Genomic DNA, 115,343 nt, shown 5'->3' on the forward strand with positions numbered 1-115,343 from the left:
CCACGCATCGCAGGTTTTTTCTTCCGCATACTCCGCCAGCACAAACTCGCTGCCATCGAACTGCCAGCGTGTCGCCGTACCGCAATCCCCCAGACCACGACCTTTGCTGAAGGTGTAAAGAAAACCGCTGCTGGCATCGTACTCGGCATTGACCAAATCCAGCTGATTATCCGTGCGCGAAGGGGGAGTAAACGGCAAGGTGAGGGTCAGACCACGCGCCACATACGGCTGGCTGCGCGTCACTTCAAACGCCAGGTCGATAACATTGTACGCGCCGGTTTCGCAGCTGATGAGCAGCAGCGCTTTACTGTCCGTCAACGGTGCGACGCTCACTTCCCGTCGTATCGGATCAAGTGAGCAGCTGTCGGTGTTGATGCGCCAGGTGCCGTAATCAATCAACCCACTGGTTTCATCACGGGTCAGTGCCGCAGGTTGGGGTAAGGGGTCGGGCAGACGAGGCAATGGCGGTTGTGGCGGTACATCCCATACCACGCGGTCGCCACGTTTCACCCAGGCACTTAAACCATTCACCCTGCCCTGCACATCATCCATCAGCAGCAACGCGGCTTTCATGCCGTGCAGCGAGATAGAGGCTTTGGTTTGCCAGGTGAGCTGAAGAGTATCGGCATCCAGCGTCTGCGCCAGAAATTCGTCAATAGCGATGGCGTTGCTGGTAGAAAGATGATGAGGTTCTACGTTCCAGTGTTTGAGATCGGGTTTCATCCGCTGCTGATCCAGCAACAGATTGTCCTGCAACGGAGCACCCGGTAATTCACCGCTGTAAGCGCTGCCATAGTCAATACGCAGCAACGGGCGATCGTTCACGCCAGCGTGCCGCGATATTGTCATGACCAATCCATTATCACCAGGAAAACTGCGAGCTACACAAAAAGCCGCATTGTTACAGGTCAGCTGCCAGTCAGAAAATGACTTTTGCAGTGGATCCGCCTGCACTCCCGCAGCAAAAAGAAAAAGCAATAAAAGCAGCGATTTCATCCAATACGACATCTAAAAAACCGATCCCCAAATTCTTAGAGAGAAGATGATAGCGCAATGACAACGCTGACACCGGACCTAATCTGTGAGCTGGTCCGAAAAGCGGTGCTAACTGCCGAAAAAGACGTCGCTTTGAGCGATCTGTGCGGGTAAAACTGAGCTGTCATCATCCTTGCCGAATGAATTCTGCTCAATCGGATTTGTCGCACAATTGCCGGGTTGATGCAGAAAGCCTCTGTTTTCGCCATGCTGATTATCGAGAATATCTGCCACCGTCACAAAATTGTCATAAATTGATATGTTACGATAAATAGGTTTAGCTCAGTTGCCGTATAACCTTCACTCCATTTCCCGCTGGCACGGGTACAATCGAATATTGTGATAAAGGGATGGCAGAATTCCCTCTTTGAATTATTTGGCAGGGAAGTCTCGCCAGAGTAACAATCTATCATCAGGGATCAGGATGAAATATGCTAAGCAGCAGCACAATTAATGCCATCGTAAATAAACCACCCGTCACTCAACCAATATGCAGAAAGGAAATCACTACTCATATACAATCAATTAATAATATATCTGCTCCACGAAATCTGAATGACCGACCTATGTCATCCTTAGGAGTGTCTTCAGCACAAGCCAACACCCTACGGCCTGCTCGTTTAGCACTTTCAACCCGGCCAAAGAAAGCGATATATCATCCGCAATCCAGCAAATGCGCAGATGTTCCTGCCCGGCAGGTTGTTCAACAGTTTCGTGATAATGAGCGACTTATCGAGCAATTACCCACTGCTACTGAGCAACTGAGTGAGTCAAAATCCTATCACATCAGAAGATTTTCCAGCCAGTGTGATGATATTTTCAATAAGAAAGAAGGATTGAGAAAAAAGATACGTCAGAAGGCGAAAAATGCCTGGGAAAGAAATAAAACAATCATCAATAAAAAGTTAGAACAAACAGACAATGAAAAATTAAAAATACTCTTTAACACTGTCTCCGCAGTTTGCGCCGATCGACAAACCCATCACTTAGATGTGTTTTGGAATGATATCTTATCGCTATCCACAACATGTCAGCAAAGGAGAAACTACCGCAGACTATGGGAGTTTATCGTGAACAACCCTCACCTGGAAACTTTCCTGACTCAGTTTGACCTGTGGACAGGCATTGAAGATGAAATCAGGCAGATACTATCCAATAACAACAATAAATTCTTCATGGCCATCAATGATACACAAAAAGACTTACTGGATAAATTACAGCTACTTTGCGCCCCCATTGAGACCAAATACTACCATCAATTATGCGAAATTGACTATAACGGTAAAACCACCAGTGAGGTCATCGAATCACTTATCAATAACACAGGATTACAGGAAGTATTAAGTGAAACCACCAGTGGCAGCGAGTTATGGCGGGAATTAAACAGCTTACCGACGGTGTTTAAGCTCGATGTATTAAAAAATGAAATCGATGATCTGCTGACTGAATATAAAGAGAACAACGCAGAGCTGAAGAGACTGAAACATGCCACGCTTGTTAAGCGTATCAGTGAGAGTTTCAATATATTGTATCGGATACCCAAAACCCTCGCTAACTTAAAAAAGCGTATTGAAAAAAAAGTTGAATTTGCTGAGGTACATATACTGTATCAGGATCTTTTTTTTAATGCTCTTGATCGGCTGCAAAATGCCGGTGTGGATGCAACCTTTAAATCATTGATGACCCGGGGTGATGATTTTCAGGATATGGTGATTGATGATATTGATCTTCAGGAAATAGCGGAACAAGTATCACCCCATTTGTTGTATAACCCAACAGAATGCTATGATTTCATTTGTATGGCTTCAATGCTGGATGCCAGTCAGGTGATTGCGGAAAACATCCGAGATACAAGCCAATTGTATCATTTGATGAGGAACTATTATCCTGCGCCACAGGAAGTTGATGCGTTTTTTGCCGCACACCAGGAAAACATGGGCAGTGGTTATGATCGGGGAATTATGCTGGCAATTAGCCGCCTTCTCCCTCCCGCCCTGAACTGGAAAATGCGGGAAAGGCTGTTACTGGCAGTAACCGGAACCAACGTTTACGACATCCCTCCCATCAATGAATTCCTGCTGAACATTGAAGAAAGCATCATCAGTGCACTGAATCCTGTCAGATTAGAACAGCGTTACCAGAAAGGCTTGCATCTTGACCCGTACCTGGTCGATAAGCTGAATATCTCAGAGGAGCAGCAAACACACATTAAGGAAATCGTCATGGATTTCCTGCTGTCACGTAACAGGTATGCCGATGCAGAGAGTAAACTGCCTCAATTCAAAGTCGATATCGCGACAATCCTTAAGTTATTACCCGAAAAATTATCTTTTGACCTTGAAACTAACTCACTGCGCCCGTCCCATTTTTTTAAATATCATGCAATAACAAGTAATACCCTGCTGACGGAAACACTGGTCAAAGAAATTGACCATTTATATATTCTGCATAATTCTCTCGATAAAATGCTGGATGAGACATTTGCAGCACATTCACAAATCAACCGATTGGATGAAATAGTCGCCAATCCGAATGTTAGTTACGATATTGCGATATATTCAAATATCGCTCTGGCGTTGCTGGAAAATAATCCATTTTCTCCTGAATCTGAGCTGGAGATTCAGCGGGCAATCAAAGATCTGTTTTCCAGTGATGAAATGGTGACGCTGATCAGCGATGAAACGACACCATTAGCGCAGCAACTGGCAGAGATCCGACAATCTCTGTCAACCTACCCACAAACTACACCCCGTGATTTTTTCGCTAAAGCTGCGGGAATGGGTATCAGGGTAGATTCTGACTGCCAGAAAAATATCATTAAACTACTTGGTGAATCCATTACTGCCGATATCACCAATGAGGAACGGAGCTGCCAGATTCTTTCTTATATCCTGAGAAGATCCTTCGCATCGGCCGATGTTCTGGAATTACCCACAGATACCGCCGCCGGTCAGCCTCATCATTTTCTTAACACCCTGACCAACGGATTGATTACCCAGATAAATGGTTTAATCGCCACTGAACTGGACACGGCACTTGCCGCTTTCGACCCTGGCATTAAAGAGGGTGACCGTTATACCAATGCAGCCTGTAAGCTTATAGCAGGTGTATCTCCGAGTAGTGTTTTAAAAGACTTTTGTAAAACCAGCAACGACAAAGATGACAAAGCCATTGGTCAAACATTTACCGAAGATCAATTCGCACATATCAGAAAAGAATTATTAACGTTGCTGGCTAAGGGCGGGGACGATTACCGTAAAGATATTAGCACAATCTTCTGGGATTTACGGAAAACCCTATCGAGTGATGAAAATAACCATATCAATTATTTATTAAAATGCCTCAATTTTTTCAGAAAGCTACAAAGCCAGGATGCCCAATTATCGCCTGACGAGATTTATCAGAAAATCATAGATGAAATTTATGAAAGAGGAATACCTGCACGTATTGCCAAAACAGGACAAAAACTCACTGAAGCAGATTTACTGGAGTATTTTATTCTGGAGAACGCTGAAGGAATCAATACTGAAAGCGCTAAAAAATTTATCCACTCCATCAATCAAAAACACCATATTTCCGACTCCCTGCTTTATTCCATTACCCTGCTTGAACCTTTCCTGGCTGATGCATTGACCTGGCGGCAGGATGAAATTGATGCTGAGAATAAAAAAATCATTGCCGAACAAGAGCTGGAATTGGCTCTTCTGGCTTATGCTGCCGCCAATCAGGGGATATTTTCCACCCAGGCGGAGTGTGACATGGCCGAATATCGGGCCGATCGTGAAGCCCGTGATGCGGAAAATGACTATGAAAAAGCCATCGACTCCGCCAATAAATATGAACACTATGAAAAACTTACTGAAGAATGGAAATGGCTTTTCTATCTCGGAACACAGTTTTCCAATTACTGGGTCGAAATGCACCGGCCCGTTTTTGTTTATATCAATACCAACGTCACTGAAACACGAACTACCACTATCTCTTATGCCAATGGCGAGGAGGCAGAAACACAAAATATTCAGTCATCGAATCCTGGCATGACGATGATCAGGTTTAAACTCTGCGATATCCTCGATAAGAATGGGCACATTGACTATAAAAAAATCAATGAAACCATTCAGGAGAAATATTGCCCCACATTTCAGATACAACATATTCAGTTCACACCATTTCTTGACATACAACCACTGACAATACCCAATGAGGGAGGTGGAAATTCAACGGTTGGCACCATCACCGAACGCTATGATGTTGAAGTGAATTCGGCTATGGATATACAGAAAGGCAGTTATATGCATAATCTTTCCAGCAAACCACCTGAATTTCCAATCTGTAATGCACCAGTAAGTTCTGTCGTCCTGCAAAATTACGCCGAAAAAATCAGGCAACCAGCCAGACCCAAAGACACGAGTGCTAATGTATCATCAGCAATCAGGGCCATGAAAAAAATTCACCACCCGTGTGAGGTTTTCGATCCTTGTGTACAAGCGCAGGGCTTAGCAACAAAACAGGGTACACTAATTCGACAACGTGAAAATAATAACTGGTGTACACGGGTAGAGGATTCACTGCGCCTGCTTACACAGCATCGCCCGGAAAACTTGTATCGTGCCAGGGCTGCGGTTCAGCCCTTACAAAGTGCCATCATTAGCGCAGCCTCTGCATCAACGGGAAAAAACATCATTGTTATAGATGATAAGGATCGTGGTCATTTATATAAGCCGGGGAAAGGGGCTACGCGTTCTGGTCAGCCATTGGTGCCTCAGCCAGGCAATATGAGTAACCAGGGAAACATTGCACAAATAATACCTTCAGCAATGCTAAAAGAGGCCGTCACAGGGAAGGCGCTGGTATTACAGCATGATAGTGCAGGAAGGTTTAACCCGGTACGCATTCAGCCTCTCGGTGCCTCCACTTATAAATCAACCGTCGTCTCTCCGGGACCTGACATTCGGGCTGCCATAGACCACCCTGCTACCAAACGATTGCCCCCCCCGATACTCAGTGAGGCTGATAATGTGCTGAATGCCATAGCAACCTCATACTCTATGCCGCCACCAGGTCAGCCTGGGCCATCAACACAACACTCTACCTTCCCGATTTGTACAAAAATATTATTGGATCTACAAACGACAGATAATGAGCATTGATACCTTAGTTCCAGAACAACCTAAGCAGCTTATTATTTAATAAGGAGATTGATATGTTAAGTACCAGTATAGAATCTTACCGAAAAAGTGCGATATCCACGCTGCATCAACATAATAATGAAATAACTAAAAAACTCCCCACAATTACTCATGTTACCAACCGTGATTTACAATCTGATAATCGGCATACTACGACGTTATTGTCGAATCGTTCATCAGGACTGGGTTCTCAACACCCCAGGTCAAGAGTTAGAGAGCCTGATTTCCCGTCGCTGCGTCATGAGCAAAACTTACCATACAAATCAGTGGATGCCATTAAACGCCCCATGCCTAAGTTGTTTTTTGAAGCCTTCAGTGAACCAGCCCAAAAAGTTAAAAACACCTCTGAACATGTCGGAGAGACAACGGTTAGTAGCATACTAAAAAACACCGCAAGAAAATCTATTATCAAAAAATCAATTATTTCCGCCAGCAAAAAAAATGATGGTACTGCACTTTCTGGCAATGAAGCGGAAAAAATAAAAGCAACGACACTGAAGAATATCCGAACTGATGGTTACTGGAACAATAATGGCATGGATCTGGCCATTTATGGTGTCGCGAGTGAGTACAATGTCCAGTTGGATATTGAAGATAACACGGCACGCGATAATCGAGTGTATCTTTATACGATTGGGCAAGCTGATGATCCAATGCGGATAATACGTCTGCGCCGGGTAAGAAAAGAGGGGCATGAACATTACCAGCTTATCGGTCGTAGAGAAAGCACCATCGATGTTAAAAATGACGGGAATTGTTTATTCCGCGCTATTGCATTGGCCATGAGTAATGATGAAGAAAATTACCCAGAAGTCAGGGAGCGAACCGCCCGGCATATTGAAGAAAACTGGGACGAATATAAAGATTACGCTACCACTGAACAGGAGAACATAGAGTATTATGCAGAAAACAAAAGATTCATTGCATTATGGGAGTCGCTAAAAACCACTGCTGAGAAAAAACTTAAGGACTGGAGCAAGTTCAGTGGTAGCGAAAATGATTTAATCCGTGTTCTGATTGGTGGCATTGCTGAACCAGAGAAAATATTACAAAAACTGAGCAACAGAGACCTGCAAAATTTAGGCTATTCCTCCCGTATTCTGAATAAAACGACAGAGGTATTCATTGCTAAAAAAAAGAGTCCACTAACTGACAGCTATGGTTCACTCAATGGCATCCCCTGTACGACAAAAGAAGGAGCAACCTTATGCATGGATCTGGAACTCTTAGCAAAATTCGATGAGCGAGTTTCCTTTATTGATAACGAAGGGCTTGAGGGGGTGGGTGAGCTTATCTATTTTAAAAGACATATTGATAACTGGTATGCGATGGTCCATGAAGCTCAAAAAATCATTATGTGGCAGGGGAATTATCTGCCACGGCAATTGATCAGTAAATTCCACACCGACTATCCGATTAACCCACGAGCATTATTCATTACAAATTTTCCGCTGGATCACTTATATGAGTTAACGAATAAGGAATCTACCGATGCTCATCGGGATTGGTACAACGCCGTGCTACAACAAAATTTAGTTTATTTTAATTTCCTGGATGAACATCATCCTCAGTAATTATTATGACAAAAGCAGGGAATCATCCCTGCTTTTGTCCTGTCAGGCTTTTAACCAGCCCGCTATCTGCGCATGTTGCAGCAACATAATGGTTTTGCCGTCACAAATACGACCATTCTTCACCATCGCCATCGCCTCCGGAAAAGGCAGCTCAAGTACTGCGATCTCTTCGTCCTCTACGCCGCCGCCATTATTCGTGCGTTGCGCCTCGCTATATTCCGCCGCGAAAAAGTGCACAATTTCAGTGACGCCACCCGGTGACATGTAAGCCTGCCAAAGTTTTTCGACTTCGCCTACCTGATAGCCGGTCTCCTCAATCGCCTCTTTGCGGATGCAATCTTCTGGGGTGTCATCATCCAGCAACCCGGCGCAGGCCTCGATCAGCTCACCGCTTTGGTTGCCATTAAGGTAAGTGGCGATACGGAACTGGCGTATCAACACCACGCTGTTTTTTTCACGGTTATACAGCAGGATAGTGGCCCCGTTGCCGCGATCGTAGACTTCACGTTTGTGGCGCAGCACTTCGCCATTGTTGCGGGTGATTTCGTAGGTAAAGTTGCGCAGTACAAACCAATTTTCTGACAGCAACTTCTCTTTGATGATGTTGATCTTTAACGGCATGACCACTCCACAGCAAATTTCGAGGGAGCCTGGCATGATAGGCCGAAGCCAGCGGGAAAACTATCTTAATTATATTAACAGTCAAAACGCGCAATAAATCGCGCCGCTACGGACCGTTGAACTGGGCAGCGGCGCATTCTATCGCGCGGTCAAAAGGAATCACAGATTAAAACCCGTTCTTTTCCTCTTTCATATCCGGTAAATGGTGGGCGATACCTTTGTGGCAATCGATACAGGTTTTACCTTCCTCCACCGCTTTGGTATGCATCTTCGCTGCCACGGTCTTCTGCGCGGTAAAATCCATATATTCAAAGTTATGGCAGTTACGGCAGGCCTGCGAATTGTTGTTCTTCATCCTGCGCCATTCGTTTTGCGCCAGTTCGAGACGTTTCTCTTCAAATTTCTCGGGCGTATCAACAATGCCGAACACCTTGGCGTAAACCTCTTTACTGGCCTGTAACTTACGCCACATCTTCGGTCCCCACTCGTGCGGCACATGGCAATCCGGGCAGGTGGCACGCACGCCGCTACGGTTGTTGTAGTGCACCGTCTGCATATATTCCTGATAGACGTTATTGCGCATTTCATGGCAGCCAATACAAAACTGCTCGCGGTTAGTCATCTCCAGCCCGGTATTAAAACCACCCCAGAAAATGATGCCACCCGCAAAACCAATCAGCAGCAAGGTGCCGATTGCCAGGCGGCTGGGTCGCCGCCACCAGCGCCAGATTCGGATAATCATCTGTTTCATCGCTAACCTCACTGCCCAAAGCCTTCAGCCGGGCGGAAGGTATTTTCTACCACCGGTTTGGCATCGGTTTGCGGAACATGGCATTGCAGACAAAAGTAGCGACGCGGTGATACCGAACTGCTGACTAACCCATCACGGTCAGTAAAGTGTGTCGGGCTCACGCGCGGCGCACCCGTGGTCAGGTAACTCTGCGTGCCATGGCATTGCAGGCAACGGTTGATGTTTTTTGTCACCTGATAGCCATCCACGCTGTGCGGGATCACCGGCGGTTGATTGACATAATTCAGCGGCTTGCGGCTCTGCTCTTTGGGTTGATGGATCGTACCCTGCTGCGTCGCCGTTACCTCGGGTGACTGATTCAGGTCTACGCCATTCGCGGCCCAAACCGTGCCGCCCAGCATCAGGGCGGCCAATGTGAGAAATGTGATAAGAGGTTTCATTGCATCCTGCCTTAAATTTTCACCAGCTTAACGGCGCATTTTTTGTAATCGGTTTGCTTCGACAGTGGATCGGTGGCGTCCAGCGTGATGTTGTTCACCAGCACCCCGGCATCGAAGAAAGGCGTAAACACCAGTCCCTGCGGTGGCTGGTTGCGGCCGCGGGTTTCTACGGTGGCCAGGGTTTCACCACGACGTGATACCACGCGTACTTTCTCGCCACGACGCAAACCGCGCGCTTTAGCATCCAGCGGATGGATATACAGCAGCGCCTGCGGCACGGCGCGGTGCAGCTCGGGGACACGACGCGTCATGGTGCCGGTGTGCCAGTGTTCCAGCACGCGGCCAGTGCAGAACCACAGATCGTATTCAGCATCCGGCGATTCAGCAGGCGGCTCATACGGCAGGGCGAAAATGGTCGCTTTACCGTCCGGCTTACCGTAGAAGCGCACCCCCTCCCCCGCTTTGACATAGCTGTCATGCCCTTCGCGATAACGCCAGCGTGTCTCTTTGCCATCAACTACCGGCCAGCGCAGACCCCGCGCCTGATGATAGGTATCGAACGGAGCCAGATCATGACCGTGACCACGCCCAAAACTGGCGTACTCTTCGAACAACCCTTTTTGCAGATAGAAACCGAAGGTGCGCGCATCATCGTTGAGTTGATCATCCGCCACTTCACTCAGCGGGAACTGATTGACCTGGCCGTTGGCGTACAGCACGTCGTACAGCGTTTTATCGCGTAGCTCCGGTTGCCGGGCGATCAATTCTTCCGGCCACACTTCCGCCACGCGGAAGCGTTTGGAAAAGTTGACGAGCTGCCACAGGTCGGATTTTGCTTCACCCGGCGCTTTAACCTGTTGATGCCAGAATTGCGTACGGCGTTCAGCGTTTCCATAGGCTCCTTCCTTCTCTACCCACATGGCGGTCGGCAGAATCAGATCGGCGGAAAGCGCGCTGACAGTCGGATAAGGATCGGACACCACAATGAAATTACGTTCATCACGCCAGCCCGGCATACGTTCCTGAGTCAGGTTCGGTCCGGCCTGCATATTGTTGTTGCACATGGACCAGTAGGCATTGATCTTGCCATCTTTCAGTGCACGATCCTGCGCCACTGCGTGATAACCCACTTTCGCCGGGATGGTGCCCGCTGGCAGCTTCCACAGTTTTTCTGCCAGTGCACGATGTTTGTCGTTGGTCACCACCATGTCTGCAGGCAAACGGTGGGAAAAGGTGCCGACTTCGCGTGCGGTACCGCAGGCTGATGGCTGACCGGTCAGTGAGAAAGGCCCGGTGCCGGGACGCGAGATTTTGCCCGTCAGCAGATGCAGGTTGTACACCAGATTGTTGGCCCACACGCCGCGCGTATGCTGGTTGAACCCCATAGTCCAGTACGACACCACCTTGATGTTAGGGTCGGCATACAGCTCAGCCAGCATCACCAGTTGATCTTTCTCCACTCCGCTCATTTCACTGGCTTTTTCCAGCGTGTATTCAGAGACAAATTTCGCGTATTCATCGAAACTGATCGGGGTTGAGTCACCGCTGTCCGGGTTTTTCGCTGTCGCCTGCCGGGGATCGGTCGGACGCAAGCCATAACCGATGTCAGTCGCCCCCCGGTGCAAATTCACATGGTTTTGCAGGAAGGTTTTATCCACCTTGCCGTTCTGGATGATGTAATTGGCAATAAAGTTGAGGATCACCAGATCGGTTTGCGGCGTGAACACCATGCCGTTGTCGGCCAGCTCAAAGCTGCGATGACGATAGGTGGAAAGCACCGCGACTCTGACGTTTTCATTGCTGAGGCGGCGCGCGGTTAATCGCGACCAGAGGATCGGATGCATCTCGGCCATGTTCGATCCCCATAGCACGAAGGCATCGGCCTGCTCGATATCGTCGTAGCAGCCCATTGGTTCATCCATTCCGAAAGTGCGCATAAAGCCCACCACCGCCGACGCCATACAGTGACGTGCGTTCGGATCGAGGTTATTACTGCGGAAGCCAGCTTTCATTAACTTCGAGGCGGCATAACCTTCCCACAGCGTCCACTGGCCGGAGCCGAACATACCGATCGATTCCGGCCCGTTCGCTTTCAGCGCTGCCTTGAACTTCTCTTCCATGATGTCGAACGCCTGATCCCAGCTGACCGGCGTGAACTCACCATTTTTATCGAAACGGCCATCGGTCATGCGCAGCAGTGGCTGGGTCAGACGATCTTTGCCATACATGATTTTTGGCAGGAAGTAGCCTTTGATACAGTTAAGCCCGCGGTTAACTTCCGCCTGCGGATCGCCCTGAGAGGCAACCACCCGGCCATCCTGAGTGCCCACCAGCACACCACAGCCGGTGCCGCAAAAACGACAAGGCGCTTTTTCCCAGCGTATGGGCGCGGCGAGCGCAGTGGCCGCTTTGGTTACGGTGGGAATCACTAATCCAGCAGCAGTCGCGGCAGCCGCCGCCGCGTTGGCCTTCATAAAATCACGACGACTTAGTTGCATAATGCTTCCTTTGCGGGTTGTTCAAATTCGTCCTGCTGGTGATACACCAGAGACACCGCCAGCACGCCGGGAATGTTGCGGGTGGCTTCAATATTGCGCAGCAGCGTCGCGCTGTCGGCGGCACCAAGGGTGACGGCCAATGTGCCGCGTGCCGTGTCTTGTGAGGCGATCTCGCTATCGGCATACGTCAGCAACGTCTGGCTGACCGCAGCAACGACCGCTGGGCGTGCCTGAATCACCAGGCCACAGACGTGCCAGCTGTTATTTGTGTTCATGATCTAATCCTGTGGCTGACACCGGGCAAGGTGCGATACATGCGCCACAGCCAGTGCAAAGCTGCGGCATGGTTTCCGGTTGGGCGATGCCATTGGCGGTGAGACGAAAGCGGATCGCCCGCTGTTCACAACTTTCCTGGCAACTGCGGCAATTAACGCCCTGAAAGGTGATGCAATCGCGACTGATATGGATGTGCTGCTGCCACGGCTGATGGTCGCGTGGATGAAACAGCGGTTGCGGGCAGGCATCTGCGCAGGCACCACAGAAGGTGCATTCGCCATGCTGAAAGTTGAGTTGTGGCTGCGCACCTGCCGCCAGCTGCACAATTTGCGTGGTGCAGGCAGCCACACAGCGGCCACATCCATCACAACCCGCCTGATGACGCCACCACGGCAGCGCGATCGCCCCCGCGACAGCTTTGCGCTGTCCGGTAAAGAATTCGCGTCGTGACAGCACCATCGGAACACCTGTTTCGGAGTTAAAAAGTAAGATGCGTAAAATAACCTGACACTAAAGAGGGCTATATCACTCGAAAGGTGTAATTCCCGATGCGGGATCAAGTTGCCGCACGATTGATCGCATGGCTGAGAAATGAGCAAAAAAAAGGCCGTCCACTGGACGGCCCTTCGCACTATCACATCAAAAAACTTAGCGTGGAGAGTCTTCTGCTAATGTACGCGAAACCTCTTCCTCACCCTCATGATGGTGATCATGCGCTTTCAGCGCTTCTTCATTGACGCGCTTACGCACGCCAAACCAGCCCAGTACCAGTATCACCGCGATCAACGGGATAGATGCGATGGTGTAGGTACCGTTCGGATAGTCAAACGCCATCAGTACCAGCACGCTGACCAGGAACAGCAGCGTCAACCAGGAGGTGACCGGTGCCCACGGCAATTTAAAGCTGACATCTTCCGCTTTGCCTTCTTTGATAGCTTTGCGCAGACGCATCTGGCAAACCACAATGAAGCCCCACGAAGAGATGATGCCCAGTGATGCCACGTTCAGTACGATCTCAAACACCTGCGACGGAACATAGTAGTTCAGCACCACACCGACGACGTAAACGGCGATGGTGACCAGAATACCCGCGAAGGGTACCTGCTGGTTGCTCATCTTCGACATAAACTTCGGTGCCGAGCCGCCCATCGACATAGAACGCAGAATACGACCGGTGGAGTACAGACCTGAGTTCAGGCTGGAGAGTGCCGCACTCAGTACCACGATGTTCATCACGCTACCGATATAGGGCACACCGAGTTTGGAGAAGAACGTCACGAACGGGCTTTGCCCCGCCTGATAAGCATTCCACGGCAGCAGCAGCACCAGCAGCACCACCGAACCAACGTAGAACAGACCGATACGCCAGATCACGCTATTGATGGCTTTCGGCAGCATGGTTTTCGGGTCTTTACATTCACCGGCAGCGGTGCCGACCAGCTCAATCGAGGCGAAAGCAAACACCACCCCTTGCACCAGCACCAGCGCGGGCAGCAGACCATGCGGGAACAGGCCGCCATTATCGGTGATCAGATGGAAGCCGGTCGCATTGCCATCCAGCGGCTTACCGCTGCCAAGGAACACCACACCAACGATCAGGAAGACCACAATCGCCAGCACTTTGATCAGCGCAAACCAGAACTCCATCTCGGCGAACCACTTCACGCCGATCATGTTCATGGTGCCGACAATGGCCAGCGCACCCAAGGCGAACACCCACTGCGGTACGTCGCCAAACGCGCCCCAGTAATGCATATACAGTGCGACAGCCGTGATATCCACGATACCGGTCATCGCCCAGTTAACAAAGTACATCCAGCCCGCCACATAAGACGCTTTTTCACCAAGGAATTCACGCGCATAGGAGACGAAGCTACCGCTGGAAGGGCGATGTAATACCAGTTCGCCCAACGCACGGAGGATGAAGAAAGAGAAGATACCGCACACCAGATACACCAGCGCCAGTGCCGGACCCGCCATTTGCAGACGCGCACCTGCACCCAAAAACAGACCGGTACCGATAGCGCCACCAATGGCAATCATTTGAACCTGACGATTACCCATCGCTTTGTGGTAACCGGTGTCGTGGGAATTAAGCCAGCGTCGTTTCGCAGCGCGCTGTTCGGCTGCGGTTTTTTTAGTAGGTTTCATAGCGTTCCTGTTTGTCCTGACCATCAATCACCGCTTACCAAACGTTTGCGTAGCGCGGTGCGAAATGGGGTAACACCCGGAAGCAGGGGGCAGAACGATGCCACACAACCAGCCGGGAAATTACGGCGATGAATCCTACCCGTTCTGCATGAATGAAGCAAAATATACCGCTAGTCTGCACGGGATGATTTGCAATTATCCGTTGTCGTGCACAAAAAAACCGGCCAAAGGATCTGGCCGGTCGGGGTTGCTACAGGGAGAAAACCTGAGGGAAATTAACGGTAAATCTCGGCAGTGCCACTCCACATGCTGGAGTCGCCAGGATTTTGCACACCGATAACGCGGTAATGGCTGGCACCCATCTCAGTGGCTTTTTGCGACAGCTGGCGAGTGGCATCGTCGAGCGAACCACTCACGCCACTGACGGAAACGCTGCCCATACTTTGCATATTTTGTGCCTGCTCCGCGTTCAATGCGGTGGCGGCCAGGCTACTGAAACTTAAGGTGGCTAGCAGTGCACCAGCCAGAACGGCATATCGTGTCTTCATGGGGATGCTCCTGTGTTTTTCTGGGAAAATGACTACCTCTAAAGTATTAACCCGCGAACGCAAACCAGATTGAGCCAGCGGTAAATTTGTTTAATATTTCGCCCGCCATCTCAGATTCATCCAGGGAAAGGTAAAGAATGGTTACTTTTTGTACGAAGAGTAACCTGATGTGGCGAGATATCGTCGCCGATGCGGTTGCACTGCTTTATAATTCCGCGCTCTTAACAGGGTTTTTAATCGTGATAGTGAAACGTCCCGTAACACGTACCATTGCTCGCGCACTCAGCGCCATTGTACTGCTTTCGCTTCTCACCTCCGGGCTGGCGCTGATGACCCTTTCCAGCAGCCTGCGCGATGCCGAGACGGTCAATGCGGCTGGCTCACTACGTATGCAGGTTTATCGCCTCGCCTGGGACAGTGCGCGTGACCCGCAACAACTGGGACATCATATCCAGCTCTATCAGCAGACACTGGAATCACCGGCATTAAGCGGTCTGGATCGCCCCTGGGTACCGGCTGAAGTCACTAATCGTTATCACTACCTGCGGGACAGCTGGCCAGAGTTACAGCAGCGCTTACAGCCGCAACACCTGCAGGTTTATCAACAACAAGTGGCGAGCTATGTGGGTGAAATCAATCGTTTTGTATTGGCGGTACAACATTATGCCGAGCTGAAAATGCACCTGGTGGTTGCCAGCAGTTTGTCTGGCTTTCTGGCGATTGTCGGGCTGGCGCTGTGGACCATCCGTTTTATTCGCCGCAATGTGGTCGGTCCGCTGGATTCGCTGGTCACCGCCAGCCAGTATGTTGAGAAAACCCGGTTTAGTTTTCCGCCCTTACCGGTGGATCAACCCAACGAACTCGGTGTGCTGGCGCAGGCTTTCACCGCGATGGCATCGCGTTTACAGTCACATTATCGTCTGCTGGAAGATGCGGTGCAGGAGAAAACCGAGAGCCTGACGCAGGCTAATCGGATGCTGTCGTTGCTGTATGAAAGCTCCCAAATCCTCACCAGCAGCGCGCTCGACCCTGATGTTTTTCAGGGGTTGCTCCAGCAACTTAAGTTACGCGAAGGTTTCCGCGTGGTGGTGCTGGAGAGCGAAAATCTGACCTTTCAGGCCGGAAGCAGTGATGAGTCACTGGTATGGCAGCATCTGGCATTGCAGCAGGATGAACAGCTGCTCGGGGAGTTGCGCTGGCAATCGGCTAAGCCCGCTTCCGATGAATTAATGCAAAGCCTCGCCAATATGCTGGCGCGCGCCCTGTGGATCTGGCAAACGCAGAAGCAATATCAACAAATGCTGCTGATCGAGGAACGTGCCACCATCGCGCGCGAACTTCACGATTCGCTGGCGCAGTCACTCTCCTTTCTGCGCATCCAGCTTACTCTGCTGCGACGAACGGTTGATGGCAGCCAGCCAGAGGCGCAAAGTATCATCAGCGAATTTGATCGCGCGCTGGCCGATGCCTATCAGCAATTGCGCGAGCTGCTGACCACTTTCCGTCTGACCATTGAACAGGCCGATCTGGTGGCCGCGATGCAGGCCATGATCGTCCCCCTGCAGGAGCAATCCCAGGCGGAAATCCAGTTTGACTATCAACCCGGATTGCAGAGCCTGGATGCACAACAGCAAGTGCATGTGTTGCAGATTGCCCGCGAAGCACTGCTCAATGCGATCCGCCACGCGGGAGCACAGCAGATTACCATTCGCTACCAGCGTGTTGCCGATGAGGACCATCTGTTAACTATTGAAGATGATGGCAAAGGTATACGCAGTACGGAAGAACCGCCAGGCCACTATGGCCTGACAATTATGGCAGAACGAGCAGCGCGCCTGTCTGGCACGCTGCTGATTACCCCGCAGGAACACGGCACACGGGTAACATTACGTTTCCCGCCACGCCCGATGCACCTGCTGGAATAACAGGCTACATGGACCGTTTATTGGAGAGAATATGGACCTGCAAACTCTGACAATTATGATCGTTGATGACCATCCCCTGATGCGCCGTGGCATTCGCCAGTTACTGGCTCTGGAGCCGAAGTTACAGGTGGTCGCCGAGGCCAATAATGGCACCGAGGCGCTGGCAGAGGCACGCCGCCTGGCACCTGACGTCATTCTGCTCGATCTCAATATGAAAGGGATGTCGGGGCTGGATACGCTGAAGGCACTGCGTAATGAGGACATTTCGGCACGCATCCTGGTGCTCACCGTCTCTGATGCCCGTAATGATATCTACGCCATGGTCGATGCCGGTGCCGACGGTTACTTACTGAAAGACAGCGAACCCGAGCAGCTGCTGCAGCAAATTTTGCGCGGCGCACAAGGTGAGAATGTGTTCAGCGAGGTGGTCGTTGACTATCTGGCTAACCGCCCCCACAGTTCTAACCCATTCCGCCTGTTAACCGAACGCGAACTGGATGTGTTGCAGGAAGTGGCGCGTGGCTTGTCAAATAAAGAGATTGCCAGCACCCTGCATATCTCGGAAGAAACGGTGAAGGTGCATATCCGTAATATGCTGCGCAAGCTGGACGTGCGCTCGCGCGTGGCTGCCACTGTACTTTGGCTGGAAAGCCGCAATGTCTAGCACATCTCAAAAATCCGTCGGGAGATTTACACTTTCTCCATAATTTCTCCACGATTCTCTAATTTGCGCCGCGTAGAGTAAGCTGCGGCAGGAGATGTCCCAGGATAGCGCTTCCACTCCGCCAGCGTGAACCCGAGCAGGGTTCACGCTTCTGATAATAAAAGTAAAAAATACGCAGCTGAGGAGTGTCGGTTCCATGTCGAATTTTTTTATCGACCGCCCCATTTTTGCCTGGGTTCTGGCGATTTTACTTTGCTTATGCGGCACCCTGGCGATTATCGCCCTGCCGATTGAGCAATATCCCGACCTCGCGCCACCTAACGTGCGCATTACCGCCAATTACCCCGGTGCCTCAGCCGAAACGCTGGAAAACACCGTGACTCAGGTGATCGAGCAGAACATGACTGGCATCGACAATCTGATGTACATGTCATCGAACAGCAGCAACACCGGTCAGGCACAAATCACCCTGACCTTTACTGCGGGTACAGACCCGGACGAAGCACGCCAGCAGGTGCAGAACCAGTTACAAACCGCCCTGCGACAGTTGCCATCGGCGGTGCAATCCCAGGGCGTAACGGTGAATAAAACCGGTGACAGCAACATTCTGATGATTGCGTTTGTTTCTACCGATGGAAGTATGGACAAACAGGATATTTCAGATTATGTCGCCAGTAACATTGAAGATCCGCTCAGCCGTATTGATGGTGTCGGTGAAGTCGATGCCTACGGCTCGCAATATTCCATGCGTATCTGGCTCGACCCGAACAAGCTGAACGCGTATGCGCTGACCACGGATGATGTCGTTAGCGCCATTGAATCTCAGAACGCTCAGGTGGCTGTCGGCCAGTTGGGCGGATTGCCCTCAGTGGAAAAACAGGCGCTTAACGCCACGGTCAATGCCCAGTCAATGCTGCAAACCCCGGAACAGTTCAAAGCCATTACACTGAAAACCAATGCCGATGGTTCGGTGGTGACGGTGGGCGATGTTGCGGATGTGGCCATGGGGGCTGAGAAATATGACTATCTCAGTCGCTACAACGGCCAGGCCGCCTCCGGTCTCGGCATTAAACTGGCCTCCGGCGCCAATGAGATGAATACCGACAAACTGGTACGCGCCCGCATTGCCGAGCTGTCGCAGTACTTCCCACACGGGCTGGAGGCGAAAGTCGCTTATGAAACCACCCCGTTCGTTAAAGCCTCGATCACCGATGTGGTGAAAACCCTGCTGGAAGCGATCCTGCTGGTGTTCCTGGTGATGTATCTGTTCATGCAAAACTTCCGGGCAACGTTAATCCCCACTATCGCCGTACCGGTGGTACTGCTAGGCACCTTTGCCGTGCTGTATGCCTGTGGTTACAGTATCAACACCCTCACCATGTTTGCCACGGTGCTGGCGATTGGTCTGCTGGTGGATGATGCCATCGTGGTGGTAGAGAACGTCGAGCGAATCATGAGCGAGGAAGGTCTCTCGCCACGTGCGGCAACGCGTAAATCGATGGGACAGATTCAGGGGGCGCTGGTCGGTATTGCGCTGGTGTTATCGGCGGTGTTTGTGCCGATGGCCTTTTTTGGTGGCACCGTCGGTGCGATTTACCGTCAGTTCTCCATCACTATCGTTTCCGCGATGATTTTGTCGGTATTGGTGGCGTTGATCCTCACGCCTGCACTCTGTGCCACCCTGCTGAAACCGCTCGAAAAAGGTCAACATCACGGTCGGCGTGGCTTTTTCGGCTGGTTTAACCGCCACTTCAACGCTAACGCTGGACGTTATGAACGTGGTGTGGCGCGCATTCTGGTAAAAAGTGGTCGCTGGATGCTGCTCTACCTGGCGATCATTGGCCTGATGGCGTTTATGTTTATCCGCCTGCCGACCTCGTTTCTGCCACAGGAGGATCGTGGCGTGTTCCTGACCCAGGTACAACTCCCGGCGGGGGCCACTCTCGAACAAACCTCTAAGGTGGTGGCGAAGGTGGAGAATTATTATATGACCGCCGAAAAAGAGAATGTCCTGTCGGTGTTTTCCACTATCGGTGCCGGTCCGGGTGGTAACGGTCAGAACGTGGCACGTATGTTTATCCGCCTGAAAGATTGGGACGAACGCCCTGGTACCGATCGCACCGCCTTTGCCATCATTGACCGCGCCACTAAAGCTTTCCGTAAAATCAAAGAAGCCAACGTTATCGCCAGCAGCCCGCCCGCCATTACCGGTCTTGGCAGTTCATCTGGTTTCGACCTCGAACTACAGGATCATGGTGGGATTGGTCATACGGCCTTGATGGCGATGCGTGATAAATTACTGGGCGAAGCGGCCCGCGATCCGGCATTATCCCGCGTGCGCCATAACGGTCTGGACGACAGCCCGCAGTTGCAGATTGATGTTGACCAGCGCAAAGCGCAGGCACTGGGCGTCTCAGTGGATACCATCAATGACACCCTGACCACGGCCTGGGGTTCAACCTATGTGAATGACTTTATCGACCGGGGTCGCATCAAGAAAGTTTACGTGCAGGCGGCGCCGGAATTCCGCATGCTGCCGGATGACATCAATAAATGGTATGTGCGCAACAGCAGCGGCACTATGGTGCCTTTCTCTGCCTTCGCCACCAGCCACTGGGAAGTGGGGTCTCCACGACTGGAGCGCTATAACGGCTATTCCTCGCTGGAGATTATTGGTGAAGCTGCAAACGGCGTCAGCAGTGGTACGGCAATGGATGCGATGGAGAAGCTGGTCAGCCAGTTACCGCTCGGCATCGGCTTCCAGTGGACCGGTGCCTCGTATCAGGAACGACTCTCTGGTTCGCAGGCTCCGGCGTTATATGCTATCTCACTGCTGGTGGTGTTTCTGAGCCTGGCGGCGCTGTACGAAAGCTGGTCCATTCCGTTCTCGGTGATGCTAGTGGTGCCACTCGGCGTGGTGGGTGCGCTGATCGCCACCTGGCTACGCGGGCTGGAAAACGATGTCTATTTCCAGGTCGGGCTGTTGACGGTGATTGGCTTGTCGGCGAAGAACGCCATTCTGATTGTCGAATTCGCTAACGAGATCAACAGCAAAGGACGTGAATTGATTGAAGCCACGCTGGAGGCCTCACGCCAGCGCCTGCGCCCGATCCTGATGACCTCACTGGCGTTTATCTTTGGTGTGCTGCCCATGGCAATCAGCGCGGGTGCCGGTTCCGGCAGCCAGCACGCGGTGGGGACGGGGGTGATGGGCGGGATGATTTCCGCGACCGTACTGGCGATCTTCTTTGTGCCGCTGTTCTTTGTACTGGTGCGTCGCCGCTTCCCGCTGAAAGACAAGCCGCATGATTAAGCGATAAAAAATTAAGGCAGCCTGATTAATGGCTGCCTTATTTTTGTTTGGTAAGAATTACAGCAAGTTGGGGATTTGCCCTGCTTTTCTCTTCGCGGGTTACTTACGTAACATCGCGTCAATAAATTCTTTCCAGTTCCCCAGTTCAGTGTCAACCATAATACCCTCTCTTATTGTGCCGCCGAGTGTACGCCGTTTTTTTCTACAGGTGAATACGCTTCCACCTGTTATCTGTATCGGCAAAAGCTGGCAAAAGCTGTAATTTGCTCAAATTGCGTACTGACGCACATTTCAGCAACCCCCTAACGTAGCGGAAGAAAATTCCTGGTGACAACGCGTAGCACAATTTTTCGATTGGGAAGATTCTGATCAGGCTTATGGTGCGGCGGGCAATTATTCACGGGGCTAATGAAAGCGGTTACTGGTACTAAACGGCAAGAGTTTTGCCAGAATCCGTAACGGCGCGATTTATCGCGCAATATCAGGAAAAAGACTTCCGGGATCGCTCCCGGAAGCCCGATTTACAACTTAGAAACGATCAAGATTCATTACTTTGGTCCAGGCCGCGACGAAGTCATGGACCAACTTCTCACGGCCATCGCTGCTGGCGTACACTTCCGCCAGCGCGCGCAGAATGGCGTTAGAACCGAACACCAGATCGGCACGGGTGGCGCTGAATTTAACCGCACCGCTGCTGCGCTCACGACCTTCATACAGCCCTTTCGCCTGATCAACCGATTTCCACTCATTGCCCATATCCAGCAGATTGACGAAGAAATCGTTGCTCAGCACACCTTTGCGGCTGGTAAACACGCCATGTTCGCTACCATCAAAGTTGGCACCCAGTACACGCAAACCACCAATCAGCGCAGTCAGTTCTGGTGGGGTCAACGTCAGTTGCTGTGCTTTATCGATCAGCTGCGTTTCTGCCGCCTGAGTGGTACCAGCACGTTGGTAATTGCGGAAACCATCATAGCCCGGTTCCAGCAGCGCGAAGGCTTCCACATCAGTTTGCTCCTGAGTGGCATCCACGCGGCCCGAGGTGAACGGCACTTTCACCGCCACATTAGCCGCCTGTGCTGCCTGCTCCACACCGACAACGCCCGCCAGCACAATCACATCGGCCAGTGAAGCTTTACCGGATGCCTGTTGGATAGCGATCAATTTGTTCAACGCAGGCTGAATGCTGGCATTGACTTCCCAGCTGTTCTGCGGCGCTAACGCCACACGGGCACCGTTGGCACCACCACGTTTATCACCACCGCGGAAGGTTGAAGCTGAAGCCCAGGCAACTGATACCAGCTCACCTACCGACAGACCGGCATCGGCAATCGCCGCTTTCAGATTATCGATGTCAGCGGGCGTCGGGTTATGCGACGGCGTCGGCAGCGGATCCTGCCAAATCAGCGCTTCTTTCGGTACTTCCGGGCCTAAGTAACGTGCAATCGGCCCCATATCGCGGTGGGTCAGTTTGAACCAGGCACGGGCGAAGGCTTCGTTAAACGCCTGCGGATTATTCAGGAAACGACGCGAGATTTTCTCGAATTCAGGATCAAAACGCAGCGTCAGGTCGGTCACCAGCATAGTTGGCTTACGTTTTTTTGCCGGGTCAAACGGATCCGGAATGATTTCCGGGGCGTCAACCGCTTCATACTGGATAGCGCCTGCCGGGCTGTGCGTTTTAACCCACTCGTATTTGAACAGGTTCTCGAAGAAGTAGTTGCTCCACTGGGTCGGGGTTTGTGTCCATACCACTTCCAAACCGGAAGTGATGGCATCCGCACCGACACCGCTGTTGTAGCTGCTTTGCCAGCCGAAGCCCTGTGATTCCAGCGGAGCCGCTTCCGGCTCAGCACCGACATGGCTGGCTGCACCGGCACCGTGGGTTTTACCCAGCGTATGACCACCGGCAATCAGCGCCACGGTTTCTTCATCGTCCATGCCCATATTACCGAAGGTGGCACGGATAGCCGGAGCGGCAGAAGCCGGATCGCCGCTGGCATTCGGACCTTCCGGGTTAACGTAGATCAGGCCCATTTCTGTCGCGGAGAGCGGATTTTTCGCCAGCGCTTCCGGATGGCGATGGCTCAGCCAGGTTTTCTCATCACCCCAGTTCACATCGAGATCCGGCTCCCAGACATCTTCACGTCCGGCACCAAAACCAAAGGTGCGGAAACCGGCGTTTTCCAGCGCCACGTTCCCCGCCAGGATATAGAGGTCGGCCCAGGAAATTTTCTGACCATATTTTTGTTTCACCGGCCACAGCAGGCGGCGCGCTTTATCCAGGCTGACGTTATCCGGCCAGGAGTTCAGAGGCGAAAAGCGCTGCTGACCGCGACCGGAACCGCCGCGACCATCAGTCATACGGTAGGTCCCTGCACTATGCCAGGCCATACGAATAAACAGACCGGCATAGTTACCCCAGTCGGCAGGCCACCAGGGTTGAGAGTCGGTGAGCAGCGCTTTCAGGTCGGCTTTCAGGGCAAAGTAGTCGAGCTGGCTAAAGGCTTCGCGATAGTTGAAGTTTTCACCGAGGGGATTCGAACGATTGGAATGCTGATTGAGTAAATCGACACGCAGCTGGTTAGGCCACCAGTCACGGTTGTTGGTTCCGCCACCCGCAGCAGGCAAATCGGCGCCCTGATGGAAGGGGCATTTGGCTGCTGACGGGGTTGTTTCGTTAGAATTGCTCATGTTGCTCTCCGCTTTTTTAATTTGCGACTAGGTTAAAACACATCAATTAATAGGTAATATTCATTTCTATCGAACGATTTGATAGTTATTAGCTTATTACAGTCACAGACAAGCGCTTAATTACCTGGTGCGATCACAGAACACTGTCATCCCCTCAGGCAACCTTGTTACAATCCCTGGCCGATCGCGCATTTCATCTTCACGCTAAAAGAGTAGTCAAATACTATGTTCCAGCTCTACGGCATTAAAAATTGTGACACCATTAAAAAAGCTCGCCGATATTTAGACGCTTCCGGCATTGATTATCGTTTCCATGATTACCGCGTAGATGGCGTGGACGATGCGCTGTTGCAGTCATTTATTGACCAGCTCGGCTATGAGCCGCTGCTCAACACCCGTGGCACCACCTGGCGTAAACTGCCGGAAGCGGAACGCGCAGCGGTGCAGGATGCCAACAGCGCCAAAGCCATCATGCTGGCACAGCCCGCCGTGATTAAACGCCCGGTGCTGGCAGCGACCAATGGTGACCTGCTGGTCGGCTTTAATGAATCCCTTTATCACGCGTTTATCCAGGAGAAGTCATAACATGTTCTGTCCGGTTATTGAGCTGGCTCAGCAGCTGATTCGTCGTCCTTCCCTCAGTCCGGATGATGCTGGTTGTCAGGCGCTGCTGATTGCCCGACTGGAAGCGATTGGCTTCACCGTGGAACCGATGCACATTGACGATACCCTGAATTTTTGGGCCACGCGTGGTCAGGGCGAAACCCTGGCGTTTGCCGGACACACCGACGTGGTGCCACCCGGGGACGCCAACCGCTGGATCAATCCGCCATTCGAACCCACCATCCGTGATGGCATGCTGTTTGGCCGTGGTGCTGCCGATATGAAAGGCTCACTGGCTGCGATGGTGGTCGCCGCAGAACGTTTCGTCGCCGCGCACCCGAATCACAAGGGCCGCCTCGCCTTTCTGATTACCTCAGACGAAGAAGCCAGCGCCGCTAACGGCACGGTAAAAGTGGTTGAGCGACTGATGGCGCGTCATGAGCGGATGGATTACTGCCTGGTGGGCGAGCCTTCCAGCACCGAAGTGGTGGGTGATGTGGTGAAAAATGGCCGTCGTGGCTCGATCACCGCCAATCTAACCATTCATGGCGTGCAGGGCCATGTTGCTTACCCGCATCTGGCGGATAACCCGGTGCATCGCGCCATGCCCGCGTTAAATGAACTGGTCGCTACCGAGTGGGATCAGGGTAACGAATTCTTCCCGCCAACCAGCATGCAAATTGCCAACGTGCAGGCGGGTACCGGCAGCAACAACGTCATTCCGGGCGAGTTTTTCGTACAATTCAATTTCCGTTTCAGCACCGAACTGACCGATCAAATGATCCGCGAGCGCGTTGCCGCCCTGCTCGATCGCTACCAGTTGCACTACACGCTGGAGTGGAAACTTTCCGGCCAGCCGTTCCTGACGTCGCGCGGTAAACTGGTGGATGCCGTAGTGAACGCTGTAGCGCACTATAATGAAATCAAGCCGCAGCTGTTAACGACCGGCGGCACCTCTGACGGACGTTTCATCGCCCGTATGGGAGCACAGGTGGTAGAACTCGGTCCGGTGAATGCCACCATTCATAAAATCAATGAGTGCGTGAAGGCGTCAGATTTGCAGATGTTGAGCCGTATGTATCAGCGCATCATGGAACAGCTGATCGCCTGAGAGCACGCATAAGGAGCAGGCAAATGGAATGGTTAAAAGAATATTGGTGGATCCTGGTGATCCTGCTGATGGTCGGTATTTTGATGAACGTTTATAAAGACCTGAAACGTATCGATCATAAAAAATTCATGGATAACAAACCGGATCTGCCGCCGCATCGTGACTTCAACGACAAATGGGACGATGACGACGACTGGCCGAAGAAAAAATAACGGCCCTGCGTAACGTAAACGGCGCGATCAATCGCGCCGTTTTTCATCTAAACCATCATCACCACATCGTCATCGCCAGGTTTGGCACCGCTCAGCGCCTCGTCAAAATAACGCTTTGGAACGGTATAGCGCAGATGGTTCAGCGCCAGTTCCATGCTGCGATGGTCAATGGCATGTGGCAAATCTTCAACAATATCCAGCGTCACATCGCCACCCAGTGCGGTTAAGCGCTGTGCTGCTTCTTCTGCATGCTGCATCGGGATCTGATCATCGTATTCGCCATGAATCAGATGGATGGTGGTACGGGTACTGGCGCGCTCCGGCAGCGTCGCGTAACGCCCGCTGAATGCCACCACGCGCCCGGCCAGATCAGGCTGCGCTTTCACACCTTCCAGCACCATGGTGCTACCCTGTGAGAAGCCAATCAGCGCCGTCGCTTCAGGCCGCACCCCACTCTGCTGTTGCCAGTGACGTACCGACTCAACAAACTCCGGCATCGCCGCGTTGACGCCCTGTTGCTCTGAACGATCGTGCGCCGGAATTTCGGCAAACCATTTACGCCCCTGGGGAACGCTGCCGGGCAAAGGCGCACCAACCGCCACCACCTGCGCTTCCGGGAAAGCACGGGCAAACCAGCTGCCGATTTGCGCCATCGAATCCGGGTTATCGTTCACGCCGTGGTACAGCAGAAACAGCTGGGCGGGATCGGTGCTCGGTTGCTGAACAATTACATAATGTAGTGCCATAACATCCTCCTGACATCACTATACGCCACTGCCTGGCGAGTGATATTGGGAAAATTTGAACGAGATAATGGATTTATTGCAACGAAGCGAACCGCTGTTGCCAGCTTGCGGCCATGCTGGCGTCCCGCTGTTGCAGCGCCTGAGCCACCTCGGCACGCAGCTTTACCATTAATGCCTTACGTCCGCTGATCCCGCCCTGGTGGGCCACCTCACTCAGCGCTTGTTTTTGTATAAGTATGGCGTGTAACAACGGTTGATGCAGTGGGGTCTGGCGTATCAGACGCTGTAACGCGGCGTAGCTTGCCTCCCAGGGGCGTTGCGCCCAGGCAAAACCGGCCAGCAACGCCAGGTCATCCTCATCCATCTGCTGCTCATCATCCGCCAACAGCGGTAAATCCAGCGCAATTAACTGTTGCAGCCAGCGCCAGTCACGCGCCAGACGCCGTGTCGCCTGCTGCTGCAACGTCTGTGCCGCGGGCGTCAGCGCCAGCATCGCCATCGCGGCATAGCAGCCACTGCTGGCTTCGCGCTGGGAACCGATGCGCACCAGAGTGAAACCACAGCGCTGCCAGAAGCGCCACAAGGTTTCCGTATAACCAAAACTGACCGAGAGATAATCGCTGTCCTGAGCCTGCTGGCGCGCAGCCGCCACCAGCGCGCTACCGATACCACGTTGTCGCACGGCGGCCATCACCGCAATACGGCTGATACGCTGTGAACGCAGCGTGGCAGCCTCAGGAAAGCCCGCATGAGCCGCCAGCGACTGCGCCACCAGGTTGCCACGCGGACGGCGCACCCCGGCCCATACCGCCCAGGCCAGCGCAGCATCCAGCCCTCCCTCCTCCACCAGCCACAGCGCTCCCTGCACGTTATCAGGTGTCCCGGCCAGCCAGAAACGCATCCCCGGCGCATCCAGCATGCGCCGTAAATCGAGCGGCGTGGTGCGATAGTGCGCACTAGACAGCAGGCGATAACCCGACGCCAATGCTTCAGGATGAAGCTCTGGCGTCGCTGGAAACAGCGTCAACTCAGCTGGAGCCTCACTCTCCTGCGCATCCTCAAATAACAACGCGTGGCTCAGCCAGGTTTCCAGCGGATCCCGGGGCGACCAACGGAGCGGCTCATCCAGCGTGAAATAGCGTACATCCGGCAATGAGGCGCAGAAGCGCAGCATAAACCCGCGCCCGGTGCCTTCGTAGCCCTGCACGGTGGTGGTCAGCAACACGCGAGGAAAACGCGCCACCAGCTGTGACAGCAGCGGTGCGGGAATGGCGGCGGCTTCGTCGATAATCAGCCATGAGGCGTCTGGTGGTGGTTCCTGTGCCAGCAACGCATCCGGGGCGATAAACTGGAAATGTTCCGCGGCGAACTGAGCCAGCACGTCGGTGGAGACTTTAGCCGGGGCAGTGACGAGGCAATGACCATCCTGCTGCGCCAGCATCCCGGCCAGCGCTGACTTACCGCGCCCGCGCGCAGCGGTGATGACCGCCACGCCCACAGGCAGGGTGAGCAGTTGTTGCAGGATGCGCTGTTGCTGCTGCGGTGCCTGGCAATGCCAGTCAGGGAACGCGGCCGCAGCCGGTTCCCGCGCTGGCAGCCCTTCGCGCAGCAACATAATTTGCGCATCCGACAGTATCTGCTGTTGCAACTGACGGGTGAAATGTGGCGTGGCAATCGGCTGGCTGACGTCTGCCCAGCGCAAGCTATCAGCATCAGGCCGGGTGGCCCATTCCTGCCAGGGTGGCGTCAGCAGCAGCAACCAGCTTCCGGCGGTCAACGTACCCGCCAGTGCGGCAAAAGCTTCCGCATGGAAACCGTGGCGAGCATCGAAAATGGCGTGATGAAATTCGCGACCCAGCAGGGTGCGCAGTGCTGCTGGCGGGTGAAAGGACGCAGCGAGGTCGTTTAGCTCGCTGATGGTCAGCCAGTCGCCGGGTAATGCCGCCCGCCAGACGCTAGCCTGCTGCTGCGCCCACTCGCTGCTGCCGCTTATCACGCACAAACGGCGAATACCTGCCCGCTGCATCGCCGTGCTGATGTCAGGCAAATTCATCCGTTAGTGGCAAAGGTGTTGCATTGCCCCGGATTACCGCTGTCGAAACCGCGTTTAAACCAGGTATAACGCTGCTGCGAGGTGCCATGGGTAAAGCTGTCCGGCACCACCCGTCCCTGACTTTTTTGTTGCAGGCGGTCATCACCAATCGCCTCAGCGGCATTCAGTGCTTCCTGCAAATCACCGACTTCGAGGATATTTTGCTGCTGCATATAATGGCCCCAGACACCGGCAAAGCAGTCCGCCTGAAGCTCCATTTTCACCGATAGCTGATTGACCTGCGTCTGGCTGGCACCCTGCTGCATCTGACGCACTTTCGGTTCGATACCCAGCAGTTTCTGTACATGATGGCCGACTTCGTGGGCGATCACGTAGCCCTGGGCAAAGTCACCACCCGCGCCGAGTTTGGTTTTCATCTCATCGTAAAATGACAGGTCGATATACACAGTTTGATCCGCCGGACAGTAGAACGGCCCCATCACCGACTGGCCAGTACCACAACCGGTACGGGTGGCACCACGATACATCACCAGTTTGGGCGGCACGTACTGTTTGCCCATTTGCTGGAACAGCTTGCTCCAGGTATCTTCGGTGGTGGCAAGAATGACCGAGGTGAATTTTGCCGCTTCATCCTGCGCCGGGTTGGCGCGCTGCTGCTGGGTGGTAGGAGTGAGATTGCCGCCGCCTTCGATCAGCGCCGTCAGGTCATAGCCGTAATAACCGGCCACTGCGACGATGATTAATAGGATGATACCGCCTTTACCACGCGGCAGACGTATTTGTCGCCCCTCGTAACCGCCTGGCGACTGGTCACGTCTGTCTTCCACATTGTCGCTTTCGCGACGTCCCTGCCAGCGCATGGCGTGCTCCTGTGTTCATCAAATTAACTTTGCATGATTTTAGATGGCAGCAGCAGGAAGCACCAGCCTGTAGCGGCGCGATTTATCACGCGCTTTTGAACGTGGCAGATAAAAAAACGGCGCGATAAATCGCGCCGCTACATAATATGGCTACACATTAATCCAGTTTCACACCCAGTCGGTGCGCCACTTCTTCATAGGCTTCGATCAGGCCACCGAGGCTCTGACGGAAACGGTCTTTGTCCATTTTGTCCATGGTTTCTTTGTCCCACAGACGTGCGCCATCTGGCGAGAACTCATCGCCCAGCACCACTTCGCCTTTGAACAGACCAAACTCCAGCTTGAAGTCCACCAGGATCAGACCAGCGTCATCAAACATTTTGCTCAGCACGTCGTTGGCTTTGTAGGTCAGCTCACGCATACGCGCCAGATTCTCTTTACTCACCCAGCCAAAGGTTTCGCAGTAAGATTCGTTCACCATCGGGTCGTGTTTGGCGTCATCTTTCAGGAAGAGATCAAACAGCGGTGGATTGAGCAACATGCCCTCTTCCACACCCAGACGTTTTACCAGCGATCCTGCCGCACGGTTGCGCACCACGCACTCCACCGGCACCATCTCCAGCTTTTTCACCAGCGCTTCGTTATCCGACAGCAGCGCTTCCATCTGGGTCGGAATGCCCGCTTCCTGCAATTTGGTCATGATGAAATGGTTGAACTTGTTATTCACCATCCCTTTGCGATCAAACTGCTCGATTCGTGCACCGTCTCCTGCTGACGTATCGTTGCGGAATTCAAGTACCAGCAGATCCGGATTGTCGGTGCTGTATACGGTTTTCGCTTTACCGCGATACAACTCAGCTCGCTTTTGCATCTTGTTAACTCCAAACATGAAAGAACCCGTGTTCAGCAATGGATACCCACTGCACGGCGGCAATACGCAATCGTTTACCTCGCCGGGCGCTATTATGCCAAAATCTCAAAAAAAAGGCCGGATATTCTCCGGCCTGAGGCAATTTATTTGTTCAGTGCGCCCTGCATCACCGCCACCAGCGCATCATTCTGCGACTGAGTCAGCACATGACCTTTAGGATCGATGAACTGCAGACTGCTGCGGTTATCGAGATCGCCGACCTGCAATTTGTAATCGCCGTTCGGTAAGCCCGGATCTTTGGCACCGATATCATCCCACGCGCCGCTACCCGGCTGTTTGTAGGTGACGTTCAGGCTACCCTGCGAGCGGTTGCTGTCGGTCACTTCCATACCTGCGCGTTTCAGCGCAGCTGGCAGACGCTGCCAGGTGAGGTTGAACGGTGAACGCAGAATCAACAGCGGCAGACCGGTGTCATCGGCACCGCTCTGGACGGCAATCTGTCCAATACCACGACCGGCTGCGGCATCCTGGCTGGCAGTATCGATCTTATCCATACCGGTGCTGATGTCGTTCAGCATCTGCGCGGTGTAGCGCTGGATTTGTACCGGTGCAGTCACGGTCTTGCCTGACTGTTGCAGTTCCAGCAGGCGCACCGTCAGCACCTGTTGATAGCTCTGGTTCTGAACGCTGACCTGGTAACGACCACGATACTGATTGTCTTCATCCGCACGGTTCCACTGCACCCAATCGGTGGTCAGCTGTTGTCCGGCATCATCACGCTGGGCAATCGGGAATTTGTACGATTGCACCACGTTGACCACCTGCGGCCAGATGGAACCACGGCTGCTTTCCACAGCCAGCACGCCGGTATTGCCGGTGAACTGAGCTCGTGTACCGTTCATCAGTGCCAGCGGCTGGGCAGGCGGACGAATATCCAGCTCTTTACCCACTGCGCCTTTGGCAACCGCGTGCGGCACGTCGTAATCACCATTCTGCAGAGGCAGAATCATCCCCGCCGGGGCTTTTAAATCATGCAGTTCAGGCGCCTGCAGGTAAGATTCATCACCGCTGACCTGGCGCTTATAACGCTGATCGCTGGAACAAGCTGACAGCAGCATCAGGGTGGAAAGACCCACCACCGTTGCCAGCGTCGAGCGCTTAACTGAATAACTCATTGATTCTCCCTAAATTATCGCAGACCCGCTTTGATCAATGCCTGCGCCGTTTTGGCCTGACCGGCTTCGGTCAGCGGCGTCATTGGCAAACGCAGCGTGTCATCCGCGATTAATCCTAGTTGTTTCGCGGCCCATTTCACCGGGATAGGATTGGGTTCACAGAAAAGCGTCTGGTGCAGATGCATCAGACGCTGATTCAGGCGACGCGCTTCGGCAAAGTTGCCCTGCTGCGCCAGCGCGCACAGTTCAACCATTTCACGTGCCGCAATGTTGGCCGTGACCGAAATAACGCCTTTGCCGCCCAGTTGCATGAAGTCCAGTGCAGTGCCGTCATCGCCACTCACCAGAATGAATTCATCATCAACCAGCTCTTGGATCTGACTAACCCGCGATAAGTTCCCGGTTGCCTCTTTGATTCCGATAATATTTTTGATTTCGGCCAGACGAGCAACTGTCTCCGGCAGCATGTCGCAACCGGTACGGGAAGGGACGTTGTACAGCATCTGCGGCAGATCGGTACTTTCCGCAATCGCTTTGAAATGCTGGAACAGGCCTTCCTGGGTCGGACGGTTATAGTAAGGCGTCACCGTCAGGCAGCCTACCACACCGGTGCCGGTGAAGCGTTTAGTGAGGGAAATCCCTTCGGCGGTCGCATTCGCGCCGGTTCCGGCAATCACCGGGATGCGGCCATCGGCCAGTTCGAGGGTCATCATCACCACTTCGCCATGTTCTTCATGGCTGAGGGTGGCAGATTCGCCAGTGGTGCCAACAGAAACAATCGCCGCGGTGCCGCTGGCGACATGATAATCAATCAGTTTTTTCAAACTCGCGCGGCAGACATTACCTTTGTCATTCATTGGCGTAACGAGCGCAACAATACTTCCGGTGAACATGGGCGATCCCCTCGACATACAAGTGCCTCATGGTACGTTTTACGCCAAGGGAAAAGCAAGCGAGCCACGCCATTCAAGCGCTTGTCAGCAGTTTTTTTTATGTTTACCTTATGGTTATTAGCGAACACACAGGAAATGTCATTTTGTCGCAGCCACAGCCTCACCACCTGGTGATCACCGCGTTGGGCGTTGATCGTCCCGGTATCGTGAATACCATCACCCGCCATGTCAGCAGCTGCGGCTGCAATATCGAAGACAGCCGTCTGGCGATGCTCGGTGATGAATTCACCTTTATTATGCTGCTATCCGGAAGCTGGAATGCCATCACCCTGATTGAATCCACTCTGCCGATGAAAGGCGCGGAACTGGAATTGCTGATTGTGATGAAGCGCACCAATGCGCGCATCACCCCGCCGATGCCCGCCACCGTCTGGGTGCAGGTAGAAGTGCCGGATTCACCGCATATCATTGAGCGCTTCACCGATTTGTTTGATAAGCATCAGATGAATATCGCCGAGCTGGTTTCGCGTATTCAACCCGCGCAGGATGGCGTGCCACCCACGCTGTATATTCAGATGACCGCGCATAGCGTTGAAGGTGCCAGCATCGAACCGGCGTTTAATCAACTCTGTCAGGAACTGCACGCCCAGGGTACGATTCGTCTGTACAGCGCTGCCAGCACCCTTGCCGGGCACTGATCAGGCCTCCGGGTTATTTCGTCACACACTCTGCCCAAACGGGTAAACAGTGTGCGGAAATAACCCTGACGGTAAACTCCACCTGGCACTTTTGGTCCTGATGGTGTATTACCCACAGCATGAAAGAAAAAAATGGAGAGTTGTGATGAATCCACTGAAAGCCGGTGATACCGCACCGAAATTTAGCTTGCCCGATCAGGATGGCGAACAAGTAAATTTGGCCGACTTCCAGGGACAGCGCGTTCTGGTCTATTTCTATCCGAAAGCCATGACCCCAGGTTGCACCGTTCAGGCCTGTGGTCTGCGCGACAACATGGATGATCTGAAAAAAGTCGGCGTAGAAGTGCTGGGCATCAGCACTGACAAACCAGAAAAGCTGTCACGTTTTGCCGAAAAAGAGATGCTGAACTTCACGCTGCTGTCTGATGAAGATCATCAGGTGTGCGAGCAGTTTGGCGTCTGGGGGGAGAAATCCTTTATGGGGAAAACCTATGACGGCATCCACCGCATCAGCTTTCTGATTGATGGTGAAGGCACGGTGGAGAAGGTGTTTGACGACTTCAAAACGTCGAACCACCACGACGTTGTGCTGGATTACCTGCAGTCAGCCTGATACTCACGGGTGCGCCATGCGCACCCGTTTTATTTAGCTTACGATCGTCTCTTCCGGCCAGGCGCGAACCACGGCTTTGATTAATGTCGCCAGTGGGATGGCAAAGAACACGCCCCAGAAGCCCCATAACCCACCGAAAATCACCACCGATAAAATGATCACCAGCGGATGCAGGTTGACCGCCTCGGAGAACAGAATCGGGACCAGTATGTTGCCATCCAGCCCCTGAACCACCAGATACACCACAAACATGGTCCAGAAATCGCTGCCCAGTCCCCACTGGAACAGGCCGACGCCAATCACCGGAATGGTCACCAGCATCGCCCCGATATAGGGGATCAACACAGAAATCCCCACCAGCACCGCCAGCAGCAACGCGTAATTAAGGCCGAGCAACAAAAATGCCAGCCAGCTCACCACGCCCACCGCCAGCATTTCCAGTACTTTGCCGCGAATGTAGTTGGTGATTTGCTGATTCATCTCCTGCCACACGACGCCCGCCAGACCACGATTACGTGGTAATACGCGACGTACCGCATTGAGCATCTGCTCTTTGTCTTTCAGCAGGAAAAACACCATCAGCGGCACCAGCACCAGATAAATCATCAGCGTCATCAACCCGACCAGCGACGCCAGCGAATATTTCACCAGCGAATCACCCAGCCCGGTAAGACGGCTACGTAGGTTCTCGACGACGATATCGATGATGCCAGCATCCACCAGCGCCGGGTAACGTTTCGGCAGCCCAGCGGCAAACTGGTAGAGTTTGTTCAGCATGTTGGGGAGGTCGTGGGTCAGGTTGATACTTTGCTGCCACGCCACTGGCACGACAATCAATCCCATCACCAGCACGATGCTACCGAACAGCACCAGCACAATGCTGGTAGCCCAGGTGCGGCTACAGCCGACCCGTTGCAGGCGCACAGTGGGCCACTCCAGCAGGTAAGCCAGTACCACGGCCACCAGCAGCGGGGCCAGCAGGCCACTGAAGAAGAACAGGATGCAGAACGCCGCCAGCAGAATCACTACCAGGCCAATCGCCTCGGGATCACTGAAACGACGTCTGTACCATTGAATAAGCAGAGCCAGCATAACTTTCGTTGCCTGAGGTCAAACGGGATGACGATTGTACTGAAATTCCGGCTGATGAACAGACTGCTGTTTAACGGGTGATACTGCTGACCAGCGCATCCTGCCCGGCAATCATCACGCAGTTACGTCCGGCATTCTTCGCCTGATACAAGGCTGCGTCGGCCTGTTTCAGGCTCTGCTCCTGGGTGCCATTTTCCGGCTGCCACAGGGCAATGCCGACAGAAATGGTGATGTTACCGACCGTTTCGATCCTGCTGTCAGCAATATTGTTGCGTAACCGCTCGGCAATAATTCGCGCTTCTTCCGCCGTGGTGCCTGGCAGCAGCATCAGAAACTCTTCGCCGCCGTTGCGGCACACCACGTCTGTTGCGCGCGCGCTGTGGCTCAGGGCCTGGGCGATTTTTTTGATCACTTCGTCACCCACATCGTGACCGAAGTTATCATTCACGCGTTTAAAGTGGTCGATATCCAGCGCCAGCACGGCAAACGGCTGGCGCATGGCATTGAAATAATCCAGCACCGCGCTCAGGCCGCGCCGGTTAAGCAGGCTGGTCAGGGGATCGGTCTGAACTTCGGACTTCAACCGGCCAATTTTGTCCTGTACCAGGCTGATACCGGTCAGCATCGCGCGTTTGACCTGCGCGGCTTCAAAGTACCAGGCACGAATGCCGCCAATCTCACCTGACACACTTTGCGTATCCATCTGGCTGGCCTTGCGCGCCAGCTGCCACAATGGCAGCGCGATCAGACGCGCCAGAATCACCGCCACCAGCAGCGTTAACAAGGCAAAGGGCACCGAGTTTTTCAATACTTTCAACAGCAATCCGGAGAGTGGAGCCAGGGTGACATCGGTGGGTTTCAGCGCCACCACCATCCAGCCGGTGGTCGGCACGATGGCGTAACCGGCCAGTTTCGCCGTTCCTTCCTCCGTCAATTGCAGCGACCCATTGGTTTGCTCCTGACGCTGGCTCTCGCTGATGATACCCGGCACGCTTTTACCAATCAGCTGGTTGTTCTGGTGATATAGCACCTGATTATTGCGATCCAACACGTAAACATGGGTGCCATCACGATAATATTGCTCGCCCAGCAGCTCGTTCAGAATGCTTTTCTTCTTCAGATAGATAGTGCCGCCGACATAACCCAGGTAGCGACCTTCTTTGCTCCAGATCGGCCAGGAGACAAACACCAGCAAGTTATTGGCGGCGGAAAGGGTCGGTTTGCTGACCATTGGCTGACGTTTTGCCAGCGCTTCGCGTGATGCCTGGCTGGTGAGTTTCATGCCTTTCAGCATCAGCGATTCCGGCGAAATGGCTTTCACCACGCCATCGGTGTTCACCACCGCCACCGAGTTGAAGCTGCTGGTCTGCTCGCGCAGACGATTTACTTCCTGCTGCGCCAGTTCGGTATTGTCGAAATCTTTGCCCAGCTGGGTCGCGCTGTAGTGCAGCTGGGATTGTGCCAGCTGAAAGAAAACTTCGGTGGTGGCGGCCAGTTTGGTGGCATAAGCGCGGTTGGCTTCGAGGGTGCTTTCAATCAGGACCATACGTTGCACGCGCCATGTCGCATACAGGGCGTTAGCAAGCGTGATAACAATACTGGTGATGGCCAGCAGCGTGATCAGCGTGCGCAGATCGGTTTTTGGCCGGATGCGCATTAACATGGTGGCTCCACCATGATGAGTCTGTTCATAATTCGAATGCCTGACAGTATTGTTATTGTTGGTGGTACATACCCTGGTGAGGTAACAGAGGATTGTACACCCGCAACTCAATTTGAGCACGAAGCATCCTGCCGGCACACGAATTCTTTTACTTATATCTGGCGCTGATTAGTCGATTAAGCCGTTAGCATCGTAGAACGGAAACGGTCCGGGATAATCACCAATGGCACACAGATGTGTCGTCATTCCCTGCTGAGCATGCCAGCGATGCAGCAGAAAACCCGGCGGTTCCAGCACAAAGTTGGCCGGGCCATCTGCGGACAAATCAAACGCCACCTGATGCGATACACCCGGAGCCGTACAGGCCAGGGTGCCAGCGAAACGCGCCTGAATCGATCGGTGCAGATGGCCACTGAGCACCCGCTCCACCTGCGGATGCTGGCGAATCACCGCCGCCAATGCGTCAGGGTTGCGCAGCGGTTGTTTATCCATATGGCCGATGCCGGTGATAAACGGCGGATGATGCAGCATCACCAGGGTTGGCGTGTCGGGTGCGCTTTGCAGTTGCGCATCCAGCCACTGTAGCTGCGCTTCATCAACATAACCCCACGGCTGCTGCGGCACGCTGGAATCCAGCGCCAGCAGTTGCACCCCGTTAACGCAGGTTTGCCAGTTGAGGGTTTCCCCGCGTTGCAGATAAGTGTGCTCCGGGAAGGCCGCGCGTAGTGCCTGGCGGTCGTCATGGTTACCCGGCATCAGCAGATAAGGCCGTTGCAGCTGCTTCAGTGCCTGGCGCAGGGTTTGATACTCTTCCGGCAAGCCAAAATCAACCAAATCGCCGGTAATCACCACCACATCCGGGCGTGGACGCAGCTGATTCAGCGTATCAATCACCCGTAACAATGCCGCCTGGGTATCCACTTTTTTATACGACAGGCGACCCTGCGCCTTGATATGTAAATCGCTGATTTGCGCAATCAACGTCATGACTTCAGACAATCTTTATTCCTCAGGAAGCAGAAAATTGGAGGGCGGCGTCCTGCGCCAGTGACCAGCTCACCGGTTGCCCGGCATGCCAGGCTTCGCGCGCATGACGATCAACCTGAATCGGTGCGGCCAGACCAATATCGATCATCAGCCGCTGTGACGCGCCAAGGAAGGTACTGGCGACGACAAAACCCTGGCGCGTATAACGGTTATCACTGGCCAATAGCACATCTTCCGGGCGGCAAAAACGCTGGGGATTACCACGCGTATCCACATCAACGCAGTTAATCGCCCCGACAAAATCAGCCACGAACTTCGAAGCCGGATGCTGATAAATGCGCTGCGGCGTATCGATTTGTACCAGCCGTCCGTGTTCCATCACCGCAATCCGATCGCCCAGCGCCATCGCTTCCTGCTGATCGTGAGTGACGTACACCGCGGTGATCGCCAGCTGCTTCAGCAGCGCCCCGATCTCCAGACGCAGACGGTCACGCAGGCGTGCATCCAGCGCTGCCAGCGGCTCGTCAAACAGCAGCACTTTCGGGCGAGCCGCCAGCGCACGGGCCAGCGCCACGCGTTGCTTCTGCCCGCCGGAAAGTTTGTCGATACTGCGCTGCGCCAGCGCGCTAAGGTCCACCAGTGCCAGCATCTCTTTCACCCGCGCCTCACGCTCCGCACGCGGTACGCCCTGCACTTTCAGGCCGTAAGCCACGTTGTCGGCTACATTCAGATTGGGAAACAGCGCGTAGTTCTGGAACACCATGCCGACATTGCGTTTTTCAATCGGCAAATCGGTGACGTTGCGCCCGTCAAACCACACTTCACCACCAACATCGCAGCTTTCCAGCCCGCTGATAATGCGCAGCGTGGTGGTTTTACCGCAGCCCGAAGGACCCAGCAGCACCAGGGTTTCACCCGCATTGACTGTCAGATCCAGCGGATGCAGCGCCAGGTGATGATGAAAGCGACGCGAACAGTTACGCAGCGTCACGGTTACGGCAGCGTTGTTCATGCCGGCTCCTTGTGTTGGCGCGCAACTGCGCGGTTAAGCCATTGATTGAGCGCATTCAGCAGCAGCAACAACGGCAGAATCATCAGAATAAAAATCAGGGTATAGGCCGAGCCCACTTCCAGCCGCATTGAGGCATAGCTATCGGCCAGGCCCACTGGCAGGGTTTTGGTCAGCGGCGTGTGCAGCATCCAGGTGATGTTGAACTCCCCCACCGATAACGTGATGACCATAAACGCCCCGGCGAGAATGCCGTTGCGGCAGTTGGGCACCACCACGGTGAAGAAACGCTGCCAGAACCCAGCACCAAGGCTGGCGGAGGCTTCTTCCAGACGCGGCATATCCACCGCCTGCATCACCGCCAGCACCGGGCGCATCATAAATGGCAGGGTAAAGAGTACGTGACCTACCAGGATAAACAGCCAGCTGTCGCGCAGGCCGGAAAACTGACCATATAACAGGATGATACCGAGCGCGGTGGCTAAACCCGGCAGCGCCACCGGCAGCATCAGGCATTCTTCAATGCGTGCCGCGAAGCCGCGAGGTGCTTTCAGTAATCCCCAGGCGGCAGGCACACCAATCACCAGCGTGACCAGCAGACAGCACAGCGCAATCAGTAACGACAGCCAGAAGGTGTCGGCGTACATCTGCCACACCTGCTCCACCCACTTCAGCGTCAGGCCGCTGCGCAGACCAATAAAATAGTTGTTGGTCACCCCGGCCAGCATCGACAGCACCACCGGCACCAGCATAAACAGCGCGGTGAGCGTGGTGATCAGCAGTTGCAGAGTGAAGAGTCCACGACGGGTCATTCGGCCTCCTTCGTTGAACGATGTGCCAGACGGCGCGCCAGCATCAGCGCCAGCCAGGCGACGCCCCCCATCACCACGGACAACGCTGCGGCGGTGGCAAAGTTGGCATAGTTAGTGAACTCGCCATAAATGGTCAGCGGCAACACCGCTAAATCAGTGCCGAGCGTAAAGGCGGTGCCAAATGCCCCCATACTGGTGGCAAAGCACAGTGCCCCCGTGGAGAGCAGCGCCGGTTGCAGTCCGGGGACGATCACATCCCAGGTAATGCGCCATTGACTGGCACCGAGCGAACGCGCTGCTTCTTCCAGCGAACGATCGAGTTTTTCACTGGCCGCCACCAACGTGACGATGGCACGTGGCAGTGAAAAGTAGAGATAACCGATAAACAATCCGACCAGCGAATAGGCCAGCGTCCAGCGTTCATGCACCAGGCTCATACTGATCTGTGCCAGCAAACCCTGGCGGCCCGCCAGCATCACCACCAGAAAACCCACTACTACACCGGGAAATGCCAGCGGGAAGGTCAGCAACGCCAGCAAAATGCCGCGACCGGCAAAGCGCTGACGCGCCAGAAAACAGCCGACACTGGCGGCGATTAACAGCGTCACCAGCGTCACCGCCAGCGACAACAGCACCGTATTCAGCAGGCTGACTAAATATTGCGGCTGGCTTACTACCGTCCAGTAACCGCTGTGCTGGGTGGTGCGGTCTGCCTGCATACCGATTTGCAGCAAGCGGGCAAACGGCAACAACCAGAATGCACAGAAGAACAACAGCGCGGGCAGCGTCAGCCACAGCCAGCGGCTGCCCGACCATTTACGCGTCTGGCGGCACGAAGCCGCCAGGATGCCGGACTGCGACATTAATGGATCTCACTCAGATAACGGGCAGAGAAGGCTTTCTGCGCATCGGCCATCTGCTGGTAATCAACAGTTTTGGCGCGTGCGTAATCGCTGTCCGGCAGGAAGTATTTCTTCGCTTCAGGCGACATGGCGGAAGTGCGTACCGGGCGCAGGAAAGCATTGGCCCAGATGGCCTGCCCTTTGTCCGACAGCACGTAATCGATCACTTTCTTGCCATTAGCTTCATGCGGCGCGTTCTTCACCAGGCTGATGACATACGGCACCGTGACTGTGCCCTCTTTCGGGATCACAAAGGCCACGTTGGCATGGTCTTTATATTTGGCGCGATAAGCGTTGAAGTCGTAATCGAGCAGAATCGGGATCTCGCCGGAGAGCAGACGCGCATAGGCGGTTTGTTTCGGCACAATCGGCTGATTCGCCTGCAATTTTTTGAACCAGTCCAGGCCCGGCGTAAAGTCGTGCATGTTGCCGCCCAGCGCCTGGTTCACCGCCACTGCCGCCACATAGCCGACAAAGGCGCTGGCCGGATCGAGATAACCAATCATGCCTTTGTATTCCGGCTTCAGCAGGTCATGCCAGGATTGCGGGATGGGTGCACCACCGAGCGCATCCACGTTGACCATAAAGCCCATGGTGCCCGAATGCAGCGCGACCCATTTACCGTTGGGATCTTTCATACCTGCCGGGATTTCATCCCAGTGTTTGGGTTTATAGCTGGCGATCACTCCGGCGCTGTCGGCCTGGATACCAAAGCTGACGCCATAATACACCACATCCGCCACCGGGTTAGCCTGTTCAGCCACCATCTGTGCCAGCGCCTGGCCGGAGTTTTTGTTGTCCTGCGGCACCTGAATGCCGGTGTCTTTGGCGATGGCTTTGAGCTGCGTGCCCCAGTCAGCCCATTCCGGTGGGCAGTTGTAGCAAATGGCGGTTTCTGCCGCCTGCGTCTGTGCGCTGAGTAGCGAACCGAGCGTCAGGGCCAGCGCCCCGGCAATGATTTTGACTTTTTTACGCAATTTCATGATGGTTCCCTGGTGTTGGCAATAAAGGAAAAAACCGGTGCCGCCACGCTTTCACCTGGCCGCAGTCGATGTGCCAGTACGCGTGTGCCGCGGCTGGCCTGTTGTAAAAGCATCTCAATGGCGCAGGAACCCAGCCGATCGCCAGGCTGCGCCACGCTTGCCAGTGAGGGGGCAATCTGTTCACCGATATCGATGCCATCAAATCCCATCACTGAAAGTTGTTGTGGAATGCGTACTCCGGCGCGCTGGGCGTCACCAATCAGGCTGATCGCCAGCAGATCATTGGTGCAAATTACCGCCGTCAGCGCCGACTCACCCTGCAACCAGGGTTGCAGCAGCGCGAAATCTGAATGGGTGTGGCTGGGCATTTCAATCACCGGCAGGGCCGCTTGTTGCATGGCATCGCAGTAGCCCCGATAACGCAGACGGGCGCGATCGGATTGCAGCATCGGACCGGCAATCATGCCGATATGCCGGTGCCCGAGTTGCAGCAGATGGTTGGTGGCTTCACGCATCGCCTGGCGGTTATCGACGCAAACCGCAGGCCAGTCGCTGTGCTGCGGCACGTTATGCGCCAGCACAAATGGCATCTGTGCCTCATGCAGGGTATGCAGCACCGCGCTGTTGTCTGCATCGGCCACGGTTAGCACCAGTCCCGCCACCCGCTGGCGCAGCATATGTTCGACAATCGCCGCTTCGCGATCCGGCTGATAATCACTGGTCGCCACCAGCAAGCCAAATCCGGCCTGACGCGCTTCGCGCTCCATCGCCTGCAACTGTTGCGAGAAAATCGGGTTGAGCAGCGAAGGCAGCAGCACACCGAGGGTGGTTGAGCTTTGCGTGCGTAACTGGCGGGCGATGTGGTTGGGGCGAAAACCCAGTTGTTCCGATGCCGCCAGCACCTTATTCAAGGTATCCGGCCGCAGCAGATGGGGATCAGAGAAGGCACGCGCTGCTGTCGCGCGCGAGACGCCAGCCAGCTTTGCCACACTCAGTAAATCGGACATATTCGCCTCGTTAGTCACCAATGAGATCGATCTCATTGGCGCTTAACTTAATGGCGAACTGTGACAGCCACATCGCGCGGAGATGACAGCAAGATGACAGCAGCGAAGACTGCTGTCAGAGGGATCACAACATCAGGAAGGCATAACCTTCGTTTTGCAGCGTGGCGACGGTGGTGCCACTGGACAGCGTGTGCGTGACCATCGGGTCAATCCATTCACGTTCCAGCTGATGGAAAGCCACCGACTGATCGCAAATCGACACCTTCACCCCGGCTTTTTCCAGCTCGCTGATCAACTTCAGGTTGGGATTATCGACGCCATAAGCTTTGCGGAATTGCTCGTTGTTCAGCGCAGCAGGCACGGCATCGCTGTTAATCGATACCACGAAGTTCAGCTGGTTCAGCGGCACCCCGGCAGCGTAATAAAGGTTGGTGACGCGTGCCACACGTTCCAGACCGAGGTTCGGCTGGCGAATATCCCCTTCGCTACGGTTAATCTGGAAGACGATTTTGTTGCTCAGGCCTGGAGTGCTGCCAGGGTTAAACGCCGGTGTGTTCACAAAATGAATCTTGCCATAACCGTCGATGGCGGGTGTGCTCCAGAAATCAGCCGGTTCGGTTTTTTTATCCGCAAACTTGTCGCTGACTTTACCAACAAGATCGGGAAGCTGAAGCACATTTCCGCCGATAAAACCGGCCAGTGCTGCCACTACAATGTATGTTGCTGGACGCATTTCACTTCTCCTCAACCATCATCAAAAAGCCCGTTACATTTGTAGCCATGCATAGCCCTGATTTTGCAGCGTCGATACCGTGGTCGGGCTGGAGAGCGCATGGATCACCGATTTGTCGATCCAGTCATTGGGGTAGTGATGAAACGCCACCGACTGATCGCATACCGACACCTTCACCCCTTGCTTATTCAGCTCTGCAATCAACGGCAGATTGGGGTTATCGGTGCCATAAAATTGTTTGAAATGCGCGTTATCCAGCATCGCCGGGGTCGCATCACCGGTGACTGACACCACAAAGTGCAGTTGCTCCGCCGGGACACCCGAGGCGATATACAGATTCACCACCCTGGCCACACGTTCCAGCCCAAGGTTTGGCCGGGCGATATCGCCTTCGTTTTTCGTGAGTTGAAAGACGATTTTGTTACTCAGTCCCGCCACCGGCTTAAAGGCCGCATCGGGTTCGTAATGGATTTTGCCGTAGCCATTAATGCCCGGCGTGCTCCAGAACCCTGCCGGGTCGCTCGGTGGCGATGAAAAGTGGTTAACGACACGCTGATAGAGGTCATCACTTTTACTGGCAACGGCACCCACAAAACCACCGACGATCGCAATCAGGGCATAGGAGACAACAGAACGCATAGGCACTCTCCGGCAGGTAGTCGCAGTCCGTTTGAACAATGTGCTTTATCTATACCACACCAGGACAACGCCTAAAGCCGCCGGTTTTCGCGGCTGTGCGCGGTTTCGTTGCAGGAAAAATAATTAGCGCGACTCATTGAATAGCAACGCTGATGAAGGAAAGTTGACGAGTTGAAGAATGGCTGGACGGGAGTTTTAGCGGAGAATCCGATTGTCATGACTATCAATGATGGGAAATATGACCATCCTTTTATGCAGTCCCCTGCTTAACCTTTTGCGTCATGATTAATAATGTCGATGGATAAATCAGGCCATCCGCACATTCTTTGCCCTACTTTTCAGAGTAAACCTGGAAATATTCATGCTAGATTCAATAATTTTGAGTAATTTTACCTGAATTTACTCTTAACCAGGCGCAACACCGCTGTAAATGGCGCATTTGTCTTATTCAAATTTTTGCTACTTTTTTCGCCATGCGTCAGCAACATTTTGCATTTATCTCATCTCCCACTCAGCTTGCTTGTATGCTGCGTGTGGTTAAGATAAACAATTACCCAGATTCGTAGCGGCGCGATTTATCGCGCGGTTTTTAAAAAGACGCGCGATAAGTCGCGCCGCTACAGTATGAGATCGCAGAACATTTGCACCACTTACCTGTCCAATTTCAGGTCACTCGTTACAGGATCAAGGCATGTTTAACCGGTTGAAGAAATCAGTGCTGGCGGCCCTTATTCCTGCGCTGCTGCTCACACCCGCGCTGAGTACCCGCGCCGACGTGAGCGATTCTCTGCCCGATATGGGCACCACGGCGGGCGCAACGCTATCGATTAATCAGGAATTGCAGATCGGTGATTTCTATGTGCGGCAGCTACGTGCCAGCGCCCCGCTGATCAACGATCCCTTGCTGAATCAATATATCAACCAACTCGGACAGCGCCTGGTCGCGCATGCCGACTCGGTGCGCACACCGTTTCATTTTTATCTGATCCAGAATGATGAGCTGAACGCCTTCGCCTTCTTTGGTGGCAACGTGGTGCTGCACTCGGCGCTTTTCCGCTTCACCGATAACGAAAGCCAGCTGGCATCGGTGATGGCGCACGAAATCTCCCACGTCACCCAGCGCCATCTGGCACGCGCTATGGAAGAACAGAAGAAGAATGCGCCGCTGACCTGGGTCGGTGCGCTCGGTTCGATTTTGCTGGCGATTGCTAACCCGCAGGCGGGGATGGCCGGGCTGATGGGCACCCTCGCCGGGACGCAGCAGGGGATGATCAGCTTTACCCAAAGCAATGAACAGGAAGCGGACCGCATTGGTATTCAGGTGTTGCAACGCGCCGGGTTTGATCCCCAGGCGATGCCCGCTTTCCTGCAAAAGCTGGCGGATCAAAGTCGCTTCTCGTCTAAGCCCCCGGAAATCCTGCTGACTCACCCCCTGCCTGACAGCCGTCTGGCGGATGCGCGCAACCGCGCGAACCAGATGCGTCCGGTAGTGGTGCAGTCCTCACAGGATTTCTATATGGCGAAAGTCCGTGCTCTCGGCATGTATTCCACCGGCCAGAATCAGCTGACCGATGAGCTGCTGAATCAATACGCCAAAGGCAACAGCCGTGAACAACAGGCATCGCAGTACGGCAAAGCGGTGCAGTTTTTGCAGGCCAAAAGCTTTGAAAACGCGAAGAAAATCATTGCGCCGATGCTGGCTAAACAACCGGATAACGTCTGGTTTCTCGATATCATGTCCGACATTGATATCGGTCTGAATCAACCCCAGCAGGCTATCAACATGCTCAGCAGCGCCAAAGGCAGCAACAGCAATGCGGTGATTCAGCTTAACCTGGCGAACGCCTACGTTGAAGCCAAACAACCCGCCAATGCCAGCCGTATCCTCAATCGCTACACCTGGTCGCATCCGGACGATCCTAATGGCTGGGATCTGCTGGCACAGGCTTCCGCTGCCCAGGGTTTGCAGGATGAGGAACTCTCGGCACGCGCAGAAGGCCTGGCGTTGAATGGTCAGATGGATCAGGCCATCCGGGCACTCAGTAGCGCCAGCGCCCAGGTGCCGATCGGCAGCCTGAAACAGGCGCGTTATGATGCGCGCATCGACCAATTCCGCGAGCTGCAAAAACGCTTCCGTCAGTATCAAAAAGGATCTTAATCATGGTGACCATTTATCATAATCCGCGTTGCAGCAAGAGCCGCGAAACCCTTGCGCTGCTGCAACAGCAGGGAGTGCAGCCGTAAGTGGTGCTGTATCTGGAGACCCCACCCGACGTAGCCACGCTGAAAACGTTGCTGAAACAACTTGGGATGAGCAGCGCGCGTGAACTGATGCGCCGCAAAGAAGATTTGTATAAATCGCTGGAATTAGCCAACCCGGAACTGACAGAAGATCAGCTGCTACAGGCGCTGGCAGCAAACCCGAAATTGATTGAAAGGCCGATTGTGATTAACGGTGAGCAGGCGCGTCTCGGTCGCCCGCCGGAAGCGGTGCTGGAGATTGTTTAAAGCCCCAGCGCTTCTTTAACAAAGGGAATGGTGAGTTTGCGTTGTGCGCTGATCGAGGCACGATCCAGTCTGTCGAGTGTGTCGAACAGGGTGCGCATTTCACGGTCGAGGCGTTTCAGCAGGAAGCGCCCGACGTCCTCCGGCAATTCAAATCCGCGGATCCCGGCACGCAACTGCATCGCCTGCAATTTGTCGTCATCCGACAGCGGCTGTAAGCGGTAGATTTGGCCCCAGTCGAGACGTGACGCCAGGTCCGGCAACCCGAGGTTAAGCTGACGCGGCGGACGATCGCCGGTGATCAACAGGCGGGTTTTACCGATTTCCAGAATGCGGTTGTAGAGATCAAAGATCGCCATTTCCCATGCGGCATCCCCGGCGATACATTCAATATTGTCGATGCACACCAACGCCAGATGCTCCATGCCTTCCAGTACATCGGGAACAAACCAGGTGCGTTTATCCAGCGGGACGTAACCCACCGCCTCACCACGCGCCGACATTTCCGCGCAGGCCGCATGCAGCAGATGGCTGCGCCCACCGCCTTCGCGTGACCAGAAATAGAGATAGCTGCCGTGTTGCTGCACCAGCGCGCCTTGAAGCGCAGCGAGGAGGGACGGATTTTCCCCTGGCCAGAAGCTGGCAAAGGTTTCGTCATCAGGTAAGTAAAGTGGCAGTGAAAGCTGTGCCGGCGTGTTCAGAAGCACCTCAGGGTATGAACGGGCAGAAAACCGGGCAAGTTTATCATGATCCTTGCCAGAGATGAACCGGGCTTCCCTGCCCGGCAAAGACGCTTAGGATTCGCGTTGTTCTTCAGCGTCCAGCACCACTTCTTCCGGGCGTAACAGGCTGATTACGCGGAAGATCAGGCTGAGGGCCACACCGACGATGGTCGCCAGCGCCATACCTTTCAGCTCGGCAGCACCGATATGGACTTTCGCGCCACTGACACCGATGATCAGGATCACCGAGGTAAGGATCAGATTCTGTGCTTTGTTGTAATCCACTTTGGATTCAATCAGCACACGGATACCGGAGGCACCGATCACCCCGTACAGCAGCAAAGAGACACCGCCCATCACCGGCACCGGGATCGCCTGAATCGCCGCCGCCAGTTTACCGACGCAGGACAGCAGAATCGCCAGGATCGCCGCGCCACCGATCACCCAGGTACTGTAGACACGGGTAATCGCCATCACGCCAATGTTTTCACCGTAGGTCGTGTTAGGCGTCGAACCGAAGAAACCGGAGATCATGGTAGAGAGACCATTAGCAAACATCGAGCGATGCAGGCCCGGATCGCGGATCAGATCTTTTTTGACGATATTCGCCGTCACCACCAGGTGACCAACGTGCTCGGCAATCACCACCAGCGCCGCAGGCAGAATGGTCAGCATCGCTGCCCACTCGAAGCGCGGCGTGTAGAAAGTTGGCAACGCGAACCAGGGCGCATTCACCACCGAAGACCAGTTGACGATCCCCATAAATGAAGAGAGCGCGTAGCCCACCAGCACGCCGATCAGAATCGGGATGATGGCGAAGAAACCCCGGAACAGTACCGAACCGAAAACGGTAACGCCGAGCGTGACCATCGAGATAAACACGGTGGTGCCATCCGGTGAGGTGCCCTCAGCGGGCAGCAGTCCGGCCATATTGGCCGCCACGCCTGCCAGTTCCAGGCCGATAACCGCAACAATTGCGCCCATCGCTGCTGGCGGGAACATCACATCCAGCCAGCCGGTACCGGCTTTTTTCACTATCAGCGCCACCACACAGAACAGGAAGCCGCAGAGGATAAAGCCCCCCAGCGCCACTTCATAGCCCAGCGGCAGCAACAGCAACACCGGTGAAATAAAAGCAAAGCTGGAGCCGAGATAGGCCGGAATTTTGCCTTTACAGATAAACAGGTACAGCAGCGTACCGACACCGTTAAACAGCAACACCGTGGCCGGGTTGATGTGGAACAAAATCGGCACCAGCACCGTTGCACCAAACATAGCAAACAGATGTTGCAGGCTGAGTGGAATGGTTTTGAGTAGCGGCGGTCGTTCGTTAACGCCGATGGCGCGACGAGTCATTCAGTTATCCCCTTGAGTTGTGTGGTGCTTTTTTGCCAAAAAAAAGCCGACTCTCTGGCCGGCTGCTTTCTTTATTTGGTTCCGAAAATCTTGTCACCGGCATCGCCGAGACCAGGAATAATGTAGCCCTTCTCGTTCAGGCCTTTATCAATAGACGCGGTGTACAGTTCCACATCCGGGTGCGCTTTTTCCAGCGCGGCAATCCCTTCCGGTGCCGCCACCAGCACCAGCACCTTGATGCTGTTACAACCGGCTTTTTTCAGCAGGTCGATGGTGGCGATCATTGATCCACCGGTCGCCAGCATCGGGTCAACCACCAGCGCCATGCGTTCTTCAATGTTGGAAACCAGTTTCTGGAAGTACGGCACCGGCTCGAGGGTTTCTTCATCACGATAGACACCCACCACGCTGATACGCGCGCTTGGTACGTGCTCCAGCACCCCTTCCATCATGCCCAGACCGGCGCGCAGAATCGGCACCACGGTAATTTTTTTGCCTTTGATTTGTTCGATTTCTACCGGGCCATTCCAGCCTTCGATGGTAACGCGTTCGGTTGCCAGGTCGGCAGTGGCTTCATAGGTCAACAGACTACCCACTTCCGAGGCCAGTTCGCGGAATCGCTTGGTGCTGACATCATGCTCACGCATCAGGCCCAGTTTATGTTTGACCAGCGGGTGTTTGACTTCCACGATCTTCATGAGTGTTCTCCCGGAATTGTGTTGAGCGAAAAAAAAATCGCCGGATTATACCGCCTTTTTTCCGCGACGCCATATGTCATTGGTCAATACAACGCCCTGCTCCCTCCGGGATTAAGGATTAGCGAAAAAGCGGTACTGTGCAAAGGTGGCGTGAGATGGGACTCGCAAACGTTTGCCTGCGCTGGTAGAATTACGCCGCTTTATTTTAACCACCAACCGCAACTCGCGTGGGGATTCCGCAGTGACCGACAAGACCTCTCTCAGCTACAAAGACGCCGGTGTAGATATTGACGCTGGTAACGCTCTGGTTGACCGTATCAAAGGCGTAGTGAAAAAGACCCGCCGCCCGGAAGTGATGGGTGGACTGGGTGGCTTTGGCGCGCTTTGTGCGCTGCCGCAGAAATACCGCGAGCCAGTGCTGGTTTCCGGCACCGACGGCGTCGGCACCAAGCTGCGTCTGGCGATGGATCTGAAACGCCATGACAGCATCGGTATCGATCTGGTGGCGATGTGCGTGAATGACCTGGTGGTACAAGGCGCTGAGCCGCTGTTCTTCCTCGACTACTATGCAACCGGCAAGCTGGATGTGGATACCGCTTCATCGGTCATCACCGGTATCGCAGAAGGTTGTCTGCAATCGGGTTGTGCGCTGGTCGGCGGTGAAACCGCTGAAATGCCGGGCATGTACCATGGTGAAGATTACGACGTGGCCGGTTTCTGCGTTGGCGTGGTGGAAAAATCAGAAATCATCGACGGCTCGAAAGTGCAGGATGGCGATGTACTGATTGCGCTGGGTTCCAGCGGTCCGCACTCCAACGGTTATTCGCTGGTGCGTAAAATCCTCCAGGTGAGCCAGACCGATCCGGAAAGCAAACAGCTGGAAGGTAAATCGCTGGCCGATCATCTGCTGGCCCCGACCCGTATCTACGTGAAAAACATCCTCAGCCTGATCGAACAGGTTGATGTGCACGCGATTGCGCACCTCACCGGTGGCGGCTTCTGGGAAAACATTCCGCGCGTACTGCCGGACAACACCCAGGCGGTGCTGGAAGAGAGCAGCTGGCAGTGGCCAGCGGTGTTCGGCTGGCTGCAGCAGGCAGGTAACGTTAGCCGTCATGAAATGTACCGCACCTTTAACTGCGGCGTGGGTATGGTGATTGCGCTAAGCGCGGCAGAAGCCGACAAAGCGATTCAGCTGATGACCGACGCGGGCGAGCAGGCGTGGAAAATCGGTGTGATCAAAGCTTCTGATGCCGAAGAGCGTGTGGTCATCAACCCATGAAGAAACTGGTTGTACTGATTTCCGGTAACGGGAGCAATCTTCAGTCCATCCTCGACGCCTGCGCAAGCGGGCGGATTAACGGCAGCGTGGCTGCCGTTTTCAGTAATAAAGCCTCGGCCATGGGTTTGACGCGCGCGCAGGAAGCGGGGGTTGCGACCCATACGCTGGCCGCCAGTGAATTTGCCGACCGTGACGCCTTCGATCGCCAGCTGATGCAGGAGATTGATGCTTACGCCCCGGATCTGGTGGTGCTGGCTGGTTACATGCGTATTCTCAGCCAGGCGTTTGTTGCGCATTACCACGATCGTCTGGTCAACATCCATCCCTCCCTGCTGCCGAAGTATCCCGGCCTGCACACTCATCGCCAGGCGCTGGAGAATGGCGACGAGGAACACGGCACCTCCGTGCATTTCGTCACGGATGAGCTGGATGGCGGGCCGATTATTTTGCAGGCGCGCGTACCGGTGTTTGCGGATGATACGGAAGATGAAATCACCGCCCGCGTGCAGCATCAGGAGCATGCGATTTATCCGCTGGTGATCAGCTGGTTTGTCGATGGACGCTTGCAGATGCGCGAGGGTGCCGCCTGGCTGGATGGCCAACCGTTGCCGCCACAGGGTTATGCCCACGATTGATCCCGTATCCAATACGACTTCGCGCGATAAATCGCGCCGCTACAGTATTCGCAACCTTTTGTAGCGGCGCTATTTATCGCGCAAGGTTTTAGGTTTTGCCTTACCCAAACCGTCCCGTAATGTAATCTTCGGTGCGCCGTGTTTTCGGCGTGGTGAAGATGCGGTCGGTTTCATCAAACTCCACCAGCTGGCCATGGTGCATAAACGCGGTGTAATCCGACACGCGCGCTGCCTGCTGCATATTGTGCGTCACCAGCACCAGCGTGAAATGCTGCTTCAGCGTGCTCATCAACTCTTCAATCACCAGTGTAGAGATCGGGTCCAGCGCCGAGGTCGGCTCGTCCAGCAACAGGACTTCCGGTTCGATGGCAATGGCGCGTGCAATCACCAGCCGCTGCTGCTGTCCGGTGGAGAGGGTTAAGGCACTTTGCCCCAATTGATCCTTCACCTCACCCCACAGCGCCGCCGCACGCAGCGCATTTTCGCAGGCTTCATTCAACACCCGACGATCGCGCACGCCCTGCAAGCGCAGACCATAAACCACGTTTTCATAAATTGATTTAGGGAACGGATTCGGGCGCTGAAACACCATGCCAACACGCCGCCGCAGCGCAGCCAGATCCTGTTCCGGTTGCATAATGGCATGCTGCCCCAACAGGATCTCACCCTCCACCCGGCAGCGATCGATCACATCATTCATGCGATTAAAGCAGCGCAACAGCGTCGATTTGCCGCAGCCGGAGGGGCCAATCAGCGCCGTGATGCGATTCTTCGGCAGTTGCAGGGCAATGTTATTCAGCGCCTGGCGTTCGCCATACCATAGCGAAAGCTGATTAACCTCAAGAGCGATGTCGTAATCGGGCGTCATGTGTAAAACCTTTTAATGCGTCATAAGCCGGTAACGCTCACGCAGACGGTGGCGCAACGCCATCGCCAGCAAGTTGAGCGACAGGATGATCACCACCAGCAATAGGGCAGTGGCGTAAACCAGGGGGCGATCAGCGTCGATATTCGGGCTCTGGAAGGCCAGATCGTAAATCTGAAAACCGAGGTGCATAAATTTGCGGTCAAGGTGCAGATAAGGAAACACGGCGTCTACTGGCAGTTCCGGTACCATCTTCACCACCCCGACCAGCATCAGCGGGGCAGTTTCCCCGGCAGCACGCGCCACCGCCAGAATCAACCCCGTCAACATCGCCGGAACCGCCAGCGGCAGTACCACGCGCCACAGGGTTTCGGCCTGCGTCGCCCCCAGCGCCAGCGAACCTTGTCGCAGGCTGTCCGGGATACGGGACAGACCTTCTTCCGTGGCGACGATCACCACCGGCAGCGTCAGCAGCGCCAGCGTCAACGCCGCCCACAGCAGACCGGGGGTACCAAATGTCGGGTTGGGCAAGGCGCGCGCGTAAAATATCTGGTCAATGGTGCCGCCAATCAGCCAGACAAAAAAGCCCAGACCAAACACGCCATAAACAATCGAGGGAACCCCCGCCAGATTCACTACCGCAATCCGCACCAGCCGGGTCAGCGCGTTGCGCCCGGCGTATTCATGCAGCCAGACCGCCACCACCACACCGAGTGGCATGACGATAACCGACATCAGCAACACCATTAGCACCGTACCAAAAATCGCCGGAAAGGCACCGCTTTCGCTCTCGCCTGCCGCCGGGTTATCGCTGACAAATTGCCATAGCTGGCTGAGAAAGTGCTGCATTTTCTGGCCGAGGCTCATGTTATTCGGATACCAGGCCGCGACAATCTGCGCCAGCGGGATCAGATGATCCTGCCCCTGTACATCGCGCAACACCAGCACATCCCGATGGCTGGCGCTTTGCAACTGTGCCAGTTGGCTGCCCAGCGCAGCGAAGTTCCGTTGCAAAGCGGCGCTGTTGGCGTCGTATTCAGACTGGCGCTGCGCGCTAAACTCCCCTTTCTGCTGTTGCCTCTCAGCCTGCCGTTGCAGATTTTCCAGCTGGGCATTGAGGCGCGCCATTTCGATACGGCGAATATGGCTGGCCTGCCGCAGCTGCCCGTGGACCTGTTGCAGACGCTGGTGCAGCAACGCATCACGGTCGCGCGCCGTCAGCACTTCATTATCTTCACGTAGCTCAATAAACCAGCCGTAGGCATTCCCGCCACTGCGACGTTGCAGCACTATCACATCCGCAGGCCTGCGGGTTTTCGCCCGGCTCTGGCTGTCAATCACGCGAAAATCAGGAGGGGAAAAATCACGGTTACCGGTTTTCACCCAATAACGCCAGCCGCTGTCATGCCGCTGACGTTGCAGGGTTTCCCCCAGCACCATCACCGGATCGCCCTCAGGTGGCTGGAACAGATATTGATCGACCGGCTGCGGCCAGAAGGCACGCATCCCCTGCCACGCCAGTAAGCCAATCAGCAGGGTAAAAGCCAGTAAACATACGGCCACCGCACCGGCAGTCAGCCAACGCCAGCGATCATTTTGGCGCATTGCCTTCATCCCTGTCCCTCATGCTGGCTGTAGCGCTGTCGCAGGCGCTGACGGATCACTTCCGCCACCGTGTTAATGATTAAGGTAAATATCAGCAGAATCAGCGCACTGAGAAACAGAATGCGATAATGGGCGCTGCCCGCTGCCGCTTCCGGCATTTCAATAGCGATATTGGCGGAAAGCGCACGTAATCCGGCAAATAACCCGCCTTCACTCACCGGGGTGTTACCGGTTGCCATCAGCACGATCATGGTTTCCCCCAGGGCCCGACCAAAACCAATCATCAGTGCGGCAAAAATCCCGGCCGAAGCACCGGGCAAGATCACACGCGTCAGGGTCTGCCACGGCGTAGCCCCCAGCGCCAGCGAGCCTTGCCCCAGTGAGGCCGGCACGCTGAATAACGCATCTTCCGATAAGGTAAAAATCAGGGGTACCAGCGCAAATGCCATCGCCAGCGCAGCCACCAGCAGGTTGCGCTGCTCATAATGGGCCAGCCGCTCCCCCATCGCGGGCCAGAAATGGGTTGGCAGCCAGAGCGTCAGCAACGTCACCGCCAGCAGAATCGGCAGCAACAGCAGCACTTCATAGCCAGGCTGACGCCAGCGCGCGGGCAGCCGCGGGCTGAGCACTCCGCATAACAACAACGTGGCCGCCAGTATCAGCGGCAGCAGTAACACGCCAATCAACGCATTGCTGATATGCGGTGCCAGCCACACCCCGGCAATCAGGCCGATGACCACGCTCGGCAGCGCACCCATCATCTCAATGCCCGGTTTCACCCAACGGCGCAGGCCCGGTGTCATAAACCAGGCGGTGTACATCGCCGCAGCCAGCGCCAGTGGGGTGGCAAACAACAGCGCCAGGCTGGCGGCCTTCAGGGTGCCAATAATCATCGGTATCAGGCTGAATTTGGCCTGATAGCTGTCCCCCGCCGCCGTGGATTGCCACACCCAATTCGGCTGTGGATAGTTTTCATACCAGATTTTCTGCCACAGGTTGCGCCAGCTAAAGTCAGGCCAGGGATCGTCAAGGCGCAGACGCTGCCATTGCCCTGCCCGTTCCACCACCAGCGTATCGCCGCGCGGTGAAAAAGCGGCAGCCACAATGCCCGGTTCCAGCTTGCGGGTAACTGTCGCCCCCTGTTGCTTGCTGGCGAACAGGCTGACGTCGCCCTCAGGTGTCAGAGTGGCGAACACGCGACGCTGTGGTTCGGTCACAATCAAAGCCGTATCCGAACTGCCGTCAAAAGTATGGATTTCCTGTAAACGTGGCCCCTGTGGACCGGTAATCGCGAACCATTGGCTGATGCCGCGTTGATCCTGAATCAGCAGGGTGCGGCCACCGGCCAGCAGATGCAGGCTACGCGGACGCTGCACCAGCGTTTGTGTTTCACGCAGTTGCGCACCGTCATCGCTGATTTGCCAGACGCGCAGCAGGCGGCCCTCGCTGGTATACAGCAGGGTGCCATCCGGGGAGAACAGCAGATGATCGGCCTGCTGTTGAGACAGGACAATCTGGTTGACGTGGGCTGATTTATCCAGCGTCAGCACGATGATGCCGGTGGCGGTTTGCGCAGCGATGCGCCATTGATCAGCCTCGAGGGTAGCCAGTGCCATCTGCGCTACGGCCCCCTGCGGCAGATGCATCGGACGATCGCCCAACGGAAAACGCCATTCGCCATTAACCGGTTGCATCAACATCAGGTCACCCTGCATATTCAACAGCAGGCTGTTGTGGTCGGCGCTTTGCACCACCGCATCCGGTTTACCCTTCAGTGCCAGCGCAGGCCCGGCAGGTTGACCATCAAGCGGAATAAAGCGTGCTTCATCGCGGCTGATGCGCCATCCCAGTTGCCCATCGTTGCCTAATGCCAGTACCGGGGCCTTATCCCACAGCTGCTGACTGGCGACAATCTGCATCCCTGGCGGATTAAAAAGTGGCATGACTACCCAGATCAACCAGAAAAATAGCAGTAACATCAAAGCCAGAATCCCCACGCCGCAGGCGGTGACAACACGCTTTACCCACCGGTCGATGGCTCGACGGCGGCTATCACTAAAGTGGACGGGAATTCTTGTTATGCTCATGCAGACCAGGGTTACGCTCGTAGACAAGCCGCTATGTTGCCCGTAGCTGATTGATATGACAACTGTTGGCGTTGGACAAGCCTGCCATACTCTCGCCATAATGGTGACGGACACTGAGCGAAAGCCCCCTTTTCGCCGGACACCCCGTCCAGCAACAGCATCACGGAGTCAGAATGGGTCAGGAAAAGCTGTATATAGAAAAAGAATTAAGCTGGTTATCATTTAATGAACGCGTGTTACAGGAAGCAGCGGATAAAAGTAACCCGCTGATTGAACGTATGCGTTTCCTCGGGATCTATTCGAACAACCTTGATGAGTTTTATAAAGTCCGCTTCGCGGATTTGAAACGTCGTATTCTGATCGGTGAAGAACAAGGATCGCCCAGCACCCCACGCCATCTGCTGAAGAAAATTCAACTACGGGTGCTGAAATCCGACCAGGAATTTGACGCGCTGTATAACGAATTACTGCTGGAGATGGCGCGTAATCAGATCTTCCTGATTAATGAACGTCAGCTGTCGCCCAATCAGCAGGTCTGGCTGCGCTATTACTTCAAGCACCAGCTGCGCCAGCATATCACGCCGATTCTGCTCAACCACGACACCGATTTAATCGAATTCCTTAAGGACGATTACACCTATCTGGCGGTGGAAATCATTCGTGGTGAAGACAAACGCTATGCCCTGCTGGAGATTCCGTCCGATAAAGTGCCGCGTTTCGTTAACCTGCCGGCCGAGTCACCCCGCCGTCGTAAACCGATGATCCTGCTGGACAACATTCTGCGCTATTGCCTTGATGAAATTTTCAAAGGCTTTTTCGATTATGATTCGCTGAATGCCTACTCCATGAAGATGACGCGCGATGCCGAGTACGATCTGGTCACTGAGATGGAATCCAGCCTGCTGGAACTGATGTCCTCCAGCCTGAAACAGCGCCTCAACGCCGAGCCGGTACGCTTCGTGTATCAGCGTGATATGCCGGATGAAATGGTGGAGATGCTGCGTCATAAGCTCTCCATCTCCAACTATGACTCGGTGGTGCCGGGCGGCCGTTACCATAACTTCAAAGATTTCATCAGTTTCCCGAATGAAGGTAAAAGCAATCTGGAGAATCGCCCGTTACCGCAGATTCGTCATATTGGCTTTGATGGCTTCCGCAACGGCTTTGACGCCATCCGCAACCGCGATGTGCTGCTCTACTATCCGTACCATACTTTCGAGCATGTGCTGGAACTGCTGCGCCAGGCTTCCTTCGACCCCAGCGTGCTGGCGATCAAAATCAACATCTACCGTGTGGCGAAAAACTCGCGCATCATGGATGCGATGATCCACGCGGCCTACAATGGCAAAAAAGTGACGGTCGTGGTGGAATTGCAGGCGCGCTTTGATGAAGAAGCCAACATCCGCTGGGCGAAGCGTCTGACCGAAGCAGGCGTCCACGTGATTTTCTCTGCACCTGGTCTGAAAATTCACGCCAAACTGTTCCTGATCTCGCGTCGCGAAGGGGACGAGATTGTGCGTTACGCACATATCGGCACCGGTAACTTCAACGAAAAAACCGCACGCATTTATACTGACTATTCTTTGTTAACTGCGGATGCGCGTATCACCAATGAAGTCCGTCGGGTGTTTAACTTTATTGAAAACCCGTATCGTCCGGTGAGTTTCGACCATCTGATGGTGTCGCCGCAAAATTCGCGCAATATGCTTTATCAATTGATTGATAACGAAATTGCCAACGTGCAGCAGGGTATTCCAGCGGGTATTACGTTGAAAATTAATAACCTGGTGGATAACGGTCTGGTGGATCGGCTGTATGCGGCGTCATCTGCCGGAGTAAAAGTGAACCTGCTGGTACGCGGTATGTGCTCGCTGATCCCGGATTTACCCGGCATTAGCGAAAATATTCGCGTGATTAGCATCGTTGACCGCTACCTGGAGCACGACCGCGTCTATATTTTCGAAAACGGTGGCGATAAAAAAGTGTATCTCTCCTCTGCGGACTGGATGACACGCAATATCGATTATCGTATTGAAGTGGCGGTGTCGATCCTGGACCCTCGTCTGAAAGAGCGCGTACTGGATATCATTGCCATCCTGTTTAGCGATACAGTAAAAGCCCGTATCGTCGACAAAGAACTGAGTAACCGTTATGTGCCGCGCGGCAACCGCCGGAAGGTGCGCTCGCAGCTGGCGATTTACGATTACATCAAGAAACTGGAACAACCTGAATAATTCCTATGCCAATTTCCCATAAGAGTACGCCGAAGCCACAGGAGTTTGCGGCCATTGACCTCGGCTCCAACAGTTTTCATATGGTGATTGCCCGTGTGGTGGATGGTGCCATGCAGGTGCTGGGACGGCTCAAGCAACGTGTGCATCTGGCCGATGGGCTGGATGCACAGAATCGCCTGAGCGAAGAGGCAATCCAACGCGGGCTGAGCTGCCTGGCGCTGTTTGCCGAGCGCCTGCAAGGGTTCAGCCCGGCTAACGTCACCATCGTGGGGACGCATACGCTGCGTCAGGCGATTAACGCTGAGGAGTTCCTGCAACGTGCGGCCGACGTCATCCCCTACCCGATTGAAGTGATTTCCGGCAATGAAGAAGCACGTCTGATCTTTATGGGCGTGGAACATACGCAGCCGGAGAAAGGCCGCAAGCTGGTGATCGATATCGGCGGCGGCTCGACCGAGCTGGTGATTGGCGAAGATTTCGAACCGCAGCTGGTGGAAAGCCGCCGTATGGGTTGCGTCAGCTTTGCCCAGCTGTATTTCCCCAAAGGGGAAATCTCGCCGGAAAACTTCCGTCGCGCCCGTCTGGCGGCAGCGCAAAAGCTGGAAACCCTGGCCTGGCAATATCGTCTGCATGGCTGGCAGTACGCGCTGGGCGCGTCTGGCACCATCAAAGCCGCCTGTGAAGTGCTGCTGGCCATGGGTGAGAAAGAGAAGCTGATTACCCCGGAGCGGCTGGACCAGCTGTATAACGAGGTGATCAAGCACAAATCTTTTGCAGCACTTAGCCTGCCGGGCCTGTCTGAAGAACGTAAGGCGGTGTTTGTGCCTGGGCTGGCGATTCTGTGTGGCGTCTTTGATGCGCTGGCGATTCGCGAGTTGCGTCTGTCTGATGGCGCACTGCGCGAAGGCGTGCTGTATGAAATGGAAGGCCGCTTCCGCCACCAGGATATCCGCAGCCGTACCGCTCAAAGTCTGGCAAATCATTACGCCATCGATAATGAGCAGGCGCGTCGCGTGCTGGAAACCACCGAGCAACTGTATCTGCAATGGCTCGACCAGAACCCGAAGCTGGCGAATCCGCAACTGGCGGCCCTGCTGAAATGGGCGGCAACCTTGCATGAAGTCGGGCTGACCATCAACCACAGCGGCATGCAGCGTCACTCGGCCTACATCCTGCAATACACCAACATGCCAGGTTTTAATCAGGATCAACAGATGCTGCTGGCGATGCTGGTACGCTTCCACCGTAAAGCGGTGAAGGTGGATGAAATGCCACGTTTCACCTTGTTTAAGAAGAAGCAGTTTCTGCCGCTGGTTTTCCTGCTGCGTCTCGGCACCTTGCTGAATAATCAGCGCCAGGCCACCACGCGCCCGGATACGCTGAAGCTGAATACCGATGACGGACACTGGACGCTCACTTTCCCGGCAGGCTACTTCAGCCAGAACACGCTGGTGCAGCTGGATCTGGAGCGCGAGCAAAGCTACTGGAATGAAGTGACCGGCTGGAACCTGATTCTGCAAGAGGAGTAAACGCGGGTTATTATGACCATTCGTCCTGACAACTATTTCGCGGAAAAGTATGGCCTGACGCCACCGCACTCGGAAGTGCTGGAAGCGTTGCCCAAATTAACACCCGGTAAGGTGCTGGATTTGGGCTGCGGCCAGGGCCGCAACAGCCTGTTTCTCAATCAACAGGGGTTTGATGTCACTGGCTGGGATAGCAATCCGCAAAGCCTGGCCCGGTTGCAGCAGATTATCCACGATGAGCAGCTGCAACATATCCGGGCGGAAGCCTGTGACCTGAACCAGGTCCGCTTCAACGGTGATTACCAGCTGGTGCTCTCCACCGTGGTGATGATGTTTCTGCAACCGGAAACCATTCCGCAGCTGATTGCCGATATGCAGGCCAGCACGGTGAAATATGGCTACAACCTGATTGTCGCCGCCATGGACACTGACGATTATCCCAATCCGCTCAACTTCCCGTTCACCTTTAAATCCGGTGAACTCAGTAACTACTATCGCAACTGGCATATCGTGAAATATAACGAGCATGTTGGTGAGCTGCATCGGCGTGATGAAAACGGCCAGCGAATCCGCTGTCGCTTCGCTACGTTGCTGGCGCAAAAAGCCAGTTACTGATGGGTGGCGGCGCAGATGCGCCGCCACTTTTAACCTTTTCTGCTCATTTTTCACACAGCGATTGCTTTACCGATCTAAGTATGACTAAATGTTGCTATCGCCCAAATGGGTATCGACAGGAATCACCCCGCGTGAATAACGCTTTCCCCGCACGAAGACGTCCCAAAACCGGTTCGATGACGCGCATTGTTTTGCTGATCAGTTTTTTTATTTTGGTTGGCCGTCTGATTTTCACTATTCCAGGTGCCATTGAGCATCATCAGCAGAAGAAAGCCACGCCCGATCCGGTGACGCAAAGCAGTACCGACACGCGTTAAAGGAATTTGCGAGTCACTGCACCTTCACATTGCCCAGTGCGACAATGCAACCTGTTGTGTCCTGTTTACCCGTAACGCACTACACTTCGACCTGACAATTACAGACACAAAGGACGCGTTATGTCTGCTTCGCCCGCGCAACAACTGACTGAAACCCGCCATCGCATTCTCAACCTGCTGCTTACTCAACACGATTTAGTCGATGTTCTGCTGGATAAATCGGTGGATTTGTCTGCCAGTGAGCTGAAAGAGATCAACGGCTGGCGTCAGCAGCTGGAAAGTGATTTGCAGATGATGCACGCCGCGGATTTGGCCGACATTCTCGAAGCGCTGCCGCATGTCGAGCGTCAGGCACTGTGGCGCTTAGTTCCCTGTGAACAACGTGGTCGGGTATTGGTTGAAGCCTCCGATACTGTCTGGGCCAGCCTGACCGAAAACATGACCGATCGCGAGATCCTGCGCGCCATCGAGCCGCTGGATCTTGACGACCAGGCTTATCTGGCACGCTATCTGCCGCGCGATCTGACCGGACGCCTGCTGACCACGCTGGATCCCAGCCAGCGCGCACATGTGCTCAGCGTGGAGGAGTTCGACCGTGACCGGGTGGCGCGTATCATGGATTTCAATATCCTCACGGTGCGCGCGGATGTCACACTGGCCACCGTGCAGCGTTTTTTGCGCCGCCATAAAACCATGCCGGATGGTACGGATAAGCTATTTATCACCGATAAAAGCAACCAATTGCTGGGTGAACTGCCGCTCACCACCATCCTGCTTAATCCGCCCAGTACGCGGGTTGAAAGCGTTATGAACGCCAAACCCACTACCTTCCAGCTTAACGATAAAGCGGAAGACGCGGCGGGCGCATTTGAACGTTATAACCTGATTTCTGCCGCGGTCACCGATGCAAAAGGCAAGCTGATTGGCCGCGTTATCGTTGAGGACGTGATTGACCTCGTCAACGAAGAAAACGAAAGCAATATCCGTAAAATGGGCGGTATCAGCCAGGAAGAGGATGTGTTCGCGCCGGTACGTAAAGCGGTAAGCAAACGCTGGGCGTGGCTGGCGATTAACCTTTGCACCGCGTTTGTTGCCTCGCGCGTGATCGGCCTGTTTGAAGCCACCATCTCGCAACTGGTGGCGCTGGCAACCCTGATGCCGATCGTGGCCGGGATTGGCGGTAATACCGGCAATCAGACCATCACCATGATTGTGCGCGCGCTGGCGTTGCATCAGGTGGAACCGGGCAACTTTTCGTTTCTGATCCTGCGCGAGCTTGGCGTCGCGTTACTAAACGGCGTGTTCTGGGGCGGCATCATGGGCGGGGTCACCTGGATGATGTACGACAATCTGGCGCTGGGAGGGGTGATGATGCTGGCGATGGTGCTCAACCTGCTGCTGGCAGCATTGATGGGTGTGCTGATCCCACTGATCATGACCAAACTGAAACGCGACCCGGCAGTCGGATCCAGCGTGCTGATCACCGCCATCACCGATACCGGGGGCTTTTTTATTTTCCTCGGGCTGGCTACGCTGTTTTTACTGCACCATTAACCCGGCGGGTTATCCTGCTGAACATTGTCGCTACCGATGCCACCAATAAAGGGTAAGCGCAGGCGGAATGGGCTGAAATCCAGCCCCATATTCAGGCCCAGCACATTCAGTTCAAACCCTTCTTCAGCGCCGACAGTCACCCCAGCCAGCCCCAGCACGGATACCTGAATGCCTCGTCCCGATGGCGGTAACCCCACGGGATTCCACAGCGGCCGGTAATCCTTGCCTACCGCGTTGGCCGGTAAATCCAGTTCCAGTGCCGGAACTTCACGGCCGATATGGGCAAGAAACGTATTGCTGTTCGGACCCGGCCAGGCGTGATAAGTCTGGGGCCACGGATAGGATTTGATGGCGGCTTCAATCTGCGGAATCATCGCCTGCGCCGCCGCCCCGCGATGCTCCACCAATAGCCTTGGTCGTGCGCCATACCAGTAACCATCCGGGACATTGGCGTTGTGGCGTACTTTGTCATCGCTGCCCCAGCTAATCACCTCATAACGGTTGTACTGCGTTTCACCGGCGCGCTTAAAGATGATCCACGGATGGACCGCCACCGCCCCCTTCCAGCCATAGGTCGGGGCCGCATAAACCTGCACAATGGCTTCCGACGCATGGCTGCGCGGGTCGGGGGCGATACCTGCTGAATCACGCCGTGCTGACCACCAGCCATCACGTTCGCTGGTGTGTCCAACCCCATGCGTGGCACGCGCCAGGCTGGCAAACAGCGACAACAGGATGATCATAACAACACACAGTGAAAAAGCTTTGAAGGTCAGCATAGTGGCGTCCAGCGGGAAATCAGCAAGGCAGCATAGCCTGTCTGATATTTACCCGCTTAACGCGGTGTGGCAGATTACTTTTTCGGTGTCAGTTGCAAAAAGCGCATCATGCAGGGCCGACGTTCAGAGGTAAACAGCAGACGATTGTCATCCGTCATATCTCTTAATTCAGGCAGATGGCTGGTGGTGCGATCAATACGCTCAACCATTTCAATGTCAAAGAAGAGATGGGCATTACGCAACAGCTGCGTATATTTGGCGAGGAAATCCTCTACCCAGTTATGCACTTCGATGATGATGGTACAGGATTGGAGTTTCGCTAAAAAGGCCGGATTCAGCAGCTCGAACTCAAAACCTTCGATATCAATTAATACCAGCGCCCGTTGCAATTCTTCTGGTAACAACGAGGCCAGACTCTGCTCATTGGCTTCGCCGAAGATTTTTAGTTTTCCCGGTGAGTGATTACGTTGCCAGTTCGCCAGAATCGTTTGCTGGCCTTTTTCCGATTGTTCAAAACAGATGCAATTGCGGATTTTTTGCGAAACCAGCATACCAATAGCGTAATAACCATCCGCAGCACCAATATCAATAAAATGCGAGAATTGATTGTCAGGCAAGGCCGCAATAAAATCGAGCAGCTCTTTTTCATATAGACCAAGGCACTGAGAACCTAAATCGAGTTTACCCCACCAGGTCTCACGGTTTAATTGCAGACCTTTAAATGGTCCGTATTTAACCCGGCCTTCAACAGAATCAAAAATCTCCAGCGAAATCCTTTCCTGCCTTTCGCGCACCGTCTCTTTTTGCCATGACGCACGTTGTTCGGCTGTGGCTTTTTCTGCTCTGGCAATCATTGGCGCGAAATAGTCTTCTTCCGCAGCAATGAGTTCTTCAATATTCATTTCACTCTCCATATAAGCTATCTACAGCGCAATCGTCTGCTGTTTATGCCTCACTTCCTGCCAGAAGGTGGTAAAGAGATAACCTGCGCCAACCTCTTCAAACGTCACACCGGCTGCTTTTAAGCGCTGGTTCAGCTCAGGCAAATGATAATAAGGAATGGACGGCATAATATGATGTTCACAATGGTAATTCATATTGGCATAGAGAAATGCCAGCCACACCGGCAACGTGATGGTACGGGAATGACCTAATGGCCCATTATCCTTCTGCTCCTCCAGCCCCAAATGTTGTGCCTGGGCCAGCATGCGATTGGGCAACTGACAGGAGAACTGAGCAACAAAATAAGCCAGTACCACCCACCCACTATGGGTGGCAAGATACACAGCCAGATAGATCAACCCATTAATAATCAAAACTTCAGCAGCTGCTCGTTGGATATTTACTTTAATGGCCGAAAACGAGGCGGGAATAATACCGCAGGCGTTTTTAATAGTGTAAGTTACCTTCCGCCACATAAAGGTATAATCGAACAGGGCGTAACGAATAATGTTCGCAATACTCCAGTTCTGGAAACTGTGCCCTTCATCGTCATCATCACTGAAGGTTTTGCTGTGATGACGCATATGGCTCGCTTCAAAAAATGCCCGATTATTAAATGTCACAGCAGCCGAAAAACGAAACAGCAGTTGATTCGCCCACTTTGCTGAAAATACACGCTTATGGAAAAGCTCATGGGCATAACCCGCATAGCCCCAGAAGCTGTGCACAAAACCAAGCAACAAAATGGTTAAAACCAGCAGCAAAATATGATGCTGAGTTTTGTACAACATATAAATCAGCAATAACTCAATCCCCAGACGCAGGGCAAGATGCAACGAGGCGACCCGGCTGTTGGTTGCTGATAATTTTCTTAAAACACTTTTGTCGATTACCTCAGTAATGCGCATTTTGCCCCCGTTCAAAAGCCAGCAAAGGCAAAGGCACACAACGAGTTTTTCACATGAAATATTTTCAGGTCATCACGGGAATTCAGATATTGCGTCACGTCGCTGTGAATACCTGAAGCATAATCATGCCAAATCACCACGCCTTTGCGCACCGCCTGCAAAGCGTTTTCGGTATCGCTTTTAATAATGTCATAGGCATGTCCGCCATCAACAAATACATAATCCAGCTCACCAAATGCCTGCTGAAAATTAACCTGAGTCGAATCCTTTTTAATCAGATTAACTCGTGCCCGTTGTTCTGTGGTTAAGTTTTTCAGATACACTGCCCCTTCAATGGATTGGGTGTGGCGCAGGAAATCATCATTCACATCACCATCGGTGAGGATTTTATCGCTATCAAACTGCGTTTCCAGGCAGGCGTCAGTGGGCAAATCGAGAGAGAATATTTTGGCATCGCTATTCAGTGCCAGCAGCGTGGTGGAATAACCAAGATAAGTGCCGACTTCGAGCACGCTTTTAGGCTGGGTGATTTTCAGCAGGCTAAGCAGGACAATCTGATCAACCAGCGTAATACTGCCAATTTCCACTGGCGGGAACAGGGTGGAAATTTGCTCATCAGCTGAGCAGATATTTTTCAGGGTGAGAAGGTCTTTTAACTTTATTTCATTGATTCCATTACCATAGCCGGACAAAAAATCAATAACTGAACTGTTCACACCCTTCTCCTCAAACCTTGCTGCCGCGCTTTGCCATCGTTTTGTTCTGAACCACCGTTGTCAGGGCCACGGAACAGAAACACATTTTCGCTATCTTAACGTTTCGCTCTGATGCGCCGTGGGAGAAATAACAAGCTGTTTTGCGGATAATTCTACGGATTGGGATGAAAGGGTTCAGGCTGGATATTCGTTTTTGTCTGCCGCTGCCGCGGCGATCAACCAGTCACGGAAGCGTCGGCTCATGCGCTGCAACACGGCAGACTCGTCGTACACAAGGTAGTAAGCGATAGGAGACTCCACCTCGACCTGAAGTGGATTAACCAGCGTGCCCTGCTCAAGCTCCTCCCTGACCAGCGAACGCCGGACCAGTGCCATCCCTTTCCCCGCCAGTGCCGCTTCGATCACGCCGTTGGAATCGACAAATACTGGCCCTTTATGGGTTTCGGCATCGTTGATACCCACGGCACGGAACCAGAGTCCCCAGTCCATACGGTGCTCATCATGCAACAACGTATAACGGGTGATATCCAGCGGAGTCAGCAGGGTTTCTCCCGCAGCAAGCAGGCGCGGACTGCATACCGGACGCAACCGGTCATTGAGCAAACATTGCGACTCCAGCCCCGGATAGACACCCGTACCATGCCGCACCGCAAAATCAATGCCCTCGGCAAGTAAATCGACCTTACGGTTGGTGGTACTGATCTGAACCTCAACCCCCGGATTATCCTTTTCAAACGCCGCTAATCGCGGCAGCAGCCACTGGATAGCAAAGCCACTGGTGCAGCTGACGGTAATTTTATTGGGTTTGCCTTCATCCATTAGCCGCTGGGTCGCTTCCGCAATCTGGCTGAAGGCAGGCCGTATGGCACGGAGATAGATACGCCCCTCGGTGGTTAATTCGAGCTGACGCGCACTCCGGAAAAAAAGTCGGATGTTAACCGTCTCTTCAAGTTTGGTAATCTGCTGGCTAACGGCACTGGGTGTGACGCATAACTCTGCGGCAGCTTGTTTCATGCTGAGATGCCTGGCGGCAGACTCAAAACACATCAGCGCATGTAGCGGCGGAAGTTTCATCGATGCCCCATAACCATAAGTTAGAAAAACTTAATCCAGGAAGAAATTATGGTTTGAATAATACGTCGATCAGGCTCAAAGTCATTTGAACGATTAAGTTTAGCTAACCACAGGAAATTTTGATATGCGCCTCGCAGATTATATCAGGCTGATCGTTCTCGCGGCCATTTGGGGAGCCAGCTTCCTGTTTATACGCATCGCTGCTCCCCAGTTCGGTGCCATCAACACCGCTTTTCTGCGCGTTTTTTTTGGTTTTATCGGGCTGGCGGTAATCCTGTTCATGACAGGTTCATCATGGCAATTCGCAGGTAAATTGCGCGCATCACTGATGCTCGGCATCATTAACTCTGGTCTGCCGTTTTTTATGTACGCTGTGGCGGTCAAATGGCTCCCTGCGGGCTATTCCGCCATTCTCAATGCCACTACCCCCTTGATGGGAGCCATCATCGGCTTTCTCTTCTTCAGTGAGAAACTGACGCTGCGTAAGTGGGGAGGCGTCACGCTGGGACTGGCTGGCATTGTGGTGATTACTACGATGGGGGAAAACCATGCAACCCACAGTATGCTGGCGGGTGTAGTTGCCTGTCTGGTGGCAACCGGCTGTTACGGTGTCGCCGGATTCCTGACGCGGCGCTGGATCTCCGATCGTGGCGGCCTTGATCCGAAGATCGTAGCATTTGGCAGCCAGGCGGGTGCCAGCCTGTTTCTGCTGCCGTTTTTTGCTTTCTCGGTTACCAGCGGACCGCAGGTTAACTGGCATCAGCCCACCGTCTGGGCCAGCGTCATCGCGGTCGGGCTGATTTGTACCGCGCTCGCTTATATTCTCTATTTCCGGCTAATCGCTGATATTGGCCCGCTGAGATCTCTCACTGTTACCTTCCTGATCCCGCCCTTTGGCGTGCTATGGGGCTATCTGGTGCTGGATGAGACCCTTTCAGGTGGGTTTGTTATCGGCGCGGTGATTGTGTGTCTGGCGGTGTGGATGATTGTGACGCCAGGGAAAGTGGCTGCTGACGTCGCTAAAAGGGTACGCCCCTAAATCCTCAGCAACTTTACCAACAACGTGGAAGCCCAGGTGAAGTCAGGTAGCGTCTGCGAAAAAAGAATACGGTAAACAACGGGCGCAATCAGCTCATCCATCACCCGCACCGTCTCAGGTGGCGTTTCGCCACGTTGGATTGCGCGCTGGCGGATCGCCTCGATTTGTTCGACGTGCCGCCGCTGGCAGCGCACCCGGTATTCATCACTCTCCGCCGCCGCAATTTCGCTAAGTAATTTACGCCCGGTTTCTGTCGCCAGCTCATCAACATACTCTTCCAGCCAGCGACTGAAATCTTCGTGCATATTGCCGGTATCTTCCGGTTCGGAATCCGGTAATAGCTTTTGCAGCGCAATATCCGAGAGCAGTTGGCTCAGCGATCCCCAGCGCCGGTAAATGGTGGTGGGGTTCACAGCAGCCTCCTGCGCGATGGCATGCACGCTCAAACCCTCAGTCCCCTTCTCTGCCCGCAGGCGTGCTACCGCCGCATAAACTGCCGCCTGAATACGCGCCGCACGCCCACCCGGGCGCGGTGCCGAGCGTGTATTAACCTCATTCTCACTCATCTTGCTTCCTGTCATCGCTGGTGCCGTCACTATAAAAGCAAAAAAGTTGCTTTTATGCGAGAGGAGATCTATAAAAGCAACAAAATTGCTTTTATCATCTCATGGAGAAGATCATGCATTCCACCCGCTTTATGTTTTCCCCTTATCAGCTGAAAAACCTGCTGCTGCCCAACCGGGTGGTAATGGCCCCCATGACCCGTTCCTTTTCTCCTGGTGGCATCCCCACACCGGAGATGGCGGCTTATTATCGACGCCGTGCCGCCGCCGGTGTCGGGTTAATCATCACTGAAGCAACGGGTATTAACCGCCCGGCGTCCGTTAATGAACCCGATGTGCCTGTTTTCCACGGCGAAGCCGCTTTGGCAGGCTGGAAAAGAGTGGTCGATGAGGTGCATGCGGCAGGCGGAAAAATCATGCCGCAGCTGTGGCATGTCGGAACCAAGCGTTCAATTTTCCATGCAGACTGGCAAGCAGCAGCCAGCTTTGAAGGCCCTTCAGGTTTATCGATCGCGGGAGAATCTGTTGGCAACCCAATGAGTGATGCTGATATTGCCGACACGATTGATGCCTTTGCTGACGCCGCGGTGAACGCCGAGCGGCTGGGTTTTGACGGCATAGAACTGCATGGCGGCCATAGTTATCTCATCAACCAGTTTTTCTTCGGCCACCTCAACCAGCGTCAGGATCGCTGGGGCGGAGAGTCGCTGCTGGCGCGATCACGCTTCGCGATTGAAGTTCTGCAAGCGATTCGCCAGCGGGTCAGCGCCGATTTTCCCGTCCTGTTTCGCTTTTCGCAGTGGAAAGCCCAGGCGTTTGATTCCCGCATCGCCGAAACACCCGATATTTTGGCTGACTGGCTGAATGCGCTGGTCAATGCCGGTGTGGATGCCTTTGACTGTTCTCAGCGTCACTACTGGGATGCCGCATTCCCTGAGGTTGATAAGACGCTGAATATGGCCGGGTGGGTGAAAAAACTCACCGGTGTCACCAGCATCGCCGTGGGCGCAGCCGGACTGAGTGGCGATGTTTTTTCCTCGCTGGCGGGCAAATGCTTTGCCACGGCACCGCTCGATCCGCTGCTGGAAAGGCTGGAAAATGGCGAGTTCGATTTGATGATGGTGGGCCGCCCGTTGCTGCAGGATCCACAATGGCTGGAAAAGATTCGTCTGGGGCAGTGGGATCAGCTGGCGGGGTTTAATACCGCAGCGTTGAAGACCTTGTATTAAAAAAAAGCCCGCAATGACGCGGGCTTCACTTTTTCGGCAACTGGGGTGGAAATTATTCCCACTCGATCGTCGCTGGCGGCTTACCAGAAATATCGTAAACCACGCGGGAGATGCCGTTCACTTCATTGATGATGCGGTTGGAGACGCGGCCAAGGAAGTCATACGGCAGATGCGCCCAGTGAGCGGTCATAAAGTCGATGGTTTCCACTGCGCGCAGTGACACCACCCAATCATATTTACGACCATCACCCATCACACCGACAGAACGCACCGGCAGGAACACAGTGAACGCCTGGCTGACTTTGTTGTAGAGGTCAGCTTTGTGCAGTTCTTCGATAAAGATGGCATCAGCACGACGCAGCAGGTCGCAATACTCTTTCTTCACTTCGCCCAGCACACGCACGCCGAGGCCCGGACCCGGGAACGGGTGACGGTACAGCATGGCGTACGGCAAGCCGAGTTCCAGACCGATTTTGCGCACTTCGTCTTTGAACAACTCTTTCAGCGGCTCAACCAGACCCAGCTTCATCTCTTTCGGCAGACCGCCCACGTTGTGGTGCGATTTGATCACGTGCGCTTTGCCGGTGGCAGAAGCCGCAGATTCGATCACGTCCGGGTAGATGGTGCCCTGCGCCAGCCATTTCACGTCGGTCAGTTTGCTGGCTTCTTCGTCGAAGACTTCCACAAACACGCGACCGATGATCTTACGTTTGGCTTCCGGATCGTTCTCACCCGCCAGCGCCTCAAGGAAACGAGCCTCAGCTGCAACGTGGACAATGTTCAGACCAAAGTGGTCACCAAACATCTCCAGCACCTGGTCCGCTTCGTTCAGACGCAGCAGGCCGTTATCGACGAATACGCAGGTCAGACGGTCACCAATCGCGCGGTGCAGCAGCATCGCGGTGACGGAAGAATCGACACCACCAGACAGACCAAGGATGACTTTGTCTTGACCTACCTGCTCACGAATACGCTCAACCGCGTCTTCGATGATTTTGGCCGCAGTCCACAACGCTTCACAGCCGCAGATATCGCGCACAAAACGCTCCAGCATGCGCAGGCCCTGACGGGTATGGGTCACTTCCGGGTGGAACTGCACACCGTAGAAACGCTTCTCTTCGTTCGCCATGATGGCAAACGGACAGGTTTCGGTGCTGGCTACGGTAACGAAATCCGCCGGGATCGCCGTCACTTTATCACCGTGGCTCATCCAGACATCCAGCAGCGGTTTACCTGCATCGCTGATGGCATCTTCGATGTCACGAATCAGCGCGCTTGGCGTGGTCACTTCAACCTGCGCGTAACCAAATTCACGCTCAGTGGAGCCTTCAACCTTGCCACCCAGCTGCATTGCCATGGTCTGCATGCCATAGCACACGCCCAGTACCGGCACGCCAGCGTTAAAGACATATTCCGGGGCACGCGGGCTGTTCAGCTCGGTGGTGCTTTCCGGGCCACCAGAAAGAATGATGCCGTTCGGGTTGAACTGACGAATTTGCTCTTCGGTGACATCCCACGCCCAGAGTTCGCAGTAGACGCCCAGCTCACGCACGCGGCGCGCGACCAGTTGCGTATACTGAGAACCAAAATCGAGGATCAAAATGCGATGTTTATGAATATTTTCAGTCGTCATTGCGGCGTTTCCATGGGATGGACTTAATAATAAATTCGCCCGGCTGGAGCCGGGCGGTAAATCTTACGGGATTATGAACCCATGCGGTAGTTCGGCGACTCTTTGGTGATGGTCACGTCGTGCACGTGGCTTTCCGAGATGCCCGCGCCGCTGATGCGAACAAACTCTGCTTTAGTACGCAGATCGTCAATGGTCGGACAACCGGTCAGGCCCATACAGGAGCGCAGGCCACCCATCTGCTGGTGCACAATCTCTTTCAGGCGGCCTTTGTAAGCAACGCGACCTTCGATACCTTCCGGCACCAGTTTGTCAGCAGCGTTATCGCTCTGGAAGTAGCGGTCTGAAGAACCTTTGGACATCGCGCCCAGTGAACCCATACCACGGTAAGATTTGAATGAACGGCCCTGATACAGCTCGATTTCACCCGGGGATTCTTCGGTACCGGCCAGCATAGAGCCGACCATCACCGCTGCCGCACCAGCGGCGATGGCTTTGGCGATGTCACCAGAGAAGCGGATACCGCCATCGGCGATAACCGGAATGCCAGTGCCTTCCAGCGCTTCTACTGCGTCAGAAACGGCAGTGATCTGCGGAACACCCACGCCAGTCACGATACGGGTAGTACAGATGGAGCCAGGGCCGATACCCACTTTCACCGCGCTCACACCGGCCTGCGCCAGCGCCAGTGCGCCTGCACCGGTCGCTACGTTGCCACCGATGATTTCGAGGTCCGGGTATTTCGCACGGGTTTCACGAATACGCTGCAACACGCCTTCAGAGTGACCGTGTGAGGAGTCAATCAGCAGAACGTCAACACCTGCCGCGACCAGCGCATCGACGCGCTCTTCGTTGCCCGCGCCTGCACCCACCGCAGCACCCACACGCAGACGACCCTGCGCATCTTTACAGGCATTCGGTTTACGTTCGGCTTTCTGGAAATCTTTTACGGTGATCATGCCCAGCAGATGGAAGCTATCGTCCACCACCAGCGCTTTCTCAACACGTTTTTCGTGCATTTTCTGCAGCACGATGTCACGGGCTTCGCCCTCTTTCACCGTGACCAGGCGCTCTTTCGGCGTCATCACCGCTGAAACCGGCAGGCTCAGATCGGTAACAAAACGCACGTCACGACCGGTAATGATACCCACCAGCTCGTTGTCGGCATTCACGACCGGGTAACCGGCAAAGCCGTTACGCTCGGTCAGCGCTTTCACGTCCGCCAGGGTGGTGGTGGGCAGCACGGTTTGCGGTTCAGTCACCACGCCACTTTCATGTTTTTTCACCTTGCGAACTTCATCCGCCTGGCGCTCAATTGACATGTTTTTGTGGATAAAGCCCAGACCACCTTCCTGTGCCAGCGCGATAGCCAGACCCGCTTCGGTCACGGTGTCCATTGCAGCGGAGAGCATAGGGATGTTCAGACGAATGTTTTTCGTCAGTTGGGTGCTGAGATCGGCCGTGTTAGGCAGAACGGTAGAATGAGCAGGAACGAGCAGAACGTCGTCAAATGTGAGTGCTTCTTTAGCGATTCGTAGCATGGCAATATCTCAACCTGGGGGTGAATGAGAACAGATAAAATATTGCCGCGGCATTATACAGGCCGAAATCGGTTGCCTCCAGTGTTTTTTCAGAAAAACTCTTGATCCTCTGTACCAGCCATGTAGTATCGGTTAATTAACCCTCTGATTTACTATTTGATCTCCATCACATGTCGCTACCGCCAACCGCCAATATTTTTACCGTTAGCCGCCTGAATACCACGGTGCGTCAACTGCTGGAAAATGAAATGGGTCTGGTGTGGCTCAGCGCAGAGATCTCCAATTTTACCCAACCCGCGTCCGGCCACTGGTACTTCACCCTGAAGGATGATGGTGCCCAGGTGCGTTGCGCCATGTTCCGTAACAGCAATCGCCGGGTAGCATTTCGTCCGCAGCATGGTCAGCAGGTGCTGGTACGTGCCAGCATCACGTTATATGAACCGCGTGGCGATTATCAGCTGATTATTGAAAGCATGCACCCGGCAGGTGAAGGCTTGCTGCAACAGCAGTTTGAGCAGCTTAAAACCCGGCTGGCGGCGGAGGGTTTATTTGATCAGCAATTCAAGCAACCGCTGCCGGACCCGGCGCGTCAGGTCGGGGTGATCACCTCTGCCACGGGTGCCGCTCTACATGATGTGCTGCGCGTGCTGCATCGTCGCGATCCCTCCCTGCCGGTGGTGATTTATCCCACGGCGGTACAGGGTGTGGATGCTCCGGCAGCGATTGTGCGTGCTATTGAGCTGGCGAACCTGCGTGATGAGTGTGATGTGCTGATCGTCGGTCGTGGTGGCGGTTCACTGGAAGATTTGTGGAGTTTTAACGACGAACGCGTAGCACGGGCAATTTTCGCCAGTCGCCTGCCGATTGTCAGCGCTGTCGGGCATGAAACCGATGTCACGATTGCCGACTTTGTTGCCGACCTGCGCGCCCCCACGCCGTCCGCGGCCGCCGAACTGGTCAGCCGTAATCAGCTGGAGTTAGTTCGTCGCCTGCAATCACAGCAGCAGCGGCTGGAAATGGCGATGGATTACTACCTGGCGCAGCAGCAACGCCGTTTTACCCGTATGCAGCATCGGTTGCAGCAACAGCATCCCCAGCTGCGCCTGGCGCGCCAGAGCACCGCCCTGCTGCAACTGAAACAGCGTTTGACTGAGGCGATGGATCTGCGCCTGCGCAGCGCCAGCCGCCAGCAGGATCGCCTGGTGCAGCGTCTGAACACCCAGCAGCCCCAACCCCGCATCCTGCGTGCCCAGCAACAGCTTCAGCAGTGGCATTACCGTTTGCAGCAGGGGATGGAGCGGCAGCTCAACCACAATCGTCAGCGCTTTGGCACCCTGGCGGCGCAGCTGGAGGCGGTAAGCCCGCTGGCAACGCTGGCGCGCGGTTTTAGCGTGACCACCGATACCCAGGGTCATGTGGTGAAAAAAATGCAGCAGCTAAGCAAAGGCGACCTGCTGCGTACCCGGCTGGATGATGGCTGGGTGGAAAGCGAAGTCACTACGCTTAGTCCGCAGAAATCGACTGAACGTAAACCACGCACCAGATAGCGGCGTGATGGTGAGCAGGCATAAAAAAGGACCGACGATGTCGGTCCTTTTTCTTTGCATCCGGCCAGCAGAGACTGGCCGGGAGTATCATCGTTACGGCAAGGCGTAGGCGATAACGTAATCACCACGGTCCGGAGACTGACGAGCACCACCTGCGGAGATCAGGATGTACTGTTTGCCCGTTTTCGGCGACACGTAGCTGATCGGGCCACCCTGGCTACCTACTGGCAGACGGGCTTTCCATACTTCTTTACCGGTTGAGCTGTCGAACGCACGCAGGTAGTAATCCTGAGTACCGGCGAAGAATACCAGGCCACCCTGCGTTGCCAGAGAGCCGCCCAGCGTCGGCATACCGATTGGCATCTGCGCGTGCATTTTAATACCGAACGGACCGGTATCCTGCACCGTACCTACCGGCACCTGCCAGACAATCTTACGGGTCTTCATATCAATCGCGGACATGGTACCGAACGGCGGAGCCTGGCACGGGATACCCAGCGGAGACATAAAGCGGTTTTTGTTAACAGCGTACGGCGTGCCTTTCAGCGGAACTGCACCCATACCGGCGTTGACAGACTCACCACCATTGCTGGCTGACGCTTTGCTGGTGTCCTGCGGAACCATCTGCACCCACAGGCCCAGACGCATATCGTTGACGAACATGTACTGGTTGTTCGGGTCAAACGAGATGCTGCCCCAGTTCATACCACCCAGTGAACCCGGGAAGCTGAGTGAGACATCGGTATCCGGTACAGTGAACAGGCCGTTGTAACGCATGGATTTGAAGCTGATACGACAGATCAGTTGGTCGAACGGTGTTGCACCCCACATATCAGACTCTTTCAGGGTCTGGTTACCGATGTTCGGCATTTCCACCGAATGCGGCTGGGTTTTGGTGTACTGCTCGTTCGGGATGTGACCCTGCGGCATCGGCAATTCTTCAACCTTAGTCAAAGGCTTACCGGTCAGACGATCCAGAACCCAAATCATGCCCGTTTTCGCACCGATCACCACCGCAGGCTTGGTGGTGCCATCCTTCATCGGGAAGTCAACCAGGCTCGGCTGCATCGGCAGGTCGAAGTCCCACAGATCGTTATGTACGGTCTGGTAAACCCACTTCTCTTTACCGGTAGTTGCATCCAGCGCCAGAATTGATGCGCCGTATTTGTGATCCAGTCTGGTACGGTTCGCACCCCACAGGTCCACAGATGGGCTACCCATCGGCAGGAATACGGTGTTCATTGCCGGATCGTAGGACATCGGTGCCCAGGAGTTCGGGGTACTACGGGTGTAGTCTTTGCCCGGCATCAGAACCGCATTCGGGTCCACGTTGCCTGGGTCAAACGCCCAGCGCATCTGGCCCGTGATCACGTCGAAACCACGCAGCACGCCACCAGGCATGTCGGTTTTCACGTTATCAGCAACACGACCACCTACCACTACCGTAGTCCCTGCCATCGCAGGTGCAGACGTCAGCTGATAAAGCGGGTCTGGCGCATCGCCCAGGCCTTTTTTCAGGTCAACCACACCGTGATCACCGAAGTCTTCACAGTACTCACCGTTGTCGGCGTTGATAGCGATCAGACGTGCATCGATGGTGTTCATCAGAATACGACGCTGACAGGTATCACCGGCAGCCAGAGTCACCGGAGTGACCGGCGTTGATCCAGGTTGAGTTGGCTGAGTCAGCGGCTTGGTCGCATCAAAGTACGCCAGGCCACGGCAGCGGTTCCACACCTGAGACTGGGCGTTAACTTCACGTTTCCAGATCTGCTTACCGGTGTCAGCCGCAACCGCGATCACGTTGTTGTGCGGCGTACACAGGAACAGGGTGTTGCCAACCTGCAACGGCGTTTCCTGATCTTCAGCACCGTTTCCGCCAGGGCTGATTGGGGTATCACCGGTGTGGAACGTCCAGGCCACTTGCAGGTCTTTCACGTTGTCACGGGTGATCTGGTCCAGCGCCACGAAGCGGTCACCGCCCGGGGTGTTGCCGTAGTTTTCCCAGTTCTTCTGCTGTTTCGCTTTATCCACCGGAATCAGCGGCAGTTGAGTGCCTTCAAAAGCGACAGTCGGGTGCGGCTGGAACATCTGAACAAAGGTTGCCACCATACCAACGACAATCACCGCAGACAGCGTGTACGAGACTTTTGCCAGTGAGCTTTTGCCCTCAGCCTTACGCAGAGCAGGCCAGGTCAGGAACGCCAGCAGCATCAGACCCGCAGGTACCATCAGACGTGAAACCAGCGGCCAGAACACCCAGCCCGCATCCACCAGCGCCCAAATCAGCGTACCGGCGAAGACCAGAATGAACAGCGTGACAGCTGAAGATTTACGACGGAAGAACTGAATCGCCGACAGTAACATTACGATACCGGCGATCAGGAAGTACCAGCTACCGCCGAGGGAGACCAGCTTGCCACCGCCGATGGCGAAGAACAGCCCGACGGCCAACAGGACCAGCCCTAATAACACAGACCAGATGCTCAACCCTTTACAGGGGCGAGCGGAATTTTCTGCCATAACACAAACTCTCCTGAAAAAATAAAGCGCTGGCGCCGGACATAGCCTATTGCCCGGTCACAGATACCCTGCCATGCCTGTTGCAGGAATCGTTCCGTTAACGTCTTTATTTTAGAACTATTGGTACGGGTGCGATGCCCGTGATGCAGTGCTTGTGAGGAAGGACACAGCGAAACGCTATTGAGACTTACCACAAGGCGGCAAGATTGTACCACCTGGTACATTAAGAAGTGAATATCCATAACGCAGGAGTTACTGCGCAATAGCATTTTTGCTACAAATCCAGTCGTAACTTATTAAAATTTATGACGCAGGGAGGGCGAGAATTTTGTAGCGGCGCGATTTATCGTGCTTTTTTTTCCGGCACGACGCACGAAATTGCGCGATAAATCGCGCCGCTACGGATGCGAGCCATGCGTCACATCCGGTATAAATTCAATGCGCTTTTTCGAAATCAAGCCGTCGCCGTGCTGGCAAAAATAATCCATCGCACCACAGGCTTTCAGCACCTGCAACGGTTGATGGCAATCCGGGCAAATGGCGATTTGATCGAAATGGCTGCCACAGTGGTGACAGTCAAATCCCGCCTCGCTGTGGGTGAGTAATTGCTGACAGTTAGGGCAATTGGCGCTCATATCATTCTCCAGACAAATAAAAAAAATGAGGGCCACTCTGGCCCCCATCATCTTATTTCTTGTTCTTTTTCAGGTGCGCCAGTAGACGCTTACGCTTACGCTGCTGAGTTGGCGTCAGCAGGTTACGTTTGCCTGCGTACGGGTTATCACCCTCTTTGAACTGAATACGAATCGGCGTACCCATCACGTTCAGCGAACGACGGAAGTAGTTCATCAGATAACGTTTGTAGGAATCCGGCAGGTCTTTCACCTGATTACCGTGAATCACCACAATCGGCGGATTGTAACCCCCCGCATGCGCATACTTCAGCTTCACGCGACGGCCACGCACCAGCGGTGGCTGATGGTCTTCGGCTGCCATGTTCATGATGCGCGTCAGCATCGAGGTGTTCACACGTTTGGTGGAACAATCGTAAGCTTCGGTGACCGATTCAAACAGGTTACCTACGCCGCTACCGTGCAGTGCCGAAATAAAGTGAACGCGAGCAAAATCGATAAAGCCGAGGCGGAAATCCAGCGTCTCTTTCACTTCATCTTTCACTTCCTGCGACAGGCCATCCCACTTGTTAACCACAATCACCAGTGAGCGCCCACTATTCAGGATAAAGCCCAGCAGCGACAGGTCCTGATCGGAAATGCCTTCACGCGCATCGATCACCAGCATCACGACGTTGGCGTCTTCAATCGCCTGCAGAGTTTTGATCACCGAGAACTTCTCAACGGTATCAGTGATCTTGCCACGCTTACGCACACCGGCGGTATCGATCAGAATATATTCACGATCGTCACGCTCCATCGGGATGTAAATGCTGTCACGTGTGGTGCCCGGCATGTCGTAAACCACGACACGGTCTTCACCGAGGATACGGTTAGTAAGCGTTGACTTACCGACGTTAGGACGTCCGACAATCGCCAGTTTGATGGGCAAAGTGGTTGGATCGAAATCGTCCTCTTCCTCTTCTGCCAGCTCCTCGCCGTTCTCTTCTGCCGCTAACGCTGCCCAGTAGGCTTCGTTTTCGTCTTCTTCGCTGACTTCCAGCGGCGCAACGACATCCATCCACGGCAGCAACGCAGTTTCCAGCAGCGAAGTCACACCACGACCATGCGAAGCGGCAATAGCGTGGATCTCACCCAGTCCCAGGGCGTAGAAATCCAGCACAGCGGCTTCCGGGTCGAGACCGTCGGTTTTGTTCGCCACCAGGAAGGTCGCTTTTTGACGTGAACGCAGGTGATTGGCGATCTGCTGGTCAGCTGGCATCACACCCGCACGGGCATCTACCAGAAACAGCACCACATCGGCCTCTTCAATCGCCAGCAGTGACTGCTCTGCCATGCGATTTTCTACACCTTCTTCAGTGCCATCAATACCACCGGTATCGATAACAATAAATTCGCGCCCTTCCACTTCGGCGCGACCATATTTGCGATCGCGAGTCAGTCCAGGAAAATCCGCCACCAGCGCATCACGGGTGCGCGTTAAGCGGTTAAACAGCGTGGATTTCCCCACATTGGGACGCCCAACCAGCGCGACCACAGGTACCATAACACTTGCCTCAGTTTAAAAATGAATCGCCCGAATGGCGTGATTATAACGGCATTTGCCGTCAGGTTCAGGCTGAAGGCGCTAAGAATACCATAAAAACGAAACGGCCCCTGAACAATCAGGAGCCGTCGCAACCTACAGCCAGGCTTCGCCCTTAACGGGTAATGGCGTAAACCTCACCGTCTTTCGACTGAATCAGCAGCTTGTCACCCGCCACCACCGGTTCGGTCTGGAAGCCGGAGCTGTCGAGTTTCTGCTGTGCCACAAAGCGGCCGTCCAGCGTATTAATCCAGTGTACATAACCTTCACTGTCGCCCACCACCAGGTAGCCATTGAACAACACCGGTGAAGTCAGATTACGGTGCAACAGCTCGCTCTGACGCCAGATGGCTACGCCACCGTCGGCGTTCAGCGCATCGACACGGTCATTCTGATCCACCAGGTAGATACGACCCGCATCAACGATCAGATCTTTCACGCCGCCAATTTCGCGCTTCCACAGGATCTGACCAGAACGCAGATCCAGCGCTGTCAGGTTGCCGTTGTAAGCCAGCGCATAAACCACGCCATTGACGATAACCGGCGTGGTATCGACGTCGTTCAGACGGTCAATCTCAGTGGCACCGCTCGGCTGCGAAATACGCTGCTGCCAAATCAGCTGGCCCTGGTTCATGATCACCGCGCTGACGCGACCGTTGTCGCCGCCGACAATGGCACCACCAAAGGCAACCGCCGGAGCTGATTCACCGCGCAGTGACAACGCTGGCATATCGAGGTTGACGCTCCACTTGATCGCACCGCTCGCCTGATCCAGCCCCTGCAACTGACCGTTGCTGGTATGAATCAGTACCAGACCATCGCTGACGACCGGACGTGATAACGCCTCACCCGCCACTTTGGTCTGCCAGGCAATGCTGCCATCGCTGGTGTTCAGTGCAAACACCTGACCGCGCTCACTGCCGATGTAGAGACGGTCACCGTTTACGGTAACGCCACCCGACAGCAGTGCTGAAATATTTTTCGAGAAGAAGCCGGTCTTCTCAGAGAGGTCCACTTTCCATTTTTCTTTGCCGTTGCTGGCATCGAGGGCTTTCACCACGCCAAAGCGGTCAGCAGCGTAGACAGTGCCATCCTGCCAGGCCGGATGCAGGTTGGAGTAGAAGTCGCCGACGCCATCACCCACGGAGGTGCTCCACGCAGTTTGCGGCGTAAACTGATTTTCTACTTTCGGCAGCGGGGCCATTTTCACTACATCTTCTTCGCCGCTGAACAGCGAGCAACCGCTGAGCAGAGTGACTGAAATCAGCCCTGGCAGCAGGTATTTACGTAATTCCATGTGCGCTCTCTTGACTGGCTTAACTTAAGTTATTCATCTTCATCTGCAGCATTTGCTTCAGGGCCGGAGAAGCTTGTGACTCCGCACCTTTGCTCCAGGCATCACGCGCGCCCTGCTTATCGCCTTTGCTCAGCAGTGCTTCGCCACGAATGTCCGCTACGATAGCTGTCCAGCCATCACCCTTAACATTGTTGAGGGTAGAAAGTGCGGCATCGGCCTGATTTTGTTGCAGTTGAATGCGTGCCAGACGCAGGTTAATCACCGCCTGCAGGTTGGCATCTTTGGTATCTTTCAGCCCGCTCTGCAGCAGAGCGATAGCTTTGTCCAGCTGATTGGTTTCAACATACTGTTTAGCCAGATCCAGCGACGCCAGCGCACCATAGGTGTTGTTGTTTTCACTGGCAAAACTGGCAACGGCTTCCAGCGTTTGCGGCTTATCAGCCTGCATGGCGCTGGTCAGCTGCTGATACTGCGCTGAGGCGGCTTTGTCGGCACCGGCCTGATGGCTGGCCCAAAAACGCCAGCCGCCCAATGCTGCGATACCGATGACAACGCCTACCGCCAGTGCTTTGCCATTGTTGGCAAAAAAGCGGCGCAGCACATCAACCTGTTCGTTTTCGTTGCTGTAAACTTCCACGCAATCCCTCTCTTAAAAATGGCTGTTGCGATGCTACGCTTACGGCAACAACGTGCGCAACGTAGCACTGGCTTCACTCTGGGCCAGCGTCTGCTGATCGCCGGTACGCAGGTCTTTAATCACCACCTGGCCGGTTTTCACTTCATCTTCGCCCAGCACCAGCGCAATGCGCGCGCCCCACTTGTCTGCACGGGCAAACTGCTTCTTGAAGTTACCACCACCGAAGTTAGTCATCAGCTTCAGCTGTGGGTCAGCATCACGCAGTTTTTCCGCCAGTTGCATCGCGGCGGACTGCACGCCCTGCCCCGAAGCGATAACATAGACATCAACAATGCGCGTCGGTTCAAATTCCGGGTTAACTGCCTGCACCAGCAGCACCAGACGTTCCATACCCATGGCAAAACCGACAGCTGGCGTCGGACGTCCACCCAGTTGTTCAACCAGACCATCATAACGGCCACCACCGCACACGGTGCCCTGAGAGCCGAGCGCACTGGTCACCCACTCAAACACGGTACGGTTGTAATAGTCGAGACCACGCACCAGACGTTGGTTAATGGTGTAGCTGATACCGGCATCGTCCAGCAGAGCACACAAGCCGCTGAAGTGCGCGCGGGAATCTTCATCAAGGAAGTCACCCAGCGTCGGCGCATCATTCAGCAGCTTTTGAATATCCGGGTTTTTGCTATCGAGTACGCGTAGCGGGTTGGTGTACATACGGCGTTTGCAGTCTTCGTCCAGCACCTCTTTATGCTGTTCGAGGAAAGCCACCAGGGCGTCACGGTAGTTAGCACGCGCGTCGAGTGAACCAATCGAGTTCAGTTCCAGCTGGACATGCTCGGCAATACCCAGCGCTTTCCACCAGCGCGCGGTCATCATGATCAGTTCAGCGTCAACATCCGGCCCCTGCAGGCCGAAGACTTCCGCACCCATCTGATGGAACTGGCGATAACGGCCTTTCTGCGGACGTTCGTAGCGGAACATTGGCCCCATGTACCACAGGCGCTGCTCCTGGTTGTAGAGCAAACCGTGTTCGATACCGGCGCGCACGCAGCCTGCTGTCCCTTCCGGACGCAGCGTCAGGCTTTCGCCATTGCGATCCTCAAAGGTATACATCTCTTTTTCAACCACGTCGGTGACTTCACCAATCGCGCGGCTGAACAGCGGGGTCTGCTCAACGATCGGCAGGCGGATTTCACTGTAACCATAGCTGGCCAGCACCTGCTTGAGCGTGCCTTCGATACGTTGCCAGATCGCGGTATCCGCCGGCAGGTAATCGTTCATCCCGCGAATCGCTTGAATATTCTTCGCCACGTTAAAATCTCTTAAGACAAAAAAACCTGTCCGGCATCATACCTTATGAGGATGAAACCGCACAGGTTCAATCACAAACTGGCACGCGGCAGACGCGCACCTTCCCTTATTTTTCCAGCTGCTGCACGTTAATGCGGCGGCTTTCATCCAGCATTGATGCCTTAGCACGGATACGCGCTTCCAGCTGGTCGATCATGTCCTGGTTATCGAGACGGTCACGCTGGCGCACGCCATCTTCGTAGAAACCACTTTTCTTGTTACCGCCGGTGACGCCCAGCGTCGATACCGTGGCTTCGCCAGGACCGTTGACCACGCAGCCAATGATCGAGACATCCATCGGCGTGATGATGTCTTCGAGGCGTTCTTCCAGTGCGTTTACCGTGCCAATCACGTCAAATTCCTGACGTGAACAGGTTGGGCAGGCGATAAAGTTGATACCACGGGAACGGATGCGCAGGGATTTGAGGATGTCATAACCCACTTTGACCTCCTCCACCGGATCGGCGGCCAGCGAGATACGCAGCGTATCGCCAATCCCCTCTGACAGCAGCAAGCCTAAACCAATGGCGGATTTCACTGCACCCGCGCGCGCGCCACCCGCCTCGGTGATGCCGAGATGCAGAGGCTGATCAATGGCTTTCGCCAGCAGACGATAGGATTCAACCGCAAGGAAAACATCGGAGGCTTTAACACTGACTTTGAACTGATCAAAGTTGAGGCGATCGAGGTGATCCACATGGCGCATGGCGGATTCGAGCAGCGCCTGCGGCGTTGGCTCACCGTACTTTTCCTGCAGATCTTTTTCCAGCGAACCGGCATTCACCCCGATACGGATCGGAATATTGTAGTGACGCGCGCAATCCACCACCTGACGGATACGCTCGTTATTGCCGATGTTGCCTGGGTTGATTCGCAGACAATCTACGCCATATTCGGCGACTTTCAGCGCGATGCGATAGTCAAAGTGAATATCCGCTACCAGCGGCACATTAACCTGCTGCTTAATCAGTTTGAAAGCTTCAGCCGCGTCCATGGTCGGCACTGAGACACGGACGATATCAACGCCGACGCGCTCCAGCGCTTTGATCTGATTGACCGTGGCGGCAACATCCGTGGTGCGGGTGTTGGTCATCGACTGAACGGCAATAGGCGCACCATCGCCGACTGGCACCTTGCCGACGTAAATCCGCGTTGATTTGCGACGGATAATGGGTGCTTCGTTATGCATATTCTCTCTCCACAATTGCCCGGCAAGCGCGATGCGCGTTATTGCGCACCGACTGTCAGACGGGCAACCTGGTTATTACGGATAAAACGGCTTAAATCAACGGGCTGATTCTGATATTGCACCTGGACAGCGGCTGGCGCACCAATTTTCAGACGATACGGAGCCTGACCAGACAGACTCAGCTTACCGCCGCTACGTTGCAGCCCGCTGAACAGCTTTTTACCGCTGGCGTCGGTGACTTCCAGCCAGCAATCCGCATTGAAGTTCATCACCAGCGCATTAGGATCGGCTGACGTCTGGCTGACGCCTGCGCTACCGGTCGGCAACTGACCCGCAACGCTATTCGCCGGGGCAGGAGACGTCGCCGGAGGTGGCGTGCTATCAACCGGTGCCTGGCTTGGCGCGACCACGGCATTGTCGCTGCTCTGCGCAGCGGGTGCACTGCTGGCCGCAGCAGGCGCATTGCTGCTAGCGGCAGGGGCGCTGGTGTTGTTATTCGGGGTAGCTACCGCTCCGGCACCGTTATCGATCGGCGTGCCTGCGGCGTTGGTGTCGGCATCAGTGGGTGCGTCGTTGCTGCTGTTATCACCCAACGGAATCGACTGACTGTTGTCACCGCTGTTGCTGCCGTTTTGGTCAGCCATCGACACCAAATCTTCCTGTGAGGCTTTATGATTCTGCCACCACCAGGCACCGGTCAGACCGATCACCACGAAGATCACCAGCCAGGTGAAAATCATCAGCCAGCCATCACGTTTCTTGCGTCGTTTACCCAACGAGAAGCTCTGCATAGGCTCGATTTTGGCCGCACGAACCGGTGCCTGTTTTGCCATCATCGGCAACAGGTCATCTTCCGGTACATGAACCAGACGAGCATAGGAGCGAATATAACCGCGCAGGAAAGTCGAAGCTAAATCAGCAGGCGATTTGTCCTCTTCAATGTCGCGTACGGTTGAAAGTTTCAGGCACAGGCGTTCAGCGACGTTTTGCTGGGTCAGCCCCATCTGCTCACGGGCCAGACGCAGGCGTTCACCTGTGGAATGTACTGCAGATTTCTCTTGAGTGGCTTCAGTATTCATTAGCTAAATAACGCTGGTACTGTATCGATTGTGGAAAACTTCGCGCCAACCGGTCGCCATAACGTGTAACGTCAGCAGCGTTTCCCTGTTGCGCGGCGAAACGTATCTGTAACCCTAAGCTGTCGGCACTGGCGGGCAGCTTATGGTGGTAAATCTCTAAGAGCAGTGAAACCTTGTCCCACGCTTGCTGTTCAGATTGCCTTTCCGCTTCCGTCAGCAGTTGATTGCCCAACTGCGGTGCGGCATCCAGTGCGTGAGTTAATTGCTTCCGTGCAGCGGCATAATCGCCAGCCTGCAGGTAACAATAGCCCGAAAACAACAATGCATCCTGACGCGCATCGGGGTCCTGCGCATCAGCTGCCAGCTTAAACTGTTGATGCGATTCGTCATACTGCCTCAAACCGCAGAGAAACGCACCGTAATTGTTAGCCACATAACCATTGGCCGGAGCCAGTTGTTGCGCACGCTGGTAGTACCAACGTGTTTGCGCGATATTCTGCTGCGCCTGAGCCACGCGCGCAAGCGCCAGCGGTACCCGATAATCTTGCGGCGCAGCCTGTTGTGCTCGCAGCAAATTGCGCTGCGCTGCCGAAAAATCTTTCACCGCCAGATAGTGTAATCCCAGCTGCAGGCGGATATCCGCAGCCCCCTGACGCGTGGGTTCACTGACACACCCGGTTACAACAAAGCCTGCCAGCAATACTGCCGGTAATCCCTTACTCATCGTCCATTCTCCCTGAATCATTCAGGCGGGAGAGACTGACACGAGTTGCGCCCGGTGAACATCACCAGGCGCTGACTTTCAGAGCGCCTTCACAGAGATGGCTTCACCGGCCATCTTTTTACGCATCGTACGCTTGGTACGGTCGATTACATCACCCGCCAGCTGACCACAGGCGGCATCGATATCATCACCACGGGTTTTACGCACGATGGTGGTGAAACCGTATTCCATCAATACCTTAGAGAAGCGATCGACACGGCTGTTCGAGCTCCGGCCATAAGGCGCACCGGGGAAGGGGTTCCACGGAATCAGGTTGATTTTACACGGCGTATCTTTCAGTAGCTCGGCCAGTTGATGAGCATCATCCGTGCTGTCATTAACATGATCCAGCATCACGTACTCAATCGTGACGCGTCCCTGGTTGGCATTGGATTTCTCCAGGTAACGTTTCACCGCACCGAGGAAGGTTTCGATGTTGTATTTCTTGTTAATCGGCACGATATCGTCACGCAGCGTGTCGTTTGGGGCATGCAGCGAGATAGCCAGTGCAACGTCAATCATATCGCCCAGTTTATCGAGTGCCGGAACCACGCCGGAGGTCGAAAGCGTGACGCGACGCTTAGACAGACCAAAACCGAAGTCATCCAGCATGATTTCCATGGCCGGAACTACGTTGTTGAGGTTAAGCAACGGCTCACCCATGCCCATCATCACCACGTTGGTGATCGGACGCTGCCCCGTCACTTTGGCCGCACCGATAATTTTCGCCGCGCGCCACACCTGGCCGATGATTTCCGAAACGCGCAGGTTACGGTTAAAACCCTGCTGCGCCGTCGAACAGAATTTGCATTCCAGCGCACATCCTACCTGCGAAGACACGCACAGTGTGGCGCGGTCATCTTCCGGGATATACACAGTTTCGACCAATTGGTCGCCGACGCGAATCGCCCATTTGATGGTGCCATCACTGGAACGTTTCTCTTCCGCCACTTCCGGCGCGCGAATCTCCGTGAGCTGCATCAACTTGCCACGCAGCACTTTGTTAATGTCGGTCATCTGCTCGAAATCATCGCAGCAGTAATGATACATCCACTTCATCACCTGATCGGCGCGGAAGGGCTTTTCACCGAGCGAAACAAAGAATTCGCGCATCTGCTGGCGGTTAAGATCCAGCAGGTTAATTTTTTCGTTTTTTGGGGAAACAACCACGGGGGAAGCGGACGACGGCGTCACAATCTGTTCGGACATAATGTTCTCTGGCCTCGTTGTTACACGTTATGGCTCTGGTTAAGAATAGGAAAAAAACTGCGCCCTTGCTGAGTGAGCTCAACAAGGGCGCATAATTGTACTACATCTGCGGCATGATGCCAGGGGGAACGGTTTACGCCAGGTTAAAAGGTGTAAACCTTTCGTCACCTTAGCGAGTGCGCGGGCAGACTTCGTTCTCAGCGAAGAAGTAAGCGATTTCACGGGCAGCTGATTCTGCAGAATCAGAACCGTGGGTCGCGTTCTCAGTGAAGCTGTCAGCGTAGTCAGCACGCAGAGTACCAGCCAGCGCGTTGTCCGGGTTGGTTGCACCCATCAGATCACGGTGACGCTGAACGGCGTTTTCGCCTTCCAGAACAGAAACCACAACCGGACCAGAGGTCATGAATTCAACCAGACCATCAAAGAACGGACGGCCTTTGTGCTCAGCGTAGAAGCCTTCAGCCTGCTCTTTGGTCAGGTGCAGCATTTTTGCGCCAACGATTTTGAAGCCCGCGCTTTCAAAACGGTTGTAGATAGCACCAATCACGTTCTTAGCGACGGCGTTTGGTTTAACGATTGAGAAAGTACGTTCGATTGCCATGTTGACCTCTGTTTTTACGGCATAGCCATTCTGAAGAAACCGGGAACCTGCCCGGTAAGAAAACGGGGCGATTATAGGGACATCGCCGGGCGTTGCCTATTGCCGATCGTAGGAATTATTGAAAATAATTGATTTCTGTCGGGGCAGACCGTTTAAAAATGTGCCATATCCTGATGACCATCTTCAACTTTCGCCTTATCAGCCCTTGAGATAGCCTGCACATTACCGGACACTGAAGGCTTTCCTGATTGATGAGAAGAGGTTGCTATGACAGCTCCCCTGTTTGTATCCGCTGACTGGTTAAATGAACATTACACCGAGGAAACCCTGCAGGTGCTGGATGCCCGTATGCTGCCACCTGGCCAGGAAGCCGTGCGTGATATCCAGGCCGAGTATCTGGCAGGCCATCTGCCTGATGCCCCCTTCTTTAATATTGAAGCCCTTTCCGATCACACCAGCCCCTACCCGCATATGATGCCGCGTGCCGAAGCCTTTGCCGTCGCGATGCGCGAGCTGGGTGTCAGCCAGGATAAGCACCTGGTGGTCTACGACGAGGGTAATCTGTTCTCCGCGCCCCGGGCATGGTGGATGCTGCGGGCTTTTGGCTGCCTTAATGTGTCGATTCTGGCGGGAGGCCTGGCGGGCTGGAAAGCGGCGGGCTTTACCATTGCCAATGGTCCGGTTTCGCTGGCGGAAGGGGAATTTGACGCGAAGTACGACGCCAGCCAGGTGAAACGTCTGACCGATGTACTGCTGGTAAGTCATGAAGGGGGAGCGCAGATTGTCGATGCCCGTGCGGCCAATCGTTTTAACGCTGAAGTGGATGAACCGCGCCCCGGCCTGCTTCGTGGGCATATCCCCAATAGCCTCAACGTGCCGTGGAATAATCTGGTGGTTAACGGCGCACTCAAGCCTGCGGCTGAACTGCGCAGCGAGTTTGATAAAGCGGGCGTGAAACTGGATCAACCGGTGATTGCCAGCTGCGGTTCAGGGGTGACGGCGGTGGTGGTGATTCTGGCGCTGACGTCGCTCGGCGTGCGGAATGTCGCCTTGTATGACGGCTCCTGGGGCGAATGGGGCAGCCGCGACGACCTCCCTATCGAGAAGTAATAACCGTCGCAGCGGCGCGCAAGGGACAGCGCGATAAATCGCGCCGCTACGATTCAGTGCAGTTTTTAGATAATCCGCTGACTGCCTTTGAAATCGCGCAGGAAACTGCCCCAGCGACGTTCATAAAAAGGCGTGATATGGGCGGTAAAGAAATGGCTCACGCCATGCTCGCCGCTCACCACTTCACAGAGATCAATCGGTGCATCATCCGTCAGCGTATCGGTCGCCACGCTGCCTGCCGCCTGAATAATCTGTTCAATATCGCTATCCGCTTCAATGCCAATCAGCAGGTTCGGTGCATCGCCCGCCTGTTCACGAATGCTGGCAATATACGCGCGGCGTACCTGTTTATATTTAGCGAACAACTGCGTCAGCGAGTCGATCATCTGCGCAGGTGGTTCAGCGACCTCAGACAGCAGCAAAGCATGGCCGCCTTCCAGCACCGTTTGCTGGCTAAGTGCACTACCCTCTTCGCCCAGCAGATGAGCAATCTCACCGGCTGAAAACTCTTTCCCTACCGGCAGCTTCGGGTTGAGAAACAGAGTTTCGCCCAGCGTCATTTCGAACAACGTCCGCGCGGGCAAGCGCAGGTAAGCCTGTTCATCCTTGATCGCTTCACTCATCGCCTGTTCAGACGTGAAAAACGGAATGACGCTACCGCCCTCTTCCTTTTCCCAGTGCTGCAAATCAATCGGTGTGGTGGCATCGAACTGCTGCGCGCTACTTTCACCCGGCACCCAGACATCAGCTTCCAGCAACAGCTGAAAAAATTCCGGACGGTGCGCAGGCTCAGTGGCCGCCAGCTTCAGCACCTCTTCAAGACGGTTACTCATGGTTTGGTTTTTCCAAAAAAAGACGGCAGGTTTACGCCTGCCGTCATCAGGATTATTTCAGCAACAGATTCGCGATGGTACGCACACCGAGGCCGGTTGCGCCAGCTGACCACTGTTCCACCGCGCTTTTGCGATAGGTTGCTGAGCAGTCGATATGCAGCCAGCCCTGCTGATATTTGCTGACAAAATGCGACAGGAACGCCGCAGCACTGCTGGCACCGGCGGAGTGTGCCGGGCTGGCGATATTGTTCAGATCGGCAAAGTTTGACGGCAGATGGCTGCGATGGAATTCCGCCAGCGGCAGACGCCAGAACGCTTCGTTTTCACCGGCGGCACTGCCCAGCAGCGACTGAGCCAGCACATCATCAAAAGTGAACAGCGCATGGTAATCATTGCCGAGCGCGGTTTTCGCCGCTCCGGTCAGTGTCGCCGCATCAATCAGCAACTCAGGATTTTGTGCGCTGGCGTCGATCAGGCCATCGGCCAGTACCAGACGTCCTTCCGCATCGGTGTTCATCACTTCAACAGTTTTGCCATTACGGTAACGGATGATGTCGCCCAGACGGAAGGCATTGCCGCTGACCATGTTGTCGGCACAGCACAGATACAACTTCACGCGTTTGTTCAGCCCACGGGAAATGGCCAGCGCCAGTGCACCAGTGACGGTGGCGGCACCGCCCATGTCGGATTTCATGGAATCCATAAAGCTGCTCTGCTTCAGGCTGTAACCACCGGTATCAAAGGTGATGCCTTTGCCCACCAGGCAGGCATAAACCGGGGTATTTTCATCACCGCCTGGATTGTAATCCAGTGCCAGCAGCACCGGCGGGCGGGTTGAACCACGGCCCACGGTATGGATACCCAGGTAGCCCTGCTCGCGCAGATCTTCACCTTTGGTAATGCGGTAGCTTACGGCATTGCCACCCACATCAGAGATCAGGTCAATCGCGCCATGTGCCAGCTGTTCCGGGCTGAGGTCTTCTGCCGGTAAATTGATGATGTCGCGCACCCAGTCAACAATCTTCAGGCGGCGATCAAATTCGCTCTGCTCATGCTCGCTCAGCGCGGGCCATTCCACCTGACGCGTGCCTTTCGGACCACGGTAGCCCTGCCAGAATGCCCAGCATTTTTCCAGATCCCAGCCTTCGCCGCTTAAGGCGACATGGCGAATGCCCTGGCCATCGAGTTTGCGCGCTGCGCGCTGAATGCTCAGCAGCACATCAGTGCCGGTGAGGTGAAGGGTCATGCCACTGTCATTGCTGCTCAGCAACGCTTTTTCACCCCAGCGCGCATCGGCGGCCTGGGAGCTGAGCGTAATTGTCATTGGTTGTGTTGTCATCGCGTGGCTCCGTATGCGTGAGTTATCACCTTCCGCCAGACCAGCGGAATGATGCTGTTTAACAGAAAGTTAGCGGGTATTGGCCGCAGGCATTAACGCCCGCAGACGGGTTACCGCTTTGTTGACCAGCTCAATGGCGTAATCAATTTCCTCTTCGGTGGTAAAGCGTCCGAGCGAAAAACGCAGCGAGCTGTGCGCCAGCTCCTGCTCAACGCCCATGGCGCGCAGCACATAAGAGGGTTCGAGGCTGGCCGAGGTACAGGCAGAACCGGACGACAGCGCCAGATCTTTCAGCGCCATAATCAGCGATTCACCTTCAACGTGGGCAAAACTGATATTGAGAATATTGGGTGCGCCCTGCTCCAGGGAACCATTCAGCGTCACATCGCTAAGTGCGCTGATGCCCTGCCACAAACGCTGGCGTAACCCCGCAAGGCGTGCAACTTCCGTGCCCATCTCTTCCCGCGCGATACGATAGGCCTCGCCCATGCCAACAATCTGATGTACCGGCAAGGTACCAGATCGCATGCCGCGCTCGTGACCACCGCCATGCATTTGCGCATCAATCAGCAGACGCGGTTTACGGCGCACCCAGAGCGCGCCGATACCTTTCGGACCGTAAATTTTGTGCGCGGAGAAAGACATCAAATCCACCGGCAGCGTGCTGACATCAATCGGCAGTTTGCCGACGCTTTGCGTCGCATCAACGTGAAACAGAATATCGTGCTCACGGCACAAGGCACCGAGTGCAGCGATATCCTGAATCACACCGGTTTCGTTGTTGACGTGCATCAGCGAGACCAGAACGGTGTCAGCACGCAACGCCGCAGCCAGCATCTCAGGCGTAACGATGCCATCATGACCGGGTTGCAGATAGGTGACCTCAAAGCCTTCACGCTCCAGCTGATGGCAGCTGTCGAGCACCGCTTTATGTTCGGTCTGACTGGTGATGATATGTTTGCCGCGCGCCTGATGCGACAGGGCAGCGCCTTTGATCGCAAGGTTGTCAGCTTCAGTGGCACCGGAGGTAAAAACGATTTCACGCGGATCGGCATTAACCAGCTCGGCAACCTGGTTACGAGCGACATCGACAGCTTCTTCTGCCTGCCAGCCAAAACGGTGAGAACGGGAAGCGGGGTTACCGAACGTGCCATCCAGGGTGAGGAACTGCATCATTCTGGTGGCAACACGCGGATCCGCTGGCGTGGTGGCCGCGTAATCCAGGTAGATCGGTAATTTCATTGCGCTAAAGCTCCGTATAAAAAATCATACGACTTTATAGCATGATTCGGCCCTCCCTGCGTTAGCAGGAAAGGCCGAAGGAGGCAGGATCAGGCACGCAGATTAACGTTGATGGTTTCCTGCACGCGGTGATTCTGGAAGCGACGATTGTCGATAGCATTCTGACGATCGGCCACATCAAGAATTTCCTGATTGTTAACCAGTTCCGCCAGCGTGATATTGTTGAGGAATTCGCTGATGCGTTCACTCAGGTCACGCCACAGAACGTGAGTCAGGCAACGTTCACCACCCTGACAACCTTCTTTACCCTGGCATTTGGTGGCATCAACGGATTCGTCAACCGCGGTAATCACCGCGCCAACGGCAATCGCGCCAGCATCTTTACCTAACAGATAACCGCCGCCCGGACCACGCACGCTGGCAACCAGACCATGCTTACGCAGACGCGAGAATAACTGCTCCAGATAGGACAACGAAATGCCCTGACGCTCAGAAATATCAGCCAGCGGCACCGGCCCCTCGTGCGAGTGCAGGGCAACGTCCAGCATAGCGGTAACGGCATAACGTCCTTTGGATGTCAGTCTCATAGCATACAACCTCGTAAGCGTCCGTCGGTTATCGGCGGGTATCTGATGAATGGCCGCTAGTCTGACATTCCTGAGTAAATTGGTCAACTATTTAACCGAGTAATTTGCTCAACTATTTAACTGAGCAATTTACTCAACTATTACCCTCACTACCTTTACGTTTTTCGAACGACGCCAGCATACCGCGCAGAATATTCAGCTCATCACGCTCCGGGCGTGCACGGGTATATAGACGACGCAGCTTGCTCATCACCTGGCCGGGATTGCCTTCACGGATAAAGCCGCTGTTCAGCATCATCTGTTCCATGTGCTGGTAGAAGCGTTCCAGATCATCCACCAGCGGATACGGGGATTCTTCAAACTGCGGCTTCGGTGTGGCCTTCTCTTGCTCTGCCAGCCAGGCCATGCGCACTTCATACGCGATGATCTGCACCGCCATCGCCAGGTTCAGCGAGCTGTATTCCGGGTTGGCCTGAATCGCCACGTGATAATGACACTTTTGCAACTCTTCATTAGTCAGGCCAACGCGCTCGCGACCAAACACCAGCGCGACCGGTGCCTGCTGGCCCTCTTCCACGCTTTTGATGCCGCATTCGCGCGAATCCAGCATCGGCCACGGCAGCGAACGCGAGCGTGCGCTGGTGCCAACCACCAGGCTACAACCTGCGATGGCCTCATCCAGCGTATCGACAATTTGCGCATTACCAATCACGTCGCTGGCACCCGCAGCCAGTGAGATCGCCTGAGAATCAGGCTTCACCAGCGGGTTGACCAGGTAAAGGTTACTCAGGCCCATGGTTTTCATGGCGCGGGCCACCGAGCCCATGTTGCCGGTGTGGGAGGTTTCAACCAGTACAATTCGGATATTTTGCAGCATAATAGGAGCAGGTAAGAAAATGATGGCGCGATCCTAACATAAAAGCAGGACATTTACCGAATGCGCTGCTATACTCCGCGCCGTTTTCCCTGTTCTTTAACATCCAGCGAGAGATACCGATGCATCCGATGCTCAACATCGCCGTGCGCGCTGCGCGCAAGGCCGGAAATTTAATTGCAAAAAATTATGAAACCCCGGACGCTGTCGAAGCCAGCCAGAAAGGCAGCAACGATTTCGTCACCAATGTTGACCGCGACGCAGAACGTCTGATTGTCGAAGTGATTCGCAAGTCATACCCGCAACACACCATCATCACCGAAGAAAGCGGTGAACTGGCGGGCGACGATCAGGACATTCAATGGGTAATCGATCCGCTGGATGGCACCACTAACTTTATCAAACGCCTCCCCCACTTCTCAGTTTCTATCGCTGTGCGCATCAAAGGCCGCACCGAAGTCGCTGTGGTTTACGATCCAATGCGCAACGAATTGTTCACTGCCGTACGTGGTCAGGGCGCACAGCTGAACGGTTACCGCCTGCGCGGCAGCACCGCTCGCGATCTGGATGGCACCATTCTGGCGACGGGTTTCCCGTTCAAACTGAAACAGCATGCCCAGACCTACATCAATCTGGTGGGTAAACTGTTCACCCAGTGCGCTGACTTCCGTCGTACCGGTTCTGCCGCACTGGACCTGGCTTACGTAGCCGCAGGCCGTGTTGATGGCTACTTCGAAATTGGTCTGAAGCCGTGGGATTTCGCTGCCGGTGAACTGCTGGTACGTGAAGCGGGCGGTCTGGTGACTGACTTTACTGGCGGTCATGGCTACCTGATGTCCGGTAATATCGTGGCCGGTAACCCGCGCGTCGTTAAAGCACTGCTTTCCAACATGCGTGAAGAACTGAGCGAAGCGCTGAAGCGTTAATCTCTGGTCGCGGCGCAATGTATCGCGCCGCGACATTAAAACGGCCGCAGGCCACTGCTCATCATTGGCTGTGCGCTTTGCCACAGCACCGCACCCGCCATCAGCAAAATCACGCTGCCAAACAATGCCAGCATCGGCATCAGGACTTTCGCCTGTCTCCCTGCCGGACTGGCGCTGCCGAGTTTTTCCGCCAGTTTACGCGAACGCTGCACCAGCAACCCCATCGCCGAGACGGTGACTGCGGTACCCATCGCCATCGCAACAGCCGATGCCACACCCCAGGCATAAACGTTAATCACTTTGGCAAATAACAGCATCATGATGGCACCGGAACAGGGACGTAAACCCATCGAGAACACCACCAATGCCTGTGTTTTGCCGCTCACCGCCTGCTCCATCTGCGCGGGAGAAGGCAGATGCGCATGGCCGCACCCACAATGTTCATCATGCTGATGATGTGGCCGGATGGCATGAATCTGCATACGGGGCGCAGGCTTTAACGCTGCCCACAGCGAGCGTAGCGCACGCCAGCCAACCCACACGCCCAGCGCCATCACCAGCAGATAACTGCCCTTCTCCAGCCAGTAGCTGCCGAGATGCAGCTCACGCGAGGATGTCTGTAGCACTACCAGCATCACCGTCACCAGCCCGATGGCCACGCCCCCCTGCAACAGCGCTGCCAGTAACGTCAGCTTCATACTGGTTTTTAAGCGTGCCGGATGAGTCGCCAGAAAAGTGCTGATCACCACTTTACCGTGTCCCGGACCCAGCGCGTGCAACACGCCGTAGGCGAGGCTGAATAACATCAGGGTAAAACCGGCCTGATGTGGCTGTTCAGCCACCTGCTGTAGCAGTTGCGTCATTTCGCGGTTCAGCACTTTTTGCCAGATGACACTTTGCAGCAAAATCTGCGGCCAGAATTGCCACAGCAATCCCCCTGCCAGCAGCAAAACCAGCGCCAGCAGCCACAATGGCCATAAATGACGTGAACGGGAAGGCAGTGAAATTAATGACATGTCAGTGTCACCGTCTGCGCGAATTGCTGCCCGAGATCCATATCCTCGGGTGGAGCATCGGCTTTATCGAGCGACAGCGCATACTGTTTCAGCGAGTCGTCAGGTTTTGGCGTATGCAGATCCAGCTGGCAGCGCGATTTCAGCGCATCCGGCATGGTCAGCGCCTGGACGTTGTCATAGTACATATCAACGAAATAGCTCGGGTCGAAGGTGAGGATGCGATACTGGCTCGCGCTCAGGGATTGTGGCTCCCCCAACGGCAGAATGAACTCCAGCACCGCTTTGTTACCGTTGCGCGATAGCTGATATTCCTTCGGCAGATTGAGGAATTTCACCCGTTTTTTTCCCTGCCACACTTCGGTGAAATAGTGTTGCCCCAGCACATTAGCCATCACCTGCGCCGCAAGTTTTTTCCACACCACGCTACCCGGCTCGGCTTTACCAGCATCATATAGCAGATCAGCGGAGGTGATTTCGTCCATCGTCCAGACCATTTTTAATCCGGTCAGATGATCATTTTCGGTGACCAACTCAGTTTTCATATCAATAAAGCTATGTGGATGTGACCAGGCTACGCCACTAAACAGCAGCATCAGGGTAAAAAGCGCGATTTTCATAATGTTATAAAGTAACAATTAAAAGGTGCAGATTCCAGTGGTCCAGAAAAACTGTGACCCGCTTTGAAGCTCTGAGTAAAAGTCACGACAAAGTGCAGGGTTACCGTGTGGAGTTGACTATTCTTAGCTCAAAAATGACCTGCTGGAATGACCATTGATGAGTTCTGCGTCCTCTTCTGCACCACTCTTCAGCCGTTCCCAACGTCGTTGCCATCTGTTACTGCTGCTATTTCTGCCCGCTCCCGCGCTGACGCTTGAAAAGCTCTGCCAGTTAAATGGCGTGGACCCTGTTGTCGCCCGACAGGATATCGCGGATGTCAGTGACGAGATACAGCGTTATCATCAACTGGAGCTACACCAGATGGTTGATGGCAGCTTTCGCGTACATGGAACGGAACTGGACAGGCGCTTATGCCTGCTTCATTGGCTGCGACGCGCATTGCGCCTGTCGCAGGATTTTGTTTGTGAACACTTTGCCCCGGTGCTGCGCCAACGCCTGAAAGTGCTGAAGATTGAAAAAGCGTTGTGGGATGAGACCAATTTGCAGGCGCTGATTCAGCATTGCAGCCTGCGGCTTAATCGCAACTTCAGTCAGCGCGATCGGCTGTTTCTGCAAATCTTTATGAAGTATGCCCTGTGCCAGCGCCAGAACGCGTTGTTTAACCCTGCGCAGCGCGCCTGGCTGGCGGAGAAGGCGGAGCGGGAAGCTGCGGACGATGTGATTCATCACTGGCAAAAACGTTGCCATCTGGTGCCGGATGCCAGCGAGGCCGATTTCTGGACACTGCTGTTTAGCCTGATCCACGCACCGGACGGCACCCAGCTGCAGCACCCGCAGGCGCAAATCCTGATGCAGGCAATTGAAGCGCTGATCAGCCGTTTTGAACAGCTGGCACAGACACGTATCAATTATCCGGAAGAGTTAAAACAACAGCTTTTTACCCATCTGGCGCAGGCGCTGGACCGCAGCCATTTTGCCATCGGTATTGATAACAGCGTGGCGCTGGATGTCGCACGGCTCTATCCACGCCTGCTGCGTACCACTGAACAGGCGCTGGATGACTTCGCGCAGCAATTTGCTACCCGTTTCAGCGCCGAAGAGGTTAGCCTGGTGGCAGTGTTGTTCGGTGCCTGGCTGATGCAGGAGAACGCATTACAGGAGAAGCAGGTCCTGATGCTGACTGGCGAAGATGCCAGCCTCGAACAATTGCTGGAGCAGCACATTCGCGAACTGACGCTGCTGCCAATCAACATTACTTATCAGGACATGCAGCAGTTTCAGCAGCACGGCGCACCGCGTGATATCGCGCTGGTGATCTCTCCGTATGCGACCTCGTTGCCGCTGTTTTCACCAACCTTAATTCATGCGGAGCTGCCACTGAGCGAGTACCAGCAGCGCCGCATCCGTCAGTTGCTGGAGTCTTAAGCCGCGCGTGGACGCAAAAACAGCGCCGGCAGTGCTACCAGCGCCATCACCCAGAACAGATGTCCCTGCAGGTGAGTAAACAGCACGCCACAAATCATGGTCATCACCGCGATGCCGCCGCCCATCGCCAGCGCCGAGTAAAGCGATTGCAGGCGGATGACTTCGGCACCTTTACGTGCGGCGATAAAACGCATCGCCGCCAGATGGCAGACAGTAAAACTGCCACAATGCAGAATCTGCGCCACGATCAACAGTGGCAGTGCGGTGCTGGAACCGAGTAGCGTCCAGCGTACCAGCGCGCAAACGCAGGACAGCAGCAGCAGGTCGCGCGCGGTCCAGCGGCGGAACAGGCGATTGCTGAGCGCGAAGACCACAATTTCTGCCACCACCCCCAGTGACCAGAGATAGCCGACGATGGCGGCGGAATAGCCTGCCTCCTGCCACCAGATGGCGCTGAAACTGTAATAAGCCGCGTGCGCTCCCTGCATCAGGGTGACACATAACATAAAACGCCAGACGGCATTTTCCCGCAGTAAATCACGCCAGGCAGACCAGCCACCGCTTGCACCGTGGCGGGCATCCCCCTGTGGACGGGTGTGCGGCGGCAGCATCATACCAGCCAGCATCGACAGCACGCCGACAGATAACAGCAGCAGAATCGCCTGCGATGAGAAGGCGCTGACCAGCATCCCCGTCAGCGCGGAGCTGATGACAAACGCCAGTGAACCCCATAAGCGTACCGGGCCATAGGCAAGGCCGATCTGTTGTGTCCAGGTGGCGGCCAGCGCATCGCTTAACGGCACCAGCGGAGAAAAGAACAGGTTAAAACCGATCATCACCAGCAGCAGCCACAGCCACTGGCCGCCGAACCAGAAACCCAGCGCAAACAGGCAGGTCATCAGCGCCAGCAGGCGCAGCGCCCGAATCAGATGGGAAGGTGTTTTGACCTGCGAGGCAATGAGCAAACTGCCGACAAAACGCGCCACCATGCCGCAACCGATCATCAGACCGATTTTCTCTGCATCCAGCCCAATGCCTTTAAGCCACACGCTCCAGAATGGTAGATAGATGCCATAACAGAAAAAATAGGTGAAGTAGCTGAGACCCAGCCACTTTGCCGATCCGAGGGTCATATTGGCTCCGCAGGGTAATCGATACCGATCTAATAATTTTGTGCGGTACTTTGTCAGAGCATTTGGGGAAAGGGAATAGAAAAATGATGATGTTGACGAATATCAATTCAATCGAGCATCAGCATAATACCTGGTTGCCAAGTGTCAAGGTTGATGAATATTGGTATATGTGAGAGAGGTAAGGCACGGGCCTCTATCCAGGTACAGAGTATCTCCTGATTTACGTAACAAGAGATACCCATATTCATTTTCCCATGAACTAATTTCAATACTCCACGGGAAGTTTATTGAGGCTCACGCCATACCGGGAAGAGTTCAGGCAAACCCTCAATGCGCAGAGGAGGACCTGCATCTCGGTAACCCCAACGTCTAAGCAGAGTTCGTGTGCTAGACCTTGTACACTCAGCGTAACAAGGAAGATGCTCTTTATCGAGTATGGTATTCAGAGCGCTGAATAAATCCTTCACTACGTTTCCACCACGAGACGAACGTTGCACTGCAAGAAGAGGGATATAGTAATGTGGAGAAGATCGCGGGCGATAGTGCCCCAGTCCATCAGTGTATCTGGCCACTGCCGTATAATTTGAACCACATACTATACGTAACTTATTATCGATAATAGCAAGTTCTTCATCAGTCATTTCCAGTATTTCAGGTCTGAAATAAACCAAGGCACCAGCATTATTTTCGGCGAGAAGCGTACCTCCGTATTCTCTTGAAAGTTCGACATCAATACGAAAAAAGCCTCGTAATACATCCACACGGTCTATCCGATCAGCGAATATAACCTTATGTATAGGATCGTTATTAAATTCTGCAGCCAGAAGGTTACAAACCCCATCCAAGTCAGAATACATGGCATATCGACATTTCATTATTAAACCCTTTTATATTCAACTGGAGCGTTTTGAAAATTCTCAAACATTACATTTAATATAAAAAAGATATATAAAGATAAAAAACTCATCGACAAGATAGGTTTTAAGCAGGCTGGCGATGCTGAAAACATCAATAAATGAATAAGATATTTCCTGATTAGAAAAATGGCAGATACCCATATTCATTTTCTAAACATGCCACCATGGGAAAATTATATCACTGCGCAAGTAGTTTATTGAGATTCGCGCCATACCGGAAAGAGTTCAGGAAATCCATCGATACGCAATGGAGGACCCGCATCAAGATATCCCCATCGTCTGAAGTTGGTACGAGTGCTAAACTTAGTACACTCGGCATAGCACGGAAATTTCTCTTTATCGGCCATAGCATGCAGTGCACTGAATAAATCTGTCACTACTCTTCCGCCACGAGACGAACGCCGAATAGCGATAAGAAGGATATAATAATGAGGCGGTGTTCGGGGATGGTAATGTTTAAGACCTTGCGTATACGCTGCTACTGTCGCAGAGTAAGAGCCACATACTTCACGTATTTGATTATCGATTGTGACCTGATCTTCATCACTCATCTCCATAACTTCAGGACGGAAATAAACCAAGACTCCCGCATCGTTTTCGGCAAACAACGTCCCTCCACGTTTACTGGCGAGATCAACATAAATTCGAAAATAATTACGCAAGATCCTGATACGCTCTTTCGGTTCAGTGAATAGAACCTCGTGCAATGGATCATTACTAAACTCCTCAGCCAGAAGGTCACACACCTTATCCAACTCTGAATCCTTAGCGTGCCTACATTTCATTTTTTAATTCCTTTTATTTCCCCCGAAGGGGGAATAATTGACATAATCAAACAATCACACTAATGAAAGGAAAGTACGAAGCGCTGACCATAAGTATAGTATACATAAAGTATCCTCAGTAAAGTTGATAAGCAACAACCTTATTTTCTTGTATTACACGCCACATCATTTCATTACTCCATACATCAATAGATTACACTCCCCCCTGATAAAACTCCCTTTCAAAAAATCTGAAAAATCTCATAAAAATATAATGATTCACTCTTTTCTAACTGGTGGAGAGGAAACGATATTGAGTTCAATTCCTAAGCTAATTGCATGTTTTGCATTTTTAACGCCCATTTTCCTGACAATATTCCTCATATGAAACTTTATCGTGCTGACGGAAACTTCCAGAATTACTGACACTTCAGGGTATGTTTTTCCTTTACTACACCAGTAAAGTATTTCTGTTTCACGGGAAGAGAGTGCATTTTTATCGATACCATATTCTTCCTTATAGACATCAAGCAGCATTTTATGGATATAAATCAACACCCCTTGAATTTCATCAGAATACTTTTTAAAGACATCATCAGCTTCATTTGTTAAAAACTTGTCAATGTAAAACAACAGCATTGCCAGGTTATTATTATGATCATGGAGAACAAAGGCATGCCCACGTATAATGTTATGATTTTTTATTTTTTCGAAAATCCTTTTCATTGTCCACATCGAATTTATCTTCAGATTTTCATCCCAAGAAAAAGGTGAAAACCCATTCAATGCATTGGCAATAACCGGATCGATGTTTTGATATTTATTCCCTAGATAATTGGCCTCTATCTCATCAGGAAAATCGCTAATAAATATCATTTCATCCATATTCTTCTTATTCATCACTGCATATATATAATTTACCTTTCCATATTTCTCCAACCGTTTTTCTAAACACTCTTTTATATACTTATTTTTTTCAGCATTTGAAAAAAAATCTTTACGCATTTTCAACACCCTCTACCGTAAATATTTAGGCTAATTTCAGATGTTAACCTATTAAACGTATAGCACTTGTTGCCAATCCCTCAAAACTAGACCAAGAGCAAAATACTATACCTCAGAACAGTACATCGAGAGAATGAGGAAATTTTCTGATTAGTTAGAAATTTCTTATAACAAATCTGGACACAAGATTAGCTGGAGTAAAATCTTTGAAAGGGAAGTAATCGAGGTGAAAAGGCATAGTAAGGCGGATTATCTGCCGCCATCAACGCTGAGGATTTGACCTGTTACCCAGTTCGCCCAATCCGAGGCGAAATACAACACCGCGTGGGCAATATCGTCTGCCACGCCCAGCCGCCGCAGGGCGATATTGTCGATCAACTGCTGCTGACCTTCACTGCCCAGCGCATCCCATTGCTTTTCCGTCGTCGGGTTGCTGCGAATAAAACCCGGCGCCACGTTGTTAACGGTGATGTTCCACGCACCCAATTCGTGGGCCAGCTGACGCGTCAGACCAATTTGCCCGGCTTTGGCGCTGGCATAAGCCTGAATACCGGTCAGGCTGACATCCAGTCCGGCGCGGCTGGAAATATTAATGATGCGGCCAAAACGGCGGGCTTTCATGCCGCTGACCGCCGCCTGCGACATCAAAAAGGCCGCATTCAGGTTGACTGCCACAATCGCCTGCCACTGGGCAAAGGTCACCGTTTCCAGCGGCTGCCCCACCTGACCGACGACACCGCCGGCATTGTTCACCAGTGTATCAACATCAATCTGCTGTGATGCGAGCGAGCTAAACAGCGCGCTAATTGCCTCGGGCGAGCTCAGGTCGAGCGCGAAAGCCAGCGCATCGTTGCCACACAACGCTGCCGTCTCTTCGACCTGCTCTTTCTGGATATCGCAGGCAATCACCCGCGCGCCACGCGCAGCAAAGGCCAGACAAATGGCGCGACCAAATCCGTGCGCGGCACCGGTCACCAATACCTGGCGTTGTGAAAAATCAAAAGGGTTTTGCATCAGGCGGTTCCCGTTTCGTTAATTTCCAGCAACGCCAGCGTCGCGAGACTCTGCGGCAGCTCGCCGCGCTCAATCCGATGAATGAGGTGTACCAGTTGCGTAGTGAGGGGCATCGGCAGATCAAATCCACGCCCAATATCAATAGCCGGAGCAATCTGCGCGTCAATTTCAGTCTGACGTTTCCGCACCGCCAAATCTCGCCAGATACCGGAGTGGGATTTGGCCGATCGCCGGTTGTGCGCCACCATATCCTCAAAGGATTGACGAGTGTGTTCAGGACTGGCATCAGGTAAAAACGCCGAAGGGTCAAAACCATCAAACCCTTCCAGTACGATATTCTGCGCATGCGCCACGCTGCCAATTTCCCGCGCCAGTGCCGTCAGCACCGGGCGAAACCGCGGCATCGCCAGCACATCGGCGATGCTGTCGTCGGACAGTGCAGTGGCAAACAGCAACGCGCCGTAAATCATTTTCGCCCACAGGAATCCCCAGATATTCGGGGTCAGGATCGCCGCAGCATCAAACTGCTGCAACAGCGAGTAGAGCGTTGCGGTACGCGGTCGCGTCACACCGTCTAACTCCCCTATCACCACCGCCCCGCGTCCACCGTGATGAATCACACCGGGTTCAAGGAAGTCTGCACCAAAGTTAAGGAAAGCGCCCACGGTGCGTTCGATGCCAATCTCGTCGGCGATAACCCGTTCGTTGAGACCATTTTGCATCGAGACCACGAAGCCGTCGGGTGCTAAATGCGGCACAATCTGGCGGATGGCCGCCGCAGTATGATGTGATTTCACCGCCAGCAGCACGCAGCGGAAACTGCCTTCAAGTTGTTCAGGGAGAAAAGCCTGCGCCTGCACCACTTTGTCGCCGAGGGGGCCGGTGATGCGCAAGCCGTGCTGGTTGATGGCCGTCACATGTTCCGCGACGTTATCGACAAAGATCACCGGCTGTCCGGCGTCGATAAATGAAGCGCCTATTGCGCCGCCAATCGCTCCCGCCCCCCAAATAACCAGCGGAGCAGGCGTTTGCGGCTGAGTGACAACTGACATCGGTTTTTCCTCCGGGAAAGTTGCGCCTCAGCACACTAAAGCGCGTCAATAATCTCGCGAATTTCCGCCAGCGCGGTTTGCCAAATCGCCAGCATTTCCTCATCGGCACGCTGATAATAGCCACCGTAGTTGCCATCACCGAGATAGGCTTTGGCGCGTATCGGGTCCATTTTGCGCAACGTCACCAGATCGACCAGCGGCTTCTGCTGCTCAGGCTGCGTCACCCCAGGCAAACGCGTCCACGGAAAATTTTCCATCCACGATGCATGCGAAGCGATCGGGTCGATGGACATGACTTTTGCCCAGGTTTTTGGCGCATTCCACCAGTTGTGTAATTGCACCGTCACCCCAGGGTTGTTCACCATCCATTCGCTGAAAATGTTTTGCGCCGGTGAGTTGCCGCCGTGACCATTGATAAACAGAATGCGCCGAAACCCCTGCCGCTTCAGGTTATTGAGGATGTCATTCAGCAGGCAGATATAGGTTTGCATGCTGAGGCTGATGGTACCGGGATAATCACTAAACGCGGGTGTCATGCCAAAAGGCATCACGGGAAAAACAGGAATGCCATAAGGCTCTGCGGCCTCGGTTGACACTCTTTCTGCCAGAATCGAATCCACTGACAGGCTTAACAGCGCATGCTGCTCGGTACTGCCGAGCGGCACAATCACCCTATCGTCAGTGGTCAGATAGTGTGCTAATTGCTGCCAGTTCATTTCACTGATCTTCATTACGGTCCCCGGTGTTGGACGCGTGTAAAATTTCCTGCTGCAGCAACGGGACAACAACCCGCTGGATTTCTCCTGCATCAGGTACGTGCCTGTATTCAAAAGAAGATTGTTTTTCTCCCAGCTGGGCGGTGAGTTCCTGAACGCCGGTGGCGTACACCAGGGCATCGGTCTCTTTTAATAATTCGCCAAGCCGGGGATCATCGCTATGAACCACCGTGACCTGAGTGACGTGTGGAGCAAAGCGCGCCACGCCATGCGTCATCAGCGCGGTAAATTCTGGAAAAATCGAGACCACCAGCGTGCGGGTCAGCGGTTCGAGCGAAGCCAGCGCGCGGCGCGTGGCTTCGGACGGAATAAAGCTGATGTTCAGCAACGGCTGCCCCGTAAATAGCTCGCTGACTTCACGCCGACGATGGGCAAAAGTCAGCAGTAAATCGGCGCTGGCCACTCGCTGGCGCAGAACCTCATCCTGTTTCAAATCGGTGAGGGTCGTCGCTTCTACCACTGCGATGTCGCCCAGCGTTTCCGCGATGCACTGTGCGTAATCACGCGCCGCATCAATAAAATTGCCAATGAAAAAGACAGTTTTCTTCTTGAGCTGACGCTGCTTTTCGCCATAACGGCTGCTGACCAACGCCCCGAGATCGGCGGCACCCAATCCCATCAACATGCCGCAATTGATAAAGGCATCCAGGTGCTGATGCAACTCATTGACATCATGCTCTGAAGACCCGAGCAACAGCGATGCATCGGCGATAAAGGTTCCGGCACCTGGCTTGCTGTACACCAGCTCCGCCGCCCTTAATTCGCGATAGACCTGCGCCACCGTCATCGGCGCGACACCAACCAAATCGGCCATTTCGCGCACCGAAGGCAGCTGCTCGCCGGGCTTTAACGCACCAAAGGTGATGGCGTATTCAATGATGCCGCGTAACTGCGCCCCCAGCGGGATCGAAGATTCTCGGTCGAGGTGGAATTCCATTACCTACCCTGAAAGTGTACTGGTCTGTTAATACAATTATTCTGTTTTTTGCATCAACGCAAGTCGTTAACGCAAAAAATAATCATAAAATAACTTTTTGTTATAACAGCATTGAATTTTTTTGCATTTTTTTTGCGCTAATGATTGACAGTTTATGAGCAATCCTTCAATTATCGTACCAGTTAACTAGAACACAATCATCACCGCCATTTTTTGCAGGTTCCGTCTCCCTTCTTTTCAGGGTGACAAACCGGTGCCTGACAAGCATTTTTTTCTGACTCAACAGAGAGGCAAGGTAATGAAAGTTATGCCTAAATTAACGTTAATCGCCTTACTGGCAGCAAGTGCCTTCAACGCCCTGGCCGCACAGGCAGCAGAGGTAGTACAGCGCGGCGGAACCCTGACTTATGGCCGCTACGCCGACAGTAATTTCCTCGAACCGGTCCTGAATGAAAGCAATAACGATATCTGGATCCTCTCCAACTTGTATGACACCCTGCTGCTGCCGACCAACGATGGCAAGGGCATCAGACCCGGTCTGGCAACGGCCTGGAAGCTGGCGGCAGACGGTAAAAGCGTCACGCTTACCCTGCGCCCTGATACTAAATTTTCTGACGGCTCGCCCATCACCGCCGAAGACGTTAAATGGTCACTTGAACGTGCTGCCAAACCCGGTAACGGCGTATGGCAATTTCTGGTCAGCGCAATCGATAACGTCACCATCAGCGATCCTCATACCGTGGTGATCCACCTGTCGCATACCGATCCTGCTATCCTTACCGCGCTGACAGTTTTCAACACCGCGATCATGCCGGAGAAACAGTTCGAAGCGGAACCGGGTGCCACCGATCACGACAAAGCGGCGGCATTCGCTGAACATCCGATTGGATCCGGCCCTTTTATGCTGAAGTCGTGGCAACATAACGCCACCATGACGCTGGTGCGTAACCCGTACTACTGGGAAAAAGGCGCGGATGGCAAAGCCCTGCCCTACCTTGACGGCATCAAGTTTGAAATCATTCCTGACGATGCCACCCGCATCCTGAAGTTGCAGTCTGGTGAGCTGGACGGGGCCGAGTTTATCCCTTACTCACGCGTTAAGGAGTTGCAGGGCAATCCGGCACTGAATATGGCGCTATTCCCATCAACCCGTGTCGAAGTCGCCAGCGTCAACGCACGGCCAGAGATAGACGGCAAGCCGAACCCACTGGCGAACCCGAAGGTACGCGCTGCGCTGAACTATGCCACGGATAAAGACGGCATCATCCAGCTGGTGACTTTCGGACTGGGTAAACCGATGACTTCGTTTATGTCTACCTCTACCCCGCTGAACTCCGGCACCAAACCACTCTGGCCGGTGGATGTGGAAAAAGCGCAGTCACTGATGAAAGAAGCGGGCTATCCTAACGGCTTCAGCACCAGCATGAATATCCTGGCGGGTAATGAAGACAGCCTGAGCATTGCCACCGGCTTGCAACAGATGTGGGCACAGATTGGCGTTAAATTAACCATCAACCAGATGGATAACGCCACGCTGAACGCCAACTTCCGCAAGGGGAACTTCAGCACCCGCATTGGGCCGTGGACCGACGATATCGCCGATCCAAACGAAATCACCTCCTACTACGCCTATTCGAAGAACATTCAGGCGCTGCATTCAGGCTGGAAAAGTGACGAGCTGGATAAGTTGTTTGAAGCCTCACAACAGGAAACCAATCCGGCGAAACGTGCAGAGCAGTACAAACAAATCCAGGACATCTACAACAGCACCGGTCCGACTATCCCGTTATATGAAAGTTCTTATCCGGTCGCGCTGAAGAAAAATGTCGAAGGATTCGTCCAGATCCCACTGGGTAATAACATCTTCACCGAAACCTGGCTGAAGAAGTAATTCGCCATTCATTACACCGAGTGAAATCCAGCCATCTGGCGCTGTAGCGACTACAGCGCCATTACGCTGGATTTGGGAGCACGCGTTGACTGAGCTGAGTTATATTTTAAAACGCATTCTGCTGATCATCCCGACGCTGCTGGTCATACTGGTGGTGACTTTCACCATCGTGCGTCTGCTACCTGGCGATCCCGCCAGTGCGATGATCGGCGACCGCGCCACCGACACTGATGTCAATCGTATCAATCAACAGCTGGGGCTGGATCAGTCACTGCCCGTGCAGTTTGCCGGGTTTGTGCGCCAGGTCGCCAGTGGCAATCTGGGCAACTCCTATGCAATGCATGCCCCGGTGACGGCAGTGATCGCCGAACGTTTGCCGGTCACCCTGCTGTTAACCGGCATGGCGGCGCTATTTTCGCTGTTGATGGCGATCCCGTTGGCCTTTATTTCCGCGCTTAAACGCAACAGCGCCACCGATATCACCATTCGCGGCGCATCGCAGGTTACGCTGTCGATGCCCTCCTTCTATATCGGCCTGGTGCTGCTGACCGTTTTCGCTGCGCAGCTCCACTGGTTCCCGGTCGGTGGTTATGGCGATAGCTGGGGACAGCGCATCTATCATCTGTTTCTTCCGGCGATGACGCTGGCTGTAAGTATCACCTCGGTGCTGATTGGCAGCCTGCGCAACTCGATTATCGCGGTGCTCGATGCGGAATACATTACCTTCGCCCGCGCTAAAGGGCTGAGCAGCCGGGTAGTGTTGCTGCGCCATGTGCTGCGTAACTCGCTGATCCCGATGCTGAGTCTGTTTGCCCTCAATATCGGCACCACCATCGGCAGTGCGGTAATCACTGAAACGGTGTTCGCCGTGCCCGGCATCGCGCGCCTGATGGTCGATAGCATTTTCAGCCGCGACTATCCGATGATTCAGGGACTGGTAATCGTGCTGTCCGTGCTGGTGTCGCTGATTTTTCTGATCACCGACATCGTACAGGTGATGATTGACCCAAGGAGGGCACGATGAGTGAATTAATTATCCAGCGATCCCTCACCCGCAAGTGGCGCAAATATCTGCCCTGGTCGTCACTGTTGGGCTGCGTCATCCTGCTACTCAGCCTGCTAATGGCGTTCTTTCCGCATCTGATTGCCACCGCCGACCCGCTGAAGTTCGACTACCGCGCCATCCTCAAAGGGCCGAACCTGCAACACTTTTTTGGCACCGATAACTTTGGCCGCGATATCTTTTCGCGCGTGGTGTATGCCTACCAGATTGATTTGCAAATCGCCTTCTTCACCACACTGTTCCCGATGGTGTTTGGCACCCTGGTTGGGCTGCTGGTCGGCTATTTCGGCGGCGTGGCCGAGATGCTGTTTCAAAGGATCGTCGATGCGGTCGTCACCTTCCCGCTACTGGTGCTGGTGATCGCTATCGTCGCGATTCTCGGCCCGGGCCTGAATAGCATGTATATCGCCGTCGGTATTATTTATTGGGTGTTCTACGCCAAATTAATTGCCGGTGAAGTGAGCATTCAGAAACGGCTGGAATACGTGGCCGCAGGCAAAGTCATGGGCTACAGCACGCCGCGCATTATCTTCCGTCACGTGCTGCCAAACGTTATTACCACCACGCTGGTGTACTGGATGACCGATATGGCGCTGGCGATCCTGCTGGGATCCAGCCTCGGTTATCTCGGCCTCGGCGCACAACCGCCCGCCGCCGAATGGGGGGTGCTGATCGCCTCCGGTAAGAACTTCATGGATACCGCATGGTGGATAACGATTTTCCCCGGTATTGCCATCGTATTAACCGGCCTGGGATTCAGCCTGTTTGGCGATCTGCTGGCAGACTGGCTGCGTCCTGGAAGCCGTTAGTGAACATGAGAGCGAATTATGCCCAGCCAGACTTCCCCTTTGCTTGAGGTGCAGCAGCTCAACACCCAAATTCATACCTCGCGCGGTAGCCTGCGGGCGATTCAGGACGTGAGTTTCAGCCTCAATCCGGGAGAAATTCTCGGGCTGGTCGGTGAATCCGGCTCGGGAAAAAGTGTCACCCTGCGTTCTCTGCTGCGCCTGATGCCCGCCAGCGCCGAAGTTTCGGGTTCAGTGAAATGGCAGGGGCGCGAGATTACCAGTATGAAACCGGCGGAGCTGCGCAGCATTCGCGGCGGTGAAATCGCGATGATTTTTCAGGAACCGATGATCGCCCTCAATCCGGTGTTAACCGTCTGGCGGCAGATTGAGGAAAGCCTGGCCGCCCACACCGATTTAACGCGTAAACAACGTCGCCAGCGCGCCATTGAGTTACTGAATCAGGTGGGTATCCCCGCACCGGAGTTGCGTCTCGACGATTATCCGCACCAGTTCTCCGGCGGGATGCGTCAGCGTGTGATGATTGCCATTGCGCTGGCGGGCAATCCCCGTCTGCTGCTGGCCGACGAGCCCACCACCGCGTTGGATGTCACCATTCAGGAGCAAATCCTCAAGCTGCTATTTAACCTGCGTGATCAGTTAGCGATGGGAATTATTTTTGTCACACACGATCTCGGCGTGGTTGCTCAGCTGTGCGATCGCGTGGCGGTGATGTATGCCGGACGTATCGTCGAAAGCGCACCGGTACGGGAAATTTTCAGCCAGCCGCGTCATCCCTACACCCAGGGGTTGATCGCCTCGGTGCCACAAAACGGCGGCGAGCGAAAACCACTGCAGTCGATTGAGGGCACACCGCCGTCGCTGCTCAACCTGCCACAGGGGTGCAGTTTTAGCCCGCGCTGTCGCTATAAAACCGACATTTGCCTGCGGGAGGTGCCACCCCCTGAGGCGCTGAATAGCGAACATCAGGTTGCCTGTCATCATCACGCTAACCTTAACGTCATGGAGGGCATCTGAGATGGGTGAAACTTCGTCACACAGCAGCCTGCCAATCGTCAGCGTCGAGGAGGCGATCGTCCACTTCCCGGTGGCGCAGACCATTATCGAAAAGATTCAGGGTAAACCCCGCAAGTTTGTGCAGGCGCTTAATGGCGTCCGGCTGGAACTGATGCAGGGTGAGACACTGGGAGTGGTTGGCGAGTCCGGCTGCGGTAAATCCACGCTGGCGCGCACTATGGTGGGTCTGCTGCAAACTAACGAAGGCAAAATCTACTTCAATGGCAAAGATATCGCGACGCTGCGTGGCAAAGAACGCCGTAGCTTTAACCGCCAGGTGCAGATGATTTTCCAGGATCCCTACAGTTCACTTAACCCGCGCATGACTGTCGGCCAGGTACTGACCGAAGCGCTGTCGGTGCACGGCATGTGTGCGAAAAAAGATATTCCGGCGCGTATCCGTGAGTTGATGGAATTGGTGCGCCTGCCTGCCGACGCTATCGATAAACTGCCGCATGAGTTTTCCGGTGGGCAGCGCCAGCGTATTGGCATCAGTCGCGCGCTGGCCGTGGAGCCGCAGGTGTTGATCGCCGATGAACTGGTTTCGGCGCTGGATGTGTCAGTGCAGGCACAGGTGGTAAACCTGCTGCTGGATTTGCAGCAGAAACTCAATCTGACGGTGCTATTCGTCGCCCACGATCTGCGGCTGGTCAGACATATTTCGCATCGTGTGGCGGTGATGTACCTTGGTGAAGTGGTGGAGGTGGCGGATACGGAAACGTTATTTATCAAGCCATTGCATCCCTATACCCAGGCCTTATTACGCGCGGCACCGAGTATGGACCCTGACGATCGCGGGAAAAATGTCAGCCTGACCGGCGAACTCCCCAGCCCGCTTGCCCCCCCGTCCGGCTGTCGCTTTCACACCCGCTGCCCGTTTGTTACCGATCGCTGCCGCACTGAGCGGCCGGTGCTGGCACTGAAATCCGTTGGTCAGCGCGTGGCCTGTCACCTGGTTCCCTTTGAATGCGGGACATAAAAAAAGGATGGCTTTCGCCATCCTTTCTATCGCCACGCGCTTATGCGAAATCAGGCATAAACCGGCAGACGTGCACAGATATCCAGCACTTTCTGCTTGGTACGTTCGATGGTGGCTTCGTCGTTGATGTTGTCCAGCACATCCGCAATCCAGCCTGCCAGTTCACGCACTTCAGCTTCTTTGAAGCCGCGGCGGGTAACTGCCGGGGTACCGATACGCACACCGGAAGTCACAAACGGGCTCTTCGGATCGTTCGGTACGCTGTTTTTGTTGACGGTGATGTTAGCACGGCCCAGTGCGGCATCCGCTTCTTTACCGGTCAGGTTTTTGCTCACCAGATCAATCAGGAACAGGTGGTTATAGGTGCCGCCTGATACGATGTTGTAGCCGCGCTCAATCAGCACTTCCACCATCGCTTTGGCGTTTTTAGCCACCTGCTGCTGGTAAGTTTTAAACTCAGGTTCCATCGCTTCTTTGAACGCGACGGCTTTACCGGCGATCACGTGCATCAGCGGGCCACCCTGGCCGCCAGGGAACACCGCAGAGTTTAGTTTTTTGTACAGCTCTTCATCACCGTTTTTCGCCAGGATCAAGCCGCCACGCGGACCCGCCAAGGTTTTGTGGGTAGTTGAAGTGACGATATGCGCATGCGGAACCGGGTTCGGATAGACGTCAGCCGCGATCAGACCAGCCACGTGTGCCATGTCAACGAACAGGTACGCGCCAACGCTGTCAGCGATTTCACGCATTTTGGCCCAGTCAACCACGCCAGAGTAAGCAGAGAAACCACCGACGATCATTTTCGGCTTATGGGTTTTCGCCAGTTCTGCCAGCTCGTTGTAGTCAATTTTGCCGGTTTCATCGATGCCGTAAGGCACCACGTTATACAGTTTACCGGACAGGTTAACCGGTGAACCGTGAGTCAGGTGACCACCGTGTGCCAGGTTCATACCCAAAATGGTGTCGCCCGGCTGCAACAGCGCAGTGTAAACCGCGAAGTTTGCCTGAGAACCAGAGTGCGGCTGCACGTTGGCGTAGTCTGCGCCGAACAGTGCTTTCGCGCGATCAATCGCCAGCTGTTCAACGATATCGACGTATTCACATCCGCCGTAGTAGCGTTTGCCCGGATACCCTTCCGCGTATTTATTGGTGAGCTGTGAACCTTGCGCCTGCATAACGCGCGGGCTGGTGTAGTTTTCAGAAGCAATCAGTTCAATGTGCTCTTCCTGGCGCACTTTCTCTTGCTCCATCGCCTGCCACAACTCGGCATCATAATCGGCAATGTTCATATCACGCTTTAACATCCGCATCTCCTGACTCAGCTAACTTTTTTAACGGCAATTTAAGCCCCGCTAAGGGGCGAAGGCCAACAGTGTAAACCGTTTTGACAGGTGACGGTAGCAGCAATCCCCTCTTTTTACGCAAACGATTGGCAAGGCGCTGGAACGGGTTTTTTACGCATTTTTGCAAGCCAGATAATCACGATATTTCCTCAGAATGAAGCGGAAAAAATTTCAGGATTGCGGCAGAGATTCCAGTAAACCTGATTTATCCCTGAGCATTCAGGGGGATTTACAACCCCATGTTCGCGATTATAAGATGCATTTAAAATACAACTTTTAAACTGCTATGAGGATTCACCCATGCTCAACGCGCAAGACATCGCTATCATCAAATCCACCCTGCCCGCTATTGCCGAATTAGGCCCACAGCTCACCGGCCATTTTTATCAGCGTATGCTGACGCAGCATCCGGAACTCAAGGATGTGTTCAACATGAACAATCAGCGCAGTGGCAACCAGCGTGAAGCGCTGTTCAACGCCATCTGCGCCTACGGCAGCAATCTGGAAAACCTCGAAGTGCTGCTGCCCGCGGTGGAAAAAATCGCCCAGAAACATACCAGCCTGAATATTCAGCCCGAGCAGTACGCCATCGTCGGTGAAAATCTGCTGGCGACCATTCAGGAACTGCTGAATCCGGGGGATGAGGTGCTGCAGGCATGGGGCAAGGCGTATGGCGTGCTGGCTGAGGTGTTTATCCAGCGTGAGGAAGCGATTTACCGCGCGTCCGCAGCGAAAACCGGTGGCTGGCGTGGTGCGCGTGAGTTCCGTATTCGTGCCATTCAGCCGCAAAGCAGCGTGATTAAAAGCTTTGAACTGGAGCCGGTGGATGGTGCAGCGGTGGTGGATTTCCTGCCTGGTCAGTATCTGGCCATCACCCTGCGTCCAGAGAGCCAGGGCAATCTACAGCATCGTCAATATTCACTCACCCACCAGCCAAATGGTCAGTTCTATCGTATTGCGGTGAAACGTGAAGATCAGGGCGCGGTATCTAACTGGCTGCATGACGAAGCGCAGGTCGGGGATGTGGTGCAATGCGCGGCACCGGCGGGCGATTTCTTCCTCCAGGCAGAGCCTGCGACGCCTGTTACCCTGATCTCAGCGGGTGTCGGCCAGACTCCGATGCTGGCAATGCTCGCCAGCCTGGCAGAGCAACAACATCCGGCCGCAGTCACCTGGTTGCATGCAACGGAAGACGGCCAGCAACATGCCTTCGCCGGGGAAGTCCAGGCGCTGGGCAGCCGTCTGCCGAACTTTAGCAGCCATGTCTGGTATCGCCAGCCTGCCGTTGCTGACGCCGGTCATTACGATGCGCAGGGATTGATGGATTTAGCGGGTGTTTCTGCTGAACTCAATCAGCCCGATCGCCAGTTCTGGCTCTGTGGCCCGCTGGCGTTTATGCAGTTTGTCGCACGCCAGTTGCTGGATGCGGGTGTCACCGCCGACCGTATTCATTACGAAGTGTTTGGTCCGCATAAGGTGTTGTAAGCAGGAATAAAAATCGTAGCGGCGCAATTTATTGCGCGGGTTATAGCATGTAATGATTGCCTGTAAACAGCGCGATAAATCGCGCCGCTACATTAATCTGAAGCTGGGTTTAAATCGCCTCTTCGTCTTCTTCACCGGTACGGATACGCACTACACGTGCCACGTCAAAGACAAAGATTTTACCGTCGCCGATTTTGCCGGTTTGCGCAGTTTTCATGATGGTCTCAACGCAGGTATCAACGATATCGTCGCCCACCACCATTTCGATTTTTACTTTCGGCAGAAAATCGACCATATACTCGGCACCACGATACAGTTCAGTGTGACCTTTCTGGCGACCAAATCCTTTCACTTCGCTGACCGTCATCCCGGTGATGCCGACTTCCGCTAACGCTTCGCGTACATCATCGAGTTTAAATGGTTTGATAATTGCATCGATCTTTTTCATCACAGATCCTTTTTTCACTCCCTCCGTGGCCGGACGGGTAACAGATAGTATAAATGTTCCTGCCGCAGCCGCTGGCTCAGAGCCGTCTGTGGCGTCAAAACAGGACTTTCTCCTGCTTTCTGTCCGAATGCCGGGGCAACAGGCCGAATCGCAGCGGCAGAAAGCTACTCTTTAAAATCGCTGGCGTCCAGTTCATGGCGCGACAGCAGCTTATAAAACTCGGTGCGGTTACGTCCAGCCAGACGCGCAGCATTGGTCACATTTCCTTTGGTCATTTGCAGCAGCTTACGCAGATAGTTCAGTTCAAACTGATTGCGCGCTTCAACAAACGTCGGCAATGCGGTGTTCTCACCTGCCAGCGCCTGTTCAACCAGCGCATCGCCAATCACCGGTGAGGTACTCAGCGCCACGCACTGCTCGATGACGTTCACCAGTTGACGCACATTACCCGGCCAGCTGGCTCCCACCAATCGTTTCATGGCGTCCACGGAAAAACTGCGCACAAAGGGTTTATGGCGATCGGCAGACTGACGCAGCAAATGATTCGCCAGCAGGGGAATATCTTCGGCACGTTCATGCAACGCCGGGATCTTCAGGTTCACCACGTTGAGGCGATAGTAGAGATCTTCGCGAAAGCTTTTCTTTTCCATCGCTTTAGGCAAATCACGATGGGTGGCAGAAATGATGCGCACATTGATACTGACATCATGATTACTGCCGAGCGGACGAACCTTGCGCTCTTGCAGCACGCGTAGCAGCTTCACCTGCAACGCCTGCGGCATATCGCCAATCTCATCGAGGAATAGCGTGCCGCCTTCCGCTGCCTGAAACAGCCCCTCGCGAGCACTCACCGCGCCGGTAAACGCCCCCCTGGCGTGACCGAACAGCTCAGACTCCAGCAACTGCTCCGGTAACGCGCCACAGTTGATGGCGATAAAAGGTTTACTGGCACGCGGGCTGGCGGCATGAATTGCCTGTGCCAGCACTTCTTTACCGGTGCCGCTCTGGCCGTTGATCAACACACTGACGTCGGATTGCGCCACCATGTGCGCCTGCTCCAGCAGTCGTAGCATCAGCGGATTACGTGTGACGATAGACTCACGCCAGCCATCATCGCTCTCGGGTGCACGCAGGGCCAGCGCCTCATCAATCGCTTTGTATAACGCATCACGATCCACCGGTTTGGTGAGAAAGCTAAATACGCCCTGTTGGGTGGCTGAAACTGCTTCCGGGATCGATCCATGCGCAGTCAGGATGATCACCGGCAGGCCCGCATGGCGCTTCTGGATTTCACCAAACAACGCCAGACCGTCCATCTCATCCATACGCAGGTCGCTGACCACCAAATCGACCTTCTCTTTTTGCAGATGACGTAAGGCTTCCGGCCCGCTGGCCGCCGTTGCGACCTGATAGCCTTCGCTGCTGAGACGCATTCCCAGCAGCTTCAGCAGCCCCGGATCATCATCCACCAGCAATAATCGTGCGGCCTGTTTCATTATGGCTGCTCCTCATTCGCCGTACCGCTGGCACTGTGCGATGTGTCGCTGCTGTCGGGCGCTTTACGCGAGGACAGCTGACGCTCGATATCCGTCAGACGCTCCAGCTTATGCTGCGTATCTGCCAGCGAGGTACGAAGCGTGCGTTGCTGCTGGCGCAGGCTATCCAGCTCGGCATCGGTACTTTGCTGTAGCCGTGCGTAGCGGCCACGCGCGTCACTCAGCTCAAGCTGAGCGGCCTGGTTGCTGCGCCACAGCTGAATCAGCGGACGAACTGCCGCCGGAAACGTCGTACTGTAGCCATCCAGCGTATCAACATAGTCGCGGCGCTCCTGTGGCGTTACGTTGCCGTTAGCCAGCAATATGCCCTGCTTAAAGGCACGGGACCAGCCCTGCACCGGCCAGCGACGTGCTTCCGCCCGGGCTTCGGCCGGTGACAGACGTTCCGCACAATCAATGGCACGCTGCCAATACAAGGGGTTGCTCATGGCAGCCGGATATTCAATTTGCCAGACACTGCCACAGTCAGTCGCCAGATAGTCCGGCAGGCGCACCTGCGGCTCCGGCTGGATGCTGTCGTCCCTGAGGGCGTTGTCTGCAGAAGGTGCATGGCAACCCGCCAGGCTGAACACCAGCAGGCTGGCGGCGCATAATTTGTTGAGGGATAAATTCATTGATCAGGCATTCCCGGCGGTGGTAGTCAAAATGATACGAAAACAGACATCCGCGTCCTTACGTGTCACCAGCTGTAAATCACCCTGCATCCTGCGCAGGCAATCTTTGGCGATGCTTAACCCCAGCCCACTGCCTTTAACCGGCCCCTTGCGTTGTTGGCTGCCCTGATAAAAAGGCTCAAAGATCATCGCCTGCTCTTCAGCCGGAATCGGTGTGCCGGTGTTTGCCACCTCGATCCACACCTCATTGCCCTTCTGCTGGCTGTGCAGCCAGATGTTACCGGATTCGCTACCGTAGTTCACGGCGTTCGAATAAAGGTTATCGATCACCCGTTGCAACAGGGTTGCCTCTGCCA

The 115,343-nt window shown here is 54.2% G+C and carries 102 protein-coding genes and 1 pseudogene (2 of these 103 cut by a window edge); 31 read left to right on the forward strand and 72 right to left on the reverse strand.

Going from position 1 to position 115,343, the window contains the following annotated elements; translation table 11 throughout:
* A protein-coding gene (locus AC6I8X_RS14390) for a DUF1176 domain-containing protein (protein WP_313685242.1) crosses the window boundary here: on the reverse strand, positions 1-1,008 show its 5' portion. 66 nt of this gene lie to the left of the window's left edge; the window shows 1,008 of its 1,074 coding nt (coding positions 1-1,008); its start codon is at positions 1,006-1,008; its stop codon lies beyond the left edge, outside the window.
* Positions 1,009-1,601: 593 nt separating this feature from the next.
* On the opposite strand from AC6I8X_RS14390, the gene AC6I8X_RS14395 reads away from it, so the two are divergent.
* Together AC6I8X_RS14395 and AC6I8X_RS14400 are read left to right on the forward strand one after the other, a co-directional pair.
* Positions 1,602-6,185: a hypothetical protein gene (locus AC6I8X_RS14395; RefSeq protein WP_497840010.1), complete on the forward strand. Its 4,584-nt coding sequence runs from the start codon at positions 1,602-1,604 to the stop codon at positions 6,183-6,185.
* A 53-nt stretch (positions 6,186-6,238) separates the two neighbouring features.
* Complete coding sequence (locus AC6I8X_RS14400; protein WP_497840011.1) at positions 6,239-7,798, forward strand: OTU domain-containing protein; 1,560 nt, start codon at positions 6,239-6,241, stop codon at positions 7,796-7,798.
* 42 nt (positions 7,799-7,840) lie between these two features.
* Here the strand turns inward: AC6I8X_RS14400 and nudK are convergent, their stop codons facing one another.
* The 8 genes from nudK to AC6I8X_RS14440 form a co-directional block, all read right to left on the reverse strand.
* Positions 7,841-8,419 (reverse strand): GDP-mannose pyrophosphatase NudK, encoded by a 579-nt coding sequence (gene nudK, locus AC6I8X_RS14405; RefSeq protein WP_299455048.1) that lies wholly within the window; start codon positions 8,417-8,419, stop codon positions 7,841-7,843.
* 166 nt (positions 8,420-8,585) lie between these two features.
* Complete coding sequence (gene napC / locus AC6I8X_RS14410) at positions 8,586-9,170, reverse strand: cytochrome c-type protein NapC (RefSeq protein WP_084876245.1); 585 nt, start codon at positions 9,168-9,170, stop codon at positions 8,586-8,588.
* Positions 9,171-9,178: 8 nt separating this feature from the next.
* Positions 9,179-9,610, reverse strand: coding sequence for a nitrate reductase cytochrome c-type subunit (napB, locus tag AC6I8X_RS14415; RefSeq protein ID WP_313688027.1), 432 nt, complete (start codon positions 9,608-9,610; stop codon positions 9,179-9,181).
* 11 nt (positions 9,611-9,621) lie between these two features.
* Positions 9,622-12,108, reverse strand: coding sequence for a nitrate reductase catalytic subunit NapA (napA, locus tag AC6I8X_RS14420; RefSeq protein WP_497840012.1), 2,487 nt, complete (start codon positions 12,106-12,108; stop codon positions 9,622-9,624).
* Positions 12,099-12,383, reverse strand: a complete 285-nt coding sequence (locus AC6I8X_RS14425) for a chaperone NapD (protein ID WP_497840013.1) — start codon at positions 12,381-12,383, stop codon at positions 12,099-12,101. The genes napA and AC6I8X_RS14425 overlap by 10 nt, the downstream gene beginning before the upstream one ends.
* Positions 12,370-12,843 carry a ferredoxin-type protein NapF gene (napF, locus tag AC6I8X_RS14430; protein WP_313688021.1) on the reverse strand — a complete coding sequence of 158 codons (474 nt, stop codon included), beginning with the start codon at positions 12,841-12,843 and terminating at the stop codon, positions 12,370-12,372. The genes AC6I8X_RS14425 and napF overlap by 14 nt, the downstream gene beginning before the upstream one ends.
* A gap of 189 nt (positions 12,844-13,032) precedes the next feature.
* On the reverse strand, positions 13,033-14,535 hold the full coding sequence (gene ansP, locus AC6I8X_RS14435; RefSeq protein WP_299455032.1) for an L-asparagine permease: 1,503 nt from the start codon (positions 14,533-14,535) through the stop codon (positions 13,033-13,035).
* Positions 14,536-14,810: 275 nt separating this feature from the next.
* Positions 14,811-15,083 (reverse strand): YdgH/BhsA/McbA-like domain containing protein, encoded by a 273-nt coding sequence (locus AC6I8X_RS14440; protein WP_299455030.1) that lies wholly within the window; start codon positions 15,081-15,083, stop codon positions 14,811-14,813.
* 239 nt (positions 15,084-15,322) lie between these two features.
* Between AC6I8X_RS14440 and narQ the strand changes: the two genes are divergently transcribed.
* The 3 genes from narQ to acrD all read left to right on the forward strand — a co-directional run bounded on the left by narQ (position 15,323) and on the right by acrD (position 20,985).
* Entirely contained in the window at positions 15,323-17,008 is a 1,686-nt protein-coding gene (gene narQ, locus AC6I8X_RS14445) for a nitrate/nitrite two-component system sensor histidine kinase NarQ (protein WP_313688016.1), read from the forward strand.
* Positions 17,009-17,039: 31 nt separating this feature from the next.
* On the forward strand, positions 17,040-17,672 hold the full coding sequence (locus AC6I8X_RS14450) for a response regulator (protein ID WP_313688014.1): 633 nt from the start codon (positions 17,040-17,042) through the stop codon (positions 17,670-17,672).
* A gap of 196 nt (positions 17,673-17,868) precedes the next feature.
* A complete protein-coding gene (acrD, locus tag AC6I8X_RS14455; protein WP_497840014.1) occupies positions 17,869-20,985 on the forward strand; it encodes a multidrug efflux RND transporter permease AcrD in 3,117 nt (1,038 codons plus the stop codon).
* A gap of 99 nt (positions 20,986-21,084) precedes the next feature.
* On the opposite strand, the gene ypfM is transcribed toward acrD, so the two are convergent.
* Together ypfM and katG are read right to left on the reverse strand one after the other, a co-directional pair.
* Positions 21,085-21,144 carry a protein YpfM gene (gene ypfM, locus AC6I8X_RS14460; RefSeq protein ID WP_139810981.1) on the reverse strand — a complete coding sequence of 20 codons (60 nt, stop codon included), beginning with the start codon at positions 21,142-21,144 and terminating at the stop codon, positions 21,085-21,087.
* Positions 21,145-21,513: 369 nt separating this feature from the next.
* Positions 21,514-23,679 (reverse strand): catalase/peroxidase HPI, encoded by a 2,166-nt coding sequence (katG, locus tag AC6I8X_RS14465; RefSeq protein WP_299455019.1) that lies wholly within the window; start codon positions 23,677-23,679, stop codon positions 21,514-21,516.
* A gap of 225 nt (positions 23,680-23,904) precedes the next feature.
* On the opposite strand from katG, the gene AC6I8X_RS14470 reads away from it, so the two are divergent.
* Genes AC6I8X_RS14470 through AC6I8X_RS14480 form a run of 3 tightly spaced genes read left to right on the forward strand, consistent with a single transcriptional unit; the run spans position 23,905 to position 25,605 of the window.
* Positions 23,905-24,264: an ArsC family reductase gene (locus AC6I8X_RS14470; protein WP_313684276.1), complete on the forward strand. Its 360-nt coding sequence runs from the start codon at positions 23,905-23,907 to the stop codon at positions 24,262-24,264.
* Between the two features lies 1 nt (position 24,265).
* A complete protein-coding gene (gene dapE, locus AC6I8X_RS14475) occupies positions 24,266-25,393 on the forward strand; it encodes a succinyl-diaminopimelate desuccinylase (protein ID WP_497840015.1) in 1,128 nt (375 codons plus the stop codon).
* Between the two features lie 23 nt (positions 25,394-25,416).
* Positions 25,417-25,605, forward strand: coding sequence for a YpfN family protein (locus AC6I8X_RS14480; RefSeq protein WP_084876258.1), 189 nt, complete (start codon positions 25,417-25,419; stop codon positions 25,603-25,605).
* A gap of 47 nt (positions 25,606-25,652) precedes the next feature.
* Here AC6I8X_RS14480 and ypfH read toward each other — a convergent pair whose 3' ends face one another.
* The 6 genes from ypfH to dapA all read right to left on the reverse strand — a co-directional run bounded on the left by ypfH (position 25,653) and on the right by dapA (position 32,203).
* Positions 25,653-26,351 carry an esterase gene (gene ypfH / locus AC6I8X_RS14485; RefSeq protein WP_313684272.1) on the reverse strand — a complete coding sequence of 233 codons (699 nt, stop codon included), beginning with the start codon at positions 26,349-26,351 and terminating at the stop codon, positions 25,653-25,655.
* A gap of 73 nt (positions 26,352-26,424) precedes the next feature.
* Complete coding sequence (locus AC6I8X_RS14490) at positions 26,425-28,404, reverse strand: tRNA(Met) cytidine acetyltransferase TmcA (protein WP_497840016.1); 1,980 nt, start codon at positions 28,402-28,404, stop codon at positions 26,425-26,427.
* Positions 28,401-29,264, reverse strand: coding sequence for a KPN_02809 family neutral zinc metallopeptidase (gene ypfJ, locus AC6I8X_RS14495; RefSeq protein WP_313684269.1), 864 nt, complete (start codon positions 29,262-29,264; stop codon positions 28,401-28,403). Before ypfJ ends, AC6I8X_RS14490 begins: the two co-directional genes overlap by 4 nt.
* 157 nt (positions 29,265-29,421) lie before the next feature.
* The gene (gene purC / locus AC6I8X_RS14500; RefSeq protein WP_013510031.1) at positions 29,422-30,135 is read right to left on the reverse strand and encodes a phosphoribosylaminoimidazolesuccinocarboxamide synthase; all 714 of its coding nucleotides are present in this window, start codon (positions 30,133-30,135) and stop codon (positions 29,422-29,424) included.
* Between the two features lie 143 nt (positions 30,136-30,278).
* Positions 30,279-31,310 (reverse strand): outer membrane protein assembly factor BamC, encoded by a 1,032-nt coding sequence (bamC, locus tag AC6I8X_RS14505; RefSeq protein ID WP_313684266.1) that lies wholly within the window; start codon positions 31,308-31,310, stop codon positions 30,279-30,281.
* A gap of 14 nt (positions 31,311-31,324) precedes the next feature.
* Complete coding sequence (gene dapA, locus AC6I8X_RS14510; RefSeq protein ID WP_084876263.1) at positions 31,325-32,203, reverse strand: 4-hydroxy-tetrahydrodipicolinate synthase; 879 nt, start codon at positions 32,201-32,203, stop codon at positions 31,325-31,327.
* 143 nt (positions 32,204-32,346) lie between these two features.
* Between dapA and AC6I8X_RS14515 the strand changes: the two genes are divergently transcribed.
* Entirely contained in the window at positions 32,347-32,901 is a 555-nt protein-coding gene (locus AC6I8X_RS14515; protein WP_313684262.1) for a glycine cleavage system transcriptional repressor, read from the forward strand.
* A 145-nt stretch (positions 32,902-33,046) separates the two neighbouring features.
* Positions 33,047-33,514 (forward strand): thioredoxin-dependent thiol peroxidase, encoded by a 468-nt coding sequence (bcp, locus tag AC6I8X_RS14520; RefSeq protein WP_299456173.1) that lies wholly within the window; start codon positions 33,047-33,049, stop codon positions 33,512-33,514.
* A gap of 33 nt (positions 33,515-33,547) precedes the next feature.
* On the opposite strand, the gene AC6I8X_RS14525 is transcribed toward bcp, so the two are convergent.
* From AC6I8X_RS14525 to AC6I8X_RS14570, 10 genes are all read right to left on the reverse strand, one after another.
* On the reverse strand, positions 33,548-34,606 hold the full coding sequence (locus tag AC6I8X_RS14525; protein WP_299456171.1) for an AI-2E family transporter: 1,059 nt from the start codon (positions 34,604-34,606) through the stop codon (positions 33,548-33,550).
* A gap of 70 nt (positions 34,607-34,676) precedes the next feature.
* Complete coding sequence (locus AC6I8X_RS14530) at positions 34,677-36,269, reverse strand: sensor domain-containing diguanylate cyclase (RefSeq protein WP_313684260.1); 1,593 nt, start codon at positions 36,267-36,269, stop codon at positions 34,677-34,679.
* Positions 36,270-36,437: 168 nt separating this feature from the next.
* Positions 36,438-37,256, reverse strand: a complete 819-nt coding sequence (locus AC6I8X_RS14535) for a phosphodiesterase (RefSeq protein WP_409521685.1) — start codon at positions 37,254-37,256, stop codon at positions 36,438-36,440.
* Between the two features lie 22 nt (positions 37,257-37,278).
* The gene (locus tag AC6I8X_RS14540; protein ID WP_313684256.1) at positions 37,279-38,268 is read right to left on the reverse strand and encodes an ABC transporter ATP-binding protein; all 990 of its coding nucleotides are present in this window, start codon (positions 38,266-38,268) and stop codon (positions 37,279-37,281) included.
* Positions 38,265-39,077 carry an ABC transporter permease gene (locus AC6I8X_RS14545; RefSeq protein WP_313684254.1) on the reverse strand — a complete coding sequence of 271 codons (813 nt, stop codon included), beginning with the start codon at positions 39,075-39,077 and terminating at the stop codon, positions 38,265-38,267. Before AC6I8X_RS14545 ends, AC6I8X_RS14540 begins: the two co-directional genes overlap by 4 nt.
* Positions 39,074-39,940 (reverse strand): ABC transporter permease, encoded by an 867-nt coding sequence (locus AC6I8X_RS14550; protein WP_497840017.1) that lies wholly within the window; start codon positions 39,938-39,940, stop codon positions 39,074-39,076. The genes AC6I8X_RS14545 and AC6I8X_RS14550 overlap by 4 nt, the downstream gene beginning before the upstream one ends.
* Positions 39,940-40,962: an ABC transporter substrate-binding protein gene (locus tag AC6I8X_RS14555; protein ID WP_299456163.1), complete on the reverse strand. Its 1,023-nt coding sequence runs from the start codon at positions 40,960-40,962 to the stop codon at positions 39,940-39,942. The genes AC6I8X_RS14550 and AC6I8X_RS14555 overlap by 1 nt, the downstream gene beginning before the upstream one ends.
* On the reverse strand, positions 40,959-41,969 hold the full coding sequence (locus AC6I8X_RS14560; protein WP_313684249.1) for a LacI family DNA-binding transcriptional regulator: 1,011 nt from the start codon (positions 41,967-41,969) through the stop codon (positions 40,959-40,961). Before AC6I8X_RS14560 ends, AC6I8X_RS14555 begins: the two co-directional genes overlap by 4 nt.
* A 124-nt stretch (positions 41,970-42,093) precedes the next feature.
* Positions 42,094-42,702, reverse strand: coding sequence for a DsrE family protein (locus AC6I8X_RS14565; RefSeq protein ID WP_299456159.1), 609 nt, complete (start codon positions 42,700-42,702; stop codon positions 42,094-42,096).
* Positions 42,703-42,735: 33 nt separating this feature from the next.
* On the reverse strand, positions 42,736-43,341 hold the full coding sequence (locus tag AC6I8X_RS14570; RefSeq protein ID WP_313684245.1) for a DsrE family protein: 606 nt from the start codon (positions 43,339-43,341) through the stop codon (positions 42,736-42,738).
* A gap of 691 nt (positions 43,342-44,032) precedes the next feature.
* Here AC6I8X_RS14570 and bepA point away from each other — a divergent pair.
* Both bepA and arsC read left to right on the forward strand, forming a co-directional pair.
* Positions 44,033-45,499: a beta-barrel assembly-enhancing protease gene (gene bepA, locus AC6I8X_RS14575; RefSeq protein ID WP_313684243.1), complete on the forward strand. Its 1,467-nt coding sequence runs from the start codon at positions 44,033-44,035 to the stop codon at positions 45,497-45,499.
* Positions 45,500-45,501: 2 nt separating this feature from the next.
* A pseudogene (gene arsC / locus AC6I8X_RS14580) lies at positions 45,502-45,849 on the forward strand (arsenate reductase (glutaredoxin)).
* Here the strand turns inward: arsC and hda are convergent.
* From hda to upp, 3 genes are all read right to left on the reverse strand, one after another.
* Complete coding sequence (hda, locus tag AC6I8X_RS14585; RefSeq protein ID WP_313684280.1) at positions 45,846-46,553, reverse strand: DnaA inactivator Hda; 708 nt, start codon at positions 46,551-46,553, stop codon at positions 45,846-45,848. The pseudogene arsC and the gene hda overlap by 4 nt on opposite strands.
* A gap of 87 nt (positions 46,554-46,640) precedes the next feature.
* Complete coding sequence (uraA, locus tag AC6I8X_RS14590) at positions 46,641-47,924, reverse strand: uracil permease (RefSeq protein WP_299456150.1); 1,284 nt, start codon at positions 47,922-47,924, stop codon at positions 46,641-46,643.
* Between the two features lie 71 nt (positions 47,925-47,995).
* A complete protein-coding gene (upp, locus tag AC6I8X_RS14595; protein WP_021184323.1) occupies positions 47,996-48,622 on the reverse strand; it encodes a uracil phosphoribosyltransferase in 627 nt (208 codons plus the stop codon).
* 241 nt (positions 48,623-48,863) lie between these two features.
* Between upp and purM the strand changes: the two genes are divergently transcribed.
* Together purM and purN are read left to right on the forward strand one after the other, a co-directional pair.
* Entirely contained in the window at positions 48,864-49,904 is a 1,041-nt protein-coding gene (gene purM / locus AC6I8X_RS14600; RefSeq protein WP_310617118.1) for a phosphoribosylformylglycinamidine cyclo-ligase, read from the forward strand.
* On the forward strand, positions 49,901-50,539 hold the full coding sequence (purN, locus tag AC6I8X_RS14605) for a phosphoribosylglycinamide formyltransferase (protein WP_497840018.1): 639 nt from the start codon (positions 49,901-49,903) through the stop codon (positions 50,537-50,539). The genes purM and purN overlap by 4 nt, the downstream gene beginning before the upstream one ends.
* 100 nt (positions 50,540-50,639) lie before the next feature.
* Here purN and pstB read toward each other — a convergent pair whose 3' ends face one another.
* Genes pstB through AC6I8X_RS14620 form a run of 3 tightly spaced genes read right to left on the reverse strand, consistent with a single transcriptional unit; the run spans position 50,640 to position 55,096 of the window.
* Positions 50,640-51,407 carry a phosphate ABC transporter ATP-binding protein PstB gene (gene pstB, locus AC6I8X_RS14610; RefSeq protein WP_299456142.1) on the reverse strand — a complete coding sequence of 256 codons (768 nt, stop codon included), beginning with the start codon at positions 51,405-51,407 and terminating at the stop codon, positions 50,640-50,642.
* A 12-nt stretch (positions 51,408-51,419) separates the two neighbouring features.
* Positions 51,420-53,018, reverse strand: a complete 1,599-nt coding sequence (gene pstA / locus AC6I8X_RS14615; RefSeq protein WP_313690000.1) for a phosphate ABC transporter permease PstA — start codon at positions 53,016-53,018, stop codon at positions 51,420-51,422.
* The gene (locus AC6I8X_RS14620; RefSeq protein ID WP_497840019.1) at positions 53,015-55,096 is read right to left on the reverse strand and encodes an ABC transporter permease subunit; all 2,082 of its coding nucleotides are present in this window, start codon (positions 55,094-55,096) and stop codon (positions 53,015-53,017) included. The genes pstA and AC6I8X_RS14620 overlap by 4 nt, the downstream gene beginning before the upstream one ends.
* Before the next feature lie 173 nt (positions 55,097-55,269).
* Between AC6I8X_RS14620 and ppk1 the strand changes: the two genes are divergently transcribed.
* The 5 genes from ppk1 (at position 55,270) to mgtE (ending at position 61,342) form a co-directional block, all read left to right on the forward strand.
* The gene (gene ppk1 / locus AC6I8X_RS14625; protein WP_299456136.1) at positions 55,270-57,330 is read left to right on the forward strand and encodes a polyphosphate kinase 1; all 2,061 of its coding nucleotides are present in this window, start codon (positions 55,270-55,272) and stop codon (positions 57,328-57,330) included.
* A 5-nt stretch (positions 57,331-57,335) separates the two neighbouring features.
* A complete protein-coding gene (ppx, locus tag AC6I8X_RS14630; protein WP_084876284.1) occupies positions 57,336-58,859 on the forward strand; it encodes an exopolyphosphatase in 1,524 nt (507 codons plus the stop codon).
* 12 nt (positions 58,860-58,871) lie between these two features.
* Positions 58,872-59,471: a tellurite resistance methyltransferase TehB gene (gene tehB / locus AC6I8X_RS14635; RefSeq protein WP_313689086.1), complete on the forward strand. Its 600-nt coding sequence runs from the start codon at positions 58,872-58,874 to the stop codon at positions 59,469-59,471.
* 131 nt (positions 59,472-59,602) lie between these two features.
* Entirely contained in the window at positions 59,603-59,788 is a 186-nt protein-coding gene (locus AC6I8X_RS14640; RefSeq protein ID WP_084876286.1) for a YfgG family protein, read from the forward strand.
* Between the two features lie 120 nt (positions 59,789-59,908).
* Positions 59,909-61,342, forward strand: coding sequence for a magnesium transporter (gene mgtE / locus AC6I8X_RS14645; protein WP_313689088.1), 1,434 nt, complete (start codon positions 59,909-59,911; stop codon positions 61,340-61,342).
* Here the strand turns inward: mgtE and AC6I8X_RS14650 are convergent.
* The 5 genes from AC6I8X_RS14650 to gcvA form a co-directional block, all read right to left on the reverse strand.
* The gene (locus AC6I8X_RS14650) at positions 61,339-62,121 is read right to left on the reverse strand and encodes a DUF3750 domain-containing protein (RefSeq protein WP_497840020.1); all 783 of its coding nucleotides are present in this window, start codon (positions 62,119-62,121) and stop codon (positions 61,339-61,341) included. The genes mgtE and AC6I8X_RS14650 overlap by 4 nt on opposite strands.
* A gap of 74 nt (positions 62,122-62,195) precedes the next feature.
* Positions 62,196-63,023, reverse strand: coding sequence for a class I SAM-dependent methyltransferase (locus AC6I8X_RS14655; protein WP_497840021.1), 828 nt, complete (start codon positions 63,021-63,023; stop codon positions 62,196-62,198).
* 21 nt (positions 63,024-63,044) lie between these two features.
* The gene (locus AC6I8X_RS14660; RefSeq protein WP_313685938.1) at positions 63,045-63,971 is read right to left on the reverse strand and encodes a fatty acid desaturase family protein; all 927 of its coding nucleotides are present in this window, start codon (positions 63,969-63,971) and stop codon (positions 63,045-63,047) included.
* 11 nt (positions 63,972-63,982) lie between these two features.
* Positions 63,983-64,687 carry a class I SAM-dependent methyltransferase gene (locus tag AC6I8X_RS14665; RefSeq protein WP_497840022.1) on the reverse strand — a complete coding sequence of 235 codons (705 nt, stop codon included), beginning with the start codon at positions 64,685-64,687 and terminating at the stop codon, positions 63,983-63,985.
* A 174-nt stretch (positions 64,688-64,861) separates the two neighbouring features.
* Positions 64,862-65,761, reverse strand: coding sequence for a transcriptional regulator GcvA (gene gcvA, locus AC6I8X_RS14670; protein WP_497840023.1), 900 nt, complete (start codon positions 65,759-65,761; stop codon positions 64,862-64,864).
* Between the two features lie 124 nt (positions 65,762-65,885).
* Here gcvA and AC6I8X_RS14675 point away from each other — a divergent pair, with 124 nt between their 5' ends.
* On the forward strand, positions 65,886-66,800 hold the full coding sequence (locus AC6I8X_RS14675) for a DMT family transporter (protein ID WP_497840024.1): 915 nt from the start codon (positions 65,886-65,888) through the stop codon (positions 66,798-66,800).
* Here the strand turns inward: AC6I8X_RS14675 and AC6I8X_RS14680 are convergent.
* Positions 66,797-67,366: a TetR/AcrR family transcriptional regulator gene (locus AC6I8X_RS14680; protein WP_497840025.1), complete on the reverse strand. Its 570-nt coding sequence runs from the start codon at positions 67,364-67,366 to the stop codon at positions 66,797-66,799. The two genes, AC6I8X_RS14675 and AC6I8X_RS14680, sit on opposite strands and share 4 nt — an antisense overlap.
* A gap of 113 nt (positions 67,367-67,479) precedes the next feature.
* On the opposite strand from AC6I8X_RS14680, the gene AC6I8X_RS14685 reads away from it, so the two are divergent.
* Positions 67,480-68,592, forward strand: coding sequence for an NADH:flavin oxidoreductase (locus tag AC6I8X_RS14685; RefSeq protein ID WP_497840026.1), 1,113 nt, complete (start codon positions 67,480-67,482; stop codon positions 68,590-68,592).
* A 52-nt stretch (positions 68,593-68,644) separates the two neighbouring features.
* On the opposite strand, the gene guaA is transcribed toward AC6I8X_RS14685, so the two are convergent.
* Both guaA and guaB read right to left on the reverse strand, forming a co-directional pair.
* On the reverse strand, positions 68,645-70,225 hold the full coding sequence (guaA, locus tag AC6I8X_RS14690) for a glutamine-hydrolyzing GMP synthase (protein ID WP_497840027.1): 1,581 nt from the start codon (positions 70,223-70,225) through the stop codon (positions 68,645-68,647).
* 71 nt (positions 70,226-70,296) lie between these two features.
* Complete coding sequence (gene guaB / locus AC6I8X_RS14695) at positions 70,297-71,763, reverse strand: IMP dehydrogenase (protein ID WP_313685952.1); 1,467 nt, start codon at positions 71,761-71,763, stop codon at positions 70,297-70,299.
* Positions 71,764-71,933: 170 nt separating this feature from the next.
* Between guaB and xseA the strand changes: the two genes are divergently transcribed.
* Complete coding sequence (xseA, locus tag AC6I8X_RS14700; protein ID WP_313685954.1) at positions 71,934-73,310, forward strand: exodeoxyribonuclease VII large subunit; 1,377 nt, start codon at positions 71,934-71,936, stop codon at positions 73,308-73,310.
* Positions 73,311-73,403: 93 nt separating this feature from the next.
* Here xseA and AC6I8X_RS14705 read toward each other — a convergent pair whose 3' ends face one another.
* From AC6I8X_RS14705 to ndk, 11 genes are all read right to left on the reverse strand, one after another.
* Entirely contained in the window at positions 73,404-75,833 is a 2,430-nt protein-coding gene (locus tag AC6I8X_RS14705; protein WP_313685956.1) for a glucose/quinate/shikimate family membrane-bound PQQ-dependent dehydrogenase, read from the reverse strand.
* 398 nt (positions 75,834-76,231) lie between these two features.
* Positions 76,232-76,468, reverse strand: a complete 237-nt coding sequence (locus tag AC6I8X_RS14710; protein ID WP_313685958.1) for a zinc ribbon domain-containing protein — start codon at positions 76,466-76,468, stop codon at positions 76,232-76,234.
* Positions 76,469-76,520: 52 nt separating this feature from the next.
* Positions 76,521-78,011, reverse strand: coding sequence for a ribosome biogenesis GTPase Der (gene der / locus AC6I8X_RS14715; protein ID WP_084876303.1), 1,491 nt, complete (start codon positions 78,009-78,011; stop codon positions 76,521-76,523).
* A 154-nt stretch (positions 78,012-78,165) separates the two neighbouring features.
* Positions 78,166-79,347: an outer membrane protein assembly factor BamB gene (bamB, locus tag AC6I8X_RS14720; RefSeq protein WP_299456093.1), complete on the reverse strand. Its 1,182-nt coding sequence runs from the start codon at positions 79,345-79,347 to the stop codon at positions 78,166-78,168.
* Positions 79,348-79,366: 19 nt separating this feature from the next.
* On the reverse strand, positions 79,367-79,984 hold the full coding sequence (locus AC6I8X_RS14725; RefSeq protein WP_084876305.1) for a YfgM family protein: 618 nt from the start codon (positions 79,982-79,984) through the stop codon (positions 79,367-79,369).
* A gap of 39 nt (positions 79,985-80,023) precedes the next feature.
* Positions 80,024-81,298 carry a histidine--tRNA ligase gene (hisS, locus tag AC6I8X_RS14730; protein WP_497840028.1) on the reverse strand — a complete coding sequence of 425 codons (1,275 nt, stop codon included), beginning with the start codon at positions 81,296-81,298 and terminating at the stop codon, positions 80,024-80,026.
* 106 nt (positions 81,299-81,404) lie between these two features.
* A complete protein-coding gene (gene ispG / locus AC6I8X_RS14735; protein ID WP_084876307.1) occupies positions 81,405-82,526 on the reverse strand; it encodes a flavodoxin-dependent (E)-4-hydroxy-3-methylbut-2-enyl-diphosphate synthase in 1,122 nt (373 codons plus the stop codon).
* Positions 82,527-82,564: 38 nt separating this feature from the next.
* Entirely contained in the window at positions 82,565-83,605 is a 1,041-nt protein-coding gene (gene rodZ / locus AC6I8X_RS14740) for a cytoskeleton protein RodZ (protein ID WP_497840029.1), read from the reverse strand.
* A complete protein-coding gene (gene pilW, locus AC6I8X_RS14745) occupies positions 83,595-84,329 on the reverse strand; it encodes a type IV pilus biogenesis/stability protein PilW (RefSeq protein WP_497840030.1) in 735 nt (244 codons plus the stop codon). The genes rodZ and pilW overlap by 11 nt, the downstream gene beginning before the upstream one ends.
* A 78-nt stretch (positions 84,330-84,407) precedes the next feature.
* Positions 84,408-85,577, reverse strand: coding sequence for a dual-specificity RNA methyltransferase RlmN (gene rlmN, locus AC6I8X_RS14750; RefSeq protein ID WP_084876310.1), 1,170 nt, complete (start codon positions 85,575-85,577; stop codon positions 84,408-84,410).
* A gap of 169 nt (positions 85,578-85,746) precedes the next feature.
* Positions 85,747-86,178, reverse strand: coding sequence for a nucleoside-diphosphate kinase (gene ndk, locus AC6I8X_RS14755; protein WP_007884899.1), 432 nt, complete (start codon positions 86,176-86,178; stop codon positions 85,747-85,749).
* Between the two features lie 267 nt (positions 86,179-86,445).
* Between ndk and sseA the strand changes: the two genes are divergently transcribed.
* Complete coding sequence (sseA, locus tag AC6I8X_RS14760; RefSeq protein ID WP_313683587.1) at positions 86,446-87,288, forward strand: 3-mercaptopyruvate sulfurtransferase; 843 nt, start codon at positions 86,446-86,448, stop codon at positions 87,286-87,288.
* 65 nt (positions 87,289-87,353) lie between these two features.
* Here sseA and sseB read toward each other — a convergent pair whose 3' ends face one another.
* The 5 genes from sseB to trmJ all read right to left on the reverse strand — a co-directional run bounded on the left by sseB (position 87,354) and on the right by trmJ (position 92,166).
* Positions 87,354-88,121, reverse strand: a complete 768-nt coding sequence (gene sseB / locus AC6I8X_RS14765; RefSeq protein ID WP_084876312.1) for an enhanced serine sensitivity protein SseB — start codon at positions 88,119-88,121, stop codon at positions 87,354-87,356.
* A 52-nt stretch (positions 88,122-88,173) separates the two neighbouring features.
* On the reverse strand, positions 88,174-89,460 hold the full coding sequence (gene pepB / locus AC6I8X_RS14770) for an aminopeptidase PepB (RefSeq protein ID WP_313683586.1): 1,287 nt from the start codon (positions 89,458-89,460) through the stop codon (positions 88,174-88,176).
* A gap of 69 nt (positions 89,461-89,529) precedes the next feature.
* On the reverse strand, positions 89,530-90,702 hold the full coding sequence (locus AC6I8X_RS14775) for an IscS subfamily cysteine desulfurase (protein WP_497840031.1): 1,173 nt from the start codon (positions 90,700-90,702) through the stop codon (positions 89,530-89,532).
* Positions 90,703-90,791: 89 nt separating this feature from the next.
* Positions 90,792-91,289: a Fe-S cluster assembly transcriptional regulator IscR gene (gene iscR / locus AC6I8X_RS14780; protein ID WP_084876315.1), complete on the reverse strand. Its 498-nt coding sequence runs from the start codon at positions 91,287-91,289 to the stop codon at positions 90,792-90,794.
* A gap of 133 nt (positions 91,290-91,422) precedes the next feature.
* Positions 91,423-92,166, reverse strand: a complete 744-nt coding sequence (trmJ, locus tag AC6I8X_RS14785; RefSeq protein ID WP_313683584.1) for a tRNA (cytosine(32)/uridine(32)-2'-O)-methyltransferase TrmJ — start codon at positions 92,164-92,166, stop codon at positions 91,423-91,425.
* 119 nt (positions 92,167-92,285) lie between these two features.
* Between trmJ and suhB the strand changes: the two genes are divergently transcribed.
* Positions 92,286-93,089, forward strand: a complete 804-nt coding sequence (suhB, locus tag AC6I8X_RS14790) for an inositol-1-monophosphatase (RefSeq protein ID WP_084876317.1) — start codon at positions 92,286-92,288, stop codon at positions 93,087-93,089.
* Positions 93,090-93,124: 35 nt separating this feature from the next.
* Here the strand turns inward: suhB and AC6I8X_RS14795 are convergent, their stop codons facing one another.
* A complete protein-coding gene (locus AC6I8X_RS14795; protein WP_299456071.1) occupies positions 93,125-94,105 on the reverse strand; it encodes a nickel/cobalt transporter in 981 nt (326 codons plus the stop codon).
* The gene (locus tag AC6I8X_RS14800) at positions 94,096-94,722 is read right to left on the reverse strand and encodes a DUF1007 family protein (protein ID WP_313683583.1); all 627 of its coding nucleotides are present in this window, start codon (positions 94,720-94,722) and stop codon (positions 94,096-94,098) included. Before AC6I8X_RS14800 ends, AC6I8X_RS14795 begins: the two co-directional genes overlap by 10 nt.
* A gap of 157 nt (positions 94,723-94,879) precedes the next feature.
* Between AC6I8X_RS14800 and csiE the strand changes: the two genes are divergently transcribed.
* Positions 94,880-96,148 carry a stationary phase inducible protein CsiE gene (gene csiE, locus AC6I8X_RS14805; RefSeq protein WP_497840032.1) on the forward strand — a complete coding sequence of 423 codons (1,269 nt, stop codon included), beginning with the start codon at positions 94,880-94,882 and terminating at the stop codon, positions 96,146-96,148.
* On the opposite strand, the gene AC6I8X_RS14810 is transcribed toward csiE, so the two are convergent.
* The 8 genes from AC6I8X_RS14810 to AC6I8X_RS14845 all read right to left on the reverse strand — a co-directional run bounded on the left by AC6I8X_RS14810 (position 96,145) and on the right by AC6I8X_RS14845 (position 103,746).
* On the reverse strand, positions 96,145-97,281 hold the full coding sequence (locus tag AC6I8X_RS14810; RefSeq protein WP_497840033.1) for a 3-phenylpropionate MFS transporter: 1,137 nt from the start codon (positions 97,279-97,281) through the stop codon (positions 96,145-96,147). The two genes, csiE and AC6I8X_RS14810, sit on opposite strands and share 4 nt — an antisense overlap.
* 284 nt (positions 97,282-97,565) lie before the next feature.
* Positions 97,566-98,156 carry a hypothetical protein gene (locus AC6I8X_RS14815; RefSeq protein ID WP_497840034.1) on the reverse strand — a complete coding sequence of 197 codons (591 nt, stop codon included), beginning with the start codon at positions 98,154-98,156 and terminating at the stop codon, positions 97,566-97,568.
* A 236-nt stretch (positions 98,157-98,392) separates the two neighbouring features.
* Positions 98,393-98,983 carry a hypothetical protein gene (locus AC6I8X_RS14820; RefSeq protein ID WP_497840035.1) on the reverse strand — a complete coding sequence of 197 codons (591 nt, stop codon included), beginning with the start codon at positions 98,981-98,983 and terminating at the stop codon, positions 98,393-98,395.
* A 258-nt stretch (positions 98,984-99,241) separates the two neighbouring features.
* Complete coding sequence (locus AC6I8X_RS14825) at positions 99,242-99,967, reverse strand: LuxR family transcriptional regulator (protein WP_497840036.1); 726 nt, start codon at positions 99,965-99,967, stop codon at positions 99,242-99,244.
* A 249-nt stretch (positions 99,968-100,216) separates the two neighbouring features.
* Positions 100,217-100,981, reverse strand: a complete 765-nt coding sequence (locus AC6I8X_RS14830; RefSeq protein WP_416411889.1) for an SDR family NAD(P)-dependent oxidoreductase — start codon at positions 100,979-100,981, stop codon at positions 100,217-100,219.
* Positions 100,981-102,033, reverse strand: a complete 1,053-nt coding sequence (locus tag AC6I8X_RS14835) for a ketopantoate reductase family protein (protein ID WP_497840037.1) — start codon at positions 102,031-102,033, stop codon at positions 100,981-100,983. Before AC6I8X_RS14835 ends, AC6I8X_RS14830 begins: the two co-directional genes overlap by 1 nt.
* A 35-nt stretch (positions 102,034-102,068) precedes the next feature.
* Entirely contained in the window at positions 102,069-102,764 is a 696-nt protein-coding gene (locus AC6I8X_RS14840) for a creatininase family protein (RefSeq protein WP_313683576.1), read from the reverse strand.
* Positions 102,751-103,746 carry a GntR family transcriptional regulator gene (locus tag AC6I8X_RS14845; RefSeq protein ID WP_313683575.1) on the reverse strand — a complete coding sequence of 332 codons (996 nt, stop codon included), beginning with the start codon at positions 103,744-103,746 and terminating at the stop codon, positions 102,751-102,753. The genes AC6I8X_RS14840 and AC6I8X_RS14845 overlap by 14 nt, the downstream gene beginning before the upstream one ends.
* A gap of 307 nt (positions 103,747-104,053) precedes the next feature.
* Between AC6I8X_RS14845 and AC6I8X_RS14850 the strand changes: the two genes are divergently transcribed.
* The 5 genes from AC6I8X_RS14850 to AC6I8X_RS14870 all read left to right on the forward strand — a co-directional run bounded on the left by AC6I8X_RS14850 (position 104,054) and on the right by AC6I8X_RS14870 (position 109,541).
* Positions 104,054-105,637: an ABC transporter substrate-binding protein gene (locus AC6I8X_RS14850; protein ID WP_310617156.1), complete on the forward strand. Its 1,584-nt coding sequence runs from the start codon at positions 104,054-104,056 to the stop codon at positions 105,635-105,637.
* Between the two features lie 85 nt (positions 105,638-105,722).
* Positions 105,723-106,661: an ABC transporter permease gene (locus tag AC6I8X_RS14855; protein WP_313683574.1), complete on the forward strand. Its 939-nt coding sequence runs from the start codon at positions 105,723-105,725 to the stop codon at positions 106,659-106,661.
* Entirely contained in the window at positions 106,658-107,509 is an 852-nt protein-coding gene (locus tag AC6I8X_RS14860) for an ABC transporter permease (protein ID WP_313683573.1), read from the forward strand. Before AC6I8X_RS14855 ends, AC6I8X_RS14860 begins: the two co-directional genes overlap by 4 nt.
* 18 nt (positions 107,510-107,527) lie before the next feature.
* Entirely contained in the window at positions 107,528-108,523 is a 996-nt protein-coding gene (locus tag AC6I8X_RS14865; RefSeq protein ID WP_313683572.1) for an ABC transporter ATP-binding protein, read from the forward strand.
* 1 nt (position 108,524) lies between these two features.
* Entirely contained in the window at positions 108,525-109,541 is a 1,017-nt protein-coding gene (locus tag AC6I8X_RS14870; protein WP_313683571.1) for an ABC transporter ATP-binding protein, read from the forward strand.
* Between the two features lie 50 nt (positions 109,542-109,591).
* Here AC6I8X_RS14870 and glyA read toward each other — a convergent pair whose 3' ends face one another.
* Positions 109,592-110,845: a serine hydroxymethyltransferase gene (gene glyA, locus AC6I8X_RS14875; RefSeq protein WP_084876335.1), complete on the reverse strand. Its 1,254-nt coding sequence runs from the start codon at positions 110,843-110,845 to the stop codon at positions 109,592-109,594.
* Between the two features lie 339 nt (positions 110,846-111,184).
* Here glyA and hmpA point away from each other — a divergent pair, with 339 nt between their 5' ends.
* The gene (hmpA, locus tag AC6I8X_RS14880; protein ID WP_313683570.1) at positions 111,185-112,369 is read left to right on the forward strand and encodes an NO-inducible flavohemoprotein; all 1,185 of its coding nucleotides are present in this window, start codon (positions 111,185-111,187) and stop codon (positions 112,367-112,369) included.
* A 109-nt stretch (positions 112,370-112,478) separates the two neighbouring features.
* Here hmpA and glnB read toward each other — a convergent pair whose 3' ends face one another.
* The 4 genes from glnB to AC6I8X_RS14900 all read right to left on the reverse strand — a co-directional run.
* Positions 112,479-112,817: a nitrogen regulatory protein P-II gene (gene glnB, locus AC6I8X_RS14885; RefSeq protein WP_007886217.1), complete on the reverse strand. Its 339-nt coding sequence runs from the start codon at positions 112,815-112,817 to the stop codon at positions 112,479-112,481.
* A 164-nt stretch (positions 112,818-112,981) separates the two neighbouring features.
* Positions 112,982-114,313, reverse strand: coding sequence for a two-component system response regulator GlrR (gene glrR / locus AC6I8X_RS14890; protein WP_313683569.1), 1,332 nt, complete (start codon positions 114,311-114,313; stop codon positions 112,982-112,984).
* On the reverse strand, positions 114,313-114,987 hold the full coding sequence (gene qseG / locus AC6I8X_RS14895) for a two-component system QseEF-associated lipoprotein QseG (protein WP_313683568.1): 675 nt from the start codon (positions 114,985-114,987) through the stop codon (positions 114,313-114,315). The genes glrR and qseG overlap by 1 nt, the downstream gene beginning before the upstream one ends.
* A gap of 3 nt (positions 114,988-114,990) precedes the next feature.
* Positions 114,991-115,343 carry the final stretch of a sensor histidine kinase gene (locus AC6I8X_RS14900; protein WP_313683567.1) on the reverse strand. Its footprint extends 1,075 nt past the window's final position, so only the last 353 of its 1,428 coding nucleotides appear in the window; its start codon lies off the right edge, out of view; it ends in the stop codon at positions 114,991-114,993.

This window comes from Pantoea sp. X-Soil-TKNS-1280, assembly GCF_059730475.1.

Coding starts and splice junctions, on each gene's coding strand:
- bamB (WP_299456093.1), bottom strand. CDS start 79,347: ATGGAATTACGTAAATACCTGCTGCCAGGGCTGATTTCAGTCACTCTG.
- uraA (WP_299456150.1), bottom strand. CDS start 47,924: ATGACTCGTCGCGCCATCGGCGTTAACGAACGACCGCCGCTACTCAAA.
- AC6I8X_RS14810 (WP_497840033.1), bottom strand. CDS start 97,281: ATGACCCTCGGATCGGCAAAGTGGCTGGGTCTCAGCTACTTCACCTAT.
- AC6I8X_RS14680 (WP_497840025.1), bottom strand. CDS start 67,366: ATGAGTGAGAATGAGGTTAATACACGCTCGGCACCGCGCCCGGGTGGG.
- rodZ (WP_497840029.1), bottom strand. CDS start 83,605: ATGAATACTGAAGCCACTCAAGAGAAATCTGCAGTACATTCCACAGGT.
- AC6I8X_RS14400 (WP_497840011.1), top strand. CDS start 6,239: ATGTTAAGTACCAGTATAGAATCTTACCGAAAAAGTGCGATATCCACG.
- bepA (WP_313684243.1), top strand. CDS start 44,033: ATGTTTAACCGGTTGAAGAAATCAGTGCTGGCGGCCCTTATTCCTGCG.
- AC6I8X_RS14815 (WP_497840034.1), bottom strand. CDS start 98,156: ATGAAATGTCGATATGCCATGTATTCTGACTTGGATGGGGTTTGTAAC.
- AC6I8X_RS14775 (WP_497840031.1), bottom strand. CDS start 90,702: ATGAAATTACCGATCTACCTGGATTACGCGGCCACCACGCCAGCGGAT.
- purC (WP_013510031.1), bottom strand. CDS start 30,135: ATGCAAAAGCGAGCTGAGTTGTATCGCGGTAAAGCGAAAACCGTATAC.
- AC6I8X_RS14865 (WP_313683572.1), top strand. CDS start 107,528: ATGCCCAGCCAGACTTCCCCTTTGCTTGAGGTGCAGCAGCTCAACACC.
- napC (WP_084876245.1), bottom strand. CDS start 9,170: ATGAAACAGATGATTATCCGAATCTGGCGCTGGTGGCGGCGACCCAGC.
- AC6I8X_RS14830 (WP_416411889.1), bottom strand. CDS start 100,981: ATGCAAAACCCTTTTGATTTTTCACAACGCCAGGTATTGGTGACCGGT.
- pilW (WP_497840030.1), bottom strand. CDS start 84,329: ATGAGTAAGGGATTACCGGCAGTATTGCTGGCAGGCTTTGTTGTAACC.
- AC6I8X_RS14850 (WP_310617156.1), top strand. CDS start 104,054: ATGCCTAAATTAACGTTAATCGCCTTACTGGCAGCAAGTGCCTTCAAC.
- sseA (WP_313683587.1), top strand. CDS start 86,446: ATGACAGCTCCCCTGTTTGTATCCGCTGACTGGTTAAATGAACATTAC.
- glyA (WP_084876335.1), bottom strand. CDS start 110,845: ATGTTAAAGCGTGATATGAACATTGCCGATTATGATGCCGAGTTGTGG.
- nudK (WP_299455048.1), bottom strand. CDS start 8,419: ATGCCGTTAAAGATCAACATCATCAAAGAGAAGTTGCTGTCAGAAAAT.
- AC6I8X_RS14870 (WP_313683571.1), top strand. CDS start 108,525: ATGGGTGAAACTTCGTCACACAGCAGCCTGCCAATCGTCAGCGTCGAG.
- rlmN (WP_084876310.1), bottom strand. CDS start 85,577: ATGTCCGAACAGATTGTGACGCCGTCGTCCGCTTCCCCCGTGGTTGTT.
- acrD (WP_497840014.1), top strand. CDS start 17,869: ATGTCGAATTTTTTTATCGACCGCCCCATTTTTGCCTGGGTTCTGGCG.
- mgtE (WP_313689088.1), top strand. CDS start 59,909: ATGTCTGCTTCGCCCGCGCAACAACTGACTGAAACCCGCCATCGCATT.
- pepB (WP_313683586.1), bottom strand. CDS start 89,460: ATGACAACACAACCAATGACAATTACGCTCAGCTCCCAGGCCGCCGAT.
- AC6I8X_RS14675 (WP_497840024.1), top strand. CDS start 65,886: ATGCGCCTCGCAGATTATATCAGGCTGATCGTTCTCGCGGCCATTTGG.
- AC6I8X_RS14800 (WP_313683583.1), bottom strand. CDS start 94,722: ATGAAAATCGCGCTTTTTACCCTGATGCTGCTGTTTAGTGGCGTAGCC.
- AC6I8X_RS14490 (WP_497840016.1), bottom strand. CDS start 28,404: ATGAATTTGCCTGACATCAGCACGGCGATGCAGCGGGCAGGTATTCGC.
- AC6I8X_RS14440 (WP_299455030.1), bottom strand. CDS start 15,083: ATGAAGACACGATATGCCGTTCTGGCTGGTGCACTGCTAGCCACCTTA.
- AC6I8X_RS14660 (WP_313685938.1), bottom strand. CDS start 63,971: ATGCGCATTACTGAGGTAATCGACAAAAGTGTTTTAAGAAAATTATCA.
- AC6I8X_RS14540 (WP_313684256.1), bottom strand. CDS start 38,268: ATGAACAACGCTGCCGTAACCGTGACGCTGCGTAACTGTTCGCGTCGC.
- AC6I8X_RS14550 (WP_497840017.1), bottom strand. CDS start 39,940: ATGTCGCAGTCCGGCATCCTGGCGGCTTCGTGCCGCCAGACGCGTAAA.
- AC6I8X_RS14425 (WP_497840013.1), bottom strand. CDS start 12,383: ATGAACACAAATAACAGCTGGCACGTCTGTGGCCTGGTGATTCAGGCA.
- tehB (WP_313689086.1), top strand. CDS start 58,872: ATGACCATTCGTCCTGACAACTATTTCGCGGAAAAGTATGGCCTGACG.
- katG (WP_299455019.1), bottom strand. CDS start 23,679: ATGAGCAATTCTAACGAAACAACCCCGTCAGCAGCCAAATGCCCCTTC.
- AC6I8X_RS14820 (WP_497840035.1), bottom strand. CDS start 98,983: ATGAAATGTAGGCACGCTAAGGATTCAGAGTTGGATAAGGTGTGTGAC.
- pstA (WP_313690000.1), bottom strand. CDS start 53,018: ATGAAGGCAATGCGCCAAAATGATCGCTGGCGTTGGCTGACTGCCGGT.
- upp (WP_021184323.1), bottom strand. CDS start 48,622: ATGAAGATCGTGGAAGTCAAACACCCGCTGGTCAAACATAAACTGGGC.
- AC6I8X_RS14545 (WP_313684254.1), bottom strand. CDS start 39,077: ATGACCCGTCGTGGACTCTTCACTCTGCAACTGCTGATCACCACGCTC.
- ppx (WP_084876284.1), top strand. CDS start 57,336: ATGCCAATTTCCCATAAGAGTACGCCGAAGCCACAGGAGTTTGCGGCC.
- bamC (WP_313684266.1), bottom strand. CDS start 31,310: ATGAGTTATTCAGTTAAGCGCTCGACGCTGGCAACGGTGGTGGGTCTT.
- AC6I8X_RS14710 (WP_313685958.1), bottom strand. CDS start 76,468: ATGAGCGCCAATTGCCCTAACTGTCAGCAATTACTCACCCACAGCGAG.
- pstB (WP_299456142.1), bottom strand. CDS start 51,407: ATGACGCCCGATTACGACATCGCTCTTGAGGTTAATCAGCTTTCGCTA.
- AC6I8X_RS14860 (WP_313683573.1), top strand. CDS start 106,658: ATGAGTGAATTAATTATCCAGCGATCCCTCACCCGCAAGTGGCGCAAA.
- AC6I8X_RS14845 (WP_313683575.1), bottom strand. CDS start 103,746: ATGGAATTCCACCTCGACCGAGAATCTTCGATCCCGCTGGGGGCGCAG.
- sseB (WP_084876312.1), bottom strand. CDS start 88,121: ATGAGTAACCGTCTTGAAGAGGTGCTGAAGCTGGCGGCCACTGAGCCT.
- AC6I8X_RS14560 (WP_313684249.1), bottom strand. CDS start 41,969: ATGTCCGATTTACTGAGTGTGGCAAAGCTGGCTGGCGTCTCGCGCGCG.
- AC6I8X_RS14705 (WP_313685956.1), bottom strand. CDS start 75,833: ATGGCAGAAAATTCCGCTCGCCCCTGTAAAGGGTTGAGCATCTGGTCT.
- purN (WP_497840018.1), top strand. CDS start 49,901: ATGAAGAAACTGGTTGTACTGATTTCCGGTAACGGGAGCAATCTTCAG.
- der (WP_084876303.1), bottom strand. CDS start 78,011: ATGGTACCTGTGGTCGCGCTGGTTGGGCGTCCCAATGTGGGGAAATCC.
- iscR (WP_084876315.1), bottom strand. CDS start 91,289: ATGAGACTGACATCCAAAGGACGTTATGCCGTTACCGCTATGCTGGAC.
- ndk (WP_007884899.1), bottom strand. CDS start 86,178: ATGGCAATCGAACGTACTTTCTCAATCGTTAAACCAAACGCCGTCGCT.
- AC6I8X_RS14655 (WP_497840021.1), bottom strand. CDS start 63,023: ATGAATATTGAAGAACTCATTGCTGCGGAAGAAGACTATTTCGCGCCA.
- glnB (WP_007886217.1), bottom strand. CDS start 112,817: ATGAAAAAGATCGATGCAATTATCAAACCATTTAAACTCGATGATGTA.
- AC6I8X_RS14840 (WP_313683576.1), bottom strand. CDS start 102,764: ATGAAGATCAGTGAAATGAACTGGCAGCAATTAGCACACTATCTGACC.
- AC6I8X_RS14530 (WP_313684260.1), bottom strand. CDS start 36,269: ATGTTAATGCGCATCCGGCCAAAAACCGATCTGCGCACGCTGATCACG.
- AC6I8X_RS14470 (WP_313684276.1), top strand. CDS start 23,905: ATGTTCCAGCTCTACGGCATTAAAAATTGTGACACCATTAAAAAAGCT.
- trmJ (WP_313683584.1), bottom strand. CDS start 92,166: ATGCTGCAAAATATCCGAATTGTACTGGTTGAAACCTCCCACACCGGC.
- guaA (WP_497840027.1), bottom strand. CDS start 70,225: ATGACGACTGAAAATATTCATAAACATCGCATTTTGATCCTCGATTTT.
- AC6I8X_RS14395 (WP_497840010.1), top strand. CDS start 1,602: ATGTCATCCTTAGGAGTGTCTTCAGCACAAGCCAACACCCTACGGCCT.
- AC6I8X_RS14685 (WP_497840026.1), top strand. CDS start 67,480: ATGCATTCCACCCGCTTTATGTTTTCCCCTTATCAGCTGAAAAACCTG.
- dapE (WP_497840015.1), top strand. CDS start 24,266: ATGTTCTGTCCGGTTATTGAGCTGGCTCAGCAGCTGATTCGTCGTCCT.
- AC6I8X_RS14480 (WP_084876258.1), top strand. CDS start 25,417: ATGGAATGGTTAAAAGAATATTGGTGGATCCTGGTGATCCTGCTGATG.
- napB (WP_313688027.1), bottom strand. CDS start 9,610: ATGAAACCTCTTATCACATTTCTCACATTGGCCGCCCTGATGCTGGGC.
- ansP (WP_299455032.1), bottom strand. CDS start 14,535: ATGAAACCTACTAAAAAAACCGCAGCCGAACAGCGCGCTGCGAAACGA.
- ypfJ (WP_313684269.1), bottom strand. CDS start 29,264: ATGCGCTGGCAGGGACGTCGCGAAAGCGACAATGTGGAAGACAGACGT.
- AC6I8X_RS14835 (WP_497840037.1), bottom strand. CDS start 102,033: ATGTCAGTTGTCACTCAGCCGCAAACGCCTGCTCCGCTGGTTATTTGG.
- gcvA (WP_497840023.1), bottom strand. CDS start 65,761: ATGAAACTTCCGCCGCTACATGCGCTGATGTGTTTTGAGTCTGCCGCC.
- guaB (WP_313685952.1), bottom strand. CDS start 71,763: ATGCTACGAATCGCTAAAGAAGCACTCACATTTGACGACGTTCTGCTC.
- ppk1 (WP_299456136.1), top strand. CDS start 55,270: ATGGGTCAGGAAAAGCTGTATATAGAAAAAGAATTAAGCTGGTTATCA.
- ispG (WP_084876307.1), bottom strand. CDS start 82,526: ATGCATAACGAAGCACCCATTATCCGTCGCAAATCAACGCGGATTTAC.
- ypfH (WP_313684272.1), bottom strand. CDS start 26,351: ATGGCACTACATTATGTAATTGTTCAGCAACCGAGCACCGATCCCGCC.
- AC6I8X_RS14450 (WP_313688014.1), top strand. CDS start 17,040: ATGGACCTGCAAACTCTGACAATTATGATCGTTGATGACCATCCCCTG.
- AC6I8X_RS14825 (WP_497840036.1), bottom strand. CDS start 99,967: ATGCGTAAAGATTTTTTTTCAAATGCTGAAAAAAATAAGTATATAAAA.
- dapA (WP_084876263.1), bottom strand. CDS start 32,203: ATGTTCACCGGAAGTATTGTTGCGCTCGTTACGCCAATGAATGACAAA.
- AC6I8X_RS14620 (WP_497840019.1), bottom strand. CDS start 55,096: ATGAGCATAACAAGAATTCCCGTCCACTTTAGTGATAGCCGCCGTCGA.
- AC6I8X_RS14525 (WP_299456171.1), bottom strand. CDS start 34,606: ATGCTGGCTCTGCTTATTCAATGGTACAGACGTCGTTTCAGTGATCCC.
- glrR (WP_313683569.1), bottom strand. CDS start 114,313: ATGAAACAGGCCGCACGATTATTGCTGGTGGATGATGATCCGGGGCTG.
- AC6I8X_RS14555 (WP_299456163.1), bottom strand. CDS start 40,962: ATGAAATTGCGTAAAAAAGTCAAAATCATTGCCGGGGCGCTGGCCCTG.
- napF (WP_313688021.1), bottom strand. CDS start 12,843: ATGGTGCTGTCACGACGCGAATTCTTTACCGGACAGCGCAAAGCTGTC.
- hmpA (WP_313683570.1), top strand. CDS start 111,185: ATGCTCAACGCGCAAGACATCGCTATCATCAAATCCACCCTGCCCGCT.
- bcp (WP_299456173.1), top strand. CDS start 33,047: ATGAATCCACTGAAAGCCGGTGATACCGCACCGAAATTTAGCTTGCCC.
- xseA (WP_313685954.1), top strand. CDS start 71,934: ATGTCGCTACCGCCAACCGCCAATATTTTTACCGTTAGCCGCCTGAAT.
- qseG (WP_313683568.1), bottom strand. CDS start 114,987: ATGAATTTATCCCTCAACAAATTATGCGCCGCCAGCCTGCTGGTGTTC.
- AC6I8X_RS14565 (WP_299456159.1), bottom strand. CDS start 42,702: ATGCGTCCAGCAACATACATTGTAGTGGCAGCACTGGCCGGTTTTATC.
- suhB (WP_084876317.1), top strand. CDS start 92,286: ATGCATCCGATGCTCAACATCGCCGTGCGCGCTGCGCGCAAGGCCGGA.
- AC6I8X_RS14795 (WP_299456071.1), bottom strand. CDS start 94,105: ATGTCATTAATTTCACTGCCTTCCCGTTCACGTCATTTATGGCCATTG.
- AC6I8X_RS14650 (WP_497840020.1), bottom strand. CDS start 62,121: ATGCTGACCTTCAAAGCTTTTTCACTGTGTGTTGTTATGATCATCCTG.
- napA (WP_497840012.1), bottom strand. CDS start 12,108: ATGCAACTAAGTCGTCGTGATTTTATGAAGGCCAACGCGGCGGCGGCT.
- AC6I8X_RS14570 (WP_313684245.1), bottom strand. CDS start 43,341: ATGCGTTCTGTTGTCTCCTATGCCCTGATTGCGATCGTCGGTGGTTTT.
- csiE (WP_497840032.1), top strand. CDS start 94,880: ATGAGTTCTGCGTCCTCTTCTGCACCACTCTTCAGCCGTTCCCAACGT.
- AC6I8X_RS14535 (WP_409521685.1), bottom strand. CDS start 37,256: ATGACGTTGATTGCGCAAATCAGCGATTTACATATCAAGGCGCAGGGT.